This window comes from Arthrobacter zhaoxinii (genome assembly GCF_024385505.1).
Taxonomy (GTDB): domain Bacteria; phylum Actinomycetota; class Actinomycetes; order Actinomycetales; family Micrococcaceae; genus Arthrobacter_B; species Arthrobacter_B zhaoxinii.
This window is the reverse complement of record NZ_JANFLT010000001.1, coordinates 401,226-512,853: the sequence shown is the minus strand read 5'-3', so window position 1 is coordinate 512,853 and position 111,628 is coordinate 401,226. Positions and strand designations below refer to the sequence as shown.

Genomic DNA, 111,628 nt, shown 5'->3' with positions numbered 1-111,628 from the left:
GGTGAAGCGGTGGGCGGCGGGGACCTCGAGGACCACGGCGACGACGGCCCGGCCGCCGACGACGTCGCGCTCTAGGCAGCGGCCCGGCGTACTGCTGATGAACGGCAAACGGCGCCGTCCCCGCAAAGGGGGAGGCGCCGTCGTCGTGTGTGCCGTGCGGGCGTTCTAGCGGAAGTTGATGAACCTCTAGCCCGTCATCGGGCCCGACTGTCTATGGCAGTTTGCCGCTAGTTTCCGGGCTTCATATGGTTGGCGCTGCATGCCTGAATGCGTGTGTTTGTGGACCTCTTGCGGACTTTCTGCGGACTAGGATGATGCGGATCATCAGCTATTCCAATCTAGGACCGGAGAACAGCCTTGAGCGAATGGACCGATTTCCGACACACGAACTGCTGCCCGTGCCACACAACCCGGCAGATCGCCTACAGCGTGGAGGAGGCAGCAGCCAGGGTCGGGAGCAGCGCCGCTGTACTCCGGGCGCAGATTCGGCACGGGTATCTCGTTGCCAGATATGTGAACACCAAGGTGTTGATCGAGCACGATGAATTGGTGGCCTGGCTGCAGCACCTGCCCAGTGAATCGCCAACGGAGCGGCGAAGGTGAGCGAGAGCCGCTCCCTAACCGTCCAGCAGCTTGCGGAGCGTTGGCAGCGTCGCCCTGAGTGGGTGACGCAGGCAGCGAGGCAGGGGCAGATTCCTGGCGCCTGGAAGCTGGGTCACTTTTGGCGCTTCCGGCTCCTTGAGCTAGCGGCCTATGAAGAGGCACAGCAGGCACCGAATATCTTCGAGCTCAGCCCGGGAGTGGCGAGGCGCAGGAGCAAGGGGCGGCGGGCCCGTGGATCATAGATGCGCACTGGTAGAGTGCCCCAGAGCACCGACTTTATACATGGGGGGAACCATGAAGAGAACTATTGCAGTTGCCACCGCCTTGTTATTCGCGACTTCGCTATCTGCCTGCGGCAGTAGTGCACAAGGGCCCGCTAGCACCAGTTCAGCAGCCGATACCAGCGCGGCTTCACCTTCCCCTTCTAAAACCCCGAAGCATGCTAGTACCGCCCCGGCTAAGGCGTCCTCCGAGGCCAGTGAGTCTGCCTCGATGCTGACACCGCACCAACAGGTGTACCTTGCCCAGTTGCGCAAGGCCCACGCCAGCCTCCTGACGGCACCCGACGACGGGCTTATAGGAATTGGCGAAGGCGTGTGCACCTTCTACGACAATGGCGCCACGAGCGCAGAGGTCAACGATTTCCTCCTTATAGGCGCAGGAGTCGCCTACACGGTGACTGAGTTCGCGGCTATGCATGGTGCAGCCGTTGCAGCTTTCTGCCCTGAATACATGGCGCAACTGTCTTCAGGGCAGTAACCCATAACGACGAAGCCGCCCCCACCCGGTGACGGATGAGGGCGGCCGTTCTGGCTTAAACACGACAGCGCCCCACCATCTCAGGTGGGGCGCCTGCTTGTGGGCTCAGGCGGAGCGCCGGAGGCCTCGAGAGTGCTCATCTGGTCAAAACGAAGATCCCGCGAAAGCCGGAGCAACCGATAGGACGATCTGCAGGGCTGTACTACCGAGCGCCACCCCTATATTTACGCGATCCGCCCTGGCCAGACGCGCAACGGGTGCCTCCCCTGCCAGAGGACTAGTACCAGTGCTTGAAGACAATGCCCTTGCCTGAAAGAACTTACTTAGGCCCATGCCGAGCCCTACCAAAACCCAGAAGAGCAGCAGCAGCAAGACCAAGACCAAGATGACGTGCACGGCAGCAGGCAGGGAAGTCTCTCGCAGATGCAGCAACGCGACTGCCCCAGCCAAACCGAAGAGCACGACTACAGTCCCGAGCTCCCCCAGCCCTGCGTGCCTCCCACGCTTTTCCACCTCGAAGAAGATTCCGCCCACGCCGATCATGGTGATGATCATGGAAGCCACCATGACGACTGTCACCCATCCATGGCTGAGAGGAAGCAACCGAGGAACAAGTAACACCACCAAACCAAAAAGTGCGAACCCAAACCCGATCCCAATGCCGGACACGTCATAGGGATCGGCTTCTTCCTGGCTGACGCTATTGGGTTGGTCTAACGGTTGGTCCTTTGACAAGTTCATGGCGGCTCTCAGTCTCACAATTCGATTGTTTGCCCCAGCCTAACGGCAGCTACGCACAGTTTGCCCCTCGCTCCCACTGTCACCGCTGACCTCAGCTGCCACTTCCCGGTTTCGATTCATGCCCGCTCGTTCGTTCCGTCGCTACGGGAAGATCTCTTGATATGAACCATTCCGAAAAGTTTGAACCCTCCGCACTATCCGGAGACCTCACCGTCGGTGCCGTGACAGTGCGTGTCTAGGGACCCCCGCCTGGGGGTCGTCATGAGTAGTACCTGTGTGAGGCCTTGCCTGCTGCGCTGAGGTTGCAGCGTGGGCACTCGGGACCACGGATGATGCTCCGGTCGTCGTCGTCGTGTCCCAGGTGGAACAGCGCACCTGGTGCGAGTGGCTGTTGGCAGCGCCAGCAGCACACCTTCCCTTCGGCTATCTTGGCAACCCATCGTCTGCGCTGTGCTTGGTACTCGGCGCCGTAGCCGCGCTGGGCTTTGGTTCCTCGTGCCTTGTCTCGCGCTCTTGTGTGCTCGGTGCAGTAGCTGGCGGCTGCCGGCTGCGGGCAGCCTGGTTGTGCACATACCTTCTTAGCTCTTGGCATTGGTTCCTTCGGGTTAACCACAGCGAGCCGCCACCTTTCATGGATGACGGCCCGCTGTGGTGAATCGGTTGTTACTCGCTGGCGACGGTGACTTTGGCGATGTGCTTGGGGTCAATGACAGCCCAGCCGAAGCGCCATGTTGCACGGATTGCGGTGCTGTCGTAGTCGAAGAAGTGATCCGGCGAGACTGCCAGGTTCAGCTCCCCTGCTGCGGAGTAGATGCTGCCCTTGGAGGTGATGAGGATGGTTCCGGGTGCCAGGCTCGGGGTGGTGATTACTTCGAGGCCGAAGACCTGCTTCTCAGTCTGTTCCGCTGGTGCACCGAGGAGGGGAATGTTGGAGCCGGTACCTGCCTTGAGGGCTCGCACCTTGGCCCAGTCCGCCGGGTTCGCCACGATGTGCGTGGGCTTGCCGCCGGCTACTTCGATAGCCGCGATGGCTTCGTCTACGGCGTCGAGGTTGGTGCCCAGTGTGCCGCCGTCACTGATGCCTGCCAGTCCCATAAGCCCGGTTGGGTTGCCGGGATTGGAGAGCAGCGCGTTGTTGCCCTTGACGGTGACGGCGCGGCGGAGGCTGGTGGACAGTACGCCGTTGGAGCCGGGGCTGTTCCGCATGGCTTCGTTGGATGTGCGGGTGAGGACGGCTACCTTGTCGGTGCTGACGGTGAGCTCATCGAGGACGGGATCGCTCTCGGTGATCTTGGCGCCTTCGTCCACGAAACCGGCTTCGGGGTCCGCTGCAACGTAGGGGATCCGGACTACGGGCGCGTCACCTTCGACGGCACCGGCGAGGGTGGTGAGCTGGAAGATGAGTGCTTCCGGCATTACCTCGGCGGCATTGAAGGCCTGGTCCGGATAGAGGGACTTGAGGTCTGAACTGGTGTTAATTGCCATGGTGGCTGCTCCTGGATTTGGAGGGTGAATGAGTGAATCACTGAGCCGCGGGCTCTAAGTGTGCGTGCCCTCCTGGAGCATCTGCGGTGCTTCACTGCCGGCCTGCCGGTCTGTGTGTTGCACCTCTCTATATTGTACCGGATAGGGGCCAGTTATGTACCGACCCCTATCCGTTATCTAGCCGCGTAGGGCCCTGTTCAGGGCGTCTCCGAACGGATCTCCGCTGCCAACCATGGTAAAGCCGTGGGCACCCTGGGAGAGGTCTGGCCTTGGGGTCCGCGGGGCTGCGAGATGCGGGCGTTCAGCCAGGATGGCGCTCGTTGCTTCCTGTACCTTTTCCGGGTCCGGTAGCCCGTCCTCAGTGAGCATGTCCGCCGGATCGGCCCCGTGCCGCCAAAGGTCGGCTGCGTCCAGCAGATAACCGCCGGCAAGCTGTTCGATAAAGGCTTTGCTGAGGGTGTTGAGCTTGCCCGTGAGCCCTTCGGTGGTCGCGGTTGTTTCTGCGAGCTTGGCCTCAGTATCACGGAGCCTGGTGCGGTATTTGGCAGCTTCCCGGTTGCCCTTGGCATCGGGCTCCTCTGCTTCCCTGCCGTCAAGGGCATCGGCGGTGGGCTCTACTTCGCTGGTGGATTCGATGTTCTGGCTCATAGTCGATTTCCTTTGTTCTTGTTGGGGCTGTTCTTGATGGTCATTGTCTTGAGGCGTTCGGAGTACCGGATTGCTCGGGATTCCCATAGTTCGGCCCGGTCGCGGGCTTCGTAGAATTTCTGCTTGAATTTCCGCAGCTCAGCGTTCTCTCGTTGGGCTGCTCGTCTATCAGTGCGCTCACGTTTGAGGGCGTGAAGCAGTCGCTCTTCGCCGGGGGTGAGAGCATCCCGTTCTTCGTACTCGGTGGTCATGATTTTTCCTTTTCGGTCGTATCTGCGAGGTCGTGGAGCTTGTCGGCCAGGGCCCTGGCCTCGTCCGGCGTGAGGTGGGCACAGACGCTCGCGCCGTGCATGAGCCCGATGCCTTCTGTTCTCTTGCCGTCTTTGCGCCACTCCCAGCGGCGAACGGTGACGTAGGGGCGTCTGTTGTCCTTTGTGCCGGCCATGTCAGCCTCCGTAGTTGGTGGAGTGGTAAAGGGTTCCGTCTGGACTCATATAGAAGTTGGGGACCATGCACCGAAGGATGTACCCGTTGTCGTCAATATGCAGATTGGGCAGTTCAACGTTGGGAGGCAGGTCGGTCTTCGGTAGGGCGTCCACGTCGATGTCGAGTTCTTTGCCGTAGCCCGGCTGATCCGGGTTGTCGTTTTTCCAGTGATAGTGGCCGAGGCTCAATCGGTGGTCCCTTCCTTCGAGTAGCTGCGCATCATGCTGATTTCTTCCGGCTTGCCAGGAACCAGGAATAGAGCCCTGCAGCATGTTCCGGGGAGGCCTTCATGGCTATCTGAACCTCAGTCGCGGTCTTGGGGAGGAGCATGCTGAGGCGTCGGATCTCTGCCTCCGTGGGCTGCGAAGGTGCCGAAGGTGCCAAAGGTGCCACTCCTACAGGCGCAAGCTCCTTGGCGGCACCTTGGGTCGAAGGAGCCACGAAGGTGCCCATGGTCTCCGTGCATGGCACCTTGGCACCTTCGGCACCTTCGGGCTGCTGGGTGGCACCTTCGGTCTCCATCTGCCAGACCCACCCGGATCCGAAGGAGCTTTTGACACTGGCGATCCGCGGATTGCGGCACCTTCTCCGGGCGTGCTTGATTTCGTTGTCCGTGAACCCAGCCGCTTTACCCGCTTTCAGGACTTCGGCAGCAGGGGCCTCCCATCCGTCGCGGTCTCGGATGAAGTCCGCTACGAAGGCCTGGGCCGCGTTCCTGTCGTCCTGTTCGTCCTCGCCTCCCGGCTCCCTGTTGATTAGGTCCGAAACACTGGTATCCGTCTCTCCAAGGAAATTGACCTTAGCGACGCTGGTCACGTCACCGTCATCGGTCGGGACGTTCACCGATTCGAGGATGAACTTATAGCTGCCCTTGGACTCGGCGTAGTTGTTCTTGTCCTGGCTGAAGACGCGCTCCCCGGTGTCCGGGTCGCTGGCAAAGGCGAGGTAGGAGCGGGTGAGGTCCCGCCAGGCATGGGAGCCGGAGAGCTTCGCGGAGACGCTGCCGGCGCCCTTTCCGAAGTGGTTGATCAGGACCATGGCGACTTCACGTTGCTGAGCCAGTGCCATGAGGGGCTCGTAGGCTTCCCGGACGTCCTGGACTTTGTTCATGTCCCCGTGCATGAGCGATGGCGCGGGATCCAGGATGATCAGCTTGGCACCGGTCTCGTGCTGGGCTTCTCGAATGCTGTCCATGTCCAGCGGGAAGCGGAGGGAGCGTTGCCGGGTGTATTCATCGAAGGTGGTTTGCACCTCGATCTTGTAGATCCGGTCCAGGTCCGCGCCGGCAGCGGTCAGCCGGGGAATCATCACCGTTTCCCAGTCGTCCTCCGGCCCGATGATGATCACCGCTCCTTTGGTTCCATGGAGGTCTCCAGGCAGCAGGCCGCGGGTGAGTTGTGCGGCCAAGTGCAGCATGAATGTTGTCTTACCTTCCCCACCCTGCCCCGCAGCTATGGTCCCCGTCCCAAGAGGGATAACACCCGAACCCTTGTAGGGCTCCCAAAACCACTTCTGCCGGCGGCTCTTGATCAGGCTGGCTGGGGTCAGGAGGAGACGCTTGGTTTCTGTGTGCGTCTGGTCTGTCAATCTATGGGCCCTCAGTTCTCATCGGCACGTATGCGCTGTTCGGACTCTGGCGGTGGATCAGGACGTCAACCCATTCGATGCTGCTGCGGATGGTCTTACGCATCTCATTCCGCATATCGGGGATCGAGTTGTAGTAGTCCTCGTGCGGGTTGGGCATCGGAGTGCTGGCCCTACACATTGGCTGTCCTGAGGATGTCTGCGGGCTTCGCACCGTGGGCATCGGCGTAGCGGCACAGGTCGGTGACGGTGTAGATACCTAGTGCCTGTAAGGCGCTGATCTGGGCATCCTCGGCGGCGGTGTGTACTGTGATCATGAGTGAATCTGTTCCTATCTGTGGGACTGGTTGGCGGTCTGGACGAGCTTCTTGGCGGGAGTGTCCAGGCCGCTTTTGTTTTTCTGCTTGTCTCGGCATCTCGGGCCGATGCCGGTCGAGACGGACTTGGGGCTGATCATTGGCGCCCCGCATTCTGAGCAACGCGCCACGAGCATTAGCTCGGGAGTCAGAGGGGCCGGTGCTCTCATGCGGCACCGTCTGCTTCGAAGGCTGCGTTCAGCCATTCCATAACCTCGAACTCGCGGAACATTCTGCGCCCGCCGATCAGGGCTGATTTCGGCGCGGTACCTGAATGGATCATCCAGCGAATCTGCGCGGGGGACTTCCGCAGCATCTCTGCCACCTCGTTCAGGGTGAGTAGCTTCATGGCTATTACTGTCTCCATCGGTTCACTCTCTGCTAGTCGTAAGCGAACTACCCGTGTAGTCCGCACGGGACTACTATTGCCCACAGTTGGGGATGGTGTCAAGCGTTTGGGGAATGTAGTCTTAGTCCCATGGAGAATGTTGAGAATAATCTTGCTGACCTAGCCAGGCGGACCTTTGGGGAATCCGTGCGGAAGTTTCGCGTGGCGAATCAGTGGACGCAGGAGGGCTTGGCGAAGTCGCTAACGGCAAACGGCATAAACGCAACGCAGACGATGGTTGCGAAGATCGAGCGCGGAGACCGCCCGACGTCGATAAGTGAGGCGGCCGTGATTGCAGCCACTTTCGGCATTCCGGTGCAGTCTCTGCTCCCTTTGGATCGGGAGTCGGCCACCGCTTCCCACTTAGGTTCGCTTCTCACTACCTTTCACACCCGGCTCGAAAGGCTGGAAGATCTCAGGCTTGAAGTATCTGAATACGAGGCTGACATTCAGAACCTGCTAGACGAATGGGATGACTCCGTGGGCAAGTGCACGGAGACAGACCGGGAGCATCTGAGAAGCCTCGATATCGATGCACGGCCTACTGCTGAGAATGGAATGAGGAAGATGCTCCGTGGCAAGTATCAAGAAACGCCCTGACGGGCACTGGCGGGCCCGCTACCGCGACGAAGCGGGCAAGGAGCATGCCAAGCACTTCCCCCGAAAAATTGACGCGCAGCGGTGGCTCGATGAAGTGACGGCGTCTGTCGTGACGGGAACCTATGTGGATCCCAAGGCGGGGACTATCACCTTCGCCCAATGGTTCACGCAGTGGGAAGAACGTCAGATCTGGTCGCGAGGGACAAAGTTGTCCGCAGCTCAGGCGCTGCAGTCCACAACCTTCGCTGACGTGCAGATGAAGAAGATCATGCCGTCGCACGTTCAAGCCTGGGTTAAGTCGATGACGCTCCCCGCGGAGACGCGAAAGTCTGGATTGTCCCCGGCCACAGTCAAGGTCCGCTACAACCTGGTGCGATCCGCCTTCAAGGGCGCCGTAGCGGACCGAGTAATCGTGCTGGATCCATCGGACAACATCAAGTTGCCGAGGGAGCGCCGTCCGGAAGTTGCGATGACTATCCCGACCACCGCTCAGGTTGCGGCTGCGTTGGATGCGGCGCCAGAGTGGTTCCGTGCCTACATAGGAGTCTGTGCTTTCGCCGGCCTGCGGCTTGGTGAGGCCTCCGGACTCCAGGTTGGAGACATCGACTTCCTGCGCCGGACCCTCAAGGTCAGCCGGCAGGTGCAGGGAGAGAATCGGAAGAAGGCCGAAGTTGTCGCCCCGAAGCACGGCTCCGAGCGTGTTGTGTACATCCCGGCGCGGCTCACAGAAATGATCGCGCAGCATGTGGAGCAAGTAGGTGTTCACGGCGATGAAGGGTGGCTTTTCTCGACGGGTGGCCACTTATGGAACCGAGGGATGGCCGGGTACTACTGGCGGGAAGTCCGCGAGGCTTGCGGGATGGGTGAGTTCACGCTGCATGACCTGCGGCACTTCTTTGCCTCCGCACTGATCGCGTCCAGCTGTGATGTGGCGACGGTACAGAGGACCCTGGGACATTCTCAGCCGTCGATCACGCTGGACATCTATACCCACCTGTGGCCGACCGCTGAGGATAAAACGAGGACCGCAGCCGACTCTCTCATGGCTGCGGTCCTCGACGGTCCTGCGGACTCTGTGCGGACTGAGGCACAGTAATCTGCGTCTGACTAGGCGATACGCATAGGACCTAGCGGAAGTTGATGAACTGCAGATCCACTTCGAGGTCCGCACCCTTGAGTAGGGCCATGGTGGCCTGCAGGTCGTCGCGGGACTTGGAGCTGACCCGGAGCTCGTCGCCCTGGATCTGGGACTTGACGCCCTTGGGGCCTTCGTCGCGGATCAGCTTGTTGATCTTCTTCGCCTGGTCCTGGGCAATGCCCTCCTTCATGGAGGCCTCAATCCGGTATTCCTTGCCGGAGGCGAACGGCTCGCCGGCATCCAGGGACTTCAGGGAGATGCCCCGCTTGACCAGCTTGGACTGCAGGACGTCCAGGACCGCCTTCACCCGGTCCTCGGAGTTGGCCTTCATCAGGATCTTCTCGCCGCTGAAGTCCACCTCGGCCCCTACGCCCTTGAAGTCGTAGCGCTGGACAATTTCCTTCTGCGCCTGGTTCAGCGCATTGGCCACTTCCTGCTTATCGATCTTGCTGACGACGTCGAACGTGGACTCACTGGCCATTTCGGGACTCCTCTAAGTTGGTGACTTTTCCTGCTACTTAGCGTAGTAGGTCCGGGCACCGATGGCGCCCTGCTCACAGGATCCGCCCAGCCAACACCCGGCATCGTCACATCGATGCGGGGAAAGGTGAGGGGGTGGAAAACTATCCCGGCACCGCATCGCGTCCCCGCCGTCCCGCCGCCGTCCGTCTCCGTACTGCCGCGGCCGGTTCATTCCTCGCTGCAGCTTCGGCCGCCGGACTCGGAGTCATCGGCGCTCCGCCGGCACGGGCAGCCATTTGTCCTGTCTCGTCCCTGGTGGACTGCGGTTCTTCAGTCGCCGACGTCGACGAGGGGACCCGGGAACGGCTCGCCGGGATCCGCACGGATCTGGGAAACGCCGTGGCCTGGGGCTCGGTGACCCAGGCGCAGGCGGACCGGTTCTATGCGCAGCTCGAGGGCCGGATTGCACGGGGACTGTAGCCGCGGAAGGGCCTCAAAAAAGACAGTGGAAGGGGGCCCCGGGACTCCTTGCGGAAAGCATTTGGGGCCCGATTCGTAACTTTGGAAAATCTTCGGTAAAGTTGTCTTGTCCGCAGCCGCTGCGGACAACGTCTTCGCTTGAAGACGCTCGGCAGATTACCCGAGCGGCCAAAGGGGGCTGACTGTAAATCAGCTGGCAACGCCTTCACTGGTTCGAATCCAGTATCTGCCACCGACAAACCCGTCCTCACCACTGGTGGGGGCGGGTTTTTCAGGTCCCGGGGACCTTGCGCCGAAAACTCCTAGATATTAGGCTCCCTAAATATGACTAGCGATCCCGCCCTGGATGAGCTCGCCGAGGAATTCCGCGAATCCCTCCGGCTGGCACTGTACATTGCCCGCAACATGGATGCAGACACCGATATCAGCGCCACGCAGGTCAGCATCATGAAGATGGCCGCCGGCGAGGGGACGCGGGTGAGCGGGATTGCCCGCAACCTCGGGGTGAAGGTCCCCAGTGCCACGGAGCAAATCATCCGTCTTGAAGGGGCAGGCCTGTTGAAGCGCAGCCCGGACCCCCATGATTCCCGCGGTGTGCGGGTGACGCTGACGCCGAAGGGGGAGCAGTCGCTCCGGGAAGCCAACGGCAGCAGGACCGCGCTGATGGCAGCGCTGCTGGAACAGCTGAGCAGCGAGGAACGGGCCGCACTCTCAGCCGCATTGCCGGTGATCCGCCGGCTCACGAAGCTTCCCGGCGCCTGAGCGGGCTTCACCGGTCAGCGAACAGCTACAGACAATGCCTGCAAGCCCGGTTAGCGTTGAACCATGGCTACTATCGACATCACCGAAGCAACGTTCCCCGAGACCATCGAGGAAAATGACATAGTCTTCGTGGACTTCTGGGCGGACTGGTGCGGTCCCTGCAAGCAGTTTGCACCCGTGTACGACTCCGTATCGCAGCAGCACGACGACATCACCTTTGCCAAGGTGGACACCGAGGCCGAGCAGGGTCTGGCAGCTGCCGCCGGCATCACCTCCATCCCCACCCTCATGGCATTCCGGGAAAAGGTGCTCGTGTTTTCCCAGCCCGGCGCCCTCAACGCCAGCCAGTTCAGCGAACTGGTGGAAGCAGTCAAGGGCCTGGACATGAAGGCCGTGCATGAGCAGATTGCCGCGCAGGAGCGCGAGGCAGCCGCAGGCTCCAACGGACAGGCCAAGCAGGCCTAGCTCCGCCCGTTCCTTCGCCAGGGAGGCATCCGTCAAAGGATGCCTCCCTGGGTGCGTTAAGGCGCTTTCTGCCGGTGCTCCTGCCGGTGGAAATCCGCCGGGTCCACCGGTAGCGCCACCCCTGCACCCGCTGTAATGTCGCTTCCACAGGGCGCACCGCAGGGAGCATCCCGGCGGGGACGTCAACGATGACGAAACGACTGTGAGGCCGCAATGAGTTCCAACCGAGGCATTGCTTATCTTGAACCGGGTGTAGTTGAAGTCCAGGACATCGATTACCCGACCTTTGAACTGCAGGACGGTCCGGGTGTGAACCCGGCCAACGTCGGACGCAAGCTCCCGCACGCCGCCATCCTGAAGGTGGTCACCACCAACATCTGCGGATCCGACCAGCACATGGTCCGCGGGAGGACGACGGCGCCGCCCAACCTGATCCTGGGTCATGAGATCACCGGGGAAGTGGTGGAAACCGGATCGGACGTGGAGTTCATCAAGGTGGGCGACCTGGTTTCGGTGCCGTTCAACATTTCCTGCGGCCGCTGCCGCAACTGCAAGGAACGCAAAACCGGCATCTGCCTGAACGTGAACCCCGACCGTCCCGGCAGTGCCTACGGATACGTCGATATGGGCGGCTGGGTGGGCGGCCAGGCCGAGTATGCCCTGGTGCCGTACGCGGACTGGAACCTGCTGCGGTTCCCGGACAAAGACCAAGCCATGGAGAAGATCCTTGACCTGACCATGCTCTCCGACATCTTCCCCACCGGCTACCACGGCGCAGTCACCGCCGGCGTGGGTGTGGGCTCCACCGTCTACATCGCCGGCGCGGGTCCGGTAGGCCTTGCCGCAGCCGTCTCGGCACAGCTGCTGGGCGCCGCCGCCGTGATCGTGGGCGACCTGAACGAGGAACGGCTGGCCCAGGCCCGGAGCTTCGGCTGCGAAACCGTGGACGTTTCGCTGGGGGACCCGCGGGACCAGATCGAACAGATCCTGGGTGTGCCGGAAGTGGACTGCGGGGTGGACGCAGTGGGGTTCGAGGCCCGCGGGCACGGTGCCGGTTCAAGCAGCGAAGCGCCGGCCACGGTGCTGAACTCACTGATGGACATCACCGCCGCAGGCGGAGCGCTGGGCATTCCGGGACTGTACGTCACCGGTGACCCGGGCGGCGTCGATGAGGCTGCACAGAAGGGGTCGCTGAGCATCAACCTGGGGGCGGGCTGGGCCAAGTCGCTGTCCTTCACCACCGGGCAGTGTCCGGTGATGAAGTACAACCGGGAGCTCATGATGGCGATCCTGCATGACAAGGTGCAGATCGCCAAGGCCGTGAGCGCCACTCCGATCAGCCTGGACCAGGCACCGGAGGCCTACCGCGAGTTTGATGCCGGTGTGGCGAAGAAGTACGTCATTGACCCGAACGGCATGGTGGGCTCCCACTAGCCCGCGGGCCCTCCTCCCGCAGGAGGACCGATGAGCAGCAGCACAGCCGGCAGGACCGAGACGGAATCGGTCCTGCCGTCTGCCGTTTGCGCCTGTGCACTTCTGGTGCCTCTCAGCCCGGCGGTACGCTCGATTGGTCCGGGGTCCCGGCCGGCACAGCTTTCCGGGCCTCCGCCACTCGAACGCCCACGGCTTGTAAAAGCGGAGTTGGAAGCGGGAATCATATGTGCGGCAGCAGCGGAACACCTGGCAGAGCCGGCACTGGAACACCTGACACCCCCGGGAGTGCTCAATGAACGGGGCGGACACCGCGTGGGTATTGATCTGCGCCGGGCTGGTGCTGTTTATGACCCCGGGCCTGGCCCTCTTCTACGGAGGGATGGTTCCGGTCCGCAACGTCCTGACCATGATGATGCAGAACATCATCCCGCTCGGAATCATCTCGGTGACCTGGGTCCTGGTGGGGTACACCCTGGCCTTCAGCAACAGGGGCAACTCCGTAGTCGGTGAATTCGACGCTTTTGCGCTCCTGGATCTGGATACTCCGCAGTTCCACACCGTCGCGGCGGGCGTGACCATTCCAGCGCTGGCCTTCGTGGCGTACCAGATGATGTTCGCCGTGATCACTCCCGCGCTGCTCACCGGTGCGACGGCCGGCAGGCTCCGGTTCGGCGGCTGGGTGCTTTTCCTTGCCGCGTTCTCCATCCTGGTATATCCGCAGGTGGCGCGCTGGCTCTGGCACCCCAAGGGATGGTTGTTCCAGTTCGGCGCCCAGGACTGGGCCGGGGGAATGGTGGTCCACGCCTCCGCCGGTGCCGCTGCCGTGGCGGTGCTGCTGGTGGTGGGCCGGCGGCGCGGCTGGCCCACCCTTCGGAACTCGCCCAACAACCTTCCGCTGATGCTGGTGGGCGGAGGCATCCTCTGGTTCGGCTGGTTCGGATTCAATGCGGGTGACGGGCTGCAGGCCAATGACATTGCCGCGCAGGCGCTGATCAACACCCACGTGGCAGGATCGGCCGCAATGCTCACATGGTTGATCGTGGAGCGGATCACCACCGGGCACTGCACGCTGGTAGGAGCAGTTTCCGGTGCAGTTGCGGGCCTTGCAACCATCACGCCCTGCGCCGGCTATGTCGGCACCGGGGCGGCCCTGCTGATCGGACTGATCGCGGGCTGCGTGTGCGTGCTGGCGGTGCGGCTCAAGAGCGTCCTGCATTACGACGACGCCCTGGACGTCATTGCCGTCCATTTCGTGGGCGGTGTGCTGGGGTCCTTCCTGCTGGGCTTCTTTGCGGACAGCACGGTAAACGCGGCCAGCGATGACGGCGTCTTCTCCGGCGGCGGAGGAACGCTGCTGTGGCACCAGACGGTGGCCATTGTCAGCGTGGTGCTCTTCTCCTTCGTGCTCAGCTGGCTCTGTGCCGTTGTTATTTCCCGCACGGTGGGCCTGAAGGAACCCGGCCAGGAACAGGAGGATCTGGACCACGTCCAGCAGGACTCGTCCGCATATTCACTCAGTGGAATCGGTGCCCGGCCCACGGCAGCCGGCCGGGCGGCGGTGGACGGGAGTACCGGGGGTGCGGACCGGCACTCCGCACCGAGCCACGTCATCAGCGCCGTGGTCAACACCGGGCGCGTTGACGGGCTGCGGGATGCACTGCTGATGGCCGGCGCCCGCTCCCTGGAGCTCTCCGACACCGCTGTCTACTCCGGGAAGATCCGGACCGATACTTTCCGCAGCGAAAAGCGGCTGATCGATTTCGATGAGCGGTTCCGGGTGCATGCAGCGGTGGACGCGGAGCATGAGGAAGCGGTGGTCGCGGTCCTGAAACGGTTCGGGGCGGAACCGGAATCCATCTACCGGCTGGCAATCACCCCGTACTGACGTCGATTAGACCTGTTCCACCTTCAGCGGTTCGGCCAGCAGGGCGCTGAGGGATTCCTGCAGGTCCTGGAGGGCGGCACCGCGGGCGTGGCGCTCCAGATCCTCGCGGGAGGCCCACTGTTCCGCCAGCACAATGGCCGCCTCCGAGTCCTCAATGATTTCGTAGCGCAGGCAGCCCGGTTCCTCCCGTACCTGCTCGATGGCGATGTCCAGGGCCAGCTTCACCCGCATGTGTTCGCCGGGGTTCGGGACCATGGTGGCGCGGAGATTGATGGGGGTATCGGTTTCTTCAGTCATTCCCCCACCATAGGACTTCTGAGGGAAACCGGGGTGCAGGGCGCTCCCTTCGCAGGGAAGCAAACTGTTGGTAGCGTTGCCGCCATCTGTCCCGCAGCCAAAGGAGTCTGCTTTGCTTTCATACGCCGCATCCCCGTCGCAGAGTCCCCTGCTGGAGGAAACCATCGGGGATAACTTCGTGTCGACCGCCCGCCGTTTTCCAAACGCTCTTGCGCTGATCGATGTCCCCACCAACCGGTCCTGGACCTACGCCGAACTGGACCGGCAGGTCAGCGACGTTGCAGTCGGTCTGCTTCTGCGCGGCATCCAAGCCGGGGACCGGGTAGGCATCTGGTCACCGAACTGTGCGGAATGGACCATTGCCCAGTACGCCACTGCGAAGGCCGGTGCCATTCTGGTGAACGTGAATCCGGCCTACCGGCAGGCTGAACTGGACTTCGTGGTGAAGCAGAGCGGAATGCGGATGCTGCTCACCGCTCCGAGCGACCAGCGCAACGACTATGAGGCCATGGCACGGTCCGCCCTCGAGACCGGGGACAGCCTGGACACGCTCGTGTTCCTGTCCGGGGACGGCGCCGGCAGCTTCGCGGCACTGGAGGCGGAGGGAAGGGACTCCGGCGGGCCGGGGGCGGCGGCACTGGCCGAACGGATGGCGGGGCTGCAGCCGGGCGATCCCATCAATATCCAGTACACCTCCGGAACCACGGGCTTCCCGAAGGGTGCAACGCTGACCCATTCGAACATCCTGAACAACGGATACTTCATCGGCGAACTTCTGGGCTACAGCGAGGAAGACCGGGTGGTGCTTCCGGTGCCCTTCTATCACTGCTTCGGAATGGTGATCGGCAACCTTGCGGCCCTCTCGCACGGTGCCGCGACCATCATTCCGTCCCGCACCTTCGACGCCGGCCGGGCGCTCGCCGCCGTCGAAACACACCGCGGCACATCCCTGTACGGGGTGCCGACCATGTTCATCGCCGAACTGGGGCTGCCGGACTTCGACCGGTACGACCTTTCCTCGCTGCGGACCGGTGTTATGGCTGGCTCGCCCTGCCCGGAGGAAGTCATGAAACGGGTGATCGGCGAGATGAATATGGCCGAGGTGGCTATTTGCTACGGCATGACCGAAACGTCTCCGGTTTCCACCATGACCCGCCGCGGCGACTCCCTGGCCCGCCGCACCCGCACCGTGGGACGGACCATGCCGCACCTGGAAACCCAGGTGGTGGATCCCGGAACCGGGAAGCAGGTGCCCTACGGTGAAATCGGCGAGCTGTGCACCCGTGGCTACAGCGTGATGGCGGGCTACTGGAACCAGCCGGAGGCCACCGCGCTGGCTGTCGACTCCGAGCGCTGGATGCATACCGGGGATCTGGCCCGGATGGACAACGAGGGGTACGTCAGCGTGGAGGGACGCATCAAGGACATGGTTATCCGGGGCGGGGAGAACATCTATCCGCGGGAAATCGAGGAGTTCCTCTACACACACCCCTCAATCCAGGACGTCCAGGTCATCGGCGTTCCGGACGAACGCTACGGAGAAGAACTCATGGCATGCATCATTCCGGTTCCCGGCGCACCGGAACCGGATGCGGCGGCCATTGCGGAGTTCTGCCGTGACCGGCTGGCCCACTACAAGATTCCCCGTTATGTCCAGATCCGGGGCAGCTTCCCCATGACGGTCTCCGGCAAGATCCGCAAGGTGGCGATGCGCGAGGAGGCAATCAGCGGACTGGCGGGCACCGCCACCCCTGCGGTCTCCTAGCGGGAGGATGCGGGGTATGTGGGAGGAGGCGGGAGGAACCGGGTATGCGGGAGTAAGCGGGAGTAAGAGGTAGCGGGACGGAGTCGGCATTCGCGGGGGAGGGGTCCGGAGGAGGCGGCTTTAATATTCCTGTGAGCTCTGCGAGCGTGGAATTTCGTTGCCGCCGACCCGGGCCCCGGGTCCCGGGATCACCTCAGCGCCGGGCACGAACCCTCAGCGCCGCCGATGGTCCATCGGGGCGAGCTTGGGTCCGTAGGTGGGTTTGCGGTAGCCGCTGAGCATAATCATCCGCACCACCCGCTGCCGGTGTCCCTGCCAGGGTTCGAGCAGCTTCAGCATGCCGGCGTCGTCGGTGCGCTGTCCGGTCAGGGCGGCGCCCACATACGCGGCCAAGTGGTAATCGCCCACGGACACCGAATCCGGAGCCCCGTGCGTCCGCTGCGTGATTTCCGCTGCACTCCACACTCCGATCCCCGGAACCGAACACAGCTTGGCGGTCAGATCCTCGCCCAGGGGAGCGTCCGCCAGCCGCTGGAGCGCCGACGCCTGCGAACAGGCCCGCAGGATGGTGGTGGACCGGGAATGGTCTACCCGTGCCTGGTGCCAGTCCCAGCTGGGGATCCGCCGCCAGGTTTCCGGTGCCGGCGCGGCCTTCATGCCTGCCGGTGCCGGGCCGGGGGCGTCCACGCCGTAACGCGTCACGAGGTAGCGCCAGGCGTAGTAGGCCTCCAGCACGGTCACCTTCTGTTCCAACACCACCGGGATCAGGGTGTCCATGATACGGCCGGTGCTTGGCAGCCGCAGGGAGAGGTTCCGCCGTCGGGTCTCCGTGACCATCCGGGGCAGCGTCGCGAGGAACGCGGCGTCGTCGAACTCCGACCAGTCGTCCTGTTCACCGAGCAGCGCGGGCACCGACGCCAGGGCGCACTCGGCACCCGGCCCCCAGGCGGAGGCACGGACGCGGGCACCGGGGGCGGGCACGGGTTCCTCGCGCAGGTTCAGGGTGGCCGGGCCTTCCGGGGTGAGGAAGGTCAGCCAGGCAATGCCCGGTCCGAGCCGGATGGTCGGATCCTGCTTGCCGCGGACCAGGATGCGCAGCGAGGTCTGCAGGCAGTAGGGGGCGGGGGAGTCCCAGTAACGCACCAGGCCCGCAGGGCCGGATGCGCCGGAATCCCGAGCCGCAGGAACGTGTTGCAGCGGAACAGACGGTGCTGGAACAGACCGCACTGGAGCAGCGGCGGTGAAGGACATGCAACTATGGTTGCACGCGCCGCCCCCACTCCTGCCCGCACGGCGGGCCGCCCGCCTGTGGCTTTTGCTACGCTGCGTTCCATCCCCGCTGCCGCAGGCCGAAGGAGCACGTAACGTGGGTCACATGAAGTATGCCAACACTGTCCTGGACCTGATCGGCAACACTCCCTTGGTGAAGCTCCACCACGTGACCGAGGGCATCCGTGCCACCGTTCTGGTGAAACTGGAATACCTGAACCCGGGCGGTTCAGTGAAGGACCGCATCGCCGTGAAGATGATTGAAACTGCGGAGCGTGAGGGCAAACTGCTGCCCGGCGGCACGGTGGTCGAGCCCACCAGCGGCAACACCGGCGTCGGCCTGGCGCTGGTTGCCCAGCAGAAGGGCTATAAGTGCATCTTCGTTACCCCGGACAAGGTAGGGGTGGAGAAGCGGGATGTCCTGCGGGCCTACGGTGCCGAGGTAGTGGTGACGCCGACGGCGGTTGCCCCTGACAGCCCGGACTCCTACTACGGAGTCTCCGACCGGCTGGTGCGCGAGATCGACGGGGCCTACAAGCCGGACCAGTTCTCCAACCCGTCCGCACCCGCCAGCCATTACGAATCCACTGGGCCGGAAATCTGGGCCGACACCGACGGGCGGGTCACCCACTTCGTGGCCGGTGCCGGTACGGGCGGAACCATCACCGGCACCGGACGCTACCTGAAGGAAGTCTCCGCCGGCCGGGACTCCGGTCCGGTGCGCGTGATCGCCGCCGATCCCGACGGGTCCGTGTACTCGGGCGGTACGGGACGCCCCTACTTTGTGGAGGGCGTGGGGGAGGACATGTGGCCGGACAACTATGACGCATCCGTGCCGGATGAAGTGATTGCGGTCAAGGACGCCGATTCCTTCGCCATGACCCGCCGCCTGGCCCGCGAGGAAGGCCTGCTGGTAGGCGGTTCCTCGGGTATGGCGGTCACGGCAGCCCTGGAAGCTGCGCGCTCGCTGGGGCCCGACGACGTCGTCGTGGTCCTGCTCCCGGACAGCGGCCGCGGCTACATGGGCAAGATCTTCAATGACGACTGGATGCGCTCCTACGGTTTCCTGCAGGACGGCGGGGAACAGGCCTCGGTCCGCGACGTACTGGCCACCAAGGACGGCTCGCTGCCGGATCTGGTCCACACCCACCCGAACGAAACGGTGCGGGACGTCATTGCCATCCTCAACGAATACGGCGTCTCCTGCCTGCCCGTGCTCTCGCAGGAACCTCCGGTGATGCTGGGTGAAGTCCTCGGGTCCGTGGATGAGCGCTCGCTGACGGAGAAGCTTTTCCGGGGCGAAGCCAAGCCCACCGATCGGATCAGCGAGCATATGGGGCCGCGTCCGGCGCTCGTCGGGACGGGAGACACAGTAGCTTCCGCCCGCGCGAAACTGACGGACGACGACGCCGTGATGGTTACGTCCGATGGCACGGCCGTTGGCATGCTGACCCGGCACGACCTACTTTCGTACTTGAGCCTCTAACCCCGGCACGCCTTCGCAGGGGCGCTGTATTTGCACTAATCTGCCGGCTCCGGCCGGCGCAAGGAGAACACCATGACGAGCTTCAGCACCCGCGCCATCCATGCGGGCCAGGCACCGGATCCCACCACCGGAGCGGTCATTCCGCCCCTGTACCAGAGCACCACCTATGCCCAGGACGGCATCGGCGGTCTGCGCAACGGCTATGAGTACGGCCGCGGCACCAACCCCACCCGGGATTCGCTGCAGGAACAGCTCGCGGCGCTGGAAGGCGGAAAGCACGCCTTCTCCTTCAGTTCCGGCCTGGCAGCGGAGGACGCCCTGATCCGGGGGCTGCTGGCTCCCGGAGACCACATCGTCCTGGGCAACGATGCCTACGGCGGAACCTACCGGCTGATCAACAAGGTGCTGGGCAAGTGGGGGATCACCAACGCAGCGGTGGATATGTCCGACACTGCGGCTGTTGCGGCGGCCATCGCGGCCGGAAACACGAAGATCGTCTGGCTGGAAACGCCGTCGAACCCGATGATGAAGATCAGCGACATTGCCGCAACGGCCCAGGCAGCGCATGACGCCGGCGCGATCCTGGTTGTCGACAACACCTTTGCCTCGCCGTACCTGCAGCAGCCGCTGTCGTTGGGTGCCGACGTCGTTGTGCATTCGACCACCAAGTACATCGGCGGTCACTCCGACGCCGTGGGCGGTGCCGTGATACTGAACGACGACGCCATGGCGGAGGAGATCGGGTTCATCCAGTTTGCTGTCGGTGCGGTGTCGGCGCCGATGGAGGCCTGGCTGACCACCCGCGGGTTGAAGACCCTTGCGGTGCGGATGGACCGGCACTCGGCCAGTGCCACGGCCGTGGCGCGGTGGCTCAAGGAGCAGCCTGCCGTGGAGCACGTGCTGTATCCGGGGCTGGAAGAACATCCGGGACATGACCTGGCCAAGGCCCAGATGAAGGACTTCGGCGGCATGGTTTCGGTGTCCTTCAAAGGCGGCGAGGCTGCGGCGCGGAAGGTGGCTGAAGCCACCCGGCTGTTCCTGCTGGCCGAATCCCTGGGCGGGGTGGAGTCCCTGATGAACTACCCCTCGGAAATGACCCACGCCTCGGTCAAGGGCACCGAGCTGGCCGTACCGGAAAACCTGCTTCGGCTGTCGGTGGGTCTGGAGGACGTCGAGGACCTGATCGCGGATCTGGATCATGCGTTCGGGCAGCTCTAGCTGTTCCGGCGCGGGCGGTTGTTCGGGGGTCCTCGGGGGTGGTCGGGGGTCTGGGCTGTTCCGGGTGGGGGGCGTTGATGCGCTGTGCCCGGGAAGGCAGGCAGATCATCAACCTGCTGATGGCTGCCGGTGCTCCGGTCGAGGTCCCCTCGGGAGCAACCACTGGGTGTTTCAGGCCCAACCCAATGGCCCTTTCATGACTAGGTAGTGCCGTTCGGAAGACAGGTATTCCGAGTTTCCAGGAACGCCGGTTTGAGGCTCTTTTCGGGCCGGGAATGTCAGTGCCGGATGAAATCCTGAGGGTATGGATCAGCTCGGGAACACCGAACAAATAACCGAAGAGCAGGGCAGTAAAGACCAGCAGTCGGCAGGGCAGACTGCTGAAGCGGATGCGCCCTGCGCGGCCTGCACACTGTCGGTTTACCAGGCTGAACTGACTGTCGCGCCTGTCGGCGGTGCTGACGACAATGCCGCCCCTCCCACTGGCACTGCCCCCGAGGGCGACGCCAAGGCCGAAAATCCCGGACCTGATGCCGGGCCTGGCCTTGCGGACCCATCCGTCTCCGAACCAGCCAATCCCGGAGCTCCCACCGCCCCCAATTTCCGAACCGACAGTTCAGCCCCCGATTCCGGGGGTCCCACAGCTTCCGATACCGAAGCCCGGAATCCTGCCGAAGGATATCCGGACGGTTTTACCGGAACACTCTCGTTGAAGAACCTCGAATCCTTTGACGAGCAGGCGGTCGGTGCAGCTCTGTCCCGGATGGCGCATGCGATGTCCTGGGTACAGGCGCTGGAGGCCCGCCTGATGAACCGGATGAAGGAGATTTTCCGGGACGATTTCCATGCCGCGTCGGGGCGGCTCGAACCCGGGATGGCGTTCAGCCTCGCAGCTTCTGAATGCGCCGCCATCCTGAATGTCCCGCAGGTCACCGGGCAGCGGCTGTTGTTCGAAGCGGGCATGCTCTGCAGCACCCATGCCGCCACACTGGCGGCTCTGGAAGAAGGACGGCTGTCCTACCAGCATGCGCAGGTGGTGCTGGATCAATGCCAGAACGTTCCGGCCGAGAAACTGCCCGGGTTTGAAGCCGATCTGTTGAAGGCTGCGGAGGGCCAGACCCGGGCCCAGTTCGCCTGTAAAGCCAGGCGGCTGCGCGAGAGGAAGTTTCCGGACACCGTGGCCAAACGGCATCTGACTGCGTTCGAGCAGCGCAAGGTCACCCTGGACCGGGAAGAAGACGGCATGTCCTGCCTGTCCGCGTACCTACGGGCAGAAGAAGCCCAGCAGATCTACACGACCCTGAGTACCGCAGCACGGGGTGAACAGGTAGCCGGAGATAGCCGCTCCACGGATCAGCTGCGTGCGGACATCCTCGCCCAGTTGCTCATGGGCGGCGTCGGCTCAACACTGGTGAGCGCAGGGACCGGCAGCAGTGACGTCCGTAAGGAGACCGGCGGGGCCGGCGGCGCGGGCGGGACCGGATGCGATGACGGCGGTATCGTGCCGCGTGCGGAGATTATGGTCCTGATCAACGCTGAAACCCTCTTCGGAGCCGATAACCAGCCGGCAGAACTGCACGGCTACGGACCCATCAGCGCTGAAGCAGCCCGCAGGCTCGCCCGGAACGCCGTCGGCTGGACAGGACTCGCCCAAAACCCGCAGACCGGAGAGATCCTGGGAGTGGGACGGCGCAGAAAAGTACCAGCCGGGCTCCGCCGCTGGCTCCGCGCACGGGACGGAACCTGTCGGTTCCCCGGCTGCCGGGTCAATACGGCGAACGCGGAGATCGACCACACCATTGACTGGGCGCGCGGCGGCCCTACGGACCACGGGAATCTGGAACACCTCTGCCTCCGCCACCATCGGTTCAAGACCCTGGGTTACTGGAAAGCCTCCCAACCGATACCCGGAGTGATCGAGTGGACCTCACCCGCCGGACGCATCTACCGGACCGAACCTTTTCTGGAACTCGGGCCACCGGATACGTCACCGAATGTGGGTCGCGATCAGGGCCGGGATCAAGGAGGGGATTCCAAGCAAGAGGATCCCAAGCAACAGGATTCAGGGCAGACCGAACCGGAATCGGTGCCGCCGTTCTGAGCGGAGACACCATCCCTTGAGGCAGTCGCGCTGCGGCAGCCGCACTGACGCAAGTACCGGTCGTGACGGTTGGGGAACTGAACGCGGCAGCGGCGACTTTTCGGGCGGAAGCAGAAATTCCCGGACGACTCTTCACGGCAGCTGCCAGAGACGACAGCCCGCGTTCGGAAATTGCTGTCAAATGGCTTTTCCTGGGCCTTCCAATGACACCTTCTTCGCTGCTAACTTCGCACCTAGATAAAACTTATTGGAACGTGGAGAAGAAAATTATGAACCTCTTCGGAAACCGGGCCGCGAACCCGAGGCTAATCGTCAGGGAGATTTTCGCCAGCCACCCCGACCCCGACCAGGCTGCCGTAGCTTGGACCAAGTCTGTTGCCCGGGAGACAGGCCTGGACCTGCAAAAGGACCAGGTTCGCCTGATTAGGGAGCTGCGTAAGCGGGACACAAGCCTCGATTTGGCCTGCGCGACCTTTATGGTTCAGGAAGCGGCTGGAAAATAAGAAACACGGTTGGGGTGTTCCCCGGCATAAACGAATTGGCCGATGCGAAAGCGCCCGGGGCATACCGTGCCCCTCAACCTGCCGCTTCCGGTCTAGCGGGGCCTGCGGGGCTTACGCTTCTTCGGGTCGCGAAGCTGGAAATACTTGTTGCTCTGCGGCAGCCAGAGCAGCGCCGTGCAGACCAGCAGCACCACGCCTACGGCTACGAGGGCCGGCCCGCGAAACAGGAACGGGAACCCGGCAATCACTCCGATGCTGCTCAGAGTTTCCCGGGCGCTGCGCTTACCTGAACGCAGCCGCAGCACGCTGTAGGCGCTCACTGCGGCGAGCACCAACGCAAGGATCCCCAGCAGGGTCAGCGCAGCACTGTCCTGATGCTGGGTCCGGGCCGAAACAATAAAGGAAACGCCCGCAACGGCAACCAGGAGGGCAGCCACCAGCCAGGCAGCCCCGGCAGCACGGATGATGCCGGGCGGGGGAGTGCGCCACGGAGTAGTGCCCGGACCCGCGGGCTTGCTTGAACCCGGTCCCATCAGCGCGGCGCCACAATCTGTTCGCGGGCCTCAAGATCGTAGCGGTAGACTTCGCGGCCGCCGATCCACACCTTCAGCACCCGCTGCATAACGTCCAGCGGATCGCCGCTCCACAGGACAAGATCCGCATCCTTGCCCGGTTCCAGCGAACCGAGCCGGTCCGCAAGGCCCAGAACCCGAGCGGGATTGATGGTCACCGCACGCAGTGCCTCGTCGCGGTCCAGGCCCTCCTTCACGGCGAGCGCGGCCTGGAAGATCAGGAAGTTGATGGGTACTACGGGGTGGTCGGTGATGATGGAGATTTCCACTCCCGCCGCCGCCAGCTTCCCGGGGTTGGCCATGCTGCGGCCACGCAGCTCCACCTTTGAGCGGGTAGTGAACAGCGGGCCGATCAGAACCGGCACGCCGCGTTCGGCGAGCACATCGGCCAACAGGTGGGCCTCGGTCCCGTGGTCGAGCACCAGGTCGTAGCCGAACTCCTCGGCGAGGCGCAGCGCAGTGCCGATGTCATCGGCGCGGTGGGCGTGCTGGCGCCACGGGATTTCCCGGCGCAGCACCATGGCCAGAGCCTCCAGATGAGGGTCCCGCGTGTTCGGGTCGGCCTTGCCCAGATAGTTCTGCGCCTCCATAAACGCCTGCCGGATAACCATCGCCGTGCCCAGCCGGGTGGACGGGGTCTGCTTCTTGTCGCTGTAGATCCGCTTCGGGTTCTCGCCCAGCGCGGACTTCAGCCCGCTGGGCGCACGCAGCACCATTTCCTCCAAATAGCGCCCGTGCGTGTGCAGGGCCACTGCCTGCCCGCCGATCGGGTTGCCGGATCCGGGATTGATGTTCGCAGTGGTCACTCCGCCGGCAAGGGCGTCGTCGAACCCCGTGTCAAAGGGATTCACGGCATCCAGCGCCCGGACCCCGGCCATCACGGGGTCCGTCATTTCGTTGGAATCATTGCCGGCCCAGCCTTCGCCCTCTTCATGCACGCCAAGGTGGGTATGCGCATCCACGAGCCCGGGCAGCAGCCACTGCCCGCCGGCGTCGAGCACCTCTGCGTTCCCGGGTACAACGACGTCGGGACCCAGTTCGCGGACCCGTCCGTCCTCGATGAGGACGGTGCCGTGGAAGGAGGCGCCCGTGACAGGAACCACGCGGGCATTGGTGAGGGCTAGAAGCGCGGGGGACATGGAGGACCTTTCGCTTGCTGATCTGGTCCGGCCAGCCTATCGCCTGCCTTTGGACGGGGGAGGCGGGGCAGGCTGGCCGGTAGACTTGCCATGATCAATATCGCCGAACAACGCCATGCCGCGCCACGTGCGCGGCCGGCGTCTTTGCAGGGAGAACAATGGGCCAGATCCACCGATCCGCCTTCGTGCGGACCGTTGCGACCCTGGGGGCGCTGGCACTTGCCGGGCTGCTCGTATGGACAGCTTTCGACTTGTCGCCGCGCCACGGCCTCGACTTCAGTGTCTACCTTTCCGGCGGGCAGAGCGTCCTCGACGCCGCCGGGGAACTGTATACGAAGTCGGTCCAGTACGACGCCGACAGCAGTCTGCTCTTCACCTATCCGCCTTTCGCGGCGCTGGTCTTTGCCGTGCTGGCACCGTTCGGCCAGAGCCTGGGGCTGAACATCTTCACCGGGATCTCCATCGCCATTGCCGCAGCCACCGCCGTCTGGGCAGTCCGCTATGTCTTCCGCCGCCGGGGCGCGGTGGACGTACTCCGCCACCCCTGGCTCCGGCCGCTGGCGATCGCCGGGACAGGGTTGATCGTGCTGTTCGGACCGTGGCGCGAAACGCAGGCCTTCGGACAGATCAACATTTTGCTCTTCGGGCTGATCATGGCCGACTTCGTGATCAAGAAGGAGGGCTGGCCCACCGGCCTGCTGACCGGAGTGGCGGCCGGATTGAAGCTCACCCCGCTGGTGTTCGGCCTGTACTTCCTGGCCCGGGGCGACTGGCGCGGGCTGCGCAACATGACCTACGGCTTCCTTTCAACCTTCGCCCTGGGGTTCCTGATCCTCCCGCGCGAATCACGCACCTACTGGCTGGACCTGCTGCCTGACACCTCACGGATCGGCGGGGCCGGCTACGTGGACAACCTCTCCATCAAGGGCGCGATCCTGCACTTCGGCGGCCCGGATTTCCCCGTCGACCTCCCGTGGCTGATCCTGTCCCTGGCAGCCGTTGCCGCTACGGCCGTCATCATCCGCATTGCCGGCAACCGCGGACAGACCTTCACCGCGCTGGCCGCCGCCGCACTGCTGATGCTGCTGATTTCCCCCGTGTCCTGGTCCCACCACTGGGTCTGGGTGGCCCTCTTCATCCCCGTCCTGGCGCGGAACCTCATGGACCTCGGTCCCGGGCAGCGGAAGCTGCGGATCGCCGGCCTCATCCTGCTCGCATCCTCGCTGGTCATCTTCATCTACTCACCCAAGACAATCGGCGAGCTGTTCAACGCGCCGAACCTGGACTCCCAGCTGCCCGAGCCATGGCTGATGGCTTCCAGCATCGGTGTCTTCTGGGGCATCGGACTGCTGGCCTGGTGGCTGGCGGGGTACTGGGGCAGCCGCCCCAGCCAGTGGTGGCGCAACAACCCGCCCGAGCTGCTGCGCGCCCCGGAGCCGCAGCCCTAGACTGCCGGGGAAAGTCCACCCGCGGGGACTGGCCGGAGACCTGTTGGAAGGCCCTGTGCCCAAGGTCACCGCCCCGGACCACGTACCCGACGCCGGTATGCCGTACACTGGAAAACATCCCCCACTCCGGTATTCCCTTATTTTCCTGCGGTTCATCGAGATTTTCATCGAAAATCACCACCGAAACCCGTACGGTACGTTGTGTTGGGGCCCGCATTTCTTATGCGGGCAGATTCATCTTTTGGGGAGCGCCGGCAAAGAAATCGTCACACCGGTCGTAGACACAATCCAGTGAAATCGGCCCACAGCTGTGACGGAAAGTCCTGCCTGGGATTGCAACAGCGCCGGACTTACGTCCCGCAGCCTCTTGGTTGCCTGGTCCCCGATTGAATGAGGATTACCTCTTGTCTGAAGCCACGCTGGAAAACACCAACGTCGAAAATGCCACTCCCGAAACCGAAGAGAACACAGTGCTGTTCAGTGACTTCGGATTGGACGAGCGCGTCCTGGCAGCCCTGAAGGATGTCGGCTACGTAACGCCGTCTCCCATCCAGGCAGCTACCATCCCCCTGCTGCTCGAAGGCCGCGACGTCGTCGGCCTGGCCCAGACGGGTACCGGCAAGACCGCGGCCTTCGCGGTTCCCGCCCTGTCCCTGCTCGCCGGCCGCCCGGCAACCAAGGACACCCAGGTCCTGGTGCTTGCACCGACCCGTGAACTGGCCCTGCAGTCTGCAGAAGCCTTCACCTCCTACGCAGTCCACATGGATGGCATCACCGTGCTTCCCGTGTACGGCGGTTCCGCCTACGGCCCCCAGCTCAACGGCCTCCGCCGCGGCGCCCAGGTTGTTGTTGGCACCCCCGGCCGTGTGATTGACCACATCGCCAAGGGTTCCCTGAACCTGTCCAACCTCGAGTACCTGGTGCTCGATGAGGCTGACGAAATGCTGCGCATGGGCTTCGCCGAAGACGTGGAGCAGATCCTTTCCTCCACTCCGGCGAGCAAGCAGGTTGCCCTGTTCTCCGCCACCATGCCGCCGGCCATCCGCAAGATTGCCAAGAAGTACCTGAACAACGCTGCGGAAATCACGGTCAAGTCCAAGACCACCACCGGTGCCAACACCCGCCAGCGCTATGTGCAGGTCATGGGCCCGCACAAGCTCGATGCAATGACCCGCATCCTGGAAACCGAAGAGTTCGACGGCGTTATCGCGTTCGTCCGGACCAAGGCTGCCACCGAAGACCTGGCTGACAAGCTCAAGGACCGCGGCTACAACGCCGCCGCCATCAACGGCGACATCCCGCAGCAGCAGCGCGAACGCACGGTCGAGGCCCTCCGCGACGGCAAGATCGACATCCTGGTTGCCACGGATGTTGCCGCCCGAGGCCTCGACGTCGAGCGCATCAGCCACGTCGTCAACTACGACATCCCGCACGACACGGAGTCCTACGTCCACCGCATCGGCCGCACCGGCCGTGCAGGACGCACCGGCGACGCCATCCTGTTCATGACCCCCCGCGAGAAGTACCTGCTGCGGGCCATTGAAAAGGCAACCCGCCAGCCGGTGGAGCACATGCAGCTCCCCAGCGTCGACGTTGTCAACGAGAAGCGCCTGGCCAAGTTCTCCGAGAAGATCACGGAAACCCTCGGTTCCGAGGACATCGCGGTGTTCCGGGACCTGGTGACCAAGTACCTGGCCGAGCACGAAGTTCCCGCCGAAGACGTTGCAGCAGCCCTGGCCGTCATGGCCCAGGGTGGCCGCGACCTGCTGCTGCGGGAAATCCCGGTGGCTCCGGCCCGCCAGCGCGAGCGTTCCGAAGGCCGCAACGACGGCGTCGGCTCCCGCGGCCCGACGCGCCCGCTGACCGAAGGCAATGCAACGTACCGCATCGCCGTCGGCCGCCGCCAGCGCGTCCTGCCCGGCTCGATTGTCGGCGCCATTGCCAACGAGGGCGGCCTGTCCTCCGCACAGATCGGCGGCATCGATATCCGTGCCGACCACACCCTGGTGGAGCTGCCCGCTGACCTGTCCAAGGATCAGCTGCGTGCCCTGTCCCGCACCCGGATCGGCGGCGAGCTGATCCACCTCGAGCTGGACAAGGGTCGCAAGCCGGCCCGCGAGCGTGAAGGCGGCGGCAGCTTCAACGACCGCGCCGACCGCGGCGGCTTCAAGAAGGATTTCAAGAAGCGCGACGGCGAGCGTTCCTTCGGGGACCGCGGCAGCGACCGCCCGTTCAAGAAGCGTGAAGGCGGCTTCCGCGACGCTGCCGCCACCGGTGCCCGCAAGCCCCGCTTCCGCGACTAGGAAGCAGCGGCGCCCGTAGCCTAGGGCGCCGCACCGCAGTGCCGGACAAGAAGAAGGGCGCCTCCCGAAGCGGGAGGCGCCCTTCTTCTTTTGTTTGTCCGGGTGGTTGTTTGTCCGGTTGGCTCGTCCGGCTACTGCCCCGACCCGCCGGCACGGCGGCTCTCGAGGCGCATTTCCAGGTCGTTCATGACAATCGCGGCCAGGTCCGAGAGGGTTGCCTCGTCCTCGGGGGAGAAAGTCCGAGGCTTCGTGTCCAGGATGCAGAACGTGCCCAGATTGAACCCGTCACTGGTCTGCAGCGGAACGCCTGCGTAGAACTGCAGGCCGAAGTCCCCGGCCACCAGCGGGTTGGCCAGCGTCCTCGAATCCCGCCGGGCGTCGTCGACCACATAGACGCCGTCCTGCAGGATGGCAGAGGCGCACAGGCCCGGGTCCCGGCCAATCTCCACGGCTTCGGTGCCGTGGTGGGACTTGAACCAGATCCGGTCCGTGTCCACCACGCTGACGATGGCCACCGGCACGTCGAAGAGCCGGGATGCCAGCGCAGTGACCCGGTCGAAGGCACCGTCCGGGGGAGTGTCCAGCAGCTCGTAGCGGCGCACCGCATCCATGCGCTGCGCTTCATCGGCGGGCAGGATTTCCGGATTCACGCGGTGCCGGCCGCGTGCGGCGACGATCATGTCATAGAGGACCTGGGAGACGTCATGGGCGCTGGGGCGCTCTGCCGCGTCCTGTGCGGTCATGGCCCGCAGCAGGGGTTCCCAGTCAGAACCGAGCTCCAACGGGATCTCAGGGTCCCTCAGGAGGCGTGCGAGGGCGCTTTCCAGGGCGGGACCGGGGAAGGCGGGTTTCCCGGTGAGGCACTGCAGCAGCACCAGGCCCAGGGAATAGACATCGCTCCACGGGCCGGCCTGTTCTCCGCGGGCCTGCTCGGGACTCATGAACGCCGCGGTGCCGGAGAACGTGCCGTGCTGTGACTGCGGATCATTGGCCACGAGGGCGACACCGAAGTCGGTGAGCTTGGCCCGGATACGGGCATCGGCGCTGCGGTAGTCGAACAGCATGATATTCGCGGGCTTCACGTCCCGGTGCACCACGCCGTTGTCGTGGATGTACTCCAGGCCGATGGCCAGGTCATACCCCAGCAGGGCGGCCTGCCGGCGGGGCAGTGCGCCCTCTTTCAGTCGCTCGCGCAGGTCCAGGCCCTGGACAAGTTCCATCACAAGATAAATCAGCGGCGAGTCCGGGTCGGAGGAGTCGGACCCGGCATCCAGCAGGGTGACCAGGCTGTGGTGGTTCAGGCGCGCCAGGATCTTGGCCTCGGCGTCGCTGCGCCGAAGGTCCACGTCGCTGGTGGCCGACGGGCGGATGATCTTCACCGCTACGTCGCGGCCGAGGAATTCATCCTTGGCCCGGTGGACGGTGCCCATGGCACCTGCCCCGATCTGATTCAGGAGCCGGTATCTTCCACCCAGGAAGAGGCCGTCTGAAACGTGGTTCGGCACTATGCTCACGTGCCCTCGCTTTCTCGTAGCATAAGCATACTGACAAAATGGTTCCCGGGCTCACTTTTGGGACCGTCCCGGACCGTGTGTCGGACGGGTGGAAAAGTGTCGCTGGTCACCTTTCCCGGATATGGCACGTTTCGATTTCATGTTCCCGAAAAGTGCTGGTAGAGTTTTATGTCGTTGCCCCGATAGCTCAGTGGTAGAGCGCCATCTTGGTAAGATGGAGGTCCCGGGATCGATTCCCGGTCGGGGCTCTCAATGGGAGGGCCCGCGTTGCTAAGGCTGTTTGTTTTGCAGAGGCCTAGGTAGGGCGGGCTTCACTCATTTTTGGCGGTGTAGCTCAGTTGGTTAGAGCGCACGACTCATAATCGTGAGGTCGGGAGATCGAGCCTCCCCACCGCTACGGACAAACCCTCGGAATCCTAGGATTCCGAGGGTTTTTTCGTTGCCTGGCCCCGCTCGCCGGAAGCTCCATAAGGTTGCTTATCAATGCCGGTTTTCCATAGGGTGGCCATAGCGGGAACCGGAAGGTTTCCGGATCGATCACCACCACCGTAGAAGAACCGCTGCGGCTGAATGTTTCCGCCGCAGCTGAAACGAACGGAGTTCCCATGGCAGAGCACGACATTTCCGGCAAGAAGGTAGCTTTCCTCCTCACCGACGGCGTGGAGCAGATTGAGCTGACCAGCCCCTGGGAAGCGGTGAAGAGTGCCGGCGGACAGCCGGTCCTCGTGTCCCCGAAGAAGGGCACCGTCCAGGGGTTCGACGGCATGGACAAGGGTGAAACCTTCACCGTCGACCTGGACGTTGCCGACGCCGACGCGAGCGACTTCGACGCGCTGGTCCTGCCCGGCGGCGTCGTCAACGCCGACTTCCTCCGCGTGGACAAGAACGCCCAGCAGTTTGCCCGTGCCTTCTTCGAGGCGCACAAGCCCGTCGCTTCCATCTGCCACGGCCCGTGGCTGCTGATCGAGGCCGGCGTCGTCAAGGGACGCGATCTGACGTCGTACCACACGCTGGCAACGGACCTGAAGAACGCCGGCGCAAACTGGACCGACGAGGAAGTGGTGGTGGACCAGGGCTTCGTCACCAGCCGCAACCCGGACGATCTGCCGGCCTTCAACGACAAGCTCGTTGAGGAAATCGCAGAAGGGGAACACGCGGGCCAGCACGCCTGACGCCTCCCGAAACACCGCCGAAGGGTGGGGTAACGTGAAAAACGTTATCCCACCCTTTTGGCGTTTTCCGGGAGGTCCACCATGCCCGCAGCCGGGAGCACCGCAGCGTCCGCCGATGCCGGCAGGTTCCTGTGCTCGGGGACGTCCTGGGACTCCTCCGGACCGAATCTGGTACTGTACCGGCCCGACGGGACGCCTTCCAGGCAGCGGCTTTCCCCGGGCACCGAACTCCGGTTCCGTGTCCTGGCGGACACCAACGGGAACGGGAAGTTCTGCCTTGGCTCCTGGCAGGTGAACGACGGCGTCCAGTCCCACACGCCCTGTCCCGGACAGGCTCCCGCCGAGCGCGGTTACCAGTGCAGCAGCTGCTTCATCCGCGACGAGGTGCGCGGCATCCACAACAGCCACCGTGCGGACAACATCCCCGAGGCGCTGCGCCGCTACCTGGAGCAGCCGCACTGGCTGTACGTGGCCACGTTCGCCGACGGGTCCACCAAGGTCGGCACTGCCGCGGACGGACGCAAACAGCTCCGCCTGATCGAGCAGGGGGCGGTCTGCGCCCGGTACGTTGCCCGGGCCGGCGACGGCATGGTGGTGCGGGTGCTGGAGGACGCCGTCACCGCCGTAGTGGGTCTGCAGCAGGCAGTCCGGGCTGGAACCAAAACGGCAGCGCTGACCCGCCCGCTGGCCGCCGGGGAACTGGATGCCCGCAACGCCGAAGCTGCCGAGTCGGTGCGGACCATGCTGGCGGACACGGGGGTTACCGGGTTCCGGACGGCCGACGAAGTCTGGGAGCCGCCGGCCCAGTTCGCCACCGTCCTGGACACGCCGTGTGAACTGTATCCGTGCGATCCCGGAGCCGGGGAGCACGGCATGGTCATATCGGCGGTCCTGGGCGCCACGGCCCTGGTCCGGGTGGACGGCGAGGAAACCCTGTTCGCCGCGGATCTGTCCCGGCTGAAGGGCCGACGGCTGGAGTACGGCCCCTTCCGTACCGCGGTCCCGGCGCTGCAGGCCGCGCTGTTCTAAGCCGCCCCGGCCGCCCCTGTATTCTGAAGACATGCTAAATACCCCCTGGGAAACCGGCTCGCCCCTGTACCGGAAACTTGTCGTGAGCGCCCTGGCCATCAGCGGCGCCGGGGTGCTGCTGGTACTCCTGGGAGCGGTCCTGGACAACCAGGTCCTGATGTACATTGCCCTTCCCCTGATTGTGGTGGGCCTGAGCACACACCTGACCGGCATGGTGGTCCGCGCCAGGGATACCCGGCGCCGTATCAAGGGCATGGAAGGCAACAAATGAGCATCAACCCCGAACTCCTGGGCCGCACCTACCCGGCAGGGGCGGCATACTCCGTGGGCCGTGAAAAGATCCGCGAATTCGCCACGGCCGTCAAAGCCACGCACCCGGCCCACTTCGACGTCGCCCGTGCGCAGGAGCTGGGCTACGCCGACCTTGTCGCCCCGCCCACCTTCGCCATCATTGTTGCCCAGCGTGCCGATGCACTGCTGGTCGCGGATCCCGACGCCGGCATCGACTTCTCCCGGGTGGTCCACGCCGACCAGCGCTTCACCCACCACCGTCCCATCGTGGCCGGAGACGAACTGGTGGCCGAGCTGCACGTGGACGCCGTCCGGGCGATGGGTGACGGCGCCCTGATCACCACCCGCGCGGAGATCTCCACGACCGAGGGCGAGCAGGTAGCCACCACCCTTTCATCCATCCTCGTCCGCGGAGAGGGGCAGTAACCGCTATGTCCATTGCACTGAGTGAACTGTCCAAGGGCAGCGAGATCGGTTCCACCGCGCTGGAAATCTCCCGCGCGGACCTGATCCGCTACGCCGGTGCCTCCGGCGACTTCAACCCCATCCACTGGAACGAGCGCTTCGCGCGCGGGGTGGAACTGCCCGGCGTCATTGCACACGGCATGTTCACCATGGGCACCGCCGTCCAGCTGGTGACCGACTGGATCGGCGACCCGGGAGCGGTGATCGATTACCAGACGCGCTTCACCCGGCCGGTCCTGGTGGAGGACATCGACGGCGCCCCCGGGGCGGTCGTGGAGGTGGTGGGAGTTATCGGAGCCATCGACGCGGACAACTCGACGGCCCGCGTTGACCTCACGGTGACGTTCAACGGCCAGAAGGTGCTGGTCAAGGCCCAGGCAGTGGTGCGGATCTGGTGACAGCATTGACCCGGATGCCGCTGGCCTCCCTGACCACGGCACGCGTCGGCGGCCCCGCCCGCCGCTACCTCGAGGCGGAAACCGAAGACGAACTGATCATTGCCGTCCGCGCCGCGGATGAAGCGGGGGAGCCCCTGCTGATCATCGGCGGCGGCTCCAACCTGCTGATTTCCGACGACGGGTTCGACGGCGCCGTCATCCACATCGCCAGCCGCGGCGTGGACCTCCGTGAGGCCGGCGACGGCACGGCCGTCCTGCGTGCCGAGGCCGGGCACCCGTGGGACGAACTGGTCGCGTACACGCTGTCCCAGGGCTACTCCGGCCTGGAGGCGCTGTCCGGCATTCCCGGACTGGCCGGGGCGACGCCGGTGCAGAACGTGGGTGCCTACGGCGCCGACGTCTCGCAGTCCATCACTTCGGTGCGCGCCTGGGACCGCAAAGAACGCACGGTGGTGGAATTCGCCAATGCAGACCTGGGGTTCGGCTACCGGGACTCGGTGCTCAAGCGCAGCACGGTCAACGGATCGCCCCGCTACGTGGTGCTGACCGTGGAGTTTGCCCTCTCCAAGGGATCCACCAGCGCCCCGGTCCGCTACGCCGAGCTGGCCCGGGCACTGGGTGTGGACATCGGCGAACGCGCCGACGCCGTGGACGTGCGCCGCGAGGTCCTGCAGCTGCGGGCAGGCAAGGGTATGGTCCTGGATGCTTCGGACCCGGACACCTACAGCACCGGTTCCTTCTTCACGAACCCCATCGTGGACGAAGCGACGGCGGCACAACTGCCCGCCGACGCCCCCCGCTACCCCGTGGCGGAGCCCGGCAGAGTGAAGCTCAGCGCGGCCTGGCTCATCAGCCACGCCGGTTTCCGCAAGGGCTTCGGGCTGGCACCGGAAGACGGGACCGGCGGGCGGGCCTCACTGTCCACCAAACACACCCTGGCTGTGACGAACCGCGGTGAGGCCACTGCCGAAGACCTGCTGGTGGTCGCCCGGGCGGTCGCGTCCGGCGTAGAGAAGGCCTTCGGCATCCGGCTCCACCCCGAGCCGCTGCTGGTGAACTGCACGCTCTAACGAGTCCCGCTGCCGGCCCGGCTGGGATTAGCCGCTGCACAAGTTGCAGGACTACTCCCGTGCCGGTCGCTTCCGCGCCTGCGCGGCGGCTGCCCGCGCACTCCGGATGGCAGGACTGTCCCGGCGTGCGTCCAGCAGGCAGCTGTTGCACAGCCACTGGATGAGCCGCGGTGTCAGGGCCACCTGGGTCCGCCGGTCCTGCAGGTCCGGCAGCAGCCACTCCGGCTCCAGGAACCCGCTGAGGGCATAGGCGAGCTCGTGGGCGCCGAACAGCCGGGCAAAGGCCGCCTCCGGCTCAAGGCTCTGCTCAAGCGCCAGCAGCGCCCGGTCCTCCGCACCGAGGATGCCGAACCCCTCGGCCTCCAGATACCGGCGCAGCTGCAGGGCCACACGGAGATAGCGGGCCCGGGTGGGGGTCTGCTTTCCGACACAGCTGAAGGTGAAGAAAGTGTTGAGGATGGCATCCACGCTTTGCTGCTCCATGCGGACACCATGCCACCCGGCACTGACAATTTGAGGCCCTGTAGGTTAAGCCACCAACCGGTCCTCGGCGCTACCGCCCGTCACCTCGCCGCCAGTTCCGCCATCGCCCCTTAACCCGGACCGGGACCGCTTCCCGAAGGAGGCGGACCCGGTGGGGAAGGGAAAATCAGAGGTTGCCGGTGGCGATGCGCAGCATCCGGCGCAGCGGCTCGGCAGCACCCCAGAGCAGCTGGTCTCCGATGGTGAACGCGCTGATGTACTCCGGCCCCATTTCCAGCTTGCGGATGCGGCCCACGGGGATGTCCAGCGTGCCCGTCACCGCCACCGGAGTCAGCTCGGCCATGGTGGCTTCCTTGGTGTTGGGCACCACCTTGGACCACTCGTTGTCCGCGTCGATGATCTTTTCGATCTCGGCCACGGAGAGGTCCTCGGTCAGCTTCAGGGTCAGGGCCTGCGAGTGGGAGCGCATGGCACCGATCCGTACGCACAGCCCGTCGAACGGAATCCGTCCGGCGGTCCCGCGGCCCAGGATCTTGTTGGTCTCAGCCCCGCCCTTCCACTCTTCCTTGGACATGCCGTTCCCCAGGTCCGCATCGATCCACGGGATGACGGATCCCGCCAGCGGCACGCCGAACTGGGAGGAGTCCATGGAGGGGTTTTTCTGCTGGGCCAGGACCGCACGGTCAATCTCCAGGATGGCCGAGGCCGGATCGGCGAGGTTGGGCGCCACCGCAGCGTTGAGCGCTCCGAACTGGTTGAGCAGTTCGCGCATATGCCGGGCGCCGCCGCCGGAGGCCGCCTGGTAGGTCATGGAGGTACCCCACTCGACCAGGCCGTTGCGGAATAGTCCGCCCAGGCCCATCAGCATGCAGGACACCGTGCAGTTGCCGCCCACGAAATTCTTCACGCCGCGGGCCAGTCCGGCGTCGATGACCTCGCGGTTCACCGGGTCCAGCACGATGATGGCGTCGTCTTCCATCCGCAGCGTGGAAGCGGCATCGATCCAGATGCCGTCCCAGCCCGCTGCGCGCAGTTTAGGGAAGATTTCCGCCGTGTAGTCTCCGCCCTGGGCGGTGACGATGATCGGCAGCTTGGCCAGCGCGTCGACGTCGTACGCATCCTGCAGCGGCCCGGCACCTGTTGCGAAGGCCGGCGCGTCGCCGCCGGCGTTGGAGGTCGAGAAGAACACCGGGTTGATCAGGTCAAAGTCGCCTTCGTCCTGCATACGCTGCATCAGGACGGAGCCGACCATGCCGCGCCAGCCGATGAAACCCGCAGTGGGAATGCCTGCAGGGGAAACGGGGGAAGAAGTCATGGTTTCCACTCTAGGCCAGCGGTGCGGCTGCGTCTGCGTTGTCTGCGTCACGGCCGGCGGCCTCGCGGTTCCGGGTCGAGAGGGCAATCCGGTACCGCGTGCCGTTGGCGGACGTGTACCAATCGGCGGCCGGGCTGACGCCGGTGAAGGTCCAGTCCGGTCCCAGGGGAGGGGCGAAGGTGTCGCCTTCGGTTTCCATGTCGATCACCGTCACCACCGCGGTGTTGGCCAGCGGAACGGCAGCCTCATACAGCTGCGCACCGCCGATGATCCAGATCTCCCCGCTGCCGGGACTGGTGCCGGCCGCCGCCAGGGCATCCTCCAATGAGCCGACGACGACGGCGCCGGCCCCTGCTGCTTCGTCCCGTAGCCCGGGGCTGGAGGACACAATGATGTTGGTCCGGCCGGGCAGCGGACGGTACGCCGCGGGGAAGGACTCCCAGGTCCGGCGGCCCATGATCACCGGGTGTCCCGACGTCGTGGCCTTGAAGTGCGCCATGTCCTCCGGCAGGTGCCACGGCATGCCGCCGTCGAGCCCGATGACGCCGTCGACGGTCTGGGCCCACACCAGGCCGATCAGCGGCTCTCCGTCGGGTACCGTGCCGTGCCGGGCGAGGACCTGCTCCAGGTCTTCGCCGTCACGGGCTGCGCCGCCTACGGGGTAGTAGCGGGTGGGGATGGGTGCTGGGGAGCTCATGCAGGTCCTCTCAGACGGCAATCGGCGCTTTGATGCCGGGGTGGTGCCGGTAGTTGAGGACCTCGAAGTCCTCCAGGGTGTAGTCGAAGATGCTCTCGGGGGTGCGGCGGATGCGCAGCTGGGGATACGGGAAGGGCTCCCGGCTGAGCTGTTCGCGGACCTGGTCCACGTGGTTGTCGTAAATGTGGACGTCGCCGCCGCTCCAGACGAATTCGCCGGGCTCCAGCCCGGTCTGCTGGGCGACCATCAGCGTCAGGAGCGCGTAGGAGGCGATGTTGAACGGAACGCCGAGGAAGGTATCCGCTGAACGCTGGTACAGCTGGCAGGACAGCTTCCCGTCCGCAACGTAGAACTGGAAGAGGGCGTGGCAGGGCGGCAGGGCCATGTTCTCGACCTCGGCCGGGTTCCAGGCCGTGACGATGTGGCGGCGGGAATCCGGGTTCTTCCGGATCCCTTCCACCAGCTTCGCGATCTGGTCAATGTGCCCGCCATCCGGGGTGGGCCAGGAACGCCACTGCACGCCGTAAACCGGGCCCAGCTCGCCGTCGTCATCCGCCCACTCGTCCCAGATGCTCACGCCGCGCTCCTGCAGCCAGCGGACATTGGAGTCGCCGCGCAGGAACCAGAGCAGCTCAAGGGCAACGGACTTGAAGTGCACCCGCTTGGTGGTGATCAGCGGAAAGGATTCGCTCAGGTCAAAGCGCATCTGGCGGCCGAACACGCTGCGCGTGCCGGTGCCGGTGCGGTCCGACTTCTGCGTTCCGTTGGCCATAACGTCGCGCAGCAGGTCTTCATAGGGGGTAGGAATACTCACCCCGCCAGTCTAGAACAGGTCAGTCCGGAGGCTGCCGGAATGCGACGGCGGCCACAGCAACCGGCGCCGCTAGTCGTCGAACGCGCGGTATTTTTCCAGGGACACAATCCGTCCCTCGTCCGCGCTGCTCACCTGGCAGATGACGGACTCGCCCGGGGCCAGATACGGGTCCTTGGCCGGCAGTCCGGCGGCCATGTCCACGGGCATGTGCGCAGCCAGCACGTCGAAGACCAGGGGCAGCACCGGCCGGTGCGTGCACACCGCCACGGGCTTGGCTTTGTCGAACAGACCCTCGACGGCGTTGCGGGCCTTTCCGGGTTTGCGCCTGGCGTTGTGCTCCGTGAGCGCGTCGACCGTCTTGAACTTGGAGCCCTCGGCCTTTACATAGGGGCGGACGGTCTGCACGCAGCGTACCCAGGGGCTGGAGACCACCCGTTTGGGCCGCCAAGACACCAGCAGCCGGGAGACGGCCATGGCCTGGCGCAGTCCCGTGGCGACCAGCGGACGTTCCCCTTCGGCACGGGTCCACGCGGAACGCGGCTTGGCCTTGGCATGCCGGACCACAATCAGCGGCCAGGTCCTCAGCCGCTGCTCGTTGTAGGCCGCCACGAGTTCCTCGAGCGGCAGTTTGTCCGTGGGGTTGGTTAGTGCTTCGGCAGCCTCTTCCGGGCTGCACCAGCGCGTTCCGTCCACTTCCTTGCCGTCGGGCCGGGCCTTGTCCGAATCCACGTGGGATGCCCAGTAGTGCACCATCTTCATGCCCGAGCCCACCGGATAGACGGTGGACGGCAGGGGGATGCCGAGGCTGATCCGCAGGCCCACTTCCTCCCGGACCTCGCGCACTGCGCATTCGGGGGTTGTCTCGCCCTCATCCAGTTTGCCCTTGGGCCAGGACCAGTCGTCGTACCGGGGCCGGTGGATCATCAGGACCTGGAGCCTGCCTTCACGCACACGCCAGCACAGGGCCCCCGCTGCCACCACCTTGATGGGGGTGTCTTCCTGAGCTGCGGGGGCCGGGGACTGCATTGCCTCCATTAGCGCCGGGCCACCGAACGCTGGCGGGACCGTGAGGCCAGCAGCCAAGACTGTACGTCCTGGAGCGGGTTGCCTTCCTCATCCTTGTGGTGCCGGGTCCAGGTGCCTTCCGGATCCAGATGCCAGCTGGCCGTGCCCGGGTCCATGTACCGGTCCATCAGGGCGATGAGGTCGGCGACGTCGTCACGGGCCACAAGCTGGACCAGGGCTTCAACCCGGCGGTCCAGGTTGCGGTGCATCATGTCCGCCGAGCCGATGAAGACCACGGGGTCCCCGCCGTTGGCGAAGGCGAACACACGGGAGTGCTCCAGGAACCGGCCAAGCACGGAGCGGACCGTGATGTTCTCGCTCAGTCCCGGCACACCGGGGCGGACAGAGCAGATGCCGCGGACAATCACGTCCACCTGTACCCCGGCCTGGGAGGCACGGTAAAGCGAGTCGATGATTGCCTCGTCGACCATCGAGTTGACCTTGATGATCACCCGCGCGTTCAGCCCGGCCTTCTTGTTCGCAATCTCGCGCTCAATCCGGTCGATCAGGCCGGACCGGACGGACCGAGGGGCCACGAGCAGGCGCTTGAACGTGGATTTCGGGGCGTAGCCCGAGAGCTGGTTGAACAGCTTGGTGAGGTCCTCGCCCACCTGCTCGTTCGCGGTCAGCAGGCCCAGGTCCTCGTAATAGCGGGCCGTGCGCGGGTGGTAGTTGCCCGTACCGATATGGCAGTAGCGGCGCAGTCCGTCCACTTCCTGCCGGACCACCAGGGACAGCTTGCAGTGCGTCTTCAGGCCCACAATGCCGTACACCACGTGCACGCCGGCCTGCTCGAGCTTGCGCGCCCAGGAAATGTTGGCCTGCTCGTCAAACCGGGCCTTGATTTCCACCAGTGCCAGGACCTGCTTGCCGGCCTCGGCGGCGTCGATCAGCGCGTCGACAATGGGGGAATCGCCCGAGGTGCGGTACAGCGTCTGCTTGATGGCCTGCACGCGCGGATCGGCGGCCGCCTGCTCCAGGAAGGCCTGCGTGGACGTGGAGAAGGAGTCGTACGGGTGGTGCAGCAGGATGTCACGGCGGCGCATCGCGGCAAACACATTCGCCGGCTTGGAGGTCTCGGACTCCTTCAGGTGCCGGTTGGTGTGCGGCACCTGCTTCGGGTAGTGCAGGTCCGTCCGGTCGATCCGGCTGATGCCGGAAAGGCCGCGCAGGTCCAGCGGTGCGGGCAGGACATAGACCTCGTCCGACTCCACACCCAGTTCGCGTTCGAGCAGCTCCCGGATGTTGGGGTTCATTTCCGGGGTGACTTCCAGGCGCACGGGCGGTCCGAAACGGCGGCGCAGCAGTTCCTTTTCCAGGGCCTGGAGGAGGTTCTCGGCGTCGTCCTCCTCCACCTCAAGGTCTTCGTTGCGGGTGACGCGGAAGGTGTAGTGCTCAATGACGTCCATGCCGGGGAAAAGCTGGTCCAGGTGCTGGGCAATAACGTCTTCGAGCGTGATGAACCGGGCGGTGCGGCCGGCGACGTTTCCGGCGCGGGGACCGTCCACGGAGATCAGCCGGGGGAGCTGGTCGGGAACCTTGACGCGGGCAAAGAACTCCTTGCCGCTCACCGGGTTGCGCACCACCACGGCCAGGTTCAGGGAAAGGCCTGAAATGTACGGGAAGGGGTGGGCAGGGTCCACGGCCAGCGGGGTCAGGATGGGGAAGACCTTCGCCGCGAACTGCTTGTGCAGGCTCGCCTTGGCGGCATCGTCCAGCTCGTCCCAGCTGACCAGGTAAATCTGTTCCTCCGCCAGCGCCGGGCGGATCTGGTGGGCGAAGACGTCCGCATGGCGCTGCTGCAGCTGATAGCCGGCAGCCACGATTTCCTCGAGCTGTTCAATCGGGCTCATGCCCGCAGCGGAGGGGACGGCCAGCCCGGTGGCGATGCGCCGTTTGAGTCCGGCAACCCGGACCATAAAGAACTCGTCGAGGTTGGAGGCGAAAATGGACAGGAAGTTCACCCGTTCCAACAGGTACAGATCCGGATCTTCGGCCAGTTCCAGCACTCTGGCATTGAAGTCCAGCCAACTGATCTCCCGGTCCAGGAAACGTTCCGGAGTGATCTCCCCGCTGGGAACAAGGGCTGGACCGAAGTCCGGGATGTCGATGCGGTCCTGGGTGGCCCGCGGTGCCGACATGGCCTCTGCGGACCCAAAGGTCGACCGGGGCTCGGCGTCGGTATCGAAACTCATAGTGTCTCCCTGGGGTGCTGGCGGCGGATCAGGGCAGGCGGTACGGGCGGACCGCCTGGCCCTGCAAACAACATTACAAGCTGCTCACCCTATGCGGGTGCGTACATCACGTCCTGGTCCCAGCGGACAAAGCCGAGCCGCCGGTACAGCGCGACTGCGGGCGTGTTGTCGGCATCGACGTACAGCATGACGGCGTCCAGGCCCGCGGCGTGCAGGTGCTCAATGCCGGCCACGGTCAGGGCCTTGCCCAGGCCCCGGCCCTGCGCCTCGGGGGAAACGCCCACCACGTAGACCTCCCCGATGGGCGGGTGTCCGCCGGTGCCCGGGTGGACCTTGGTCCAGTGGAAGCCGAGGATCTTCCCGTCGTCGTCCACGGCGAGGAGGAAACCTGCCGGATCAAACCAGTCCTCGTCCATGCGGGCCTGCAGGTCTGCAAGGCTCATGGATCCCTGCTCGGGGTGGTGCGCAAACGCGGCGGCGTTCGCGTCCAGCCAGGCCTGCTCGTCGCGGCCGGGTTCGAAGGCACGCAGCGACACCCCCGCCGGGAATTCCGCCTCAGGCAGGGAGGCATTGGACCGGCTCAGGCGCATCCTCCAGAGGTCGCGCACGGGCCGGTAGCCGAAGCGGGCAGCGAGCTCGACGGCGGCCTCGTGGTTTCCGTGCGACCAGGCAGCGGGCCGGGGGTCGCCTTCGCCGGGGGAGGAGGTGTTCCGCACCGAGTCCTGCACGGCGGCGGCAAGGGCAGTGCCGACGCCCTGGCTGCGGTAGTTCGGGTGCACTACCAGTTCCAGTACGCCCGGGTCCTGCGGGGTTTCGGAGATCAGGACGGCAACCCCGGCCAGCCATTGTCCGCTGCCGGTGTCAGGGCCGGTGTCCAGGGCATGGGTGGTGAAGACGGACAGCGTGTCCGGATCGGCGCCGGGGGACCGCAGGTCCACGAGCGTCTGCTCGGAGAGCGGCGGATTGCCGTCGGCGTCCTGCGCGGCGGACGCCAGCTGCAGGATGTCGGCGAGGGCGGCGGGCTCGGGCGTGCCACGGGTCTCGACCACGGGCCAGGCTGTCTGCGGTTCTTCACTCATGACGAAAGCCTAGCGCGGCCGGTGCGGCTCCGCAGGGGCGGCGCCGAGTGCAGGGCAAGGAGTCAGGCGTCCTGGCTGGCGGCTGCCGCCGTTTCCGCCCGGGACCGGGTGAACCGGTAGCCGACGTTGCGGACCGTGCCGATCAGGGTCTCGTGGTCCGGTCCCAGCTTTGCCCGCAGCCGCCTGACATGCACGTCCACGGTCCGGGTGCCGCCGTAGTAGTCGTAGCCCCACACCTCGTGGAGCAGCTGGTCGCGGGTGAAGACCCGGCCGGGATGCTGCGCCAGGTATTTAAGGAGCTCAAACTCCTTGTAGGTCAGGTTCAGGGCCGTTCCGTTGACACGGGCGGTGTAGCTGGCCTCGTCAATGACGACGCCGGAGGCGCGGATCTCGGTGGACGGTGCCTCGGCGGCGCCCCGCGCCGAGGCCAGCCGCAGCCGTGCTTCCAGTTCGGCGGGACCGGCCGAATCCAGGATGACGTCGTCGGCGAGCCAATTCGGGGCGACGGCGGCCATTCCGCCCTCAGTGAGGATGAGGATCAGCGGGGTGCCCAGGCCCGTCGCCTTCAGGAGCTGGGTCAGGGAACGCGCACCGACCAGGTCCCTGCGGGCATCCACCAGGATCACGTCGCTGGGATCGGTATCCAGCAGGGCCGTCGGTTCCGCCGGCACCACATGGACCTTGTGGTTAAGGAGTTCCAGGGCAGGAAGGATGTGCACAGAAGCACCGGAACTGTTGGTCAGGAGCAAAATGTGCGACATAGGTCCTCCGAGTGTTGGGCGCACATCGTTGGGCACGTTTCTTCGCCGATCCGCTTGGCTTGAAGTGATCGAAGTATACCCATCGAGCTGCCGGGCCTGTCGCTTTTCTTCTGGAGGCCGTAATAAGGCAGGATAACTAGGGTGAAACTTTGGAGTTTAGCGGTGCCGGCGGCGCTTGCCATTATCGGTATCGTGAGCGCTTCCTACGTGTCCGTGCCCGCGGTGGCAGTGATCAGCGGCGTGGCCGCCCTCCTGACCGGCGTCTGCTGGCCGCACCTGATAGGGGTGCCGGTCCGCAGGACGCAGGGTGCGGCGCTGGGTCTGGTGGGTGCAGCAGCAGTGGCCGCAACGTACTTCGCGCCCGCCGCGGCCATGCTGACTTGGCTGCCGGCCGCCGTCGCGGTGGGCGTCGGCGCCGTCTTCCTGATCCAGCTGCTCCGCGGCACGGGACAGGCGCACCGCCTCGAGTCCATCGTCGGCATCATCTCCGGCGTGCTGGTTGCCGCCCTGGGCTCCGGCTGGGTGGCCGCCGCCCGGTTGGCCGGCACGGACGGGGATCCGGGGCTCCTTACAGTGGCAGGCAGCGCCGCGCTGGCAGCCGTTGCCGTGTCCCTGATTCCGCTTCCGGACCGGATGGCTGCACCGCTGGGCCTGCTCGTCGGCGGCCTGGCCGCATCCCTGGTGGCACTGGTCGTTGCAGGCATTCCCTGGCACGTGGCAGCGTTCAGCGGCGTGGTGATTGCCGCCGTCGTGATGGCCTTCCGCCGTCTGGCCCTTTCCCGGAATGACGCGTCCAACGCTGCCGGAAAGCTGGCACTGGGCCTGGCCCCGGTCCTCGTTCTGGGATCCGTGGTCTACTTCCTCGGCAGGCTCCTGGTTTCCTAGGCCTCGGCGGGCATGGTTTTTGCCCGCGGGTGCCTGTCATGATCGAATGGCGGAAAGGAAACTGTTCCTTCCGCGCGTTAGGATGTAGCCATGGTTGCTCTCGAAATTTTCTTTATTGCCCTGCTGGGCATCACCGGCCTCGGCATGGCCGGATTCGCTGCACTGGTCGTCTCCCGCCTGTACAAGGGCCAGAAGTAAACACCGCCTGAAGCAAACACCGGCTTCCCACCCGTAATACCGAAGGACAGGTCCCGCCATGCCAATGGAGATCCCCACCGATCTGACCCCGGAATTGGTACCGCTGTCCTGGCTCATCGGTACCTGGGAAGGGTCCGGACGCCTGGGCGAGGGGGAAGCCGATTCGGAGCACTTCGCCCAGAAGGTCACTTTCACCCAGAACGGCCTGCCGTACCTGCAGTACACCGCGGAAAGCTGGCTCACCGATGAGCAGGGCACCCGGCTGCGGCCGCTGGCAGTGGAAACGGGTTTCTGGGCCCTCGACCGTCCCCTCAATGACGCCGACGGCGGCCCCGGCCTGGTACCGGCGGACATTGTGCCCGCGCTCCGCAGTGCGGACGAGGTCGAAGAGCTGCGCAACGATGCGGGCGGCTTCGATATCACCGCAACCATCGTCCACCCGGGCGGCATCGCAGAGCTGTACTACGGCCAGATCAAGGGACCGCAGATCCAGCTCACCACGGACGTGGTCATGCGGGGCGTGAACTCCAAGCAGTACTCCGCAGCCACCCGTATCTACGGGCTGGTTAACGGAGACCTCTACTGGCGCTGGGACGTTGCTTCCGAGGGCGAAGCCCTCAAGGCCCATGCGTCGGCCATCCTGAACAAGACCTCCTGAAGCGGGCCTCAGGAATAGGCCCGCGCCGCTAGGACGTTGCATCTGTTATGACGTATTCCAGCCCCCTGCTCTCCCGCCACGGCGCCGTTGAAGCCGGCGGACTCGACGCCGGTACGGCCTCGCATTACGGCGATCCGCTGCGTGAACAACGCGACCTCGCCCGCGGGACCGCCGTCGTCGACCTGTCCTTCCGCGGTGTTGTCACCGTTACCGGACCCGACCGGCTCAGCTGGCTGAACACCCTGTCGTCCCAGCAGGTGGCCGATCTGCAGCCCGGAGTGAGCTCCGAACTGCTGCTGCTCAGCGTGCAGGGCCGCATCGATTACGACGCACGGATCATTGACGACGGCGCCACGGCCTGGCTGCTCGTGGAGGCCGCCGAAGCGCCCGGCCTGACCGAATGGCTGAACCGGATGAAGTTCATGCTCCGCGTCGACATCGCGGATGTCACTGACCAGTGGGCGGTCGCCGGTGCCACCGCCGAGGTGCCGCAGTGGGAGCAGTACCTGCGCTGGACCGATCCCTGGCCGCACATCGGAACCGGGGGATTTGCCTATACCGCCGTGCCGGAGGACGAGCACCCCGGATACGAGCGGCCCTGGTTCGAATACCTGATTCCGCGCGCCGGGTTCGAAAGCGCCATCGATGCCTCCGGCCGCACCCTCGCCGGCTCCATGGCCTCCGAGGCCCTGCGCATCGCCGCCTGGCGGCCGCGGCTGGGAGCGGAAACGGACGAGAAGACCATCCCGCACGAACTGGACCTGATCCGCACCGCAGTGCACCTGGCCAAGGGCTGCTACAAGGGCCAGGAAACCGTGGCCCGGGTCCACAACCTGGGGCACCCGCCGCGCCGGCTGGTGTTCCTGCAGCTGGACGGTTCGCAGCACACCCTTCCGGCCGCCGGCAGTCCGGTTCTGCTGGGGGAGCGTCAGGTGGGAACCCTGACTTCCGTCGGAGCGCACTACGAAATGGGCCCGGTGGGCCTTGCCATGGTGAAGCGCTCCGTCGATCCGACCGTCCAGCTGGTGGTGAACGACGACGGTGAGTTGTACGCGGCCGCGCAGGAACCCATCGTCGCCCCCGATGCAGGGGCAGTGGTAGGACGTGCCTCGGGCTTCCTGAAGGCGCCGCGGCGCTGACCCCGCTTCCCCCTGCACCACGTACAGCCGAAGAAAACCAATATCTCCAGGAGCGCCATGAGCACCCCCGAATCCCGCCCCGAAATCGACGACGACGTTATTGAGCTTGCAGGCATGGTCTTTGACGCCGCACGGGCCGGCGACACCGAAGGCATCCGCCACTATCTCGACGCAGGCGTGCCGGTGAACCTGACCAACGGTTCGGGGGACAACCTGCTGATGCTTGCGTCGTACCACGGGCACGCAGAACTCACGGCACTGCTGGTGGAGCGCGGTGCGGACGTCAACACCCGGAATGACCGCGGCCAGACCCCGCTGGCCGGTGCCGCGTTCAAGGGGTACGTCGAAATCTTCCGTCTCCTTGTCGAGGCGGGCGCGGATCCCGACGCCGGATCTCCCACGGGACGGGACACGGCCGGCTTCTTCAAGCGGCAGGAAATGCTGGACCTGCTCGGCTAGCCCTGCCCTACGCGGACAGGGCTACGGAAGTCCGGCTGCCTGCCGGGATGAATCCTGAGCCGACGGCGGTCCTGGCGGCACCGATGTTGTCCAGCCGGGCCCGCCACTGCGGGATGAGGCCGCCGGCCATGGCGTCTTCAAGGGCCACCGCGCTGATGTAGCTGCCCAGTCCCTGCAGCCGGTGGCCGGGCGCCGTCAGCACACTCATATCCGCCAGGATGCCGTCGGTCACGCTGTAGCCGGCGCCGGCCACCGGCCGGGGGGTGTCGAGGGAATCATCCACCAGGACAAAGACTTCTTCCTTGCCGGCCAGCGAGGCCTCGGCCACGTCGTCCGGAGGGCAGAGCCGCTCCAGGGCGGCGGCCAGGTCCGGTTCGTAGGCTACGGCGAGGTCTTCGAGCGGAACCATGCTGGGAAAGGCATCGGCGAAAAACAGCTGTTCGGCGCCCAGCACCCTCCCGCCGTGTTCCATGGACATCTTGATGAGTCCGGAATCGCGGGTAAGCTCCGCTGCGCTCTGGGAACGGGCCCGGTCTGCGGCCCATTCCGGTCCGCTGAACACCTCGGTGCCGAAAAGGCGCAGGAAGCAGGCGGTTTCAGCCTGCTCGTTAACCCGGTAAATGCGTTCACCGGTCCCTGTCTCTGCGAGGGCATTGTCTGCCAGGCCCAGGTGGCGGGACCAGGCCAGCTGGATAATCGCGATGGTTCCCGAGTCCAGATTCATGGTTTTCAAACTACACCGCGCACTGTGCGCCCACGTAAACGCCCTGCCGGGCGGACGGAATCCTCAGCAAATACACAGGATCGCTGACGGATTCGGTACGGCGGCAGGGCGCGCGGCGGGCAACGGGGCGGGCAGGAACCCCGGACCCGGCCTAGCCGAAGAGGATGGCAGCCTCGTCGTAGCGCTGCTCGGGCACCGTCTTGAGGTTGCCCAGGGCCTTTTCGAAGCCGACGTGGACAATATCCGTACCGTGCAGCGCCACCATGGTTCCCCACAGGCCGTCCACCACAGAATCCACTGCCGCCATGCCCAGCCGGGTGGCCAGGACCCGGTCGAAGGCAGTGGGGACGCCGCCGCGCTGGATATGGCCCAGCACCGTGGCCCGGGTTTCGATGCCGGTCCGTGCCTCGATCTCCGGGGCCAGCAGTTCGCCGATCCCACCCAGCCGCGGACGGCCGAAACTGTCGAGGCCGCGCTCCGAATGCGGCATCTCCATGTCAGTGGTGACGAATCCTTCGGCCACCACCACCAGCGGTGCACGTCCACGGTCCCGGGCGTCGCTGACCCACTGGGAGATCTGGTCAATGCTGACCGGGTGCTCGGGAATCAGGACGGCGTGGGCGCCGGCCGCCATACCGGTATGCAGGGCAATCCAGCCGACATGCCGGCCCATCACTTCGGCCACCATGCAGCGGTGGTGGGATTCACCGGTGGTGCGCAGCCGGTCGCAGGCCTCGGTGGCAATCTCCACAGCGGTATCGAAGCCAAAGGTGTAGTCCGTGGCGTCCAGGTCGTTATCGACGGTTTTGGGGACGCCGACGATTTTCAGTCCGGCGTCCGTCAGCCGTTGTGCAGCGGCAAGGGTGCCCTCGCCGCCGATGGCGATGACTGCGTCGATCCCCAGGCGCTCCAGCGTTGCCTTGATCTTTTCCGGGCCGCCGTTGGGACCTTCAAACGGGTTGGTACGGGAGGTTCCGAGGATCGTGCCGCCCTGCTTGGAGATACCGCGGACGCTGGAGCGCGGGAGGTCCATGATGTCGCCGTCGACGACGCCGCGCCAGCCGTCACGGAAGCCGACGAACTCAATGTCCTCGTATTCCTTGATGCCTTTGAGGACGGCACCGCGGATCACGGCGTTCAGCCCGGGGCAGTCGCCTCCGCTGGTGAGGATACCGATTTTCATGTGATTACCCCTGGATCTGCTGGCGGTGGGTGGGTCTTGCCCTTGATTCTAGCCAGCCCTGAGGGCACCGACTAAGCGCGGGGACTCACCAGTGACTGCAGGAGGATGGTTCCATCGGTTTTCGGCAGCAGCAGCCAGGCCACCAGATAGGTGCCGATCCCTACAAAGGGCAGCAGGAAACTGAGGAGGACGCCGATCCGGACCAGGGACACATCCCAGCCGTAGGCGGCGGCGACACCGGCGCAGATCCCGCCGAGCCAGCCTTTCCGCCGTTTGATCGGGGAGGAACGCACAATGCTGAAGAACTTTTCCATGGACTAAGCCTTATCTGATGGTGTCGGAATAGGGAAATGAGGGACCGGCTGCGGGAGGGTGCGGAGGGGAATCCGCGTCAGCGGGAGCGGTTCCGTTGAAGGCCGGACAGGAACCCGCCCACCAGGAGGGCCAGACCGGCACCAAGGGCGAGGCAAAGGGCCAGCACCATCGGATCCACCGAGAGGTTCACGGTGTTGATCAGCAGTACGAGTACGGCCAGGACGGTCAGCACCAGGCCCCACACCACTGTCCCCACCTGCAGTGCGCGGGGCGGGACGGGAGCTGGGGTGTCGTCGGTCTCCACCGCCGGTGCAGCGGAGCCGCGGGGATCCACCGCGTCTGTTTCGGGACTGCCGGGACCCGGGTCCGCGGCTGGTGCCGACAGACGGTCCGGGGCTTTATAGCTTTCGGGTCCGTACTGGCGTCCCAGATAATCCCTCTCGTTGTCCTGTTCCATGGCTAGAGATCGCTTTCTTCCGTCGTGACGAGTACGTTCCCCGCGAGTCCGCGGACATCAATGGTGATCCGGTCGCCGTCGGCGCCGTCGTTGAGCGTGCGCTCGTCGGATGGCAGCCACAGCCCGCTGTATTCCTGCCGGTCCGACCCGTCGTTTACCTCGATATTTCCCGCAGCCATGCCGAACCGGATGGTTACCGGCGCATCCTCGGGAACCAGGAAGGCGAGGTTCCCTGCGGCGACGCTGGCCGGGATCTCGAAGCTCCCCGAAGTCTCGGTCTCCCGCAGGTCAACTGTGCCGTTTGCGGCGATCACGGTGTAGCCGCCGCCCGCCTGAGCAGCGTCCCGCGGCGCCCACTCCGCATCGCTGGCCACCAGCAGGTTGGCGTTGACCATGCTGCCCTGGGTCAGGAGGGAGGCTACGAGGGCTGCCACTGCCGCCGTGCCGATCCCGCCGGAGTGCCTGCCGACCACACCCAGGATCACGATGCCGATGCCCAGGACGGCAGCGGCCGCTGCCAAGGCAACGGATACCGGTGCGCCCAGGGAAATGACATTGACGTAATCCAGGGCGAGGACGGTTCCGCCCGCGAGAAGGGCGGCACCGAAGAGAGCCGCTGCAAAGGACCCCGGGGCTCCCGGGACGCGCTTTGCCTTTTCGGCGCGTTCGGCGTTCCGCTTCGAGTCGGCTGCCAGCGGCGGAACTGGCCCGGGCGGAACGGCAAACCCGCCGTGCGGTGCGGCGGTAAAGGGAGCTGTGCCGCCGGCAGGTGCAGAACCGGCAGGGACATTGCCGGCGGCGGGCATGCCGGGTTTGGCCAGCGAAACGGGCTTCCCGGGTCGGGAGTCCCTGGTGCCGGCAGTTCCGGCACCGGCGGGAGGAGTGACGGCGACTGAGGTCGCCGGGTCCCCGGACGCATCCGCAGCGGCTCCATGGCCGGAAAGGAGCTTGTGTCCCTTCCCCGTGGAGAACCAGTAAACGGCGGCCACACCCGCACCGATCCAGAACAGCGTCCAGACGGCGGCGCCGAACCAGCTGTCTGCGAGGAAGGAAGCGCCGGGGCCGCCCATGCCGATGAGGGCGAAAATGAGCGCCCCGGTCATGCCCGATGTCCAGGTTCCGCGGCCCGCCTCTTCGAGATGGATCCTGCCGTCCGGTTCCGGAAGCAGTGCCCAGGCGACCCCGTATACCAGGAAACCGATTCCGAAGACGCCCAGGACTACAAACAGGCCGCGGATAAGCACCGGATCCAGTCCGGTCCGCGCGGAGATCCCGGTGGCTACTCCGCCGAACCACCGGTCACCGCCGCGCACGACGCCGAACGTGCGGACCCAGCGAAAGAAACCGCCGTGGATGCCGGCAGGTGCCGGCCCGGCACCCTCCGCACCGGTGCCGGCCGCATGGCTGCCTGCCGGGGCAGGCCGCTGCTCAGCTGGAGGCTGCGATGCGGGGTCTTGTGCTCCGGAATCAGGAAATGGGGAAGGGTTCATGCCTCCAGTCTTCTCCCGCTGCCGCCCGGCCGCATCAGGGACTACCCTGAGCTGCCCCTGAACGTGCCCTGAAGAAACACACAAATTGGCCTCCGGGCCGGTCCCCGGCACCTCCGGCGTGCTTGGATGGGGCCATGAGAGAACCCTTGGTGCGTCCCCGGGACCGGATTATTGCCGGCGTCTGCGCCGGACTCGCAGCACATCTGGGCTGGCCCGTGAAGCTGACCCGGATCCTGATGGCCGTGCTGGTGCTGGGTGCCGGAAGCGGCGTCATTCTCTACGGCTGGCTGTGGGTCATGGTGCCGACGCAGGAGGAGCAGGAGAAAAAGGAGCAGGTCTCCGCCAACCCGCGCAGTATTGCCGAGAACTATGCCCGGCAGCTGCGGGAAGGCGCAGTGCCCTCGCACGGTCCCGGAAAGGGTCCGGGAAAGGCTGGGCAGCGGGAAGTGGCAGCCGGTCTTGCCCTGCTGCTGGTGGCTGCAGCCGTCGTTGCCCAGCGGCTGGGCGCAGACCTGAACTGGGGGTTGTTTGTTCCGGTCGCCGCGATTGCCGGCGGTGCGGTGCTGGCCTGGTCCCAGCTGGACGAGCGCCGGCGGGCGGGGCTGATGAACAGCGCCGGCGCGGACCGTGCCTCCGGCCTGATCCGGCTCACAGCAGGCCTGCTGTTGGTGGTGGCCGGGGTGCTGGTGGTGATCTCGGGGGCCGTGAGCTGGGATGTCCTGATGTCCGGGCTGCTGGCCTCCGCCGCCGTACTGGCCGGCGTGGCACTGGTTTTTACACCGTGGGCCGTAAAACACTGGCGGGACCTGGAAGCGGAACGGTCCGGACGGATCCGGCAGACCGAGCGGGCTGAAATTGCGGCCCACCTGCACGACTCGGTCCTGCAGACCCTGGCCCTGATCCAGAAACGGGCCGGTTCCGAGCAGGATGTGATCCGGCTCGCCCGGGCCCAGGAAAGGGAGCTGCGGCAGTGGCTGTACTCTGACCGGGCCCGGGCGGAAGACCACCTCGTTGAATGCCTGCGCCGCATGGCTGCCGAGATAGAGGACGCCTACGGGCATCCGATTGAGCTGGTGGCCGTTTCGGACGCGGAGCTGGATGAGCGGACCGAAGCCCTGGCCTCCGCCGCCCGGGCAGCCGTGCTCAACGCCGCCCAGCATGCGGGCGGAACGGTTTCGGTTTATGTTGAATGCCGCCCCGAGCAGCTCGAGGTCTTTGTGCGGGACCGCGGGCCCGGATTCGATCCGGAGGCAGTGCCCCCGGACCGCATCGGTGTGCGCGGCTCCATCATCGGACGGATGCAGCGCGCCGGGGGCAGCGCCGCCATCCGCAGCACTTCGGACGGAACCGAGGTCCGGCTGGTGCTGCCGCTGCCGAACGGCCCCGACAACGGTTCCGGTGAGCCGGGAACGGGCGGCTCCGCCGGTAGTACGGCGCACGGCGCCAGGGCAGCACGCCCCCGGGAAGCCGGGAAGAACTCTCCAATCCATGTCTCAAGCAACGGAGCGCAACCTCAATGACGGCCCACCCGCAGCTGCCCATCGACGTCGTGGTGGTCGATGACCACGCCATTTTCCGCTCCGGCCTCCGGGCGGACCTGGACGCACGGATCAACGTGGTGGCCGAAGCAGACAGCGTGGAAACGGCAGTTGCAGTGATCACGGCCCGGCGGCCCGCCGTCGTCCTCCTGGACGTCCACCTGCCCGGCGGCAACGGCGGCGGCGGCGCGGAAGTGCTGGCCGGGTGCGCCGGGCTGCTCGGGGTCACCAGGTTCCTGGCGCTGAGCGTGTCCGATGCCGCCGAAGACGTGGTGACGGTGATCCGTGCCGGTGCGCGCGGCTACGTCACCAAGACCATCTCCGGGCCGGAGATTTCCGACGCCGTTGTCCGGGTGGCCGGCGGCGACGCCGTCTTCTCGCCCCGCCTGGCCGGATTCGTGCTTGATGCCTTCGGTACGGCGAGCGTGGCGGTCGATGACGAACTGGACCGTCTCTCGGCCCGGGAACTGGAGGTCATGCGGCTGATCGCCCGCGGCTACAGCTACAAGGAGGTGGCCCGCGAGCTGTTTATTTCCGTGAAGACCGTGGAAACCCATGTTTCCTCGGTGCTGCGCAAACTCCAGCTCTCCTCACGGCACGAGCTCACCCGCTGGGCCGCGGACCGCCGCCTGCTCTAGCTGCCTACCGGCCCTTGCCGAGGAAGTCCTGCAGCCGCTCCATGCCGACGGCGAGGTCTTCGTCGCCCAGGGCGTAGGAGAGGCGGAGGTAGCCCGAGGGGCCGAAGGCTTCGCCCGGCACCACTGCAACTTCCACGGTATCCAGGATCAGGGCTGCCAGCTCGGCGGAGGTCTGCGGCCGGACCGGACCGTTCTTGCCCGGGAACTCGCGTCCAAGCAGTCCGCGGACATCCGCGTAGGCGTAGAACGCGCCTTCGGGCATGGGGCACTCCACACCGTCAATCGAGTTCAGGGCCGAAACCATGGCCTTGCGGCGGCGGTCGAAGGCCTGCTTCATTTCGTCCACGGCGGTCAGCGGTCCCGACACCGCAGCCAGCGCCGCCATCTGGGACACGTTGGACACGTTGGAGGACAGGTGGGACTGCAGGTTGGTGGCGGCCTTGATGACGTCCGGGGCGGCGATCATCCAGCCGACCCGCCAGCCGGTCATGGCGTAGGTCTTGGCCACGCCGTTGAGCACAATTACCTTGTCGCCGAGCTCCGGCGCGGCCGTGGCAATGGAAGTGAAGGGCACGCCGTCGTACGTCAGGTGTTCGTAGATCTCGTCCGTGACGACCCACAGCCCGTGTTCCGCAGCCCACCGCCCGATCTCCGCCACCTGCTCCGGCGGGTACACCGCGCCCGTCGGGTTGGACGGCGAGACGAAAAGGAGCACCTTGGTGCGTTCCATGCGGGCGGCCTCGAGCTGCTCTACGCTCACCAGGTAGCCCTGTTCCGGCCCGGCGAAGACCTCCACGGGAACACCGCCGGCCAGCCGGATAGCCTCCGGGTACGTGGTCCAGTACGGCGTGGGAACCAGGACTTCGTCGCCCGGATCCAGCAGCGTGGCGAAGGATTCGTAGACGGCCTGCTTGCCGCCGTTGGTCACCAGGACCTGTGCGGGCTCGACGGCGTAACCGGAGTCCCGCAGGGTCTTGGCCGCAATGGCCTTTTTCAGTTCAGGCAGCCCTCCGGCGGGGGAGTAGCGGTGGAAGCGCGGCTGGCGGGCGGCGTCCACGGCGGCGTCGACAATGTAGTCGGGGGTGGGAAAGTCAGGTTCCCCGGCGCCGAAACCGATCACCGGGCGCCCGGCCGCCTTGAGTGCCTTGGCCTTGGCATCCACTGCCAGGGTTGCGGACTCGGCAATGGATGCGATGCGCTCTGATATACGGCCGGTGGAAGACATGGGGTTCCCGTCTGGTGTGTGGCAGCTTAGGTGCGCCCCGTCGGTCCTGCCGGACGACGGCGGCATTCCACCAGTTTAGGCGCTCGGAATCCGCGCCGCAGGCACGCCCGGCCCGCGGCAGAGCCGCCCGGTTCGACGGGACGCCAAAGTTTGCGTAGACTGGTTCTTCGGTGGTTGTCCTCACCGCGCTGTCTCGTGTCTTTCGAGTGGATTGTGTCTTGCAAGCGGACTTGTTGGGAAACTAACGTCCTTCCGCTGTGGCTACAATGGTGCGGTAGGGAAATTTTCCTCCATAGGGTAGTGGCGCAATTGGTAGCGCAGCGGTCTCCAAAACCGCAGGTTGCAGGTTCGAGTCCTGTCTGCCCTGCGCAGAACTGTCATTTCCGGCAGCTCAGCAGTCCTTCATGGAATGAGCAGTCCCAGCGCATGCTGCGATTGTGAACCGACACAGATGAGTGAGGCGAAGGTGACCGAGACAGCTGCCAGCAGCTCCAAGGGACACCCCTCCAGCGGGCCCAAAAAGCGGGGCTTCTTCGCCGGTATCGCTCTCTTCCTGCGCCAGGTGATCGCCGAACTCAAAAAGGTCGTCACCCCCACCCGTAAGGAACTGCTGAGGTACACACTCGTTGTCCTCGCGTTCGTGCTGGTGATGATGCTTATCGTTACGGCTCTCGACTTTGCCTTTGGCAGGGGCGCACTGTGGATCTTCGGCTCGGGCGGCGGCGAAAGCTAGCCAAAGACCTAAGGCTCCGCCCGCTGGGCGCGGAACCGGAGACCATGAGCTAGTGACAAACCCGATAGTGCTCTGAAGAAGAAAGCAGGAATCTACGTGTCCGAGCAAGAACTCGAATCACAGATCAATGACAACGCTGATCTGGATACCGAGGATCAGATCGCCGCAGCCGACGTCGACGAGGCGCCCGCTGCTGTTGATGCATCGGCCGACGAAGAAAACGCAGCTGAAGAAGCTGCTGATTCCGCAGAAGACGCTGAGCCTGAGGAAGATCCGGCCGAGGCCTTCAAGGCCAAGCTGCGCCGCCAGGAAGGTGACTGGTACGTCATCCACTCCTACGCCGGCTACGAAAACCGCGTGAAGTCCAACCTTGAGACCCGCATCCAGACACTGGACATGGAAGAGGACATCTTCGAGATCCAGGTCCCGATGGAGGAAGTCGTCGAGATCAAGAACACCACGCGGAAGATCGTCAACCGCGTGCGTATCCCCGGCTACGTGCTGGTGCGCATGAACCTCACCGATGAGTCCTGGGGCGTTGTCCGGCACACTCCCGGCGTCACCGGCTTCGTTGGCAACGCACACAACCCGACTCCGCTGAGCCTCTCCGAGGTGTACTCGATGCTCGAGCACACCGTGGTTTCGCCCAAGACCGAGGCCGGCAAGCCCGCGCAGCAGCAGTCGTCGAACATTGCAGTGGACTTCGAAATCGGCGAGCCCGTCACGGTCAACGAAGGGCCGTTCGAAACCCTTCAGGCCACGATCTCCGAGATCAAGCCCGAGTCCCAGCAGCTGGTGGTTCTCGTGACCATCTTCGAGCGCGAGACGCCGGTAACCCTTGGCTTCGGCCAGGTCACCAAGCTCCAGTAGCTTTCAGACTTCGCTGCCCGCAGGTCCGCTTTAACCTGCAGGCAGCGTCCGGCCGCCAAGCCATGGCGGCCACCACCCCGGACGGACGCTCCTGTCCTTCGGGAACATAATTTAGAGAAGGACCCTTTCATGGCCCCCAAGAAAAAGGTCACCGGCCTCATCAAGCTGCAGATCAACGCAGGCGCCGCCAACCCGGCTCCTCCGATTGGTCCGGCACTTGGCCAGCACGGTGTCAACATCATGGAATTCTGCAAGCAGTACAACGCTGCAACGGAATCCCAGCGCGGCAACGTTATCCCGGTGGAAATCACCGTCTACGAAGACCGTTCCTTCACCTTCATCACGAAGACCCCTCCGGCTGCACAGCTGATCAAGAAGGCTGCCGGTGTAGCCAAGGGTTCCGCAACCCCGCACACCACCAAGGTTGCCAACCTGACCCAGGCTCAGGTCGAAGAGATCGCCACCATGAAGATGGAAGACCTCAACGCCAACGATGTCCAGGCAGCTGCCAAGATCATCGCAGGCACCGCCCGCTCGATGGGCATCACCGTACAGGGCTAAGTCCCCGTACTGGTTTCAATTTCACATAACTGTCGCCGCCCCTTACAGGGGACGGCGTGTGGCAGGGCCGGGCGCGGTCCGATAGACCACAACTGCACAAGGAGAAAAAGCAGATGGCAAAGCGCAGCAAAGCATATGAAGCAGCTGCAGCCAAGATCGATGCGGACAAGCAGTACGCACCGGTCGAGGCTGTAGAGCTGGCGAAGGACACCAATCCTTCCAAGTTCGACGCAACCGTTGAGGTGGCTTTCCGCCTGGGCGTTGACCCCCGTAAGGCTGACCAGATGGTCCGCGGCACGGTCAACCTGCCCCACGGCACCGGCAAGACGGCCCGCGTCCTCGTTTTCGCAACCGGCGAGAAGGCTGAAGCAGCAATCGCTGCCGGCGCCGACTTCGTTGGTTCCGACGACATGATCGAAAAGGTTGCAGCAGGCTGGACCGACTTCGACGCCGCAGTGGCTACCCCGGACATGATGGGCAAGGTCGGCCGCCTGGGCCGCGTGCTCGGCCCGCGTAACCTCATGCCGAACCCGAAGACCGGTACGGTTACCCCGAACGTGGCCAAGGCTGTCACGGACATCAAGGGTGGCAAGATCGACTTCCGCGTCGACAAGCACTCCAACCTGCACTTCATCATCGGCAAGGTGTCCTTCGACGCCCAGAAGCTGGCTGAGAACTACGCAGCAGCTCTGGAAGAGGTCCTTCGCCTCAAGCCGTCCGCAGCAAAGGGCCGCTACATCTCCAAGGCGACCGTGTCCACCACGTTCGGCCCGAGCATCAGCGTTGACCCCAACGTCACCAAGGTCCTCGCAGACGCATAGTCAGCAGTAGTACCTGGGGATTCTTCCCCTCAAAGGGCGGCCGCAGCTTTTCGCTGCGGCCGCTTTTTTGTGTTCCCGGGCATTGGCGTTTGGTATCGGGGACTGCGTGCGGAAGGATGTCGGCCATGACGCAGATGCAGGTCTCGATTGAGCCGATTGCCGTTCCGGCCGGACTGGACGCACCGGGGGCGGCGGACTTCGTTGCCGTTGCCGAAATGTTCAATGCCCAGCAGCAGGAATTCTGGGGCAACAATGACTTTTACGGTCCGCCGCAGGCGCAGCTTGCCGGCCGGGGGAGCACCCCGACCCGGCGGCGCGAGCTCCTGGCCGCCCGTGCCGGGTCCGACATCGTGGGGGTGGCCCAGATAAACCTCCCGTTGACCGACAACCTGCACAGCGGAACGGTCGACATTGTGGTGGCACCTTCCGCCCGGCGCCGCGGCGTTGGAACGCGGCTCTACGCCGCGGCGGAGCAACTGGCGCTGTCCGACAACCGGCGCATGCTCATGGCGGAGACGGACCATTTGCTCTCCGGTGAGACGGCGGGACCGATCGCCGGCACGGCGTCGCTGGTCCCGCAGGACGCCGCCGCCTTATTCGCTTCCGCGTTGGGGTTCCGGCTGGAACTGGTGGACCGCGTCAGCCGGCTCGAGCTGGGAAGCCCTGCCGATGATGAGGCCGTGCTGGAACAGGCGAGGACCGCTGCGGGAGCAGGCTACGAACTCGTGTTCTGGAGCGGCGCATGTCCCGAGGACCTGATAGCGGCCTACGCACGGCTGCGGCAGAAGATGAGCACCGATGCACCCATGGGAGGACTGGACCTGGCGGAGGAAGTCTGGGACGGAGCCCGGGTGCGGGAAGCCGAGGGTCTGGCCCGCGACATGGACGCCGAGGTGCTGGTCAGCGCCGCCCGGCACGTTGCCACCGGCGAGCTTGCCGGCCACACTGTCCTGGAGGTTTTCCGCAACAACCCCGCCGTGGTTTACCAGGACGACACCCTGGTGCTGGAAGGCCACCGGGGGAACCGGCTGGGCATGCTGCTCAAAGCGGCGAACCTGGTCTGCCTCCGGGAGGCGGTTCCCGAAGCGCTCCGGGTTTACACCTGGAACGCCGAGGAAAACCGCCACATGCTCTCCATCAATGAGCAGCTGGGGTTCCGGGCCATCGGCTACTCCGGAGAGTGGCAAAAGGAGCTGTCCGCCGAGTGAGATCCGGCAGCGGCTGCCGTCCGCGCAGGGCCCGCCGCCGGGATTTGTTCCCTGCCGGATTCTCCCGTACTCTGGAACTACCAAAGACCGTCGGTCGATGTGCATTCAATCCCACCGTAAGGCTGAACCTTCAGCCCTCCACGCGTGGAACCCGGTTGGAGAAACATCCGAAAGTCCCTTGATAGGGCGGCCTGCGCAGGTGAACGAACTGAACTCCGGAACTTTGTGTGTCCGTTGAGTGAAGCCCCGTGCATCTGCCCGGGGCGTTTTTTATGTTCGGGACCCGATCCACCGGCACTATTTCCCCGGAAGGAGGGTTATGGCAACGCCAACAAAGGTGTCAGCAGTCGAGGAGATCACCACCGATTTCAAGGAATCGACCGCTGCTGTCCTAACCGAATACCGCGGGCTCACCGTTGCACAGCTCAAGGAGCTGCGTCGTTCGCTCGGCCAGGACACCAAGTACTCGGTCGTAAAGAACACCCTGACTGGCATTGCAGCCAAGGAAGCCGGCATCGACGCGTTCGAAGGCCAGCTTGCCGGACCTACTGCAATTGCCTTCATCAAGGGTGACGCAGTTGCAGCTGCAAAGAGCCTGACGGATTTTGCCAAGACCAACCCGCAGCTCGTCATCAAGACCGGTGTCTTCGAGGGCAATGCCCTGGATGCCGCCGGAGTAGCCGCACTGGCTGCCCTTGAGTCCCGTGAGTTCCAGCTTGCACGCGTCGCCGGTGTCCTCAAGGCACCGATGTCCATGCTCGCCCGCACGGCTGATGCACTGCGCATGAAGCTTGAAGAGGAAAGCGGCGCCCCCGCTGACTCCGCTGCAGAAGAGGCTCCGGCCGCTGCAGAAGAAGCTCCGGCAGCAGAAGCAGCCACCGAAGAGTAGAACCTCTTCTCCATCAATCTCCGGTGCCTGCGTGCACCAACTATAGGAAGGACGCCACACCATGGCGAAGCTCACCAACGAAGAGCTCATTGAAGCTTTCAAGGAACTGTCCATCATCGAGCTCTCCGATTTCGTGAAGCTCTTCGAGGAGACGTTCGACGTCACCGCTGCTGCTGTCGCAGTTGCCGGCCCCGCTGCCGGTGCCGCTGAAGCCGCTGAAGAGAAGACCGAATTCGACGTCATCCTCGAAGCAGCCGGCGACAAGAAGATCGCAGTGATCAAGGAAGTTCGCTCCCTGACCTCGCTGGGTCTGAAGGAAGCCAAGGACCTGGTTGACAGCGCTCCGAAGGCCGTCCTCGAAGGCGCCAACAAGGAAGCCGCTGACAAGGCCAAGGAAGCTCTCGAAGCTGCCGGCGCCACCGTCACCGTCAAGTAGTTTTTACTGCCTCACCGCATAAAAACGCTTTACAAAAGGCCCCGTTCCGAAAGGAACGGGGCCTTTTGTATTCCTTGGGAGCGGCTGCTCCGGGGCGGTTAGGCCTCTTCGCGGTACAACAGCAGGGCCTCGCCCTGGCCGCCGCCGCCGCAGAGGGAAACCCCGGCCCGGCCGGATCCGCGCCTGGCGAGTTCATGTGCTGCGGTGAGGGCCAGGCGGGCGCCCGAGGCGCCGATCGGATGCCCGAGCGCGATGGCTCCGCCGTGCAGGTTGCACTGTTCCAGGTCCATGCCCAGTTCGTTCAGGGACTGGACCGCCACGGCACCGAAGGCCTCGTTGATCTCGATGAAGTCCAGGTCCGAGGTGCTCCAACCCGCCCGGCGAAGGGCGGCGAAGAGGGCGTTGGACGGCTGGGAATGAAGCGTGTTGTCCGGACCGGCCACCTGGCCGGGGAGCCCGACGGCGGCCAGGACATTCAGCCCGTTGGCTTCGGCGAAGTCCCGGGTCGTGAGGATCAGTGCTGCGGCCCCGTCCGAAAGGGGGGAGGAGTTGCCGGCCGTGATGGTTCCCTCTGCATCGAAGGCCGGCCTCAGGCCCGCCAGGGTGTCCACCGTGGTGCCGGGGCGGACGCCCTCGTCTGCAGTAAGCACCACGGGTTCGCCGCGGCGCTGCGGCACGGTCACGGGAACAATTTCCGCGTCGAAGATCCCCGCCGCCATCGCCGCTGCCGCCCGCTGGTGGGAGGCTGCGGCTACTTCGTCCTGTTCCAGCCGCTTGATGGCCAGCTTCGTGTTGCCCCGCTCGGTGGAAATGCCCATGGAGTCATTGTCGAAGGCATCGGTCAGGCCGTCGTGGGCCACGGAGTCCAGGGCCGAGATGTTGCCGTAGTTCCAGCCTTGGCGGGAGCCGGGAAGCAGGTGCGGGCCGCGCGTCATGGATTCCTGGCCCCCGGCCACCACCACAGTGGCCTCGCCGCCCCGGATCAGCCGGGCGGCGTCGATCACCGCAGCCAGGCCGGAGAGACAGACCTTGTTGACGGTGACCGCCGGGACGTCCCAGCCGATGCCGGCTTTGATGGATGCCTGGCGGGCGGGATTCTGCCCGCAGCCGGCCTGCACAACGTGGCCCATGATGACCGAATCCACGTCGGCGGCGTCAACACCGGACTTCTCCAGTGCGCCCTTGATGGCAAAGGCGCCGAGTTCGACGGCCGTGAACGCGGACAGCTGGCCGTTCAGACGGCCCTGGGGAGTGCGCGCGCCCCCAACGATAACCACTTCGGGAACGGCTGCGCCCTCACGGGCTGCGGAGGTGTTTATGGGTGCGTGAGTCACTCGTGGGTCGCTTTCGTCGTTGTATTCGTCATTGAAGACACGGATAAGGCTACGCCAACCCGGGAGCCCCGGGGAGAGCGCCGTCACAGAGGGCGGCGGCGCCGCACACCGCCCCGGCAAGCATAAAAGCCCCGTTGTGCGGTAAGGTATCTGTATCCGATGCGGAAACGGTACGCCGGTGTTGCCTGTAGCTCCCCCTTGACCGGGAATCGATTGCCGGGATCCGAGACTGGATCCCCACCCGGGAACCTCCGTTTGGAGGGGTTGAGCGAAGCAGGGTTCAAATACCGGGTAGACTTGTCTGCCCATAATGCCCTATAGTGGATATTTGCTTCCTCCTGTTAACCTTCAGCCTTCATATAGCGGTGGGCTTCGTTCCGTGCCGGGCAGTATCCGCAACCTGTGGATGTGCCGCACGCCGGACATAGGGACGCACACGGACTCGGTCCGCATTGTGCAGGGGAGGAGGCGTGAAACACGCCTGAAGGTCTGTGGAAGGATCCCTCTTGGTCGCCTCGAGCACCTCTAATAACGAAACCGCTACTAATCCGGAGAACGCAGCTTCCCGGATTTCATTCGCAAAGATTCACGAACCGCTTGACGTTCCCAATCTTCTTGCCCTGCAGACGGACAGCTTTGACTGGCTCGTCGGCAACGAGCGCTGGAAGGCGCGCGTTGAAAAGGCGCGGGAGACCGGCGAACAGGGTATTGCCACCACATCCGGCCTGGCCGACATCTTCGAGGAAATCTCCCCGATTGAAGACTTCCAGGGCACCATGTCCCTGAGCTTCTCGGAGCCGGAGTTTGCCGACCCGAAGTACACCATGGCGGAGTGCAAGGACCGGGACGCTACGTACTCGGCCCCGTTGTACGTTAAAGCCGAATTCATGAACAACAACACGGGTGAGATCAAGCAGCAGACCGTGTTCATGGGCGACTTCCCCCTCATGACAGACAAGGGAACGTTCGTCATCAACGGCACCGAGCGTGTTGTTGTTTCCCAGCTGGTCCGTTCCCCGGGCGCCTACTTCGAGCGCACCGCTGACAAGACCAGCGACAAGGACATCTACACCGCGAAGATCATTCCTTCCCGCGGTGCATGGTTCGAACTGGAAATCGACAAGCGTGACCAGGTGGGCGTCCGCCTGGACCGCAAGCGCAAGCAGTCCGTCACCGTGCTGCTCAAGGCACTGGGCTGGACCGAAGGCCAGATCCTCGAGACCTTCGGCGAATACGACTCCATCCGGGCCACCCTGGAAAAGGACCCCACGGAAACCCGCGAAGATGCCCTGCTGGACATCTACCGCAAGCTCCGTCCGGGCGAGCCGCCCACGGTCGAGGCTGCCCAGACGCTGCTGGACAACCTGTACTTCAACCCGAAGCGCTACGATCTGGCCAAGGTTGGCCGCTACAAGATCAACCGCAAGCTCGGCATCGACAAGCCCCTGACGGATTCCGACGCCTCGGTACTGAACAATGACGACATCGTCGCCATGATCAAGTTCCTCGTGGCACTGCACGCCGGCGAGAAGACGGTTCCGGGCAAGCGCAACGGTGCCGACGTGGACATCCGCGTCGAGGTCGACGACATCGACCACTTCGGCAACCGCCGTATCCGCGCCGTCGGCGAACTGATCGAAAACCAGATCCGCACGGGCCTGTCCCGTATGGAGCGTGTGGTCCGCGAACGGATGACCACCCAGGACGTCGAGGCCATCACGCCGCAGACCCTGATCAACATCCGTCCCGTGGTTGCTGCGATCAAGGAGTTCTTCGGAACCTCCCAGCTCTCGCAGTTCATGGACCAGAACAACCCGCTGGCCGGTCTGACGCACAAGCGCCGCCTGTCCGCACTGGGCCCGGGCGGTCTGTCCCGTGACCGTGCAGGCATGGAAGTCCGAGATGTGCACCCGTCCCACTACGGACGTATGTGCCCCATCGAAACCCCTGAAGGCCCGAACATCGGCCTGATCGGTTCGCTGGCTTCCTACGGCCGCATCAACGCCTTCGGCTTCATCGAAACCCCGTACCGCAAGGTCGAGGAAGGCGTAGTCACCGACAAGGTCGACTACCTGACCGCCGATGACGAAGTTGAGCGCACCATTGCCCAGGCAAACGCCCCGCTGCGCGCCGACCAGCACTTCGCCGAGGACCTCGTCCTCGTCCGTGCCCGCGGCGGCTCCGGTGAGCCCGTCCTCGTTGAACCCAACGAGGTCGAGTACATGGACGTCTCCCCGCGCCAGATGGTGTCGGTGGCTACGGCCCTGATCCCGTTCCTCGAGCATGACGATGCCAACCGTGCCCTCATGGGTGCGAACATGCAGCGCCAGGCTGTGCCGCTGCTCCGTTCCGAGCGCCCCGTCGTGGGCACCGGCATGGAGAAGTACACCGCAGTTGACGCCGGCGACTCCGTGACCGCCAAGAAGCCCGGTGTTGTCACCGAGGTTTCCGCTGACATCGTGACCGTCATGAACGACGACGGCACCGAGACCAGCTACCCGATCATGAAGTTCGAGCGCTCCAACCAGGGCAACGCCTACAACCAGCGCGTGCTGGTCTCCGAAGGTGCCCGGGTTGAGGTCAACAGCATCATCGCCGACGGTCCCGCAACGGACCAGGGTGAACTGGCCCTTGGTAAGAACCTGCTCGTGGCATTCATGTCATGGGAAGGCCACAACTACGAAGATGCCATCATCCTGTCCCAGCGCATGGTCTCCGACGATGTCCTGACCTCCATCCACATTGAGGAGCACGAGGTTGACGCCCGCGACACCAAGCTTGGTGCCGAGGAAATCACCCGCGACATCCCCAACGTCTCCGAAGAGGTGCTTTCGCAGCTCGACGAGCGCGGCATCATCCACATCGGTGCCGAGGTTGAAGCAGGCGACATCCTGGTTGGCCGTGTCACCCCGAAGGGTGAAACGGAACTGACCCCGGAAGAGCGCCTGCTGCGCGCCATCTTCGGCGAGAAGAGCCGCGAAGTCCGCGACACCTCCCTGAAGGTTCCCCACGGCGAGTCCGGCACCGTCATCGGCGTCCGCATCTTCGACCGCGACAACGACGACGAGCTGCCCCCGGGCGTCAACCAGCTGGTCCGCGTCTACGTGGCGCACAAGCGCAAGATCACGGACGGCGACAAGCTGGCCGGCCGCCACGGCAACAAGGGCGTCATCTCCAAGATCCTCCCGATCGAAGACATGCCGTTCATGGAAGACGGAACCCCCGTCGACATCATCCTGAACCCGCTGGGTGTTCCGGGCCGAATGAACGTTGGACAGGTCCTGGAAATCCACCTGGGCTGGGCTGCGAAGCAGGGCTGGAAGATCGAGGGCGAGCCGGACTGGGTCAAAGACCTGCCGAACCTGCCCCGCGAGACCGGTCCCACCACGGTTGCCACCCCGGTGTTCGACGGTGCCAGCGAGGACGAGATCATCAACCTGCTCGACTCCACCAACGTGACCCGTGACGGCAACCGCCTGATCGGTGCCTCGGGCAAGGCCCGGATGTACGACGGCCGCTCCGGCCAGCCGTTCCCGGACCCGATCTCGGTCGGCTACATGTACATCCTGAAGCTCCACCACCTGGTGGACGACAAGATCCACGCACGCTCCACCGGACCGTACTCCATGATCACGCAGCAGCCGCTGGGTGGTAAGGCACAGTTCGGCGGCCAGCGCTTCGGTGAGATGGAAGTCTGGGCCCTGGAAGCGTACGGCGCTGCCTACACGCTGCAGGAACTGCTCACGATCAAGTCTGATGACATCCATGGCCGCGTGAAGGTCTACGAAGCCATCGTCAAGGGCGAGAACATCCCGGAGCCCGGCGTTCCGGAATCGTTCAAGGTCCTGATCAAGGAAATGCAGTCGCTCTGCCTGAATGTGGAAGTCCTCTCCACCGAAGGCAACACGATTGAAATGCGTGACTCGGATGAAGAAGTCTTCCGGGCCGCGGAGGAACTGGGTATCGATCTGTCCCGTGCAGAGCCCAGCTCCGTCGAAGAGGTTTAGCTGGTAGATCCGCCCGGGGAGTCCGTCGGGCGGTTCGGAACGGCGGCAACGAAATTCCTAGCTCGCAGAGCTCGCTGGAATATTAAAGCCGCCTAACCCGAACCGTCCGACGGACCCGGGGTGGGTCACCTTCAATCTTTTCCGCACCCGAGACATTCAGATTTAGAGAACAAGAGAGAACAGGGACCCATGTCCAACGATTCCACGTTCGGCCTCATGCGAATCGGCCTTGCCACCGCGGATGAAATCCGCGGCTGGTCTTACGGCGAAGTCAAGAAGCCGGAAACCATCAACTACCGAACCCTGAAGCCGGAGAAGGACGGTCTTTTCTGCGAAAAGATCTTCGGTCCTTCCCGCGACTGGGAATGCTACTGCGGTAAGTACAAGCGCGTCCGCTTCAAGGGCATCATCTGTGAGCGCTGCGGCGTCGAGGTCACCCGTGCCAAGGTGCGCCGCGAACGCATGGGCCACATTGAGCTCGCCGCTCCGGTCACCCACATCTGGTACTTCAAGGGTGTTCCGTCCCGCCTGGGCTACCTGCTGGACCTGGCACCGAAGGACCTCGAAAAGGTCATTTACTTCGCTGCCTACATGATCACCTCGGTCGACGAAGAAAACCGCCACGCGGAACTGCCGAACCTGCAGGCCGAGCACGACCTGGAGCGCAAGCACCTCGTCGACCAGCGCGACTCCGACATTGCCGCGATCGCCAAGGACCTCGAAGGTGAGCTTGCCCGCCTCGAAGGCGAAGGCGCCAAGGCTGCCGACAAGAAGAAGGCCCGCGACTCCGCCGACCGCCAGATGGCCAAGGTCCGCCGCGACGCCGACAACAACATCGAGCGCCTCGAACAGGTCTGGGACCGGTTCAAGAACCTCAAGGTCGGCGACCTCGAAGGCGACGAAGGCCTCTACCGCGAACTGCGTGACCGCTTCGGTCTGTACTTCGAAGGCTCCATGGGTGCCGAAGCCATCAAGAAGCGTCTTGAAGACTTCGACATGCAGGCCGAGTCCGAGAACCTGCGCGACATCATCCAGAACGGCAAGGGCCAGCGCAAGACGCGTGCCCTGAAGCGCCTGAAGGTTGTCAACGCGTTCCTGACCACCACGAACAGCCCGCTGGGCATGGTCCTCGACGCCGTTCCGGTCATCCCGCCGGAACTGCGCCCGATGGTCCAGCTCGACGGCGGCCGTTTCGCGACGTCGGACCTTAACGACCTGTACCGCCGCGTGATCAACCGCAACAACCGCCTGAAGCGCCTGCTGGATCTCGGTGCCCCCGAGATCATCGTGAACAACGAAAAGCGGATGCTCCAGGAAGCCGTTGACTCCCTGTTCGACAACGGCCGCCGCGGCCGTCCGGTCACCGGACCGGGCAACCGTCCGCTGAAGTCGCTGTCCGACATGCTCAAGGGCAAGCAGGGCCGCTTCCGCCAGAACCTGCTTGGTAAGCGCGTTGACTACTCCGGCCGTTCCGTGATTGTTGTCGGCCCGCAGCTGAAGCTGCACCAGTGCGGTCTGCCCAAGCAGATGGCCCTGGAGCTCTTCAAGCCGTTCGTGATGAAGCGCCTGGTTGACCTCAACCACGCACAGAACATCAAGAGCGCCAAGCGCATGGTCGAGCGTTTCCGTCCGCAGGTCTGGGACGTACTGGAAGAGATCATCACCGAACACCCGGTGCTGCTCAACCGTGCACCCACCCTGCACCGCCTCGGCATCCAGGCCTTCGAGCCGCAGCTCGTTGAGGGCAAGGCCCTTCAGCTGCACCCGCTGGTCTGCGGCGCCTTCAACGCTGACTTCGACGGCGACCAGATGGCAGTCCACCTGCCGCTGAGCCCCGAAGCCCAGGCTGAAGCACGCATCCTGATGCTGTCCTCGAACAACATCCTGAAGCCGTCCGACGGCCGCCCGGTCACACTGCCCTCGCAGGATATGATCATCGGCCTGCACCACCTCACCACCAAGCGCCCCGGCGCTGTTGGCGAAGGCCGCGTGTTCGGCTCCATGTCCGAGGCCATCATGGCGTTCGACATGGGCGAGCTGCACCTGAACTCGCTGGTGAAGATGCGCGTGGACGGCTTCGTTCCCAGCGCAACCCAGCCCGCTCCGGAAGGTTGGGAAGAGGGCACTCCTGCCCTCATCGAAACCTCCCTCGGACAGGTCATCTTCAACCAGACGCTGCCGGCGGATTACCCGTGGGTGAAGGAAGTTGCCGATAAGGGCCAGCTCTCCGCGATCGTCAACGATCTCGCCGAGCGGTACCCGAAGGTCGTCACGGCTGCCACGCTGGACAACCTGAAGGATGCCGGTTTCTACTGGGCCACCCGCTCGGGCGTTACCGTCGCCATCTCCGATATCGCGGCCCCGATCGACAAGCCGGCCATTATGGAAGGCTACGAAGCCCAGGCTGCCAAGGTTGAAAGCCAGTACGGCAAGGGCCTGATCGCTGAAGACGAGCGCCGCCAGGAACTGATCGACATCTGGAACAAGGCCACCAACGAGGTTGCTGCTGCAATGCGGGCGAACATGCCCGAATTCAACAACATCAACCGCATGGTGTCCTCCGGTGCCCGTGGTAACTGGCTGCAGGTCCGGCAGATTGCCGGTATCCGTGGTCTGGTGGCCAACCCTAAGGGTGAGATCATCCCGCGTCCGATCAAGTCCTCGTACCGCGAGGGCCTGTCGGTGCTGGAATACTTCATCGCCACCCACGGTGCCCGTAAGGGTCTCGCCGATACCGCTCTGCGTACCGCCAACTCGGGTTACCTGACCCGTCGTCTGGTGGACGTTTCCCAGGACGTCATTGTCCGTGAGGAAGACTGCGGCACCGAGCGCGGCCTGAACGTGACCATCGCTGTTCCGGACGCCAACGGCGAACTGCAGCTGCACGAAGAGGTCGAGAACTCGGCGTACGCCCGTACGCTGGCCACCGACGTCACCGATGCACAGGGCAACGTCCTGGCCAAGGGCGGCGACGATGTGGGCGACGTCCTCATCGCCAAGCTGTTCGAAGCCGGCGTCACCGACATCAAGGTCCGCTCCGTACTCACCTGTGAGTCCGCCGTCGGTACCTGTGCACTGTGCTACGGCCGCTCCCTGGCCACGGGTAAGACCGTGGACATCGGCGAGGCCGTGGGCATCATTGCCGCACAGTCCATTGGTGAGCCGGGTACCCAGCTGACCATGCGTACCTTCCACACCGGTGGTGTTGCTTCCGCTGAGGACATCACCCAGGGTCTGCCCCGTATCCAGGAGCTCTTCGAAGCACGTACGCCTAAGGGTGTTGCTCCGATCTCCGAGACCGCGGGCCGGGTCACGCTGGAAGAGACCGACCGCCAGATGCGTCTGGTTGTCACTCCCGACGACGGCTCCGAGGAAATCGCCTACCCGGTCCTGCGCCGTGCCCGCCTCCTGGTTGCCGACGGCGACCACGTCGAGGTTGGCCAGCAGCTGGTCTTCGGTGCGGTGGATCCCAAGCAGATCCTCCGTATCCTCGGCCCGCGCAAGGCACAGGAATTCCTGGTGGACGAAGTCCAGCGCGTGTACCGCAGCCAGGGTGTGGGCATCCACGACAAGCACGTCGAGGTTATTGTCCGCCAGATGCTGCGCCGCGTAACCGTGATCGAGTCCGGCGACTCCGATCTGCTCCCGGGTGAGCTGACCGAACGCCGCCGCTTCGAGAGCGAGAACCGCCGCGTGGTTTCGGAAGGCAAGAAGCCTGCTTCGGGCCGTCCGGAACTCATGGGTATCACCAAGGCCTCCCTGGCCACCGAGTCCTGGCTGTCCGCCGCTTCCTTCCAGGAGACAACCCGCGTCCTGACGCAGGCTGCCATGGAAGGCAAGAGCGATCCGCTGCTCGGCCTCAAGGAGAACGTCATCATCGGTAAGCTGATCCCGGCCGGAACGGGCCTGCCCCGTTACACCGAGGTCACTGTCGAGCCGACCGAAGAAGCAAAGGCCAATCTGTTCACCGGCCCCAGCGCCTTCAGCGACTTCGACTACGCCGGCGTTGACGGCGGTCTGAGCCCCGAGTTCCACGCCATCCCGCTGGATGACTACGACATGGGCAGCGACTTCCGCTAAGGAAAGCGCAACCAACGGCAGGTCCCGCACCCTCGTGGTGCGGGACCTGCCGCGTTTAACGGCTGTGCCAGACTGGGAACATGGCGAATTCCCCGACCGGCGAATCCATGACCAGCCGGATCGTCCGGATTATCAGCGCCTTCGACGACACGCACCAGTCCATGCCCGTGGCCGTGCTGGCCCGCCGCGCGGAGCTGCCCCTGTCCACCGCCCACCGGATCGTGAAGGACCTCATGGGGCACGGCTTCCTCCAGCGCGAGCCGGACGGCGGCATCCGCCTCGGCCTTCGCCTGTGGGAACTGGCCAACCGCAGTTCTGCGGCGCTGGGCCTGAAGCAGATCGCGATGCCGTTCATGGAGGACATCCAGGCAGTGGTCCGGCAGCACACGCAGCTGTCCGTGCTGCGCCAGGACGAGGTCCTGTTCATCGAACGGCTGTCCAGCCACGGCTCGGTACTGAACCACGCCAAGGTCGCCGGCCGGCTCCCCGTCCACGTCTCGTCTTCGGGGATGGTGATGATGGCCCATTCGCCCCGGCATGTGCAGGAGGCCTATCTGCAGCGGCGGGACCTGGATGCCGCCGCTGAGAAGGTCCTCCGGGCTTCCTGGGCCCGGATGCGTCTGGAAGGCAGCGCGAGCCTGCCCGGCGCCGTCGTCCCGGAGACCACCGGGATAGCGGTGCCCGTGTTCGGAGCGGGCAGCACCGCGGTGGCGGCGATCGGCGTTGTCGTGCCTACCGGAGGGGAGGATATCCCCGCAACCGTCCCGGCCCTGATGACCGCTGCCCGCGGCATTTCACGGGGACTGGGAGTGCGCACCGAAGCGGCGGGACCGCACTACCGGCGCTGATCCGCCGGCCGTGATCGCGGCGCTCATCACCTGGAAGTCCGCGGTGACAACGAGTATGTATTCAGTCCGGGTCAGCCCTACGAGCAGTAGGCGAGGCTGATCACCAGCAGGTCAATACCGGGGTCCTGTCCGTTGTAAAGCTTCACGAGAGCGGTCTCTATGTCCTCGAGTGTGTCTTCGACACCCACGCTCGTGTTCTGGGCAAGGACTGCGTCGTAGAGTGCCTCGAGTGCATCCAACTGCGTCAACGAGCCGTTCTCCCTGTACGTGCCGATCGAGTCCACTAACGCACTGCATGCCACCTCGACTGCCTGGCTGCGGAGCTCACCTGCACCGCCCGGGGCCGGAACATCATCAGCCCTGCTCCTGACTTGGGAAGCCAGACTGTCCACGGTGGTCCCTGTTTGGGCAGCCTGCCTTTCCAAGGGCTCAAGCACATCGTCGGTGGAAGTACCGAGCGATCTCGCAATGTCATCCGCCATGTTGGTGCCGCCTTTTGCCACGGACGAGCATCCGCTGAGCATAAGCGCAAACACAAGGAAGGTTCCGGTGGCCGTCCTGTTCATGGCATTCCCTCCAGGTATTCCCTGGCCACCCCGGCGCGATCATAGTGCGCCGTCCGACTGATGCAGTCAACACTAAGCAGATCTACACACGTTCACGGGGCAGAGAATTCTGCCTATCCGAAGGACGCGCCCCTTGGCTTCCGACATCGAACGGATCCGGATCAACCCGCCTTCCGGCTTCCAGCCTGACCGTGGCACCGGGCCCGCCACCCTGGCTATCCGTGGCACCGGATGCCGGCCGGTTTCCCAATGAATGAGAATCTCCTTGGAACACCCCGTGTGCCGGCAGTCACACTGGGATGTAGTGTCCGCTACAAAGTTTCCAAAGGAGTTCCAGATGGGTGCAGAGCGCACAATTCTCAAGACGCAGGTCGGCATTGTGGGCGGCGGCCCGGCCGGACTGATGCTTTCGCACCTGCTGGCCAAGTCCGGCATTGAAAACATCGTGGTGGAGAAGCGGGACCACGAGACCATCCGCACCACGCACCGGGCCGGGATCCTGGAGCACGGCAGTGTTCGGATGCTCACCGAGACCGGCGTCAGCAACAGGGTGCTTACCGAGGGTTACCGGCACGAGGGGATTGACCTGCGCTTCGGCGGCGAGAGCCACCGCATCGACTTTGAAGACCTGGTGGGGGAGTCCGTGTGGCTGTATCCGCAGAATGAAGTCTTCACCGATCTGGCCGCCGCCCGGGAACGGGACCATGGGGATGTCCGCTACGGAGTCAGCGACACCGCAGTGGTGGACCTGGCAACCGACACCCCGAAGATCCTCTTCACGGACAGCGACGGCCGGGACTATGAGATCCACTGCGAGATCCTGGTGGGCTCCGACGGCTCCGCCGGCATCTGCAAGCGCTCCATCCCCAAGGAAGCCCGCACGGACAACTTCATCGAATACCCCTTCGCCTGGTTCGGCATCCTCACCCGGGCAGCCCCCAGCGCACCGGAACTGGTCTACGCCAACTCGGACCGCGGTTTCGCCCTGATCAGCCAGCGCAACGACGAGGTCCAGCGGATGTACTTCCAGTCCGATCCGAACGAAGACCCGGATGCCTGGAGCGAAGACCGGATCTGGGACGAGCTGCAGGCCCGGGTGGACGGCCCGGACGGATTCGAACTGACGAGGGGACCCATCTTCGAAAAAACCGTGCTGAAGTTCCGCAGCTACGTCTGCGAACCTCTGCGGTACGGAAACCTGTTCCTGGCCGGCGACGCCGGGCACACTGTTCCGCCCACGGGAGCAAAGGGGCTGAACCTCGCCCTGGCCGACGTTCGGGTGCTGTTCGAGGCCATCGATTCGTTCTACGCCACCCGGTCCGCGGACCTGCTGGACGGGTACAGCGACAAGGCGCTGAAGCGGGTCTGGCGGGCACAGAACTTTTCCTACTGGATGACCTCGATGCTGCACACCCGGGCGGATGCCGGCCCCTTCGAGCGCAAGCGTGCGCTGGGAGAACTGAGCGGCGTCGCCGCCTCCCGGCACGGCAGCGCCTACCTGGCCGAGGCCTACACCGGCTGGCCGAACGACTAAATGTTCGTATAGCGAACACCTGTACATCCCATGAACAAGCCGTGTACTGTGGTTTCGACCACGTGGATGCTTGGAAAGCCGGAGCGCGAGGGCGCGCTTCATTGAAAGGAAGACCCATGGAAATGGAAGAGGATCTTTTCTCGAACAGCCATGTCATCGAGAAGCTGGACGCCGCCGAGGCCTCGCAGGACCAGATCTCCGCTGAAATCGCGTCGGTCCACGCCGAGTACGCCAAGGGGGTGGACGACGGCGCCGCGGAGGAGACCCAGCCCCGCATCGATTTCTCTCCCTACCGCAGCTCCCTCCTGCGCCACCCCACCAAGGATCCGCACCACGTGGACCCCGAAACCATTGAACTGTGGTCCCCGGCCTTCGGCCACCAGGATGTCCATGCGCTCGAGAGCGACCTGACCATCCAGCACAACGGCGAGCCGATGGGGGAGCGGATCATCGTCCGCGGACGCGTCCTCGACGGCGACGGGCACCCGGTCCGCAACCAGCTGGTGGAAATCTGGCAGGCCAACTCCGCCGGCCGCTACATCCACAAGCGCGACCAGCACCCCGCACCGCTGGACCCGAACTTCACCGGCGTCGGCCGCTGCATCACCACCGATGACGGCTTCTACGAGTTCACCACCATCAAGCCCGGACCGTACCCGTGGAAGAACCACTACAACGCCTGGCGGCCCGCACACATCCACTTCTCGCTCTTCGGCACCGATTTCACCCAGCGCATGATCACCCAGATGTACTTCCCCGGCGATCCGCTGTTCGCCCTGGATCCGATCTACCAGTCGATCACCGATTCCAAGGCCCGCGACCGCCTCGTGGCTACGTACGACCACAACATCACCTCGCATGAATGGGCCACCGGCTACAACTGGGACATTGTGCTCACCGGCAGCAACCGCACCTGGATGGAAGACGAGGACGCAGAGTAATGAGCGAGCAGAAGCTAACCGCCACCCCGGGCCAGACCATCGGCCCGTTCTACGGCTACGCCCTCCCCTTCGAAAAGGACAACCAGCTGCTGCCCCCGGGCATGCCCGGCAGTATCCGCCTGCAGGGCACCGTGACCGACGGCGGCGGTGACACCATTCCGGACGCCCTGCTGGAAATCTGGCAGGCCGATGCCGACGGGAACATCCCGCAGCGGACCGGCTCCCTGGTCCGCGACGGCTACACCTTCACCGGATGGGGCCGCACCGCCGTCGACAACACCGGCAACTACACCTTCACGACTGTGAACCCGGGTCCGACGGAAGAGGGATCGGCCCCTTTCATTTCCTTCGTCGTCTTTGCCCGCGGCCTGCTGAACAAGCTGCACACCCGGATGTACCTGCCGGACGACGAAGAGGCCCTGGCCCGCGACCCGCTGCTGTCCTCGCTGCCCGAAGAGCGCCGCCGCACCCTGATTGCCGCCCGCGAAGCCGACGGCGGACTGCGCTGGAACATCTGCCTGCAGGGCGAGGACGAGACCGTCTTCCTCACCTACCCCGGAGCGTAGCGGTGGGTGCAGCGGACAGCGCGGACTACGGGCTGCTCTCCCCGGCCTGGGCGGGAACGCCGGCCGCGGAACTGACCGGAGACCGCCAGCTGCTCCAAGCCCTCCTGGACGTGGAACTGGAATGGGTCCGTGTGCTGGCCTCCGCCGGGCTGGCCGATCCGGACGCCCCGGCTGCCGTTGCGGCCGTCAGCGACGCTTCCCGGTACGACGCCGCCTCCCTCGCAGAGCGTGCGCAGGGCGGCGGAAACCCCGTCATCCCGCTGCTGGCCGACCTCCGTGCCCAGGCCCGGGAAGTTTCGCCGAAGGGTGCGGCCGCGATCCACCGCGGTGCCACCAGCCAGGACATCATGGACACCGCCCTGATGCTGCTGGCCCGCCGCGCCCTGGACACGGTCCTGGCGGATGCGGACCGCGCTGCGGCCGCCCTGGGCGACCTGGCCCGCCGCCACGCAGCAACCCTGTGCGTGGCCCGGACCCTGACCCAGCACTCGCTGCCCTCCACCTTCGGCCTGCGTGCCGCCCAGTGGCTGCACGGCGTCGGCTCCGCCGCCCAGGGGCTGCGCACAGCCTCCGACAACCTCCAGCTGCAGTGGGGCGGTGCCTCCGGAACACTGGCGGCGCTCACCCTGGCCGCCGGTTCCGCACCCGGCGGCGGAACTGCCACTGCCTTCGACCTCACCGCACGGCTGGCCCACGGCCTCGGCCTGGCCGACCCCGTGGCACCCTGGCAGACCAACCGGCTGCCGGTGACCGCGCTGGGTGCCGCGCTGCAGGACTTCACCGCAGCAGCCGGGAAGGTTGCCAACGACGTCCTGCTGCTCAGCCGCCCGGAAATCGGTGAGGTCTCCGAACCACGCGCCGCCGGCCGCGGCGGCTCCTCCGCCATGCCGCAGAAGCAGAACCCCGTCCTGTCCGTCCTGATCCGCAGCGCGGCCCTGGCCGCTCCCGGCTACGGCATGCAGCTCAACGCCGCCGCCGCAGCCGCAGATGATGAACGGCCCAGCGGCTCCTGGCACGTGGAATGGCAGGCCCTGCGCTCCCTGCTGCGCCTCGCCGGGGGAGCGGCGGCCAAGCTGGCTGAACTGGCCGAAGGCCTGCAGGTGTCCACGGACGCCCTGACCCGGAACCTCGAATCCGCCGGACCGCTCGTGGTCAGCGAAAAGATCATGGCCGTCGTGGCGCCCCTGCTCGACGACGGCATGCCCGGACGCGGCAAGGAAATCGTCGCCGCCACGGTGGCCCGCTCGCTGTCCTCCGGCGAGCCCTTCGAGGAACTGCTGCGCGCTGCGGTTCCCCCGGAGGTCCTTTCCGATGCGGAACTCAAGAGTGTCCTCGACCCCGCCGAATACCTAGGGGAGGCCGCCGCCCTCATTGAGCGGATCACCGCTGCCTACCCCGGAAAGCCCTCAGCATGAGCATCCCCGCCATCAAGGCGTCCCGCCTTTCCAACGCCGGCCCCGCGGCCCCCGTCCTGATCGCCGGCCCGTCACTGGGCACCGCGTCCATGCCGCTGTGGAGCCGGGCGGCCGCCGCCCTGGACACCTTCACGGTCATCGCCTGGGACCTGCCCGGCCACGGCGCCAGCCCCGCTGCAGGGGAACCCTTCAGCCTCGCGGATCTGGCCTCCGCCGTGGCCGCACTGGTGACCGGTGCCCGCAGCGCCGGAGATATTCCCGCGGATGTCCCGGTCTTCTATGCCGGGGTATCGCTGGGCGGCGCCGTCGGGCTGCAGCTGGGCCTGGACCACGGGTTCCTGTTCGACGGCGTGGCCGTCCTGTGTTCCGGCGCCAAGATCGGTGAGGCAGACGCCTGGGAGGAACGGGCCGAAACGGTGCGCCTCCAGGGCACGCCCACCCAGGTGGTGGGTTCGGGGCAGCGGTGGTTCGCGCCGGGCTTTATGGACCGGGAGCCGGCCGCCGCAGCGGCACTGCTGCACTCGCTCCAGGACGCAGACCGCTTCTCCTACGCCCTGTGCTGCCGGGCACTGGCCGGCTTTGACATCCGGGACCGCCTCGCGGACATCACGGTCCCCGTGCTCGCCGTCGCAGGCGCCGACGACGCCGTCACCCCGCCGTCGTTCGCGCACCTCATTGCCGACCGCGTAACCAACGGAACTGCCGCCGTCGTCGACGACGCCGCACACCTGGTCCCGGTGGAGCAGCCGGCGGCCACCGCAGAACTGCTGAAGGATTTCTTCGGCGCACAGTACCTCGAAGGGAACTAACCCAGTGATCGCAGATGCCAACAAGAGCCGGCAGGACGTATACAACGAGGGCATGGCAGTCCGCCGCGAGGTCCTCGGCGCCGAACACGTGGACCGGGCCAACGCCGGCAAGGACGAATTCACCACCGACTTCCAGGACCTGATCACCCAGTACGCCTGGGGCACCATCTGGACCCGCCCAGGCCTGCCGCGCACCATGCGCAGCGCCGTCACGCTGACCGCCCTGATCGCCCACGGCCACCTGGAGGAGTTCGCCATGCACGTCCGCGCCGCGCTGCGCAACGGCCTGGACCGCGACGAGATCAAGGAGATTGTGCTGCAGTCCGCCATCTACTGCGGCGTCCCTTCCGCCAACTCCGCCTTCAAGGTGGCCCAGGGCGTCTTCCGGGAGATTGACGCTGCGGCCTGAGCCGGCGGCAGCCCTTCCCCCTCTTTCAGTTTCCGCTTTTTCAGTTCAAGGAGCACCGGTGAACCAGGCCTATATCTACGACGCAGTCCGTACCCCCTTCGGCAAATTCGGCGGGGCCCTCGCCGGAGTCCGCCCGGACGACCTGGCCGCACAGGTCCTGAAGGCCTCCGTGTCCCGGGCCCCCGGCCTGGACCCCGAGCGGATTGACGAAGTGGTCTTCGGCAACGCCAACGGCGCCGGCGAGGAAAACCGCAACGTGGCCCGTATGGCCACCCTGCTGGCCGGCCTGCCCACCTCGATCCCGGGCACCACGGTCAACCGGCTCTGCGGCTCCTCCCTGGACGCGGCAATGATCGCCTCGCGGCAGATCAACACCGGTGAAGCGGACCTGATGCTGATCGGCGGCGTCGAGTCCATGAGCCGCGCCCCCTGGGTGCTGCCCAAGAACGAAAAACCGTACCCGGCCGGGGACCAGACCCTGGCCTCCACCACGCTGGGCTGGCGTCTGGTCAACCCCGCCATGCCGAAGGAATGGACCGTTTCCCTGGGTGAGGCCACCGAGCAGCTGCGCGAGAAGTACGGCATCACCCGTGAGCGCCAGGATGCGTTCGCCGCAGCCTCGCACGCCCTCGCCGCAAAGGCGTGGGACGAGGGCAAGTACGCGAACCTGACGGTCGCCGTCGACGGCGTGGACCTGGACCGCGATGAAAGCATCCGCGCCGGCTCCACCGTGGAGAAGCTCGCCACGCTGCGCACCGTTTTCCGCCCGGCCTCCGAGGATGTCTCAGGCGGCACCGTCACCGCCGGCAACGCCTCACCGCTGAACGACGGCGCCTCCGCCGCCTGGCTGGGCAGCGAAAACGCCGCCGGGATCCTCGGCCTGGCCCCGCTGGCCCGGATCGCCGGCCGCGGAGCCGCAGCCAACGAACCCCAGTTCTTCGGTTACGCCCCGGTGCAGGCGGCAAACACCGCGCTGAAGCGCGCCGGCATCAGCTGGAGCGACGTCGGCGCTGTCGAACTCAATGAGGCCTTCGCAGCCCAGTCCCTGGCCTGCCTGGACGCCTGGGACGTGGACCCCGGCATCGTCAATGCCTGGGGCGGCGCGGTAGCCATCGGCCACCCGCTCGGCGCCTCCGGCACCCGCATCCTGGGCACGCTCGCCCGCCGGCTGCAGGAATCGGGTGAGCGCTGGGGCGTGGCCGCGATCTGCATCGGCGTGGGCCAGGGCCTCGCCGTCGTGCTTGAAAACGCCAACTAAGAATCCAGCCGCTACAAGACGTAAGGAATAACGTGCTCAACATTGTGCAGGACGTCGATGAGGCAGTCGCGCCCATCCATGACGGCGCCACCGTCATGATCGGCGGGTTCGGACGGGCCGGGCAGCCGGTGGAGCTCATCGAGGCGCTGCTGCGCCAGGGCGCCAAGGACCTGACCGTGGTCAACAACAATGCCGGCAACGGCGAACAGGGCCTGGCCGCCCTGATCGGCGCCGGCCGGGTGAAGAAGATCATCTGCTCCTTCCCGCGCCAGTCCGACTCGCAGATCTTTGACGCCAGGTACCGCGCGGGGGAGATTGAACTGGAACTGGTGCCCCAGGGCAACCTGGCCGAGCGGATCCGCGCCGCCGGTGCGGGCATCGGCGGATTCTTTACGCCCACCGCCTACGGCACGCCGCTGGCGGAAGGCAAGGAAACCCGGATGATCGACGGCCGCGGCTACGTCTTCGAAACTCCGCTGCACGCGGACTTTGCGCTGGTCAAGGCACTGCGCGCCGACAGGGCAGGCAACCTGATCTACCGGAAGACTGCCCGGAACTTCGGTCCGATCATGGCCACCGCCGCGAAGACCGCCATTGTGCAGGTCCGGGAGATTGTCGACATCGGCGGGATAGACCCCGAAGCCGTGGTTACCCCGGGAATCTACGTCAACAGCCTGGTCCGCGTGGACCGGGAGAAAGCGCCGGCTGCAGCATGAGCAACAGCACCGAAAAACTGGGAAAGAACGACCTCGCTGCCCTGGTGGCAGCGGACATTGCCCCCGGATCCTTCGTGAACCTGGGCATCGGCCAGCCGACTCTGGTTTCGAACTACCTTCGGCCCGAGCAGAACGTCACCCTGCACACTGAAAACGGGATGCTGGGCATGGGCCCCGAGGCCACCGGCGACGAGGTTGATCCGGACCTGATCAACGCCGGCAAGATCCCGGTGACCGAACTGCCCGGTGCCGCCTACTTCCACCACGCAGACTCCTTTGCCATCATGCGCGGCGGGCATCTGGACGTCTGTGTCCTGGGCGCCTTCCAGGTCTCCGCGTCCGGCGACCTGGCCAACTGGCACACCGGCGCTCCCGACGCCATCCCCGCCGTGGGCGGCGCCATGGACCTGGCCACCGGTGCGAAGGACGTCTACGTCATGATGTCCCTGTTCACCAAGGACGGCCTCAGCAAACTGGTGAAGGAATGCAGCTACCCGCTCACCGGCGTGGGATGCGTCACCCGCGTCTACACTAGTGAGGCGGTCTTCCTGCTGAAGGAGGACGGCGTCCATGTCCGTGAGACCTTCGGCACCACCTTCGAAGACCTGGCGGCAAAGATGGACATCCCGCTGATCCGCGCCGCGGCAGACGGCCGGCAGTAACAAAGCACCTGGGGGATACATGAGCACGACGGCACCGGCCAGCGGCCAGTATGTTCAGTCGCTGGCCCGCGGGCTGCTGGTGATCCGGGCGTTCGACGCCGAGCACGTGCAGATGACCCTCAGCGAGGTCTCCCGCCGCACCGGGCTGACCCGGGCAACGGCCCGCCGCTTCCTGCTCACCCTCGCGGAGCTGGGCTACGTCCGCACGGACGGACGGACCTTTGAACTCACGGCGCTGGTGCTGCAGCTGGGGTACTCCTATCTGTCCGGCCAGTCCCTGCCCCAGCTCACGCAGCCGGTGCTGGAGGACCTCTCCCGGGAGATCTCCGAATCCACTTCGGCGTCCGTGCTGGACGGAGACGAGATTGTCTACATTGCCCGCATCCACACCCGCAGGCTGATGACCGTCGGCATCAGCGTGGGCACCCGGTTCCCCGCCTACGCCACCTCCATGGGCAGGGTGCTGCTGGCAGGGCTTCCCGAGGACCGCTTCGAGGACTACGTCTCCGGTGCGCAGCTGCGCCCCCTGACGGAGCGCACCGTCACGGACCCGGACCGCCTTCGTGCCGTTGTGGCACAGGTGCGGGAACAGGGCTGGGCCCTTGTGGACCAGGAACTGGAACTGGGTCTGCGGTCCGTGGCCGTTCCGGTCCTGGACCCGCAGGGAGCAGTGGTGGCAGCACTCAATACCTCCATGCAGGCCACGGTTGGGTTTACGCTGGAAGAGGCGGCCGCCCGCGTGCTGCCGCACCTGCAGCAGGCGTCGGCCACGATTACCGCGGCCCTGGCCGCCCGCAGTTAGTGACGCTGCACGCACTTTCCTCGGGGAGGCGTTAAGTCTGCTAGACTGAAAACCAATTGTTTGTGTGGCAGTGGATGAAGGCCGCTCGCGTGCCCTCCGTGGAGAGATACTCGGAGGAATGCATTCCGTAAGGAATGGGCGGGCCTGTTTCCGGGTTGCGGGGTCCTTGCGCAACGAATGCCACACTTTTGCACGCCTACGGTCGCTTTCGGCGAGAATATCGGAACTTCTCGGGGCATTGCGGCAACGACTTGAAGCGCGTCGCCCCGGATCCGGCTCTCAGCCGGCAGCGGGACGAGGCAACCAGAGAATTATCTCGAGAAAAAACGGAGAACACGAAAGTGCCTACGATTCAGCAGCTGGTCCGCAAGGGCCGCTCACCCAAGGTCTCCAAGACCAAGGCTCCTGCCCTCAAGGGCAGCCCGATGCGCCGTGGTGTCTGCACCCGCGTTTACACCACCACCCCGAAGAAGCCGAACTCGGCTCTGCGTAAGGTTGCACGTGTCCGCCTCAACGGCGGCATCGAAGTAACCGCATACATCCCCGGTGTGGGTCACAACCTTCAGGAACACTCCATCGTGCTGGTGCGCGGCGGTCGTGTGAAGGACCTTCCCGGTGTCCGCTACAAGATTGTCCGCGGTGCCCTCGATACCCAGGGTGTCAAGAACCGCAAGCAGGCTCGCAGCCGCTACGGCGCGAAGATGGAGAAGAAGTAATATGCCCCGCAAGGGTCCGGCCCCCAAGCGGCCGCTCGTACTGGATCCCGTCTACGGCTCCCCGCTGGTCACGCAGCTGATCAACAAGGTTCTGGTAGACGGCAAGAAGTCCACCGCAGAGCGCATCGTTTACGGTGCACTTGCAGGCGCCCAGGAGAAGACCGGACAGGATCCGGTTGCAGCCCTGAAGAAGGCAATGGACAACATCAAGCCGAGCCTTGAGGTCAAGTCCCGCCGTGTCGGCGGCGCTACTTACCAGGTTCCCGTCGAGGTCAAGCCGGGCCGTGCAACCGCACTGGCTCTGCGCTGGCTCGTCGGCTACTCCAAGGCCCGCCGCGAGAAGACGATGACTGAGCGTCTGCGCAACGAAATCCTGGACGCTTCCAACGGTCTTGGTGCAGCTGTGAAGCGCCGCGAGGACACCCACAAGATGGCCGAGTCCAACAAGGCCTTCGCCCACTACCGCTGGTAATACGCCAAGCTGACGGCAGCCGCTGACGGCCCTGTGGCCCGCTTTTGCGGGCCGCAGGGCTTCAGCCGGATAAGCGCCGTTGACGGAAGCAACCAAAAAAGGGAGAAACCGTGGCACTTGACGTGCTTACCGACCTGAATAAGGTCCGCAACATCGGCATCATGGCCCACATTGATGCCGGCAAGACAACTACCACTGAGCGCATCCTGTTCTACACGGGTGTCAACCACAAGATCGGCGAGACCCACGACGGTGCGTCCACGATGGACTGGATGGCACAGGAGCAGGAGCGGGGCATCACCATCACCTCCGCAGCTACCACGTGCTACTGGGACAACAACCAGATCAACATCATCGACACCCCGGGTCACGTTGACTTCACTGTCGAGGTTGAGCGGTCCCTGCGCGTCCTCGACGGCGCCGTTGCTGTCTTCGACGGCAAGGAAGGCGTGGAGCCGCAGTCCGAGACTGTCTGGCGCCAGGCCGACAAGTACGACGTTCCGCGTATCTGCTTCGTCAACAAGATGGACAAGCTCGGCGCTGACTTCTACTTCACCGTAGACACGATCATCAACCGCCTCGGCGCCAAGCCGCTGGTCCTCCAGCTGCCGATCGGCTCCGAAAGCGAATTCGAAGGCGTCGTTGACCTCATCGAAATGCGTGCACTCACCTGGCGCGGCGACGCCAAGGGTGACGTGACCATGGGCGCCAAGTACGAAATCGAACCGATCCCCGCAGAACTGCAGGAAAAGGCCGAATCGTACCGCGCGCAGCTCGTCGAGACCGTTGCTGAAGCCAGCGACGAACTGATGAACAAGTACCTCGAAGGCGAAGAGATCAGCATTCCGGAGCTGAAGGCCGGCATCCGTAAGCTGACCATCAACTCCGAGGTCTACCCGGTTCTCTGCGGCTCTGCCTTCAAGAACCGCGGTGTGCAGCCGATGCTGGACGCCGTCGTCGACTACCTGCCCAGCCCGCTTGACGTCCCGAACATCAAGGGCCACGACATCCGCGACGAAGAGGTCATCCTCGAACGTGCCGCTGATGCCAAGGCTCCGTTCTCGGCCCTGGCGTTCAAGGTTGTGACACACCCGTTCTTCGGCCGTCTGACCTACATCCGCGTGTACTCCGGTCACGCTGCTTCCGGCGCCCAGGTCATGAATGCGACCAAGCAGAAGAAGGAGCGCATCGGAAAGCTCTTCCAGATGCACGCCAACAAGGAAAACCCGGTCGAGGAAATCACGACGGGCCACATCTACGCCGCCATCGGCCTGAAGGACACCACCACGGGCGATACCCTGTGCGACCTTCAGGAGCCGATCGTGCTGGAATCCATGAGCTTCCCGGAGCCCGTGATTTCCGTGGCCATCGAGCCGAAGACGAAGGGTGACCAGGAGAAGCTCTCCACGGCCATCCAGAAGCTCTCCGAAGAGGATCCGACCTTCCAGGTCTCCCTCGACGAAGACACCGGCCAGACCATCATCGCCGGCATGGGCGAGCTCCACCTGGACATCCTGGTGGACCGCATGCGCCGCGAGTTCCGCGTCGAGGCAAACGTGGGCAAGCCCCAGGTCGCCTACCGCGAAACGATCCGCCGTGCAGTCGCCAAGCACGACTACACGCACAAGAAGCAGACCGGTGGTTCGGGTCAGTTCGCAAAGATCCAGATCGCCATCGAGCCGCTGGACACGTCCGACGGCACGTTCTACGAATTCGAGAACAAGGTCACCGGTGGTCGCGTTCCGCGCGAATACATCCCCAGCGTTGACCAGGGTATCCAGAGTGCACTTACTGACGGTGTGCTCGCCGGTTACCCGGTTGTCGGCATCAAGGCGACGCTGCTTGACGGCGCGTACCACGACGTCGACTCCTCGGAAATGGCGTTCAAGATTGCCGGACGTCAGGCTTTCAAGGAAGCCGCACGTATGGCAAGCCCGGTCCTGCTCGAACCGCTGATGGATGTTGAAGTCCGCACCCCTGAGGAATACATGGGTGAAGTTATCGGTGACATCAACTCCCGTCGCGGCCAGATGCAGTCCATGGAAGACGCAGCCGGCGTAAAGGTCATCCGGGCACACGTCCCGCTGTCCGGCATGTTCGGCTACATCGGCGACCTGCGGTCCAAGACCCAGGGCCGCGCCGTGTACTCCATGTCCTTCAACAGCTACGCCGAGGTCCCGAAGGCAGTTGCCGACGAGATCATCCAGAAGACGCGCGGCGAGTAAAACTTGGAGGGTGGAACGGTTTCAACCGGACCACCCGCCGTGTGCGCCCGGTCCGGGCTTCGGCCCGGACCGGGCGCATAGCCAGACTGAGCGGCCTTGCGAGGCTGCTGCGGAAATCGGCAATTTCATCAAATAAACAGCCCCAAGTAGACTTACATCAGTTTCAGTTGCGAAAAGCGCGGCTGGAGATTGAGTCTTCTAACTCTCTAGGAGGAACCCGTGGCGAAGGCAAAGTTCGAGCGGACTAAGCCGCACGTCAACATCGGCACCATTGGTCACGTTGACCATGGTAAGACGACGTTGACCGCTGCCATTTCGAAGGTGCTTGCTGACAAGTACCCTGATCTGAATGAAAAGCGCGATTTCGCTGCTATCGACTCTGCACCTGAAGAGCGCCAGCGCGGCATCACCATCAACATCTCGCACATCGAGTACCAGACCGAGAAGCGCCACTACGCACACGTAGACGCCCCCGGCCACGCTGACTACATCAAGAACATGATCACTGGTGCAGCACAGATGGACGGCGCAATCCTCGTGGTTGCCGCTACCGACGGTCCGATGGCCCAGACCCGCGAGCACGTTCTGCTCGCCCGCCAGGTTGGCGTTCCCTACCTGCTGGTCGCACTGAACAAGTCCGACATGGTTGACGACGAAGAACTGCTCGACCTCGTGGAAATGGAAGTTCGCGAACTGCTGAGCTCCCAGGACTTCGACGGCGACAACGCTCCCGTCGTCCGCGTTTCCGGCCTCAAGGCTCTCGAAGGCGACCCCAAGTGGGTTGCAGCCGTCGAAGAGCTCATGGAAGCCGTTGACAACAACGTGCCGGACCCCGTTCGCGACAAGGACAAGCCGTTCCTGATGCCGATCGAGGACGTCTTCACGATCACCGGTCGTGGAACCGTTGTCACGGGCCGCGCCGAGCGCGGTACCCTCGCCATCAACTCCGAGGTCGAGATCGTCGGCATCCGTCCGGTCCAGAAGACCACGGTTACCGGTATCGAGATGTTCCACAAGCAGCTTGACGAAGCATGGGCCGGCGAGAACTGTGGCCTGCTGCTCCGCGGCATCAAGCGCGAAGACGTAGAGCGTGGCCAGGTTGTCGTAAAGCCGGGTTCCATCACCCCGCACACCGACTTCGAAGCCAACGTCTACATCCTGTCCAAGGATGAAGGCGGACGCCACAACCCGTTCTACTCGAACTACCGCCCGCAGTTCTACTTCCGCACCACGGACGTAACCGGCGTCATCACCCTCCCCGAGGGCACTGAAATGGTTATGCCCGGCGATAACACTGAGATGAGCGTTGAGCTCATCCAGCCGATCGCAATGGAAGAGGGCCTCGGCTTCGCTATCCGCGAAGGCGGCCGCACCGTTGGATCAGGCCGCGTCACCAAGATCATCAAGTAATTTGATGGTTTAGCCTGAACCTCATCGGTTCTTAGCAGGGCCCCGTTGCTTATGGCAGCGGGGTCCTGCTGCTTTTAACCCCCGGCTGCACCGGTGTCCGCCCGGTCAGCTGCCGCGCCACCGCTGTGCCTGCACTCAAGCCCTGATCGAAGGCCCGGACCGCGTTCAGCCCGGAGGCGTCCAGTGCTCCGCCGATCACCGTGCAGGGGACACCGCGGACCGCCAACGGGGCGTGGAGCGGATTATGCGGCACCTGCCCGGCGGCCAGCACGACGGCGTCAGCCGGCAGCAGTGCCGCGGCTCCGTCCCCGTCCCGCACCCGGAGCCCGTGGCGGGATAGTTCCAGCGGCGTGGTGCCGGGCATAGTCCGGACACCGGCGGCCCGGATCTCCTGCAGCACCGCCCACCGGGTGGACGGGCCGATGCCTGCACCGATCCGGGAGCCGCGGCGCAGGATCGTGACGTCCCGGGCACCGCCGGGTGCCCCCGGATCCACGAGCAGGCGGGAGAGGTCCACTGCGATTCCGCCCGCCCCCACAATCACCACGCGTGCCCCCAGCCTCGCCGGGTCCGCGAACGCCTGCCGGTAGTCCAGCACGGGGAGCAGGCCGCTGCCGGGCAGCGGCACGGGCCGCGGCCGCACCCCGGTGGCCAGGACTACATGCGCGTAGCGTGCCAGATGCGCGACGCCGGGGGCCGCGCCTGTCAGCACGTGGACGCCGAGCCGAGCCAGTTCATTGGTGAAATAGCGGATGGTCTGCAGGAAACCGGCTTTGCCCGGCACCTGCCCGGCGAGCCGGAACTGGCCGCCGATGGCCCCCTCCCGTTCATAAAGATCCACCGGATGCCCCGCCTCGGCGAGCGTCGCCGCGGCCTGCATACCGGCCGGACCGGCTCCCACCACTGCCACGCGTACCCCGGCGGGCGGCGGAACGGCCCGCAGCGGGAAGACGGTTTCACGCCCGGCCCGCGGGTTCACCAGGCAGGACACCGGCTCGGTACCCAGGGACCTGTCGATGCAGGCCTCGTTGCAGGCGATGCAGGTATTGACGAGGTGGGACTCGCCGCGCCGGGACTTGGCGACGATGTCCGGGTCGGCGAGGAAGGGCCGGGCCATCGAGATCAGGTCCGCGTGCCCGGCGGCCAGGGCACGCTCCGCGGATTCCAGCGAGTTGATCCGGTTGCTGCCGATCACGGGGACCTGAACTTCCGCGGCAGCGAGTGCCCCGCGGATCCCGCCGGCAATGTCCAGCCAGCGGCCGGGGGGAACCAAAGCCTGTACCGAGGGGACCCGGGACTCGTGCCAGCCGATGCCGACGTTGACGGCGTCCGCCCCGTCCCGTGCCAGTGCCACCGCCAGGTCAGCTGACTCCGCCCGTGTGCTGGAGCCCGCCGTGAAGTCAGCACCGGACGTGCGGTAAATGACGGGGTAACCGGTGCCCACGGCCTCCCGGACCGCCTTCAGCACCGCCCGCGGAAAGGCCTGCCTGTGCTGCGGATCCCCTCCCCAGCGGTCCCGGCGCCGGTTCGTCAGGGGGGAGGCGAACTGGTTGATCAGGTAGCCCTCGGAGCCCATGATTTCGACGGCATCGAAGCCGAGGGCGCGGGCTGCGGCAGCGCCGGCAGCGAAATCGGCGAGGGTGTCCTCGATCTGCGCCTGCGTGAGCGCGCGGGGCAGGCATTGGGAGAAGGCCGAGTAAACCTCTGACGGCGCCACGGGGCGGATGCCGAAGCTGGCTTCGAAGGCGTAGCGCCCCGCATGGAAGAGCTGCAGGGCCAGTTTCCCGCCGGCGTCGTGCACGGCGTCCAGCACCGGCGCCATCACGGCTGCCGCTGCGGGTTCGTTGATCAGCAGGTAGTTGGGACCGCCGGCACCGGCCCGGCTGACCGCAGCGCCTCCCGTGATAATCAGGCCGGCTCCGCCGGCGGCCCGCTCGCGGTAGAACGCGGCGAGGGCCCGGGGATCGTCCTCCCGGTTCAGATGCATCGACCCCATCACGATCCGGTGGTCCAGGTGCAGCGGACCGACGGAGACGGGGGAGAACACCCGGTCCAGCATGACGGGCGTCAGGGGCGGGCGGCCGGAGCCGTGCCGGGACCGGCAGGGGCAGGGGCGCGCCCGCCTGCGGGCGAGGGTGTCTGGATCCGGCCAAGAAGGCCGCGGGCAATCACGGTTTTCTGAATCTCGTTCGTCCCTTCTTCGAAGCGCTGTGCCCGGGCGTCACGGTAGACGCGTTCAATGGGCATGGTCTTCCAGTACCCCACGCCCCCGTGGACCTGCAGGGCCTTGTCCGTTACGCGGGTGAGCATGTCGACGGCGGTGAGCTTGGCCATGGAGGACAGGGATCCGGCGTCGGCCGTGCCGTCCTGCCACGCGGCGGCGGCATGCAGGGTCAGCGCGCGGGCCGCCGCGATGTCAGCGGCGTTTTCCGCCAGGGCGAAGGCGACGGCCTGCCGCGAGGCCAGTGGCTTCCCGAAGGTGGTGCGTTCCAGGGCGTAGGCGACGGCCAGCTGCTGGGCGCGCTGGGCCAGGCCGACGCAGCTCATCGCCACGGAGATCCGGCTGGGGGTGAGGAAGCCGCCCAGTGCCACGGCCAATCCGTCACCCTCCGCACCAATGCGGTTGGCGACGGGGACGGGAGTGTCCGTGAACGTCAGGGACGCGTGGTCGGTGCCGCGGACGCCCAGGGTGTCGGACGTGTCTTCCACTTCGACGCCGGGGGCGTGCCGGTCCACCAGTAGTGCCACCGTGCCCGCGCTTCCCGTGCTGCCCGCCAACCGGGCAAAAAGCAGCCAATAGTCGCACCGCACCCCGAACGTGATCAGATGCTTGCGGCCGGTGAGGTAGTACGTGCCGCCCGCCCGCCGCACACTCGAGCTGATGTCGGCGCCCGTGCCGTTGCCGGGCTCGGTCAGGGTGAAGGCGACCAGAAGGTCGCCGGCGACGGACGGGCGGATGAACGTCCGGCGCTGCACGTCGTCAACGTGCGGGTTCATGGCCCGCCAGGTGCCGTTGACCACGTGCACAATCATGCGGACCGAGGCGTGTGAACGGGAGAAGATTTCCATCAGCCCCATCCACTGGACAAAGCTCAGCCCCCGCCCGCCGAGATCCGCCGGCGCTGCCAGCGAGAGGAACCCGGCCCCGCGCAGTTCCTTCCACAGGGCGTCCGGCACGGCGCCGGTGGTTTCGATGAGTCCGGCCCATTCCTCGCCGGGACCCTCGACCCAGGCGGTAACGGCCGCCAGCAGGTCGAGGTACTCCGGCTCCGGAATGCTGCTGCCCCGTCCGTCGGCGGTGATGGCTGCAGTGGTCACTGGCTGCTCCGATCCGGTGCGGGGAAGCTGCGGGTGATTTCCCGCAGCAGGAACTTCTGCACCTTGCCGACGGCGTTGCGGGGGAGGGCGTCGACCAGCTCAAGGCGTTCGGGCCAGTAGTGCCTGGAGACATGGTGGCGGTCGAGGAACCCGGTAAGGTCCGCCAGCAGCGGGTGGTTCCCCGGCTCCGGGACCACGAAGGCGCAGGCCCGCTCGCCGAGGCGTTCATCGGGCATGGCGGCCAGGGTAACGTCGCGTACGGCTGGATGCCGGTAGAGCAGCTGCTCGATCTCGGCCACCGGGATTTTCTCCCCTCCGCGGTTGATGATGTCGCGAACCCGGCCGGTAATGCGCAGGAACCCGGCTTCGTCGAGGATCGCCGTGTCGCCGGTGCGGTACCAGCCGTCTTCGGTAAAGACTTCCTTGGTCAGGTCCGGGCGGTCAAGGTAACCGTCAAAGACGGTGGGAGAACTGAGCTCGAAGTTGCCTTCCACACCGGGCGGGAGGAGGCGGCCGTCGTCGTCGACAACCCGGGTCCGCACGCCCGCCAGCGCCCGGCCGTCGGTGCCCCACACCTTTACCGGTTCGTCCCGGGGCGAGGCCAGGGTGCCCAGGCAGGTTTCAGTGGTGCCGAAGGCACCGCAGATCCCGGCGCCCAGGACCCGTGTGGCACGTTCGGCCAGGTGCCGGGGGACCGCCGCCCCGGTGGCGACGAAGATGCGCAGGGTGGGCGGCGCAGGGGTGCCCGCGGCCACGGCGGACACCAGATCGGCCAGGAACGGGGTGGCAGCCTGGACGAAGGTGGCCCGCCAGCCGCGCATGAGCTGCAGGGCGCGTTCCGGGTTCCAGACCGGCTGCAGGATCTGCGGACAGCCGAGCACGAATGAGAGCCACATGCCGTAGAGGAAGCCGGTCTGGTGGGCCAGGGGCGATGGAATGAAGACGGCGTCGTCGCTGGTGAGGTCCAGATGCGCGGCTTCCATGGCCGCAGCACGGCTGAGTGTTCCATGCCGGTGCACCACACCCTTGGGTTCGCCGGAGGTACCGGAGGTGAACAGCAGCTGCGCCGCGTCCCGGGCAGTCGGTGCGGCCCCGGGATCCGGTCCGGCCGCAGGGCGCTCCTGCTGCAGGACCGTGTCCCAGTCGGCGAACCGCGGGCCGCCGCTGATGCGGGGGAGGGGACGGGCGGACGCCGGCTCCCGCAGCACAAGGACGTCGGCCAGGGGAAGCGGCGCTGGACCGGTTCCGTCCGGCCGCCGGAGGAGGCCGGCGAGTTCCTCGGCCGGCAGGCGTCCGCGGAACTCCTCCACGGTGACGAATACCCGGGCGGCGGCGCGGTGCAGTGCCAGTGCCACTTCGCGCTCCCGGAAGATCGGCATGATCGGTGCGGCGACGGCGCCGAGTCGGAGCACCGCCACGGTGAGGACAACGAATTCGCTCCGGTTGGGGAGCTGGAAAGCCACCCGGTCACCCGGCCGCACCCCCAGCTCCAGCAGCGCTGCAGCTGCGCGGTCCGCCTGCGCGTCGAGCTCGGCCCAGGTGAGGTGTCCCGATGCCCCGGTGCCGCCGTCGACCACTGCTGTTTCGTTGGGCCGTTCCGCGGCCCACCGCCGCACCCAGTCCGCGCCGGTCACGGCGGCGCAGGCTTCCACAGCGGCCGGCCCGGCAAAATTCCGGGGCCGGCTCCCCCGTGCGGTCCTGGCGGGGCGGCTGGGAAGGGGGCGGCGGATCACGCCGTCTTCCACCTGCATCCGCAGCCCGAAAGTGGTCATGGCGGCCAGATATTCCGGGTAGGAGATGCGGTAGGCATGGGGATAGGTCAGGGTGCTGCGTCCCTCCGCAGCGGAAGCTGCCACTGCAAGGGACATCAGGACCCGGTGGTCGTTGAAGGAGGAGAGATCCGCTCCGTCCAGGCCTCCGGTGCCGCGGATCGCCAGGGTGGAACCCTCCACGGTGAGGTCCGCGCCCATTGAGTTCAGCTGCAGCATGGCAGCTACCCGGTCAGACTCCTTCATCCGCACGTGGTCAATGTTCCGGAAGACGCTGCGGCCCTTCGCAAAGCAGGCCATGACGGTCAGCACGGGAAGCATGTCCGGCACGCGGCGGCAATCCACGTCGATCGGCTGCAGGGTGAGCCCCTGATGGCGGATCCGCACCGCGTCCGCTTCCGGATCGTAGGCCATGGGAACACCCATGTGGGCGGCAAGGTCCAGGAAATCGGCTTCGGGATGGTCGGAGCCGGCCGAGGAGGTGGAACGCAGCCCGGCAAGGGCAACATCGGCCGGATGCAGGGCTGCTGCGGCCAGGCCGAAAGCAGCGGATCCGATGTCCGGGGGCATCCTCACATCGGCCGGAACGGCCTGCTGGTCCGGCGGGATGCGAAAGCGCCGGCGGTCCGCGGAGGCCTCCACCTGCAGGCCGAAGCGCGCCATCATGGCGAGGGTCAGGTCCACATAGCTGGTTTCGTTCTGCGTGCCTTCCACCACCACCGTGGTTTCGGAACGGGCAAACGGTGCCAGCAGGAGCAGGCCGGAGATCCACTGGGACAGAGTTCCGGATATGCGGACTTCACCGCCGCGCGGCCGCCCGTGAGCCACCCGGAGGGGCGGGCAGTCGTTACTCGAAGCGATATCCACGCCCATGTCCCGGAGGGCCGCCAGCAATGCACCGATGGGACGGCGCTGGAAGTACTTCTGCCCGGTGACGACGACGTCGCGTGTCCCGAGCGCCGCGAGTCCGGCCATGAAGTACAGGGTGGTGCCGGAGCTGCCTGCGGAGACGCTCGGCCGCCGCGCAGTGTAGGGGCCGCCGTGGACAATGAACGTGTCATCCTGCACCTCTAATCCGGTCCCGAGCTGGCGCAGCATGGAGACCGTGTACTGCACATGGCGGGCATCGGTGAGTCCGGAAATCCGGCTCGTGCCCGGAGCCAGGGAAGCCAGGATGAGGGCCCGGTGGGCGTGGTATTTGGAATTGGGAACCTGCACCGTTCCGGTGATGCCCGCGTGCGTTCCCAGGACCGAAAGATACATGGCCGCAGGGCCTTTCCGTTCGTGGGGGAGCCTCCGGCTCATCTCGTGCGCCGACGCTAGCAGTTCGGAATCCCGGCGGGAACAGCCCGCGGGCAAACCGGTGGGCCGCCGGCACCATCCGGGCGACTGTGCCTGCACAGGCCGCCGGACGCCGGACACTGTACACATATGGGGCGGAGTAGTTACCGGGATGTGAGCCGGGGCACCCTAGGATGGTCTCCAGTCGAGCACAAAACCGGAAGGTAGCAGTTTCATGGGGGTCTTCCTTATATTCCTGGCCGCGGTCACCGCCAGTTTCTTCGTTGGCAGGACGGTGGGCAGGAAGGCTGCCCGGCCCGTGGACAGCCAGGGCAGGCCGCTGCCGCCACCGGCCCAGATCTACGAGGAGGGCTACCGGGCGGGATTCAGGGATTCAACGCGGTCCTCCGCTGGTTCGGCGCCTGCATCCGACCCGTCCCCGGCTACACCCCCGCCGGCCGGTTCCGGGTTTTCTGCCCCTGTCGCTCCTGGAGGCCCCCCGACCCGCCCCGGAACGGCGTCACCCTCCGTGCCCACGGCTCCCACCGGTTCGCCCCGTGATGTCCCGGCGGTTACCCGGGCTCCGCTGCCCGCAGCGCCGCCCGACCCGGTCCCGGTCGGGCGGCGGGCAGCCCCTGTCCCGGCCCCGGGTACCTCGCACCGGAACGCTGCTGATCAGCCCAGGCCCGTTCCTCCCAGGCCGGCTCCGCCGGTCAAGACCGAAGCACAGCTGAAGGAAGAGAAGCGCCGGCGGGACCTGCGCAACATCAACATCACGCTCTACTCAGCCAGCCTCCTGCTGGTGGCTGCTGCGGCACTGTTCATTGGCCTGGCCATCCCCGCAGAGGCACGCTTCTTCGGCGTCGTTGCCGTCACTGCGCTTTTCTATGTTTCCGGACTGGTCATACACTCCCGCAGCACGCGTCTGAAGCCGGCAGCCGTTGCCTTTACAGGCACCGGCCTGGCCCTGATCCCCGTGGTGGGACTCGCTCTGTTCAATTTTGTGCTGCCTGACGGTCCGGCAGCCTGGCTGGTGACCTCGGTGGTCGGAACGGCGGCGTTTGCCTTTGCCGCTGCCAAGATCGAGAGCAGGGTGGTCACCTACCTTGCCCTGACCTTCCTGCTGTCCTCGGGTCTTGCATCCGGTGCCGCACTGCGCTGGGGAATTGTCTGGTATTTCCTCTTCACGGTTATCCTCGCCACCTTGATCAGCCTCGCCGCCATCCGGCGTCCCGCCTGGTTGAACAACCTCTACGTAGATGCCTTTGTCCGTTCCCACCGTTATCTGGTTCCGGCCACGGCCATCGCTTCCGTCCAGATCTCCGGGCAGCTGAGCGCGGCACAGCTGGGCATCTTGTTCCTCTCCTTCGCGGTTTACTACGCCGTCATGCTCTGGCAGGGACCTGCCCGCAACCAGCTCGTCAACAGCTACGGGCTGCGGGCGGCGGGCACCGTGGGGCTCACATCCCTGTTCTACTCCTTTACGGACAGCAGTCAGCTGACGATGCTGGCCTTCGCCGTCCAGGTCGCCGCCCAGACCGCGGGGGTCCTGGCGCGACGCCCGCTGTACGGTACCGCCGCCCTGCTGCAGGTGGCGGCCAGGAGCACCGGCCTGCCGCTGGAAGCCGATCACCGTCCGCGGACGGAAGCAGGAGCGGTATCCGGCACGGATGCCGCTCCGCACGCAGCCGCTGCAGGCACCGGTGGGAAGCCGGTGTCACTACCGCCGGCACCACCGGCACCCCCTGCTCCGCCGGCAGCCGTGTCCCCGTCCGCCCCTGCCCCCGCCGCTACTGTCAGCCTCAAGAAGAAACCCGCCGTGGCTCCCGAAGCGGCGGCCCGCAGATTCTTCCGGGTGGATGTTGCCGCGCTTTTGATGCTGCAGGCGGGCACCGCTCTGGCCGCGGGGCTTTGGTATGCGTTTGCCGAGCGGCAGACTGCGGGTGGTTCCGCTGCCTTCGCCGGAACCGCCGTCGTGGTCCTGCTGACGTATCTGGCTGCCGCGTGGAAACTCGGCGGACGGCTTGAGTTCACCGTCGTGGTACCCGTCGCCCTCGCGTTCGTCCCCAACATGCTCGTGCCCGGCGGCACCCTGTGGCCGGGAGTCACAGCTACCGCAGTCCTCGTTGCCTACCTGGTGGTCCGGGCTGTGCGAAGCGGTGCGCAGGCGCGCCCCGTGTTTGTCCTCGCAGCACGCGCGGCGGCCGTCCTGCTGGTACCCCTGGTGGTCCTGGCCGCCCTTGCCGGCGCCGCAGGAGTAAACACGGCTGCCTGGGCCCTTGTCTGCGCCGTACTGGCACTGGCGGTCAACCAATCTGTCTCGGTTATCCGTATCTCGCGCGGAAAGGCGGAACGGTTCCCGGGTACCGCCATCGGCGCAGCAGCTGCCGGTGCCGCCGGGCTGACCCTGTTGCTGAGTGTCCAGGAGCGGCCCGGCGCGGCGTTGACCCTGGCCGCACTGTGGGCTGTTGTGGCCTCCAATGCGCTGACCTCCGGGCTGCGGCCCCGCGGACTGTACCTCCTGGCCGCACCCGCAGGATTCTCTGCCGCAGCGCTCATCGGTGCGGGCGTGTTCGGCGTCAGGGGTTACGAGCTGCTCACAGCCGTCGCCCTTTGCTACTGTGCGGTCCAGGCAGGGAAACTGGCACCCCGGACGCACCGGGGCTACTACATAGCGGCAGGCCAGGTGCAACTGACTGTCCTGACCGGACTGGTTGCCGCCGACTTCGGTGCCGGCGTGCACGGCATCTTTATCGCCGTGGCTGTCTGCCTGGCTGTCGAGCACCTGGTCCGGATCGTCTTTGACCGCCGGCTTCACGGTTTCGGCTTGTCCCGGACCATCCTGTGGACAGCATTGACCCTGCTCGGGATGCTGCCGCCGCTCTACTACATCCTCACCTATACCGCGGCACGGTCGGACACCGGCGTTGTCCTGCTGCTGATCGGTGCCGGGACTGCGGCCTTCACTCAGGGGGCCTATACCCTCGGCGCTGCGGGCCGCATCGGTTTCGGGGCGCTCCACCGGACCGGAATCGATTCCGCTCCGAAGGCTGCCGGGACTCTACCTCCAGCGGGCGGTCCGTACGCTGCCGGATCCAATGCTGCCATTGGTGCCGCAGTTGCAGCAGCGCTGGTAATGCTGCTCAGCGCCGGTGTGCGGATGGCCGGGGAAAACAGCGGCATTGCCACTGTGGCTGTTCTGGCGGGTGCCCTGGCCGTCAATATCTTTACCGCGCTGATGCTGCGCCGCAGCTGGCTTGCACTGGCGGCACCCGCCGGTTTCGCCGCTGCGGCCGTCATCGGCGCGGGGACACTGGGACTGGCGGGCTACGAGATCCTCGTGCTGGCGGCGCTTGGCTACTGTGCCTACCTCGTTCTGGGACGGAACAATGCCTTCCGCGGCGCCTATCTCCTGGCTGCCCAGATTCTTGCCGTTGTTCTGGCCGGGCTGGTGGCGGCCGATCTCACCGGAAGTATCCATTCGGTCTTCGCCACCGTGGCCGTCGCAATCGCCGTCGGACAGGTGCTGCGGATTTTCCTTGCCGGGAGGCTGGAACCGCTGGGCCTGGCATCATGGGCACGGTGGGGCGGGCTGGCCGCCTCCGCCGGAGTTCCCCTGACTTATCTCGGGCTGCAGGCGCAGGCAGCCCAGAGCGGCATGCTGATGTTCCTTCTCCTGTGTGCAGCCGGGGTGGCGGTCTTCAGCCAGCTGGCCGCCGTCGTCCAGGTGCGCAGGGGGAAGCCGCTTCAGCCGGCTGCCGGGTTCCTCACTGCGGCTGCACTCGTGGCGCTGCTGGCAACGGTTGCCTCCCGCGGAATCGAAGGGCAGGGGATCGGCTGGACCCTGGTGTTGCTGTGGACCGCGCTGGCGGCAAATGCTGCCACCTCACTGTTGCTTTCCGACAGGTATGCAGTAGCGGCGCTGGCAGGATTTGCTGCCGCCGGAGCGATAGGTGCCGGCGTCCTGGGGGTGCGCGGCTACGAACTGCTGGTCCTGGCAGCCTTGGCCTACGCGGCGTATCTCGCGTTGAAGCGGAAAGAGACGAATCAGGGTCTCTACCTGCTCGGCGTACAGGGGCTTCTGGTGGTGCTGACGGTCCTTGCAGCGGCCGATCTTGGGGTCGGCGTGCACGGCCTCTATATCGCCGGCGCAACGGCGCTGGCGATCCAGCAGCTGCTCCGTACGCGGCTGGAGCGCCGCCTCGACTCGCACGGATATTCCGAAACGTCGCAGTGGCTGAGCCTGGCGTTGCTGGTGCTCCTTCCGTTCTATTACGGTTTCCAGGCCGCACCAACAACCCAGCGCCTCGTGGTGGCACTTCACCTCTTCCTGCTCCTCGTCACCGCGTCCGCGGCGTTTATGCGCCGGCGCGGCGGTGGCGGGCCCCGGTCAGCCTGGGTTCTCTATCCCGCCGGGTACGCACTGGGTGCGATGCCGGTGGTCCTCAGTAGCGGAGGACTCGTCCCGGACCCGCTGCTTGCCTGGGGAGCGGCAGGGGCGCTCCTGCTTGCCCTTGCCGTGGCAGCACTGTGGGGGGAAGCCCGCCGGTCCCTCGATAAGCCCACCCGCACGGCGTTGCTTGTCATCGCCGTCAGCTATACCGCAACGGTCCTGGTAACCACTGCGCCGGGGGACAACAGCTTCCTGTCGGCGGCAGCCTTCGCAGTGGGCGGGGCGGTTTTCCTGGTTCTCTCCTACACCCGGAGCCAGCCGTGGCTGGCGGTTGGCCTGCCGCCCCTGCTTGTTGTCGGGATGATGTTCCTGTTCCAGGGGCTCCCCGATACTGTCCGCATCGAAGATGCGGGGTTCGCATCCCTCCTGCCCCTATGGGCCGCCTCGGCCGTCCTTCAGGCAGTCCGCCTGGCCACCCCGCTGAAGCACGTCGAAACATCCCGGCCCGGCAATGCCGCGCGCGGTGCCGTGCCGCCGTCGCTGCTGCGCCGGAGGATCCTGGGCTCGGCCTCCGCCTTTGTGCTGGCCTTTGCCGCCGTTCCCGCCATGGCACCGGATGTCTCCGCCGCAGCAGGATCACTGACCGTCGTTGCTGCCGTGGTGCTTGCGCTCTTCGAAGTACCCGCCCGGTTCCGTGAGCCGGCCGTCCAAGTTGCGGCCCTCGTGGCCGCACTGGCAGTGCAGAGAATCAGCTGGCTCGTCATGGGCGACGTGAATGGATTCTGGTCGCTGCAGTACTGGGCCGCAGTGCTGACCGGCCTGGCTGCCTACGAGTTCCTGCGGAAGCGTGACCGGCGGGGCACCGTGATCCTGGCGGTTGCCGCCGTCATCCTGTCCGCCAGCGGACTCACCACGGCTATTTTCGGGGGAGGCGGAAGGCAGCTCTGGGCATTGGTGGCACACGCCGGACTTCTGGTGTTCGGCCTCCTCGCCAGTAGAAGGCTGTTCACCCTCTGGGGTGCGGCCGGTGTTGTGCTGGCGGTGCTTTGGTACCTGCGCGGCTACACCTTCCTGCTCCTGGCACTGCTGGGCATCGGATTGATCGCCCTGGCCGTCTGGCGGCTGACGCGTGTGCGGACCGACGAGCCCGGGAATGCTCCGGGAATTCCGGGTACTCCGGTGCCCGGATACGCGCCGGCTGTTCCGGCTGCTCCGGAAACCGGGTACGCCCCTCCTGCGCCGGATGCCGGGTACACTCCACCTGCCCCTGCCCCTGCCCCTGCCCCTGCCCCTGCCCCTGCCCCTGCCCCTGCCCCTGCCCCTGCGCTCGGGTACGCCCCTCCTGCTCCGGAGGCCGGGTATGCCCCGCCCGTGGAGTCGACCCGGGGGAGTGGGCCGTCGGCACCCGGGTACCCGGAGGCGGACACCACGGACACCACTGCCGGCACGGGAAGCACGGCGGCCGAGCCCGGCAGCGGTGCGGGAGCCGGATCGGAGACAAACGCACCGGACCGGGCATCATCTGCGGAGGAGGACCGTACCCACTGACACCGGGATCACGGCTCCGCTAGGCTCGGAGGATGGAATTTCTTCTTCTTCTGGTGATCGTCGCTGCAGTCGCTGCAGGGGTGGGGTGGTCCCGTAAGCGGTTCCGGCCCGAGATCGAGCGGGCAAAGCGGATCCGCCGGGCCAACCGGGAGGACCGGCCCTGACTTTTCCGCCGGCCGGCGCCGGTGCGTTAGACTGGGGGAAGCTGAAAACGCTGCTCCCGGGGGTTTACTCCGGGAAGCGGCGTTCCCGGACTCGGGAAGCCCTGGAGGGAGACCTCCGGCGAGTGATGCCTGATTAGCCATCCATGCCCGAGTCTGGCAGACTAGAGAAGTTGTTCAAGCGCTTTTGTGCCCACACGCGCCCACGTTCCTGCGAACAGCAGGGAATGAGGCAGTGGTGAGATTGCGTCCCGGTCAGGATAATGCCTGATGCAGGGTCGGATCCTTAGGGGAAAGAGCCCATATATAACCCGCCCCTACTCTTGCTCGGCGTCGTCGGTCTCAACACCGCGACACGCCCGAGCGCGGGGGTCGGAGCCTCGGCAGGGTGAGGAACCCGGAATTATCCGGATTCAGTCTGTTGGAGGGGCGCCAGGCCGTAAGGCAGTTCGGTGCAAAAACTGTACAGAGAGCATTACTCGAAGAAAGAGGCACGACGCCATGGCGGGACAAAAAATCCGCATCCGGCTGAAGTCGTATGACCACGAGGTCATCGACGTATCAGCACGGAAGATCGTTGAAACGGTCACGCGTGCAGGCGCAACGGTAGTAGGCCCCGTGCCGCTGCCCACGGAAAAGAACGTTTACGTTGTTATCCGTTCGCCGCACAAGTACAAGGACAGCCGCGAGCACTTTGAAATGCGCACGCACAAGCGCCTGATCGACATCATTGACCCCACGCCCAAGGCCGTTGACTCGCTTATGCGTCTCGACCTGCCTGCAGACGTGAACATCGAAATCAAGCTGTAGGGGGGGAGCGGATACTTATGTCTACTTCACTTACACGCCAGGTAAAGGGACTGCTGGGCACCAAGCTCGGCATGACCCAGGTTTGGGACGAGAACAACAAGCTCATCCCCGTAACCGTCGTCCAGGCTGACTCCAACGTCATCACGCAGCTGCGCAACGCGGAAAAGGACGGCTACACCGCCGTTCAGATCGGCTACGGCCAGATCGACCCGCGCAAGGTGACCAAGCCGCTGGCCGGCCACTTTGAAAAGGCCGGCGTCACGCCGCGCCGCCACGTAGTTGAACTGCGTACCGCCGATGCCGACACCTACGAGCTGGGCCAGGAACTCTCCGTTGAGATTTTCGCAGCCGGCCAGAAGGTCGACGTCGTCGGAACCTCCAAGGGTAAGGGCTTTGCCGGTGTCATGAAGCGTCACGGCTTCCATGGCGTTGGTGCCTCCCACGGTGCACACAAGAACCACCGTAAGCCGGGTTCCATCGGTGGCGCATCCACCCCGGGCCGCGTCTTCAAGGGCGTTCGGATGGCGGGCCGCATGGGCGGCGTCCGTCACACCACCATGAACCTCACGGTTCACGGTGTGGACGCAGAGAAGTCGCTCCTGCTGATCAAGGGTGCCGTTCCCGGCGCCCGCGGCCAGGTCGTCCTCGTACGCTCTGCCGTGAAGGGAGATTAGTCTCATGGCTAACGAAACCACTGTTGAATTCCCCGCAGAGATCTTCGACGTTCAGACGAACGTACCGCTGCTCCACCAGGTGGTAGTTGCTCAGCTTGCAGCCGCCCGCCAGGGTACGCACAAGACGAAGACGCGTGCCGAGGTAAGCGGCGCAGGCCGCAAGCCGTTCAAGCAGAAGGGCACCGGCCGGGCTCGTCAGGGCTCCATCCGCGCTCCTCACATGACCGGCGGCGGCGTAGTCCACGGACCGACGCCCCGCGATTACAGCCAGCGCACCCCCAAGAAGATGAAGGCTGCTGCACTGCGCGGCGCCCTGTCGGACCGGGCACGCAACGGCCGTATCCACGTCCTCGAATCCCTGGTTGAAGGCACCAAGCCTTCCACCAAGGACGCACTGAGCGCCCTGCGTTCGGTTTCCGACCGCAAGAACCTGCTCGTTGTTATCGAGCGCGCCAACGATGTTGCCGCACTTTCCGTGCGCAACGTTCCGGCTGTTCACGTGATCTACGTAGATCAGCTGAACACCTATGACGTGCTTGTTGCCGACGACGTGGTCTTCACCAAGGCTGCCTACGACGAGTTCGTCGGCAAGAACACAGTCAAGGAGGACGCCAAGTGAGCGCGACCACCGCTAAGGATCCGCGCGACGTAGTGCTTGCACCCGTCGTCTCGGAAAAGAGCTACGGCCTGATCGACGAAGGTAAGTACACCTTCCTGGTCGACCCCCGCTCCAACAAGACCGAGATCAAGCTGGCCGTGGAGAAAATCTTCTCCGTCAAGGTCGACTCGATCAACACCATCAACCGTGCCGGTAAGCGTAAGCGCACCAAGTTCGGATGGGGACAGCGCAAGAACACCAAGCGCGCCATTGTCACCCTCAAGGACGGCACAATCGACATCTTCGGCGGTCCGCTCAGCTAGGGCGGAGACCACTTTAACGAGGAATAAATAATGGGAATCCGTAAATACAAGCCGACTACCCCGGGCCGTCGCGGCTCGAGCGTAGCCGACTTCACCGAAATCACGCGGTCGACGCCGGAAAAGTCGTTGGTACGTCCGCTGCCCAAAAAGGGCGGCCGTAACAACACCGGTAAGATCACGACCAGGCACAAGGGTGGTGGACACAAGCGTCAGTACCGTCTGATCGACTTCCGCCGCCACGACAAGGACGGCGTCAACGCACGCGTTGCCGAGATCGAATACGATCCGAACCGTACCGCCCGTATTGCGCTGCTGCACTACGTTGATGGCACCAAGCGTTACATCATTGCTCCGAACAAGCTCAAGCAGGGCGACTTCGTAGAGGCCGGCGCCGGCGCTGATATCAAGCCCGGCAACAACCTGCCCCTGCGTAACATCCCCGTGGGTACCACCATCCACGCTGTTGAACTGCGTCCGGGCGGCGGTGCCAAGATGGCCCGCTCCGCCGGTGCGTCCGTTCAGCTTGTCGCCAAGGAAGGCCGCTTCGCCCAGCTGCGTCTGCCCTCCGGCGAAATCCGCAACGTTGATGTGCGCTGCCGCGCCACGATCGGCGAGGTCGGCAACGCCGAGCAGTCGAACATCAACTGGGGCAAGGCCGGCCGTATGCGCTGGAAGGGCGTACGCCCGACCGTCCGCGGTGTCGCCATGAACCCGGTCGACCACCCGCACGGTGGTGGTGAAGGTAAGACCTCCGGTGGACGCCACCCGGTCAACCCGAACGGTAAGCGCGAAGGCCGTACCCGCCGTCCCAATAAAGAGAGCGACAACCTCATTGTGCGTCGCCGTCGTTCCGGCAAGAACAAGCGATAGGAGCCTGGAAACATGCCACGCAGCCTGAAGAAAGGCCCCTTCGTCGACCAGCACCTGTTTCTCAAGGTAGCGGCCGAAAACGAAAAGGGCACCAAGAACGTCATCAAGACGTGGTCTCGCCGTTCGATGATCATCCCCGACATGCTCGGGCACACGATCGCCGTACACGACGGACGTAAGCACATTCCGGTGTTTGTCACCGAGTCGATGGTCGGGCACAAGCTCGGCGAATTCGCTCTGACGCGGACATTCCGCGGCCATGTGAAGGACGACCGCAAGGGCAAGCGCCGCTAGGCGCTGCTCTTTCGGCAGAAGACGAGAGAAGGAAAGCAATGGAAGCCAAGGCAATTGCGCGTCATATCCGCGTAACGCCTATGAAGGCCCGGCGCGTCGTCAACCTTGTTCGTGGCAAGCAAGCGAATGAGGCTCTGGCAATTCTGAAGTTTGCCCCCCAGGCAGCTTCGGAGCCGGTACTTAAGGTAATTCAGTCGGCTATGGCCAATGCACGTGTCCTCGCGGACCGTGACGGCGTGGCCTTCGACGAGGGTGACCTCTTCATCAGCGAAGCATTCGTTGACGAAGGACCCACCATGAAGCGGTTCCAGCCGCGGGCCCAGGGCCGCGCCTACCGCATCAACAAGCGGACCAGCCACGTCACTGTGGTAGTCGCAACCCCTACGATCGAGGAGGAACGCTAAGTGGGACAGAAGGTAAACCCGCACGGGTTCCGACTCGGCATCACCACTGACCACGTATCGCACTGGTTTGCTGACAGCAACAAGCCGGGACAGCGTTACAAGGACTTCGTCCGCGAGGACATCAAGATCCGTCAGCTGATGTCCACCGGCATGGACCGCGCCGGCATCGCCAAGGTAGAGATCGAGCGCACCCGCGACCGTGTCCGTGTGGATATCCACACTGCACGTCCGGGCATCGTCATCGGCCGCCGCGGCGCCGAAGCGGACCGCATCCGCGGCGAGCTCGAAAAGCTCACCGGCAAGCAGGTCCAGCTGAACATCCTCGAGGTCAAGAACCCCGAGATGGAAGCACAGCTGGTTGCCCAGGGCGTTGCTGAGCAGCTCTCTTCCCGCGTGGCTTTCCGCCGTGCGATGAAGAAGGCCATCCAGTCCGCACAGCGTGCAGGCGCCAAGGGTATCCGTATCCAGTGCTCCGGCCGTCTGGGCGGCGCTGAAATGAGCCGTTCGGAGTTCTACCGCGAAGGCCGTGTGCCCCTGCACACCCTCCGTGCGCAGATCGACTACGGTTTCTTCGAAGCCAAGACCACCTTCGGCCGCATTGGCGTAAAGGTCTGGATCTACAAGGGCGACGTTACCGCTAAGGAACTGGCTGCACAGCAGGCTGCTGCACCGTCCCGCGGACGCTCCAACGATCGTCCGGGCCGCGGCCCGGCCGACCGCGGTGACCGTGGCGGCGACCGCCGTCGTCGTCCCGAGCGCGGCGACAAAGCCGCCGCGCCTGCTGCTGCAGAGGCTCCGGCCGCTGAGGCAGCTGCCCCCGCAGCAGAAGGAGGACAGGCTTAAATGCTTATCCCACGTCGAGTCAAATACCGTAAGCAGCACCACCCGGGTCGCTCCGGCGCTGCAACCGGCGGCACCGCCGTCAGCTTCGGCGAGTGGGGTATCCAGGCTCTGACGCCTGCGTACGTCACCAACCGCCAGATTGAAGCTGCGCGTATTGCCATGACACGCCACATCAAGCGTGGCGGTAAGGTCTGGATCAACATCTACCCGGACCGTCCGCTGACGAAGAAGCCTGCTGAAACCCGTATGGGTTCCGGTAAGGGTTCTCCGGAGTGGTGGGTTGCAAACGTCAAGCCGGGCCGGGTTCTGTTCGAACTCTCCGGTGTTTCCGAAGAGGTAGCTCGTGAGGCCCTGCGCCTGGCGATCCATAAGCTGCCGTTGAAGGCACGCATTGTGCGTCGCGAGGGTGGTGAATAGAAATGGCAGTTGGATCAAAAGAGCTGACAACTGAGCAGCTGGACGGCTTCGATAAGGACCGTCTCGTAGAAGAACTGCGCAAGGCCAAGGAGGAGCTGTTCAACCTCCGCTTCCAGTCGGCTACCGGCCAGCTGGAGAACCACGGTCGTCTGCGTGCAGTCAAGCGCGATATCGCCCGCATCTACACGGTGCTGCGTGAGCGCGAGCTGGGCATTCGTCCCGAGGTTGTCGCTCCCGTTGAGGAAGCAGCACCCGAGGCACCGAAGAAGTCAAAGAAGAAGGCTACCAAGTCTGAAGCTGAAGCCAAGGTCGCTGAGGATGATGCCAAGTGAGCGAAAACAAGAATGAGGCAGCAGTGACAACTGACGCAAACGGCGCCGATGCCCGCGGGTACCGGAAGACCGCACGCGGCTACGTGGTCTCGGACAAGATGGATAAGACCATCGTTGTCCAGGTTGAAGACCGCGTGAAGCACGCCCTTTACGGCAAGGTTATCCGCCGGACCGAGAAGCGCAAGGCCCATGACGAGCAGAACGCTGCCGGCATTGGTGACCTCGTGCTGATCGCGGAGACCCGGCCGCTGTCCGCTACGAAGCGGTGGCGCCTGGTCGAGATCCTCGAAAAGGCCAAGTAACCTAGTAGTAAGAAGTACCGGCCGGCCCGCCGGTGTGTTCCTGCAGTAAGCGCAGGACACACCGGCACCGTCCACAGCGTGAGGGCCCCGGCCGCGTTATCATCTTCGATTTCGCATCCGGGGCCTTTTCGCGATAAACTTGAAATCTTGTCTGTGTGGTGGGGAAGTGTGTCCGGAATCCGGACCCGAATCGGGTCTCGAAGCCGGCCGGCCTTCTCACCGCCGAATGAGACAAAAGCCCGATAATCTTGTTCGACGCTTCGAAGGCGGCTGCACTGGCGTGCGGCCCGCCCGGAGGGCGTTGAGTACCAGTATTACGGGGTCCACCCATATCCGTTCCGCAAGGCTCTTTGAAGAGAACCGGCGCGACGACAGGAGTAATAAGTGATTCAGCAGGAGTCGCGACTGAAGGTCGCCGACAACACGGGTGCCAAGGAAATCTTGACCATCCGCGTTCTCGGTGGATCCGGCCGTCGCTACGCAGGCATTGGCGACACCATTGTTGCCACCGTCAAGGATGCAATTCCCGGCGGCAACGTCAAAAAGGGCGACGTGGTCAAGGCCGTCATCGTCCGTACCAAGAAGGAACGCCGCCGCCAGGACGGTTCCTACATCAAGTTCGATGAGAACGCTGCAGTGATCTTGAAGAATGACGGCGACCCCCGCGGTACCCGTATCTTCGGGCCGGTCGGCCGCGAACTTCGCGACAAGAAGTTCATGAAGATCATTTCGCTGGCTCCGGAGGTGCTGTAGTCCATGGCAAAAATCAAGAAGGGTGACCTCGTTCAGGTCATCACCGGTGCAAAGGCTGAGCGCGGCGGAGACCGCGGCAAGCAGGGCAAGGTTCTGAAGGTCTTCCCCGAGAGCAACCGCGTTCTCGTTGAAGGCATCAACCGTGTCACCAAGCACACCAAGGTTGGCCAGACCTCCCGCGGTTCCAACACCGGCGGCATCGAGGTTGTTGAAGCCCCGATCCACGTTTCCAACGTCGCCATTGTCGACCCGGAGACCAAGAAGCCGACCCGCGTTGGCTTCCGCACTGCAACCGTCGAAAAAGATGGCCGTGAGCGCATTGTGCGTATCCGCGTGGCCAAGGGCTCTGGGAAGGACCTCTAATGACTGAGACTGTCACCAAGATCGTTCCCCGTCTGAAGACCCGCTACGCAGCGGAGATCAAGCAGACCCTGCAGGACGAATTCAACTACTCGAACGTCAACCAGGTTCCCCGCCTCGTCAAGGTGGTTGTGAACATGGGTGTTGGAGATGCCGCCAAGGACTCCAAGCTCATTGACGGTGCTGTCCGGGACCTCACCCAGATCACGGGCCAGAAGCCCCAGGTCACCAAGGCACGCAAGTCCATCGCACAGTTCAAGCTGCGCGAAGGCATGCCGATCGGTACGCACGTTACGCTGCGTGGCGACCGCATGTGGGAATTCGTGGACCGGCTGGTCACCCTGGCCCTGCCCCGTATCCGTGACTTCCGCGGTCTGAACGGCAAGCAGTTCGACGGCAACGGCAACTACACGTTCGGTCTGACCGAACAGTCGATGTTCCACGAAATCGATCAGGACAAGATCGACCGCGTACGCGGCATGGACATCACCGTGGTTACCACTGCAAAGACCGATGACGAGGGACGCGCGCTGCTGAAGGCGCTCGGCTTCCCGTTCAAATCCGAAGATTAATTACTACGTAACAGGTCCGACGGAGATCCGTGAGGCAACGCCGCACGGCACTCCTGCAGGAAACCGTTACGAGGGAGGGCAAGAGCCCAAATGACAATGACAGATCCTGTCGCAGATATGCTCACGCGTCTGCGCAATGCAAACTCGGCATACCACGACTCCGTGTCCATGCCTTACAGCAAGCTCAAGGCGCGCGTTGCTGACATCCTGAAGGCCGAAGGCTACATCGCCGGCTGGAAGGAAGAAGAGGCCGAGGTCGGCAAGAAGCTGACCCTGGATCTCAAGTTCGGTCCGAACCGCGAGCGTTCCATCGCCGGCGTTCGCCGCATCTCCAAGCCCGGTCTGCGCGTTTACGCGAAGTCCACCAACCTGCCGCACGTGCTGGGTGGTCTGGGTATCGCAATCCTGTCGACGTCGTCAGGTCTTCTGACCGACCGTCAGGCCGCCAAGAAGGGTGTAGGTGGGGAAGTCCTCGCCTACGTCTGGTAGCAGGGAAGGGAAAGAAAAATGTCACGTATTGGACGTCTGCCCATCCCGGTTCCTGCCGGAGTAGATATCGCCATCAACGGCAACGTTGTATCCGTCAAGGGTGCCAAGGGAGAGCTGAGCCACACTGTGCCCAGCCCGATCACGGCCACTCTTGAAGACGGCACCATCACCGTTACCCGCCCGAACGACGAGCGTGAATCCCGCTCCCTCCACGGCCTGACCCGCACGCTGATCAGCAACATGATCACCGGCGTGACCGAGGGCTACAAGAAGGATCTGGAAATCGTTGGTACCGGTTACCGTGTAGTCGCGAAGGGTTCGGACCTCGAGTTCGCCCTGGGCTACAGCCACCCGGTCCCTGTCGCGGCCCCCGAAGGCATCACGCTTACCGTGGTTGGCCCGACGAAGGTCACCGTGTCCGGTATCGACAAGCAGCAGGTGGGCGAGGTTTCCGCCAACATCCGCAAGCTGCGTAAGCCCGACCCGTACAAGGGCAAGGGTATTCGTTACGCCGGCGAGATTGTCCGCCGCAAGGTCGGAAAGGCTGGTAAGTAACCATGGCCATCAGCATTAATAAGAAGCGAAACAGCAAGAGCAAGTCTGCCCTGCGCAGCCGTCGCCAGCTGCGTATCCGCAAGCGGATTTCCGGAACCGCGGTTCGTCCGCGCCTCGTGGTCAACCGCTCTGCCCGCCACATCTTCGTCCAGGTTGTCGATGACACCCGCGGCGTAACCGTGGCTTCCGCCTCCACCATGGAAGCGGATCTGCGTGCACTGGACGGCGATAAGACCGCCAAGGCCAAGCGCGTCGGCGAACTCGTTGCTGAGCGGTCCAAGGCCGCCGGCATCGAAGCCGTTGTCTTTGACCGCGGTGGTAACCGCTACCACGGCCGTATTGCTGCAGTTGCAGACGGCGCACGTGAAGGTGGGCTGGCACTGTGACCGAGGTAAACAAGGAAAAGGAAAATCAGGTGACTGAAGCTACAGCTGCTGAGGCAACTGAGACCAAGGAAGCCGCAGCCACCGGTACCGACGACCGCCGCGGCGGACGTCGCGGCGAGCAGCGCGGTTCCGACCGTGGAGGCCGCGGCGAACGCGGTGGCCGCGGTGGCCGCGACGGCGGACGCAACGATGAGAAGGACAAGTTCATTGAACGCGTCGTGACCATCAACCGCGTTGCCAAGGTGGTCAAGGGTGGCCGTCGCTTCAGCTTCACCGCCCTCGTTGTTGTCGGTGACGGCAACGGCATGGTCGGCGTTGGCTACGGCAAGGCAAAGGAAGTTCCCTCCGCTATCGCAAAGGCCGTTGAAGAAGCCAAGAAGACCTTCTTCCGCGTCCCGCGCATCGGTGGAACCATCCCGCACCTCGTCCAGGGTGAAGCTGCTGCAGGCGTTGTCCTGCTGCGTCCGGCTTCCCCGGGTACCGGTGTTATCGCCGGTGGTCCGGTCCGCGCCATTCTCGAATGCGCCGGTATCCACGACGTCCTGTCCAAGTCGCTCGGGTCCTCCAACGCCATCAACATCGTGCACGCCACGGTTGATGCGCTGAAGCGCCTCGAAGAGCCCCAGGCAGTGGCAGCACGCCGCGGCCTTCCGCTCGACCAGGTCGTTCCCTACGCGATGCTCCGCAACATGCAGAAGGCAGGTGCCTGATGTCGACTCCGAAGAACGTCGTCGTTAGCACGGCTCGGCTGGAAATCACTCAGATCAAGTCCACCATCGGTGGTAAGCAGAATCAGCGCGACACGCTGCGTTCACTGGGCCTGAAGCACATCGGCGACTCCGTCGTCCGTACTGCTGATGCAGTGACCGTTGGCATGATCAACACGGTTCCGCACCTCGTGAAGGTTGAGGAGGCGAAGTAACATGCCCGAAGAAAACAGAACTCTGAAGGTCCATCACCTGCGTCCGGCACCCGGTGCCAAGACGGCCAAGACCCGCGTTGGCCGCGGTGAAGGTTCCAAGGGTAAGACGGCAGGCCGCGGTACCAAGGGTACGGCTGCCCGCTACCAGATCAAGGCAGGCTTCGCAGGCGGGCAGCTTCCGCTGCACATGCGTCTGCCGAAGCTGCGCGGCTTCAAGAACCCGTTCCGGGTCGAGTTCCAGGTTGTCAACCTGGACAAGATCTCGGAGCTGTTCCCCGAAGGCGGCGCCGTGAGCATCGAAGCACTGGTTGCCAAGGGTGCGGTTCGCAAGAACCAGCCCGTGAAGGTCCTCGGCTCCGGCGACATCACCGTCAAGGTTGATGTCTCCGCGAACGCCTTCTCCGCCAGCGCCGCAGAAAAGATCGCCGCAGCCGGCGGATCCACCACCACGGTCTAAGACCTCGTGGTGGGTCTGTCTCCCTCCCCGTCCGGACGCATCATGCGCGTCGGCAGGGGAGGGGCGCACGATCCAACGTTTCACCACTGAACTCCCGGCGGGCCCATCCGGTCCGCCGGGAGTTCAGTTCCGTTTAAGGCAACTACCGCGTCCCGTACGGCGTTAACGCAGTACGGGCCGCGAGCGGCTAGACTCTGTTTCTGTCACAAGTCCGCATTGGACTTCCCAAACTTCAGGAGGACGCTTGCTTAGCGCTATTGGCCGGGCTTTCCGGACACCAGATCTGCGACGCAAGCTGTTGTTTACGCTGGGAATCATCACTATCTTCCGCATGGGTGCTTTTATCCCGGCCCCGGGTGTTGACTACGGCAATGTGCAGCAGTGCTTGAATCTGGGTGCCACCTCGGGCGGCATTTACCAGTTCGTCAATCTTTTCAGCGGCGGTGCGCTGCTGCAGGTCTCCATCTTTGCCCTCGGCATCATGCCGTACATCACCGCCAGCATCATTGTTCAGCTGCTGCGCGTCGTGATCCCGCACTTCCAGGCTCTCTACGACGAAGGCCAGCAGGGCCAGTCGAAGCTGACCCAGTACACGCGCTACCTCACCATCGCGCTGGGCCTGCTCAATGCGACCACCGTCGTCTCGCTGGCCCGCTCCGGTGCACTCTTCAACAACCAGTGCGCCCTGCCGATCATCCCGGATGACAACCTGGTGACGGTCCTGCTGCTTATCGTTACGCTGACCGCCGGCACCGGCGTCATCATGTGGATGGGCGAGCTTGTGACCGAAAAGGGTGTGGGCAACGGTATGTCGCTGCTCATCTTCACCTCGATCGCAGCCTCCTTCCCCAGCGCCCTCGGCGCCATCCTCAGCGCTCAGGGGTGGACCATCTTCCTGGCCGTCATCGCCGTCGGCGTCCTGACGGTTGCCCTGGTCATCTTCGTGGAACAGTCCCAGCGCCGCATCCCGGTGCAGTACGCCAAGCGGATGGTCGGACGCCGCACAGTCGGCGGAACCAACACCTACATCCCGATCAAGGTGAACATGGCCGGCGTGATCCCCGTGATCTTCGCGTCCTCCATGCTTTACCTGCCCAGCCTCCTGGCGCAGTTCAATACGCCCAGCCAGGGCACGCCGCCGGGATGGGTGGTATGGATCAACAACTACCTCGTCAGCGGCGACCACCCGCTCTACATGCTGGTGTACTTCCTGCTGATCGTCTTCTTCACCTACTTCTACGTCTCCATCACGTTCAACCCGGACGAGGTCTCGGAGAACATGAAGAAATACGGCGGCTTCATCCCCGGCATCCGGGCCGGCCGCCCCACCGCCGAATACCTGCAGTACGTGCTCTCCCGGATCACGCTGCCCGGCGCCCTTTACCTGGGCTTTGTCGCCCTGATCCCGCTGATTGCTCTGGTGTTGGTTGGAGCTAACCAGAACTTCCCGTTCGGCGGAACGTCAATCCTCATCATGGTTGGTGTGGGACTGGAAACGGTTAAGCAAATTGACGCGCAGCTCCAGCAACGTCACTACGAAGGGTTATTGCGATGACAAGAATGCTCATTATCGGGCCTCCCGGCGCCGGTAAAGGAACTCAGGCGGCACGGATCTCGGACCGCCTCGGTGTCACGGCAATATCGACCGGAGACATTTTCCGCTTCAACGTCAAGGAGCAGACTCCGCTCGGCGTGGAAGCCAAGAAGTACATCGACGCCGGCAACTTCGTTCCGGATTCCGTCACCAACGACATGGTCCGCACTCGGCTCACCGAGGACGACGTCGAATCGGGCTTCCTGCTCGACGGCTACCCGCGCACCGTGGCGCAGGTGGAGGAACTGGATGATATCCTCGCCGGCAACGGCCAGAAGCTCGACGCCGTGCTCCTGCTGACGGCCGACGACGACGAACTCGTTGCCCGCCTGCTGCGCCGTGCAGAACTCGAAGGCCGCAGCGATGACACCGAAGACGTCATCCGGCACCGCCTGGGCCTCTACAAGCAGCAGACGGGCGACGTCGTCGCCCGTTACGAGGACCGCGGCATCGTGACCCGCGTGGACGGCCTTGGCGCCATCGACGATGTCACCGAGCGCGTTATGGAAGCACTGAAGGACCTGCGCTAAAGAAGCACCGGCGCTAAAAGTTATCCCGCTAGGAAGTTAGAAGACACATGTTCGGCCAGCCTCGAATCGAATACAAAACCAACGAGCAGATGCGCATTATGCGTGAAGCCGGCCTTGTATTGATCTCCGCCCTCGACGCGGCCGTGAAGGCCGCCGACGTCGGCGTCAGCACACGCGAGATCGACGCAGTATTTGCACGGGTGCTCAAGGAAGCAGGAGCAACCTCCAATTTCCTGGGCTACCACGGCTACCCGGCCACGGTCTGCACCTCCGTGAACGAGGAAGTGGTCCACGGCATCCCGGGAAACCGGGTGCTGCAGGACGGCGACATCATTTCCATTGACGGCGGCGCCGTCGTCAACGGATGGCATTCGGATTCCGCGCGTACCGTGATTGTGGGTACCCCGGATCCCGAGGACCAGCGGCTGTCCGACGTCACCGAGAACGCCATGTGGCACGGCATTGCCGCCGCTGCAAAGGGCAAGTTCGTGGGGGATATCGGCGACGCCGTGGACGACTACGTCAGCAGCGTCCCGGGCAGGAAGCTGGGGATCCTCGAAGACTATGTCGGCCACGGCATCGGGACCGAAATGCATCAGGCTCCGGACGTGCTGAACTACCGCACGGGACACCGCGGCCCCAAGCTGCGGCCCGGCCTGTGCCTGGCCATCGAACCGATGCTGGTACGGGGCAAGATCCTCACCCGCACCCTCGACGACGACTGGACGGTTGTCACCGAGGACGGCAGCCGGTCGAGCCAGTGGGAACACTCCGTGGCGATCCATGAAAAGGGGATCTGGGTGCTCACGGCGCCCGACGGCGGTGCCTCGCGGCTGGAGCCGCTGGGCGTCACCCCGGTGCCGATTCCCTAGGCTTCCCGACTCGAAACAGCAGGTCCCGTTCCTTCCGGAACGGGACCTGCTGTTTTTGTTCTCCTTCGGACCAGTCAGGGTAAACGGCACACCACGCCGCGGGAACACTCGGCGGGGTGCCGGTGAAGAGTGACCTTTCCCCGGTTTCCGAAGTCATGGCCTCAACGCGCCGGGAAACAGCCCCGACCGTCCCTTTCCCGAGGGGAAGCCGCCTGCCGGCCGTGATCGCCCACAGAGGGCACAGCACCGCGGCATTGGAAAACACCCTTCCGGCGTTCGCCGCCGCGGCAGCAGCCGGAGCTGCCCTGATTGAAACGGACATCCGCCTCACGGCCGACGGAACGGCGGTGCTCCTGCATGGTGCGGATCTCCGCCGGACCACGAACCTGCGCGGGCGGGTGGACCGCACTCCGTCCGCGCGGGAGGGTGGACCGCACTCCGTCCGCGCGGCTTGCCGGAGCGGACGCCGGCGCCCGGTTCTCCGAAAGCCGCAGGGGTGTGCCGGTTCCGAGACTCGGGGACAGGCCTTTTCGCCGCGGACCGTGGCGGCCCTTGCGCTTGCCGCCCCGGGTTTTCGCCGGGGCCTGCTGGTCGGCAGCCCGTCGGCCGGCAGGCACGGGGAGGCGGCGCTGCAGCGGTTCCTGTTCCGGGTGGAGGCTGCCGCGTGCAATCCCGGCGGGCGCTTCCTGCCGCAGCGCCCGGATCTGCTCCATCGGCTGCGCGCTGACGGGCTGGCCGTGTTTCCGTGGACGCTGGACCGCCCGGTGCAGTGGATCGAAGCCCCTGAGGCGGGGGCCGACGGGATCATCACCAACCGTCCCGGTGCACTCGCGGCGTGGGGAAACACCCGGAACGCGAACTGGACAGCTGGAGCGATTTAACTTATGGGGGGTCTTCCCGTAGAGTTATCTGTTGGTTGTCTCTACATTCGTGCCCGGATTGACCGCTTTCGATGCCTTGTGTGCCGATGCGGTTGCCGGAACCGGACGGAGCGGCCACATTCGAAAAACCGTTGCCGGCGTCAAAGCCGGTGGCACAGACGTTAGCGGAGGATATGGCCAAGAAAGACGGCGTCATTGAGATCGAGGGCTCGGTCAACGAAGCCCTGCCCAACGCGATGTTCCGCGTTGAGCTGGCCAACGGCCACATTGTGCTCGCACACATCTCGGGAAAGATGCGTCAACACTACATTCGCATCCTCCCAGGAGACCGCGTTGTGGTGGAACTTAGCCCGTACGACCTCACCCGGGGTCGCATCGTCTACCGCTACAAATAAACCGCTGCCAAGACGGACAGCGTCCCGGTACGCCGGTCCGCTGACCGTTCAAGCTCAACCCTGCAACCACGCAAAGGAAAACCATGAAGGTCCAGCCGAGCGTCAAGCAGATCTGCGATAAGTGCAAGGTGATTCGCCGTAACGGTCGAGTCATGGTGATCTGCGAGAACCCGCGCCACAAGCAGCGCCAGGGCTAATCAGCCTCTCTGGCTCCGAGGTCCGAAAGGGCACCGGTAAGAGGGCCCCTGTTTACAGGGATTCAGCCCACGCGTAGTTAATTGAATATGGCAGTGCAGCGTCTATACGCGTGACGCATACCCCCGGTACGGAGGCCGGGGACCTGGCAACAGGGACGCACTGCTTCAGACCTCCGGTAATAACCAAAGGAGAACCGCCGATATGGCACGTCTCGCTGGCGTTGACATTCCCCGCGAAAAGCGGGTAGTGATTGCGCTTACCTACATCTACGGCGTGGGCAAGACCCGTGCAGAGCAGACCCTTGTAGAGACCGGCATCAGCCCGGACACTCGCGTCAAGGACCTCACCGACGCTGAACTCGTTCAGCTGCGTGACTACATCGAGGGCAACTTCAAGGTTGAGGGT

Annotated in this window: 117 protein-coding genes and 4 tRNA genes (2 of these 121 only partly in view); 86 read left to right on the top strand and 35 right to left on the bottom strand. The window is 65.0% G+C overall.

Going from position 1 to position 111,628, the window contains the following annotated elements; all coding sequences use genetic code 11:
• The 3 genes from NNX37_RS02400 to NNX37_RS02395 all read left to right on the top strand — a co-directional run.
• Positions 1–75, top strand: partial view of a histidine phosphatase family protein gene (locus tag NNX37_RS02400; protein ID WP_255790649.1) — the final stretch only. 603 nt of this gene lie to the left of the window's left edge; only the last 75 of its 678 coding nucleotides appear in the window; its start codon lies beyond the left edge, outside the window; the stop codon is at positions 73–75.
• 524 nt (positions 76–599) lie between these two features.
• Complete coding sequence (locus NNX37_RS16600) at positions 600–845, top strand: helix-turn-helix domain-containing protein (protein ID WP_407079904.1); 246 nt, start codon at positions 600–602, stop codon at positions 843–845.
• A gap of 250 nt (positions 846–1,095) precedes the next feature.
• Positions 1,096–1,362: a DUF732 domain-containing protein gene (locus NNX37_RS02395; protein ID WP_255790648.1), complete on the top strand. Its 267-nt coding sequence runs from the start codon at positions 1,096–1,098 to the stop codon at positions 1,360–1,362.
• Between the two features lie 144 nt (positions 1,363–1,506).
• Here NNX37_RS02395 and NNX37_RS02390 read toward each other — a convergent pair whose 3' ends face one another.
• The 10 genes from NNX37_RS02390 to NNX37_RS02345 all read right to left on the bottom strand — a co-directional run bounded on the left by NNX37_RS02390 (position 1,507) and on the right by NNX37_RS02345 (position 7,029).
• Complete coding sequence (locus NNX37_RS02390; protein WP_255790645.1) at positions 1,507–2,121, bottom strand: hypothetical protein; 615 nt, start codon at positions 2,119–2,121, stop codon at positions 1,507–1,509.
• Between the two features lie 645 nt (positions 2,122–2,766).
• Positions 2,767–3,588 (bottom strand): phage major capsid protein, encoded by an 822-nt coding sequence (locus NNX37_RS02385; protein WP_255790644.1) that lies wholly within the window; start codon positions 3,586–3,588, stop codon positions 2,767–2,769.
• A 177-nt stretch (positions 3,589–3,765) separates the two neighbouring features.
• Complete coding sequence (locus NNX37_RS02380; RefSeq protein WP_255790643.1) at positions 3,766–4,236, bottom strand: hypothetical protein; 471 nt, start codon at positions 4,234–4,236, stop codon at positions 3,766–3,768.
• Complete coding sequence (locus tag NNX37_RS02375; protein WP_255790641.1) at positions 4,233–4,487, bottom strand: hypothetical protein; 255 nt, start codon at positions 4,485–4,487, stop codon at positions 4,233–4,235. Before NNX37_RS02375 ends, NNX37_RS02380 begins: the two co-directional genes overlap by 4 nt.
• Positions 4,484–4,681, bottom strand: coding sequence for a hypothetical protein (locus NNX37_RS02370; RefSeq protein ID WP_255790640.1), 198 nt, complete (start codon positions 4,679–4,681; stop codon positions 4,484–4,486). Before NNX37_RS02370 ends, NNX37_RS02375 begins: the two co-directional genes overlap by 4 nt.
• Position 4,682: 1 nt before the next feature.
• On the bottom strand, positions 4,683–4,910 hold the full coding sequence (locus tag NNX37_RS02365; protein ID WP_255790638.1) for a hypothetical protein: 228 nt from the start codon (positions 4,908–4,910) through the stop codon (positions 4,683–4,685).
• Between the two features lie 31 nt (positions 4,911–4,941).
• Positions 4,942–6,309, bottom strand: coding sequence for an AAA family ATPase (locus tag NNX37_RS02360; RefSeq protein WP_255790637.1), 1,368 nt, complete (start codon positions 6,307–6,309; stop codon positions 4,942–4,944).
• Position 6,310: 1 nt separating this feature from the next.
• Positions 6,311–6,466: a hypothetical protein gene (locus NNX37_RS02355; protein ID WP_255790635.1), complete on the bottom strand. Its 156-nt coding sequence runs from the start codon at positions 6,464–6,466 to the stop codon at positions 6,311–6,313.
• A gap of 13 nt (positions 6,467–6,479) precedes the next feature.
• Positions 6,480–6,623 carry a hypothetical protein gene (locus tag NNX37_RS02350; RefSeq protein WP_255790633.1) on the bottom strand — a complete coding sequence of 48 codons (144 nt, stop codon included), beginning with the start codon at positions 6,621–6,623 and terminating at the stop codon, positions 6,480–6,482.
• A 205-nt stretch (positions 6,624–6,828) separates the two neighbouring features.
• Positions 6,829–7,029: a helix-turn-helix transcriptional regulator gene (locus tag NNX37_RS02345; protein ID WP_255790632.1), complete on the bottom strand. Its 201-nt coding sequence runs from the start codon at positions 7,027–7,029 to the stop codon at positions 6,829–6,831.
• A gap of 111 nt (positions 7,030–7,140) precedes the next feature.
• On the opposite strand from NNX37_RS02345, the gene NNX37_RS02340 reads away from it, so the two are divergent.
• Both NNX37_RS02340 and NNX37_RS16470 read left to right on the top strand, forming a co-directional pair.
• Positions 7,141–7,650 (top strand): helix-turn-helix transcriptional regulator, encoded by a 510-nt coding sequence (locus NNX37_RS02340; protein WP_255790630.1) that lies wholly within the window; start codon positions 7,141–7,143, stop codon positions 7,648–7,650.
• The gene (locus NNX37_RS16470; RefSeq protein ID WP_255790629.1) at positions 7,625–8,746 is read left to right on the top strand and encodes a tyrosine-type recombinase/integrase; all 1,122 of its coding nucleotides are present in this window, start codon (positions 7,625–7,627) and stop codon (positions 8,744–8,746) included. The genes NNX37_RS02340 and NNX37_RS16470 overlap by 26 nt, the downstream gene beginning before the upstream one ends.
• Positions 8,747–8,777: 31 nt before the next feature.
• Here the strand turns inward: NNX37_RS16470 and NNX37_RS02330 are convergent, their stop codons facing one another.
• Complete coding sequence (locus NNX37_RS02330; protein WP_146360925.1) at positions 8,778–9,269, bottom strand: YajQ family cyclic di-GMP-binding protein; 492 nt, start codon at positions 9,267–9,269, stop codon at positions 8,778–8,780.
• A 134-nt stretch (positions 9,270–9,403) separates the two neighbouring features.
• On the opposite strand from NNX37_RS02330, the gene NNX37_RS02325 reads away from it, so the two are divergent.
• The 6 genes from NNX37_RS02325 to NNX37_RS02300 all read left to right on the top strand — a co-directional run bounded on the left by NNX37_RS02325 (position 9,404) and on the right by NNX37_RS02300 (position 14,276).
• A complete protein-coding gene (locus NNX37_RS02325) occupies positions 9,404–9,730 on the top strand; it encodes a hypothetical protein (protein WP_255790627.1) in 327 nt (108 codons plus the stop codon).
• Positions 9,731–9,880: 150 nt separating this feature from the next.
• Positions 9,881–9,962: transfer RNA gene (locus NNX37_RS02320), tRNA-Tyr, on the top strand.
• 92 nt (positions 9,963–10,054) lie between these two features.
• Complete coding sequence (locus NNX37_RS02315; protein WP_255790626.1) at positions 10,055–10,492, top strand: MarR family winged helix-turn-helix transcriptional regulator; 438 nt, start codon at positions 10,055–10,057, stop codon at positions 10,490–10,492.
• Between the two features lie 63 nt (positions 10,493–10,555).
• On the top strand, positions 10,556–10,957 hold the full coding sequence (trxA, locus tag NNX37_RS02310) for a thioredoxin (protein WP_146360930.1): 402 nt from the start codon (positions 10,556–10,558) through the stop codon (positions 10,955–10,957).
• A 213-nt stretch (positions 10,958–11,170) separates the two neighbouring features.
• Positions 11,171–12,391, top strand: a complete 1,221-nt coding sequence (gene fdhA / locus NNX37_RS02305; protein ID WP_255790625.1) for a formaldehyde dehydrogenase, glutathione-independent — start codon at positions 11,171–11,173, stop codon at positions 12,389–12,391.
• Between the two features lie 292 nt (positions 12,392–12,683).
• Positions 12,684–14,276 carry an ammonium transporter gene (locus tag NNX37_RS02300; RefSeq protein WP_255790623.1) on the top strand — a complete coding sequence of 531 codons (1,593 nt, stop codon included), beginning with the start codon at positions 12,684–12,686 and terminating at the stop codon, positions 14,274–14,276.
• Between the two features lie 6 nt (positions 14,277–14,282).
• Here the strand turns inward: NNX37_RS02300 and NNX37_RS02295 are convergent, their stop codons facing one another.
• Positions 14,283–14,573 (bottom strand): putative quinol monooxygenase, encoded by a 291-nt coding sequence (locus NNX37_RS02295; RefSeq protein WP_255790621.1) that lies wholly within the window; start codon positions 14,571–14,573, stop codon positions 14,283–14,285.
• Between the two features lie 112 nt (positions 14,574–14,685).
• On the opposite strand from NNX37_RS02295, the gene NNX37_RS02290 reads away from it, so the two are divergent.
• Positions 14,686–16,338: an AMP-binding protein gene (locus tag NNX37_RS02290; RefSeq protein WP_255790619.1), complete on the top strand. Its 1,653-nt coding sequence runs from the start codon at positions 14,686–14,688 to the stop codon at positions 16,336–16,338.
• 213 nt (positions 16,339–16,551) lie between these two features.
• Here the strand turns inward: NNX37_RS02290 and NNX37_RS02285 are convergent, their stop codons facing one another.
• Positions 16,552–17,589: a DNA-3-methyladenine glycosylase family protein gene (locus NNX37_RS02285; RefSeq protein ID WP_255790616.1), complete on the bottom strand. Its 1,038-nt coding sequence runs from the start codon at positions 17,587–17,589 to the stop codon at positions 16,552–16,554.
• Positions 17,590–17,713: 124 nt separating this feature from the next.
• Between NNX37_RS02285 and NNX37_RS02280 the strand changes: the two genes are divergently transcribed.
• The 4 genes from NNX37_RS02280 to NNX37_RS02265 all read left to right on the top strand — a co-directional run bounded on the left by NNX37_RS02280 (position 17,714) and on the right by NNX37_RS02265 (position 22,915).
• Positions 17,714–19,093, top strand: coding sequence for a cystathionine beta-synthase (locus NNX37_RS02280; protein WP_255790900.1), 1,380 nt, complete (start codon positions 17,714–17,716; stop codon positions 19,091–19,093).
• 72 nt (positions 19,094–19,165) lie between these two features.
• The gene (locus tag NNX37_RS02275) at positions 19,166–20,311 is read left to right on the top strand and encodes a cystathionine gamma-synthase (RefSeq protein WP_255790614.1); all 1,146 of its coding nucleotides are present in this window, start codon (positions 19,166–19,168) and stop codon (positions 20,309–20,311) included.
• A 304-nt stretch (positions 20,312–20,615) separates the two neighbouring features.
• Positions 20,616–22,412, top strand: coding sequence for a DUF222 domain-containing protein (locus NNX37_RS02270; RefSeq protein WP_255790612.1), 1,797 nt, complete (start codon positions 20,616–20,618; stop codon positions 22,410–22,412).
• 62 nt (positions 22,413–22,474) lie between these two features.
• Positions 22,475–22,915 (top strand): hypothetical protein, encoded by a 441-nt coding sequence (locus NNX37_RS02265; protein WP_255790608.1) that lies wholly within the window; start codon positions 22,475–22,477, stop codon positions 22,913–22,915.
• A 92-nt stretch (positions 22,916–23,007) separates the two neighbouring features.
• On the opposite strand, the gene NNX37_RS02260 is transcribed toward NNX37_RS02265, so the two are convergent.
• Together NNX37_RS02260 and NNX37_RS02255 are read right to left on the bottom strand one after the other, a co-directional pair.
• Positions 23,008–23,448: a hypothetical protein gene (locus tag NNX37_RS02260; protein WP_255790602.1), complete on the bottom strand. Its 441-nt coding sequence runs from the start codon at positions 23,446–23,448 to the stop codon at positions 23,008–23,010.
• The gene (locus tag NNX37_RS02255; RefSeq protein ID WP_255790600.1) at positions 23,448–24,626 is read right to left on the bottom strand and encodes an amidohydrolase; all 1,179 of its coding nucleotides are present in this window, start codon (positions 24,624–24,626) and stop codon (positions 23,448–23,450) included. Before NNX37_RS02255 ends, NNX37_RS02260 begins: the two co-directional genes overlap by 1 nt.
• Before the next feature lie 158 nt (positions 24,627–24,784).
• Here NNX37_RS02255 and NNX37_RS02250 point away from each other — a divergent pair, with 158 nt between their 5' ends.
• Both NNX37_RS02250 and NNX37_RS02245 read left to right on the top strand, forming a co-directional pair.
• Entirely contained in the window at positions 24,785–26,074 is a 1,290-nt protein-coding gene (locus NNX37_RS02250; protein ID WP_255790597.1) for a glycosyltransferase 87 family protein, read from the top strand.
• A 386-nt stretch (positions 26,075–26,460) separates the two neighbouring features.
• Positions 26,461–28,377 carry a DEAD/DEAH box helicase gene (locus tag NNX37_RS02245; protein ID WP_455423607.1) on the top strand — a complete coding sequence of 639 codons (1,917 nt, stop codon included), beginning with the start codon at positions 26,461–26,463 and terminating at the stop codon, positions 28,375–28,377.
• A 131-nt stretch (positions 28,378–28,508) separates the two neighbouring features.
• Here the strand turns inward: NNX37_RS02245 and NNX37_RS02240 are convergent, their stop codons facing one another.
• Positions 28,509–29,891: a protein kinase domain-containing protein gene (locus tag NNX37_RS02240; protein WP_255790595.1), complete on the bottom strand. Its 1,383-nt coding sequence runs from the start codon at positions 29,889–29,891 to the stop codon at positions 28,509–28,511.
• A 176-nt stretch (positions 29,892–30,067) separates the two neighbouring features.
• Between NNX37_RS02240 and NNX37_RS02235 the strand changes: the two genes are divergently transcribed.
• The 8 genes from NNX37_RS02235 to NNX37_RS02200 all read left to right on the top strand — a co-directional run bounded on the left by NNX37_RS02235 (position 30,068) and on the right by NNX37_RS02200 (position 34,316).
• A tRNA-Thr gene (locus NNX37_RS02235) sits at positions 30,068–30,139 on the top strand.
• Positions 30,140–30,214: 75 nt separating this feature from the next.
• Positions 30,215–30,288, top strand: a tRNA-Met gene (locus tag NNX37_RS02230).
• Between the two features lie 208 nt (positions 30,289–30,496).
• A complete protein-coding gene (locus tag NNX37_RS02225) occupies positions 30,497–31,063 on the top strand; it encodes a type 1 glutamine amidotransferase domain-containing protein (RefSeq protein WP_255790594.1) in 567 nt (188 codons plus the stop codon).
• An 81-nt stretch (positions 31,064–31,144) separates the two neighbouring features.
• Entirely contained in the window at positions 31,145–32,092 is a 948-nt protein-coding gene (locus NNX37_RS02220) for a DUF2797 domain-containing protein (RefSeq protein WP_304658997.1), read from the top strand.
• A gap of 31 nt (positions 32,093–32,123) precedes the next feature.
• Positions 32,124–32,363 carry a hypothetical protein gene (locus NNX37_RS02215; protein ID WP_255790588.1) on the top strand — a complete coding sequence of 80 codons (240 nt, stop codon included), beginning with the start codon at positions 32,124–32,126 and terminating at the stop codon, positions 32,361–32,363.
• Positions 32,360–32,809, top strand: coding sequence for an FAS1-like dehydratase domain-containing protein (locus NNX37_RS02210; protein ID WP_255790586.1), 450 nt, complete (start codon positions 32,360–32,362; stop codon positions 32,807–32,809). The genes NNX37_RS02215 and NNX37_RS02210 overlap by 4 nt, the downstream gene beginning before the upstream one ends.
• A 5-nt stretch (positions 32,810–32,814) precedes the next feature.
• The gene (locus tag NNX37_RS02205; protein ID WP_255790585.1) at positions 32,815–33,246 is read left to right on the top strand and encodes a MaoC family dehydratase; all 432 of its coding nucleotides are present in this window, start codon (positions 32,815–32,817) and stop codon (positions 33,244–33,246) included.
• Positions 33,247–33,251: 5 nt separating this feature from the next.
• Positions 33,252–34,316: a UDP-N-acetylmuramate dehydrogenase gene (locus NNX37_RS02200; protein WP_255790898.1), complete on the top strand. Its 1,065-nt coding sequence runs from the start codon at positions 33,252–33,254 to the stop codon at positions 34,314–34,316.
• Between the two features lie 51 nt (positions 34,317–34,367).
• On the opposite strand, the gene NNX37_RS02195 is transcribed toward NNX37_RS02200, so the two are convergent.
• The 8 genes from NNX37_RS02195 to NNX37_RS02160 form a co-directional block, all read right to left on the bottom strand.
• On the bottom strand, positions 34,368–34,799 hold the full coding sequence (locus NNX37_RS02195) for a hypothetical protein (RefSeq protein WP_255790584.1): 432 nt from the start codon (positions 34,797–34,799) through the stop codon (positions 34,368–34,370).
• 166 nt (positions 34,800–34,965) lie between these two features.
• On the bottom strand, positions 34,966–36,114 hold the full coding sequence (asd, locus tag NNX37_RS02190) for an aspartate-semialdehyde dehydrogenase (protein WP_255790582.1): 1,149 nt from the start codon (positions 36,112–36,114) through the stop codon (positions 34,966–34,968).
• 10 nt (positions 36,115–36,124) lie between these two features.
• Positions 36,125–36,811, bottom strand: coding sequence for a dihydrofolate reductase (locus NNX37_RS02185; protein WP_255790581.1), 687 nt, complete (start codon positions 36,809–36,811; stop codon positions 36,125–36,127).
• A gap of 10 nt (positions 36,812–36,821) precedes the next feature.
• Positions 36,822–37,625, bottom strand: a complete 804-nt coding sequence (locus tag NNX37_RS02180; RefSeq protein ID WP_255790580.1) for a thymidylate synthase — start codon at positions 37,623–37,625, stop codon at positions 36,822–36,824.
• A 69-nt stretch (positions 37,626–37,694) separates the two neighbouring features.
• The gene (locus tag NNX37_RS02175; protein WP_407079903.1) at positions 37,695–38,651 is read right to left on the bottom strand and encodes an NUDIX hydrolase; all 957 of its coding nucleotides are present in this window, start codon (positions 38,649–38,651) and stop codon (positions 37,695–37,697) included.
• Between the two features lie 8 nt (positions 38,652–38,659).
• Positions 38,660–40,885, bottom strand: coding sequence for an RNA degradosome polyphosphate kinase (locus tag NNX37_RS02170; protein ID WP_255790570.1), 2,226 nt, complete (start codon positions 40,883–40,885; stop codon positions 38,660–38,662).
• A gap of 89 nt (positions 40,886–40,974) precedes the next feature.
• Positions 40,975–41,964 (bottom strand): mycothiol synthase, encoded by a 990-nt coding sequence (gene mshD, locus NNX37_RS02165; RefSeq protein WP_255790566.1) that lies wholly within the window; start codon positions 41,962–41,964, stop codon positions 40,975–40,977.
• A gap of 62 nt (positions 41,965–42,026) precedes the next feature.
• Positions 42,027–42,725: a winged helix-turn-helix transcriptional regulator gene (locus NNX37_RS02160; RefSeq protein WP_255790565.1), complete on the bottom strand. Its 699-nt coding sequence runs from the start codon at positions 42,723–42,725 to the stop codon at positions 42,027–42,029.
• Between the two features lie 192 nt (positions 42,726–42,917).
• Between NNX37_RS02160 and NNX37_RS02155 the strand changes: the two genes are divergently transcribed.
• The 4 genes from NNX37_RS02155 (at position 42,918) to NNX37_RS02140 (ending at position 46,064) form a co-directional block, all read left to right on the top strand.
• The gene (locus tag NNX37_RS02155; RefSeq protein ID WP_255790564.1) at positions 42,918–43,610 is read left to right on the top strand and encodes a hypothetical protein; all 693 of its coding nucleotides are present in this window, start codon (positions 42,918–42,920) and stop codon (positions 43,608–43,610) included.
• 256 nt (positions 43,611–43,866) lie between these two features.
• Positions 43,867–44,466 carry a nitrobindin family protein gene (locus NNX37_RS02150; protein WP_255790563.1) on the top strand — a complete coding sequence of 200 codons (600 nt, stop codon included), beginning with the start codon at positions 43,867–43,869 and terminating at the stop codon, positions 44,464–44,466.
• A 47-nt stretch (positions 44,467–44,513) separates the two neighbouring features.
• The gene (ygfZ, locus tag NNX37_RS02145; RefSeq protein WP_255790562.1) at positions 44,514–45,605 is read left to right on the top strand and encodes a CAF17-like 4Fe-4S cluster assembly/insertion protein YgfZ; all 1,092 of its coding nucleotides are present in this window, start codon (positions 44,514–44,516) and stop codon (positions 45,603–45,605) included.
• A gap of 57 nt (positions 45,606–45,662) precedes the next feature.
• Positions 45,663–46,064, top strand: coding sequence for an ankyrin repeat domain-containing protein (locus tag NNX37_RS02140; RefSeq protein WP_255790560.1), 402 nt, complete (start codon positions 45,663–45,665; stop codon positions 46,062–46,064).
• Between the two features lie 7 nt (positions 46,065–46,071).
• Here NNX37_RS02140 and NNX37_RS02135 read toward each other — a convergent pair whose 3' ends face one another.
• From NNX37_RS02135 to NNX37_RS02115, 5 genes are all read right to left on the bottom strand, one after another.
• Complete coding sequence (locus tag NNX37_RS02135; protein WP_255790559.1) at positions 46,072–46,788, bottom strand: GNAT family N-acetyltransferase; 717 nt, start codon at positions 46,786–46,788, stop codon at positions 46,072–46,074.
• Between the two features lie 151 nt (positions 46,789–46,939).
• Positions 46,940–47,971 carry a 6-phosphofructokinase gene (locus tag NNX37_RS02130; protein WP_255790558.1) on the bottom strand — a complete coding sequence of 344 codons (1,032 nt, stop codon included), beginning with the start codon at positions 47,969–47,971 and terminating at the stop codon, positions 46,940–46,942.
• A gap of 71 nt (positions 47,972–48,042) precedes the next feature.
• A complete protein-coding gene (locus tag NNX37_RS02125; protein WP_255790556.1) occupies positions 48,043–48,285 on the bottom strand; it encodes a PspC domain-containing protein in 243 nt (80 codons plus the stop codon).
• A gap of 77 nt (positions 48,286–48,362) precedes the next feature.
• Complete coding sequence (locus tag NNX37_RS02120) at positions 48,363–48,743, bottom strand: hypothetical protein (protein ID WP_255790555.1); 381 nt, start codon at positions 48,741–48,743, stop codon at positions 48,363–48,365.
• Between the two features lie 2 nt (positions 48,744–48,745).
• A complete protein-coding gene (locus NNX37_RS02115; protein WP_255790554.1) occupies positions 48,746–50,233 on the bottom strand; it encodes a PspC domain-containing protein in 1,488 nt (495 codons plus the stop codon).
• Between the two features lie 134 nt (positions 50,234–50,367).
• Between NNX37_RS02115 and NNX37_RS02110 the strand changes: the two genes are divergently transcribed.
• Entirely contained in the window at positions 50,368–51,753 is a 1,386-nt protein-coding gene (locus tag NNX37_RS02110) for an ATP-binding protein (protein ID WP_255790553.1), read from the top strand.
• The gene (locus tag NNX37_RS02105) at positions 51,750–52,409 is read left to right on the top strand and encodes a LuxR C-terminal-related transcriptional regulator (RefSeq protein ID WP_255790552.1); all 660 of its coding nucleotides are present in this window, start codon (positions 51,750–51,752) and stop codon (positions 52,407–52,409) included. The genes NNX37_RS02110 and NNX37_RS02105 overlap by 4 nt, the downstream gene beginning before the upstream one ends.
• Before the next feature lie 4 nt (positions 52,410–52,413).
• Here the strand turns inward: NNX37_RS02105 and NNX37_RS02100 are convergent, their stop codons facing one another.
• The gene (locus tag NNX37_RS02100) at positions 52,414–53,634 is read right to left on the bottom strand and encodes a pyridoxal phosphate-dependent aminotransferase (protein WP_255790551.1); all 1,221 of its coding nucleotides are present in this window, start codon (positions 53,632–53,634) and stop codon (positions 52,414–52,416) included.
• A gap of 294 nt (positions 53,635–53,928) precedes the next feature.
• On the opposite strand from NNX37_RS02100, the gene NNX37_RS02095 reads away from it, so the two are divergent.
• The 8 genes from NNX37_RS02095 to rplL all read left to right on the top strand — a co-directional run bounded on the left by NNX37_RS02095 (position 53,929) and on the right by rplL (position 59,152).
• Positions 53,929–54,001: transfer RNA gene (locus NNX37_RS02095), tRNA-Trp, on the top strand.
• A gap of 84 nt (positions 54,002–54,085) precedes the next feature.
• Positions 54,086–54,367 carry a preprotein translocase subunit SecE gene (secE, locus tag NNX37_RS02090; protein WP_255790549.1) on the top strand — a complete coding sequence of 94 codons (282 nt, stop codon included), beginning with the start codon at positions 54,086–54,088 and terminating at the stop codon, positions 54,365–54,367.
• Between the two features lie 96 nt (positions 54,368–54,463).
• Positions 54,464–55,237 carry a transcription termination/antitermination protein NusG gene (gene nusG / locus NNX37_RS02085; RefSeq protein ID WP_255790548.1) on the top strand — a complete coding sequence of 258 codons (774 nt, stop codon included), beginning with the start codon at positions 54,464–54,466 and terminating at the stop codon, positions 55,235–55,237.
• A 129-nt stretch (positions 55,238–55,366) separates the two neighbouring features.
• Positions 55,367–55,798: a 50S ribosomal protein L11 gene (gene rplK / locus NNX37_RS02080; RefSeq protein WP_230021192.1), complete on the top strand. Its 432-nt coding sequence runs from the start codon at positions 55,367–55,369 to the stop codon at positions 55,796–55,798.
• A 113-nt stretch (positions 55,799–55,911) separates the two neighbouring features.
• On the top strand, positions 55,912–56,619 hold the full coding sequence (gene rplA, locus NNX37_RS02075) for a 50S ribosomal protein L1 (RefSeq protein WP_255790545.1): 708 nt from the start codon (positions 55,912–55,914) through the stop codon (positions 56,617–56,619).
• 125 nt (positions 56,620–56,744) lie between these two features.
• Positions 56,745–57,827, top strand: a complete 1,083-nt coding sequence (locus tag NNX37_RS02070; RefSeq protein WP_255790543.1) for a GNAT family N-acetyltransferase — start codon at positions 56,745–56,747, stop codon at positions 57,825–57,827.
• A gap of 319 nt (positions 57,828–58,146) precedes the next feature.
• A complete protein-coding gene (rplJ, locus tag NNX37_RS02065; protein ID WP_230021187.1) occupies positions 58,147–58,716 on the top strand; it encodes a 50S ribosomal protein L10 in 570 nt (189 codons plus the stop codon).
• Positions 58,717–58,777: 61 nt separating this feature from the next.
• Entirely contained in the window at positions 58,778–59,152 is a 375-nt protein-coding gene (gene rplL / locus NNX37_RS02060) for a 50S ribosomal protein L7/L12 (protein ID WP_227918771.1), read from the top strand.
• A 98-nt stretch (positions 59,153–59,250) separates the two neighbouring features.
• Here rplL and NNX37_RS02055 read toward each other — a convergent pair whose 3' ends face one another.
• On the bottom strand, positions 59,251–60,486 hold the full coding sequence (locus tag NNX37_RS02055) for an acetyl-CoA C-acetyltransferase (RefSeq protein ID WP_255790541.1): 1,236 nt from the start codon (positions 60,484–60,486) through the stop codon (positions 59,251–59,253).
• Between the two features lie 506 nt (positions 60,487–60,992).
• Here NNX37_RS02055 and rpoB point away from each other — a divergent pair.
• From rpoB to NNX37_RS02040, 3 genes are all read left to right on the top strand, one after another.
• On the top strand, positions 60,993–64,493 hold the full coding sequence (gene rpoB, locus NNX37_RS02050) for a DNA-directed RNA polymerase subunit beta (protein ID WP_255790539.1): 3,501 nt from the start codon (positions 60,993–60,995) through the stop codon (positions 64,491–64,493).
• A 189-nt stretch (positions 64,494–64,682) separates the two neighbouring features.
• The gene (locus NNX37_RS02045; RefSeq protein WP_255790536.1) at positions 64,683–68,573 is read left to right on the top strand and encodes a DNA-directed RNA polymerase subunit beta'; all 3,891 of its coding nucleotides are present in this window, start codon (positions 64,683–64,685) and stop codon (positions 68,571–68,573) included.
• A gap of 80 nt (positions 68,574–68,653) precedes the next feature.
• Positions 68,654–69,421 (top strand): IclR family transcriptional regulator, encoded by a 768-nt coding sequence (locus NNX37_RS02040; protein ID WP_255790535.1) that lies wholly within the window; start codon positions 68,654–68,656, stop codon positions 69,419–69,421.
• A 77-nt stretch (positions 69,422–69,498) separates the two neighbouring features.
• Here the strand turns inward: NNX37_RS02040 and NNX37_RS02035 are convergent, their stop codons facing one another.
• Positions 69,499–69,723 carry a hypothetical protein gene (locus NNX37_RS02035; RefSeq protein ID WP_255790534.1) on the bottom strand — a complete coding sequence of 75 codons (225 nt, stop codon included), beginning with the start codon at positions 69,721–69,723 and terminating at the stop codon, positions 69,499–69,501.
• A 601-nt stretch (positions 69,724–70,324) separates the two neighbouring features.
• Between NNX37_RS02035 and NNX37_RS02030 the strand changes: the two genes are divergently transcribed.
• From NNX37_RS02030 to tuf, 14 genes are all read left to right on the top strand, one after another.
• On the top strand, positions 70,325–71,521 hold the full coding sequence (locus NNX37_RS02030) for a 4-hydroxybenzoate 3-monooxygenase (RefSeq protein WP_255790533.1): 1,197 nt from the start codon (positions 70,325–70,327) through the stop codon (positions 71,519–71,521).
• A 116-nt stretch (positions 71,522–71,637) separates the two neighbouring features.
• The gene (gene pcaH, locus NNX37_RS02025; protein WP_407079902.1) at positions 71,638–72,462 is read left to right on the top strand and encodes a protocatechuate 3,4-dioxygenase subunit beta; all 825 of its coding nucleotides are present in this window, start codon (positions 71,638–71,640) and stop codon (positions 72,460–72,462) included.
• Positions 72,462–73,028 carry a protocatechuate 3,4-dioxygenase subunit alpha gene (pcaG, locus tag NNX37_RS02020; protein WP_255790531.1) on the top strand — a complete coding sequence of 189 codons (567 nt, stop codon included), beginning with the start codon at positions 72,462–72,464 and terminating at the stop codon, positions 73,026–73,028. The genes pcaH and pcaG overlap by 1 nt, the downstream gene beginning before the upstream one ends.
• A 2-nt stretch (positions 73,029–73,030) precedes the next feature.
• Positions 73,031–74,443, top strand: a complete 1,413-nt coding sequence (locus tag NNX37_RS02015; RefSeq protein WP_255790530.1) for a lyase family protein — start codon at positions 73,031–73,033, stop codon at positions 74,441–74,443.
• Entirely contained in the window at positions 74,440–75,252 is an 813-nt protein-coding gene (locus tag NNX37_RS02010; protein ID WP_255790529.1) for an alpha/beta fold hydrolase, read from the top strand. Before NNX37_RS02015 ends, NNX37_RS02010 begins: the two co-directional genes overlap by 4 nt.
• Positions 75,253–75,256: 4 nt before the next feature.
• On the top strand, positions 75,257–75,661 hold the full coding sequence (pcaC, locus tag NNX37_RS02005; protein WP_255790528.1) for a 4-carboxymuconolactone decarboxylase: 405 nt from the start codon (positions 75,257–75,259) through the stop codon (positions 75,659–75,661).
• A 58-nt stretch (positions 75,662–75,719) separates the two neighbouring features.
• Entirely contained in the window at positions 75,720–76,919 is a 1,200-nt protein-coding gene (locus NNX37_RS02000; protein ID WP_255790526.1) for a thiolase family protein, read from the top strand.
• Positions 76,920–76,951: 32 nt separating this feature from the next.
• Complete coding sequence (locus NNX37_RS01995; RefSeq protein WP_255790525.1) at positions 76,952–77,635, top strand: 3-oxoacid CoA-transferase subunit A; 684 nt, start codon at positions 76,952–76,954, stop codon at positions 77,633–77,635.
• On the top strand, positions 77,632–78,297 hold the full coding sequence (locus NNX37_RS01990; RefSeq protein ID WP_255790524.1) for a 3-oxoacid CoA-transferase subunit B: 666 nt from the start codon (positions 77,632–77,634) through the stop codon (positions 78,295–78,297). The genes NNX37_RS01995 and NNX37_RS01990 overlap by 4 nt, the downstream gene beginning before the upstream one ends.
• 19 nt (positions 78,298–78,316) lie before the next feature.
• Entirely contained in the window at positions 78,317–79,099 is a 783-nt protein-coding gene (locus tag NNX37_RS01985; RefSeq protein ID WP_255790523.1) for an IclR family transcriptional regulator domain-containing protein, read from the top strand.
• Positions 79,100–79,440: 341 nt separating this feature from the next.
• Positions 79,441–79,815 carry a 30S ribosomal protein S12 gene (rpsL, locus tag NNX37_RS01980; protein WP_146361060.1) on the top strand — a complete coding sequence of 125 codons (375 nt, stop codon included), beginning with the start codon at positions 79,441–79,443 and terminating at the stop codon, positions 79,813–79,815.
• 1 nt (position 79,816) lies between these two features.
• The gene (rpsG, locus tag NNX37_RS01975) at positions 79,817–80,287 is read left to right on the top strand and encodes a 30S ribosomal protein S7 (RefSeq protein ID WP_146361062.1); all 471 of its coding nucleotides are present in this window, start codon (positions 79,817–79,819) and stop codon (positions 80,285–80,287) included.
• A gap of 110 nt (positions 80,288–80,397) precedes the next feature.
• A complete protein-coding gene (fusA, locus tag NNX37_RS01970) occupies positions 80,398–82,512 on the top strand; it encodes an elongation factor G (protein WP_255790522.1) in 2,115 nt (704 codons plus the stop codon).
• A 219-nt stretch (positions 82,513–82,731) separates the two neighbouring features.
• A complete protein-coding gene (tuf, locus tag NNX37_RS01965) occupies positions 82,732–83,922 on the top strand; it encodes an elongation factor Tu (RefSeq protein ID WP_230021153.1) in 1,191 nt (396 codons plus the stop codon).
• Between the two features lie 49 nt (positions 83,923–83,971).
• On the opposite strand, the gene NNX37_RS01960 is transcribed toward tuf, so the two are convergent.
• Genes NNX37_RS01960 through aroA form a run of 3 tightly spaced genes read right to left on the bottom strand, consistent with a single transcriptional unit; the run spans position 83,972 to position 90,272 of the window.
• Positions 83,972–85,969, bottom strand: coding sequence for an oxidoreductase (locus NNX37_RS01960; protein ID WP_255790521.1), 1,998 nt, complete (start codon positions 85,967–85,969; stop codon positions 83,972–83,974).
• A gap of 20 nt (positions 85,970–85,989) precedes the next feature.
• On the bottom strand, positions 85,990–87,240 hold the full coding sequence (locus tag NNX37_RS01955; RefSeq protein ID WP_255790519.1) for an acyl-CoA dehydrogenase family protein: 1,251 nt from the start codon (positions 87,238–87,240) through the stop codon (positions 85,990–85,992).
• Positions 87,237–90,272, bottom strand: coding sequence for a 3-phosphoshikimate 1-carboxyvinyltransferase (gene aroA / locus NNX37_RS01950; protein ID WP_255790517.1), 3,036 nt, complete (start codon positions 90,270–90,272; stop codon positions 87,237–87,239). Before aroA ends, NNX37_RS01955 begins: the two co-directional genes overlap by 4 nt.
• Before the next feature lie 547 nt (positions 90,273–90,819).
• Here aroA and NNX37_RS01945 point away from each other — a divergent pair.
• The 29 genes from NNX37_RS01945 to rpsM form a co-directional block, all read left to right on the top strand.
• A complete protein-coding gene (locus NNX37_RS01945; protein WP_255790515.1) occupies positions 90,820–96,231 on the top strand; it encodes a hypothetical protein in 5,412 nt (1,803 codons plus the stop codon).
• 32 nt (positions 96,232–96,263) lie between these two features.
• Positions 96,264–96,395 (top strand): hypothetical protein, encoded by a 132-nt coding sequence (locus NNX37_RS01940; RefSeq protein ID WP_255790513.1) that lies wholly within the window; start codon positions 96,264–96,266, stop codon positions 96,393–96,395.
• Between the two features lie 498 nt (positions 96,396–96,893).
• Positions 96,894–97,202, top strand: a complete 309-nt coding sequence (rpsJ, locus tag NNX37_RS01935; protein ID WP_146361073.1) for a 30S ribosomal protein S10 — start codon at positions 96,894–96,896, stop codon at positions 97,200–97,202.
• 17 nt (positions 97,203–97,219) lie between these two features.
• Entirely contained in the window at positions 97,220–97,876 is a 657-nt protein-coding gene (gene rplC, locus NNX37_RS01930) for a 50S ribosomal protein L3 (protein ID WP_255790511.1), read from the top strand.
• 4 nt (positions 97,877–97,880) lie between these two features.
• The gene (rplD, locus tag NNX37_RS01925; RefSeq protein WP_227918737.1) at positions 97,881–98,495 is read left to right on the top strand and encodes a 50S ribosomal protein L4; all 615 of its coding nucleotides are present in this window, start codon (positions 97,881–97,883) and stop codon (positions 98,493–98,495) included.
• Entirely contained in the window at positions 98,492–98,797 is a 306-nt protein-coding gene (gene rplW, locus NNX37_RS01920; protein WP_104052736.1) for a 50S ribosomal protein L23, read from the top strand. Before rplD ends, rplW begins: the two co-directional genes overlap by 4 nt.
• A gap of 30 nt (positions 98,798–98,827) precedes the next feature.
• A complete protein-coding gene (gene rplB, locus NNX37_RS01915) occupies positions 98,828–99,667 on the top strand; it encodes a 50S ribosomal protein L2 (RefSeq protein ID WP_146361090.1) in 840 nt (279 codons plus the stop codon).
• A gap of 12 nt (positions 99,668–99,679) precedes the next feature.
• Positions 99,680–99,961: a 30S ribosomal protein S19 gene (gene rpsS / locus NNX37_RS01910; RefSeq protein ID WP_104052734.1), complete on the top strand. Its 282-nt coding sequence runs from the start codon at positions 99,680–99,682 to the stop codon at positions 99,959–99,961.
• 38 nt (positions 99,962–99,999) lie between these two features.
• Positions 100,000–100,365 carry a 50S ribosomal protein L22 gene (gene rplV / locus NNX37_RS01905; RefSeq protein ID WP_255790509.1) on the top strand — a complete coding sequence of 122 codons (366 nt, stop codon included), beginning with the start codon at positions 100,000–100,002 and terminating at the stop codon, positions 100,363–100,365.
• On the top strand, positions 100,366–101,208 hold the full coding sequence (gene rpsC, locus NNX37_RS01900) for a 30S ribosomal protein S3 (protein WP_227918732.1): 843 nt from the start codon (positions 100,366–100,368) through the stop codon (positions 101,206–101,208). It begins immediately after the preceding gene.
• Complete coding sequence (gene rplP, locus NNX37_RS01895) at positions 101,209–101,625, top strand: 50S ribosomal protein L16 (protein ID WP_055239353.1); 417 nt, start codon at positions 101,209–101,211, stop codon at positions 101,623–101,625.
• 2 nt (positions 101,626–101,627) lie between these two features.
• A complete protein-coding gene (rpmC, locus tag NNX37_RS16350) occupies positions 101,628–101,957 on the top strand; it encodes a 50S ribosomal protein L29 (RefSeq protein WP_304658988.1) in 330 nt (109 codons plus the stop codon).
• On the top strand, positions 101,954–102,259 hold the full coding sequence (rpsQ, locus tag NNX37_RS01885; RefSeq protein WP_279326965.1) for a 30S ribosomal protein S17: 306 nt from the start codon (positions 101,954–101,956) through the stop codon (positions 102,257–102,259). The genes rpmC and rpsQ overlap by 4 nt, the downstream gene beginning before the upstream one ends.
• A 384-nt stretch (positions 102,260–102,643) precedes the next feature.
• Positions 102,644–103,012, top strand: a complete 369-nt coding sequence (gene rplN, locus NNX37_RS01880; RefSeq protein WP_055239356.1) for a 50S ribosomal protein L14 — start codon at positions 102,644–102,646, stop codon at positions 103,010–103,012.
• 3 nt (positions 103,013–103,015) lie between these two features.
• Complete coding sequence (gene rplX / locus NNX37_RS01875; protein WP_255790507.1) at positions 103,016–103,375, top strand: 50S ribosomal protein L24; 360 nt, start codon at positions 103,016–103,018, stop codon at positions 103,373–103,375.
• Positions 103,375–103,944, top strand: a complete 570-nt coding sequence (rplE, locus tag NNX37_RS01870; RefSeq protein ID WP_227918727.1) for a 50S ribosomal protein L5 — start codon at positions 103,375–103,377, stop codon at positions 103,942–103,944. The genes rplX and rplE overlap by 1 nt, the downstream gene beginning before the upstream one ends.
• Positions 103,945–104,034: 90 nt before the next feature.
• Positions 104,035–104,433: a 30S ribosomal protein S8 gene (gene rpsH, locus NNX37_RS01865; RefSeq protein ID WP_146361106.1), complete on the top strand. Its 399-nt coding sequence runs from the start codon at positions 104,035–104,037 to the stop codon at positions 104,431–104,433.
• 18 nt (positions 104,434–104,451) lie between these two features.
• Positions 104,452–104,988: a 50S ribosomal protein L6 gene (gene rplF / locus NNX37_RS01860; protein WP_230021134.1), complete on the top strand. Its 537-nt coding sequence runs from the start codon at positions 104,452–104,454 to the stop codon at positions 104,986–104,988.
• 2 nt (positions 104,989–104,990) lie between these two features.
• Entirely contained in the window at positions 104,991–105,374 is a 384-nt protein-coding gene (gene rplR / locus NNX37_RS01855; protein WP_229949992.1) for a 50S ribosomal protein L18, read from the top strand.
• Positions 105,375–105,403: 29 nt separating this feature from the next.
• Positions 105,404–106,084, top strand: coding sequence for a 30S ribosomal protein S5 (gene rpsE / locus NNX37_RS01850; protein ID WP_227918719.1), 681 nt, complete (start codon positions 105,404–105,406; stop codon positions 106,082–106,084).
• Positions 106,084–106,296: a 50S ribosomal protein L30 gene (gene rpmD, locus NNX37_RS01845; RefSeq protein ID WP_227918717.1), complete on the top strand. Its 213-nt coding sequence runs from the start codon at positions 106,084–106,086 to the stop codon at positions 106,294–106,296. The genes rpsE and rpmD overlap by 1 nt, the downstream gene beginning before the upstream one ends.
• Before the next feature lies 1 nt (position 106,297).
• Positions 106,298–106,753: a 50S ribosomal protein L15 gene (rplO, locus tag NNX37_RS01840; RefSeq protein WP_255790492.1), complete on the top strand. Its 456-nt coding sequence runs from the start codon at positions 106,298–106,300 to the stop codon at positions 106,751–106,753.
• A gap of 244 nt (positions 106,754–106,997) precedes the next feature.
• Complete coding sequence (gene secY / locus NNX37_RS01835; RefSeq protein WP_255790489.1) at positions 106,998–108,308, top strand: preprotein translocase subunit SecY; 1,311 nt, start codon at positions 106,998–107,000, stop codon at positions 108,306–108,308.
• Positions 108,305–108,877, top strand: coding sequence for an adenylate kinase (locus tag NNX37_RS01830; protein WP_255790487.1), 573 nt, complete (start codon positions 108,305–108,307; stop codon positions 108,875–108,877). Before secY ends, NNX37_RS01830 begins: the two co-directional genes overlap by 4 nt.
• Positions 108,878–108,924: 47 nt before the next feature.
• Positions 108,925–109,749: a type I methionyl aminopeptidase gene (map, locus tag NNX37_RS01825; protein ID WP_255790485.1), complete on the top strand. Its 825-nt coding sequence runs from the start codon at positions 108,925–108,927 to the stop codon at positions 109,747–109,749.
• 221 nt (positions 109,750–109,970) lie between these two features.
• Positions 109,971–110,630, top strand: a complete 660-nt coding sequence (locus NNX37_RS01820; RefSeq protein WP_255790483.1) for a glycerophosphodiester phosphodiesterase — start codon at positions 109,971–109,973, stop codon at positions 110,628–110,630.
• 173 nt (positions 110,631–110,803) lie between these two features.
• Entirely contained in the window at positions 110,804–111,025 is a 222-nt protein-coding gene (infA, locus tag NNX37_RS01815) for a translation initiation factor IF-1 (RefSeq protein ID WP_055239372.1), read from the top strand.
• Between the two features lie 83 nt (positions 111,026–111,108).
• Positions 111,109–111,222 (top strand): 50S ribosomal protein L36, encoded by a 114-nt coding sequence (rpmJ, locus tag NNX37_RS01810; protein ID WP_012397712.1) that lies wholly within the window; start codon positions 111,109–111,111, stop codon positions 111,220–111,222.
• Positions 111,223–111,424: 202 nt separating this feature from the next.
• Positions 111,425–111,628, top strand: the 5' portion of a protein-coding gene (rpsM, locus tag NNX37_RS01805) for a 30S ribosomal protein S13 (protein ID WP_230021123.1). Its footprint extends 174 nt past the window's final position; 204 of the gene's 378 nt are visible here — the first part of the coding sequence; it begins with the start codon at positions 111,425–111,427; its stop codon lies off the right edge, out of view.

What these genes read in the sequence shown, in the direction of transcription:
- NNX37_RS02395 (WP_255790648.1), top strand. Translation starts at nt 1,096, where the DNA reads ATGCTGACACCGCACCAACAGGTGTACCTTGCCCAGTTGCGCAAGGCC.
- NNX37_RS02385 (WP_255790644.1), bottom strand. Translation starts at nt 3,588, where the DNA reads ATGGCAATTAACACCAGTTCAGACCTCAAGTCCCTCTATCCGGACCAG.
- NNX37_RS02380 (WP_255790643.1), bottom strand. Translation starts at nt 4,236, where the DNA reads ATGAGCCAGAACATCGAATCCACCAGCGAAGTAGAGCCCACCGCCGAT.
- NNX37_RS02375 (WP_255790641.1), bottom strand. Translation starts at nt 4,487, where the DNA reads ATGACCACCGAGTACGAAGAACGGGATGCTCTCACCCCCGGCGAAGAG.
- NNX37_RS02370 (WP_255790640.1), bottom strand. Translation starts at nt 4,681, where the DNA reads ATGGCCGGCACAAAGGACAACAGACGCCCCTACGTCACCGTTCGCCGC.
- NNX37_RS02355 (WP_255790635.1), bottom strand. Translation starts at nt 6,466, where the DNA reads ATGCCCAACCCGCACGAGGACTACTACAACTCGATCCCCGATATGCGG.
- NNX37_RS02350 (WP_255790633.1), bottom strand. Translation starts at nt 6,623, where the DNA reads ATGATCACAGTACACACCGCCGCCGAGGATGCCCAGATCAGCGCCTTA.
- NNX37_RS02345 (WP_255790632.1), bottom strand. Translation starts at nt 7,029, where the DNA reads ATGGAGACAGTAATAGCCATGAAGCTACTCACCCTGAACGAGGTGGCA.
- NNX37_RS02340 (WP_255790630.1), top strand. Translation starts at nt 7,141, where the DNA reads ATGGAGAATGTTGAGAATAATCTTGCTGACCTAGCCAGGCGGACCTTT.
- NNX37_RS02330 (WP_146360925.1), bottom strand. Translation starts at nt 9,269, where the DNA reads ATGGCCAGTGAGTCCACGTTCGACGTCGTCAGCAAGATCGATAAGCAG.
- NNX37_RS02315 (WP_255790626.1), top strand. Translation starts at nt 10,055, where the DNA reads ATGACTAGCGATCCCGCCCTGGATGAGCTCGCCGAGGAATTCCGCGAA.
- trxA (WP_146360930.1), top strand. Translation starts at nt 10,556, where the DNA reads ATGGCTACTATCGACATCACCGAAGCAACGTTCCCCGAGACCATCGAG.
- fdhA (WP_255790625.1), top strand. Translation starts at nt 11,171, where the DNA reads ATGAGTTCCAACCGAGGCATTGCTTATCTTGAACCGGGTGTAGTTGAA.
- NNX37_RS02300 (WP_255790623.1), top strand. Translation starts at nt 12,684, where the DNA reads ATGAACGGGGCGGACACCGCGTGGGTATTGATCTGCGCCGGGCTGGTG.
- NNX37_RS02295 (WP_255790621.1), bottom strand. Translation starts at nt 14,573, where the DNA reads ATGACTGAAGAAACCGATACCCCCATCAATCTCCGCGCCACCATGGTC.
- NNX37_RS02285 (WP_255790616.1), bottom strand. Translation starts at nt 17,589, where the DNA reads ATGTCCTTCACCGCCGCTGCTCCAGTGCGGTCTGTTCCAGCACCGTCT.
- NNX37_RS02280 (WP_255790900.1), top strand. Translation starts at nt 17,714, where the DNA reads ATGAAGTATGCCAACACTGTCCTGGACCTGATCGGCAACACTCCCTTG.
- NNX37_RS02275 (WP_255790614.1), top strand. Translation starts at nt 19,166, where the DNA reads ATGACGAGCTTCAGCACCCGCGCCATCCATGCGGGCCAGGCACCGGAT.
- NNX37_RS02270 (WP_255790612.1), top strand. Translation starts at nt 20,616, where the DNA reads ATGGATCAGCTCGGGAACACCGAACAAATAACCGAAGAGCAGGGCAGT.
- NNX37_RS02260 (WP_255790602.1), bottom strand. Translation starts at nt 23,448, where the DNA reads ATGGGACCGGGTTCAAGCAAGCCCGCGGGTCCGGGCACTACTCCGTGG.
- NNX37_RS02255 (WP_255790600.1), bottom strand. Translation starts at nt 24,626, where the DNA reads ATGTCCCCCGCGCTTCTAGCCCTCACCAATGCCCGCGTGGTTCCTGTC.
- NNX37_RS02250 (WP_255790597.1), top strand. Translation starts at nt 24,785, where the DNA reads ATGGGCCAGATCCACCGATCCGCCTTCGTGCGGACCGTTGCGACCCTG.
- NNX37_RS02225 (WP_255790594.1), top strand. Translation starts at nt 30,497, where the DNA reads ATGGCAGAGCACGACATTTCCGGCAAGAAGGTAGCTTTCCTCCTCACC.
- NNX37_RS02220 (WP_304658997.1), top strand. Translation starts at nt 31,145, where the DNA reads ATGCCCGCAGCCGGGAGCACCGCAGCGTCCGCCGATGCCGGCAGGTTC.
- NNX37_RS02215 (WP_255790588.1), top strand. Translation starts at nt 32,124, where the DNA reads ATGCTAAATACCCCCTGGGAAACCGGCTCGCCCCTGTACCGGAAACTT.
- NNX37_RS02210 (WP_255790586.1), top strand. Translation starts at nt 32,360, where the DNA reads ATGAGCATCAACCCCGAACTCCTGGGCCGCACCTACCCGGCAGGGGCG.
- NNX37_RS02205 (WP_255790585.1), top strand. Translation starts at nt 32,815, where the DNA reads ATGTCCATTGCACTGAGTGAACTGTCCAAGGGCAGCGAGATCGGTTCC.
- NNX37_RS02195 (WP_255790584.1), bottom strand. Translation starts at nt 34,799, where the DNA reads ATGGAGCAGCAAAGCGTGGATGCCATCCTCAACACTTTCTTCACCTTC.
- asd (WP_255790582.1), bottom strand. Translation starts at nt 36,114, where the DNA reads ATGACTTCTTCCCCCGTTTCCCCTGCAGGCATTCCCACTGCGGGTTTC.
- NNX37_RS02185 (WP_255790581.1), bottom strand. Translation starts at nt 36,811, where the DNA reads ATGAGCTCCCCAGCACCCATCCCCACCCGCTACTACCCCGTAGGCGGC.
- NNX37_RS02175 (WP_407079903.1), bottom strand. Translation starts at nt 38,651, where the DNA reads ATGCAGTCCCCGGCCCCCGCAGCTCAGGAAGACACCCCCATCAAGGTG.
- NNX37_RS02170 (WP_255790570.1), bottom strand. Translation starts at nt 40,885, where the DNA reads ATGAGTTTCGATACCGACGCCGAGCCCCGGTCGACCTTTGGGTCCGCA.
- mshD (WP_255790566.1), bottom strand. Translation starts at nt 41,964, where the DNA reads ATGAGTGAAGAACCGCAGACAGCCTGGCCCGTGGTCGAGACCCGTGGC.
- NNX37_RS02160 (WP_255790565.1), bottom strand. Translation starts at nt 42,725, where the DNA reads ATGTCGCACATTTTGCTCCTGACCAACAGTTCCGGTGCTTCTGTGCAC.
- NNX37_RS02150 (WP_255790563.1), top strand. Translation starts at nt 43,867, where the DNA reads ATGCCAATGGAGATCCCCACCGATCTGACCCCGGAATTGGTACCGCTG.
- ygfZ (WP_255790562.1), top strand. Translation starts at nt 44,514, where the DNA reads ATGACGTATTCCAGCCCCCTGCTCTCCCGCCACGGCGCCGTTGAAGCC.
- NNX37_RS02140 (WP_255790560.1), top strand. Translation starts at nt 45,663, where the DNA reads ATGAGCACCCCCGAATCCCGCCCCGAAATCGACGACGACGTTATTGAG.
- NNX37_RS02135 (WP_255790559.1), bottom strand. Translation starts at nt 46,788, where the DNA reads ATGAATCTGGACTCGGGAACCATCGCGATTATCCAGCTGGCCTGGTCC.
- NNX37_RS02130 (WP_255790558.1), bottom strand. Translation starts at nt 47,971, where the DNA reads ATGAAAATCGGTATCCTCACCAGCGGAGGCGACTGCCCCGGGCTGAAC.
- NNX37_RS02125 (WP_255790556.1), bottom strand. Translation starts at nt 48,285, where the DNA reads ATGGAAAAGTTCTTCAGCATTGTGCGTTCCTCCCCGATCAAACGGCGG.
- NNX37_RS02120 (WP_255790555.1), bottom strand. Translation starts at nt 48,743, where the DNA reads ATGGAACAGGACAACGAGAGGGATTATCTGGGACGCCAGTACGGACCC.
- NNX37_RS02115 (WP_255790554.1), bottom strand. Translation starts at nt 50,233, where the DNA reads ATGAACCCTTCCCCATTTCCTGATTCCGGAGCACAAGACCCCGCATCG.
- NNX37_RS02110 (WP_255790553.1), top strand. Translation starts at nt 50,368, where the DNA reads ATGAGAGAACCCTTGGTGCGTCCCCGGGACCGGATTATTGCCGGCGTC.
- NNX37_RS02105 (WP_255790552.1), top strand. Translation starts at nt 51,750, where the DNA reads ATGACGGCCCACCCGCAGCTGCCCATCGACGTCGTGGTGGTCGATGAC.
- NNX37_RS02100 (WP_255790551.1), bottom strand. Translation starts at nt 53,634, where the DNA reads ATGTCTTCCACCGGCCGTATATCAGAGCGCATCGCATCCATTGCCGAG.
- secE (WP_255790549.1), top strand. Translation starts at nt 54,086, where the DNA reads ATGAGTGAGGCGAAGGTGACCGAGACAGCTGCCAGCAGCTCCAAGGGA.
- rplK (WP_230021192.1), top strand. Translation starts at nt 55,367, where the DNA reads ATGGCCCCCAAGAAAAAGGTCACCGGCCTCATCAAGCTGCAGATCAAC.
- rplA (WP_255790545.1), top strand. Translation starts at nt 55,912, where the DNA reads ATGGCAAAGCGCAGCAAAGCATATGAAGCAGCTGCAGCCAAGATCGAT.
- NNX37_RS02070 (WP_255790543.1), top strand. Translation starts at nt 56,745, where the DNA reads ATGACGCAGATGCAGGTCTCGATTGAGCCGATTGCCGTTCCGGCCGGA.
- rplJ (WP_230021187.1), top strand. Translation starts at nt 58,147, where the DNA reads ATGGCAACGCCAACAAAGGTGTCAGCAGTCGAGGAGATCACCACCGAT.
- rplL (WP_227918771.1), top strand. Translation starts at nt 58,778, where the DNA reads ATGGCGAAGCTCACCAACGAAGAGCTCATTGAAGCTTTCAAGGAACTG.
- NNX37_RS02045 (WP_255790536.1), top strand. Translation starts at nt 64,683, where the DNA reads ATGTCCAACGATTCCACGTTCGGCCTCATGCGAATCGGCCTTGCCACC.
- NNX37_RS02040 (WP_255790535.1), top strand. Translation starts at nt 68,654, where the DNA reads ATGGCGAATTCCCCGACCGGCGAATCCATGACCAGCCGGATCGTCCGG.
- NNX37_RS02030 (WP_255790533.1), top strand. Translation starts at nt 70,325, where the DNA reads ATGGGTGCAGAGCGCACAATTCTCAAGACGCAGGTCGGCATTGTGGGC.
- pcaH (WP_407079902.1), top strand. Translation starts at nt 71,638, where the DNA reads ATGGAAATGGAAGAGGATCTTTTCTCGAACAGCCATGTCATCGAGAAG.
- pcaG (WP_255790531.1), top strand. Translation starts at nt 72,462, where the DNA reads ATGAGCGAGCAGAAGCTAACCGCCACCCCGGGCCAGACCATCGGCCCG.
- NNX37_RS02010 (WP_255790529.1), top strand. Translation starts at nt 74,440, where the DNA reads ATGAGCATCCCCGCCATCAAGGCGTCCCGCCTTTCCAACGCCGGCCCC.
- NNX37_RS01990 (WP_255790524.1), top strand. Translation starts at nt 77,632, where the DNA reads ATGAGCAACAGCACCGAAAAACTGGGAAAGAACGACCTCGCTGCCCTG.
- NNX37_RS01985 (WP_255790523.1), top strand. Translation starts at nt 78,317, where the DNA reads ATGAGCACGACGGCACCGGCCAGCGGCCAGTATGTTCAGTCGCTGGCC.
- rpsG (WP_146361062.1), top strand. Translation starts at nt 79,817, where the DNA reads ATGCCCCGCAAGGGTCCGGCCCCCAAGCGGCCGCTCGTACTGGATCCC.
- aroA (WP_255790517.1), bottom strand. Translation starts at nt 90,272, where the DNA reads ATGTATCTTTCGGTCCTGGGAACGCACGCGGGCATCACCGGAACGGTG.
- NNX37_RS01940 (WP_255790513.1), top strand. Translation starts at nt 96,264, where the DNA reads ATGGAATTTCTTCTTCTTCTGGTGATCGTCGCTGCAGTCGCTGCAGGG.
- rpsJ (WP_146361073.1), top strand. Translation starts at nt 96,894, where the DNA reads ATGGCGGGACAAAAAATCCGCATCCGGCTGAAGTCGTATGACCACGAG.
- rplC (WP_255790511.1), top strand. Translation starts at nt 97,220, where the DNA reads ATGTCTACTTCACTTACACGCCAGGTAAAGGGACTGCTGGGCACCAAG.
- rplD (WP_227918737.1), top strand. Translation starts at nt 97,881, where the DNA reads ATGGCTAACGAAACCACTGTTGAATTCCCCGCAGAGATCTTCGACGTT.
- rplB (WP_146361090.1), top strand. Translation starts at nt 98,828, where the DNA reads ATGGGAATCCGTAAATACAAGCCGACTACCCCGGGCCGTCGCGGCTCG.
- rpsS (WP_104052734.1), top strand. Translation starts at nt 99,680, where the DNA reads ATGCCACGCAGCCTGAAGAAAGGCCCCTTCGTCGACCAGCACCTGTTT.
- rplV (WP_255790509.1), top strand. Translation starts at nt 100,000, where the DNA reads ATGGAAGCCAAGGCAATTGCGCGTCATATCCGCGTAACGCCTATGAAG.
- rplP (WP_055239353.1), top strand. Translation starts at nt 101,209, where the DNA reads ATGCTTATCCCACGTCGAGTCAAATACCGTAAGCAGCACCACCCGGGT.
- rpmC (WP_304658988.1), top strand. Translation starts at nt 101,628, where the DNA reads ATGGCAGTTGGATCAAAAGAGCTGACAACTGAGCAGCTGGACGGCTTC.
- rplX (WP_255790507.1), top strand. Translation starts at nt 103,016, where the DNA reads ATGGCAAAAATCAAGAAGGGTGACCTCGTTCAGGTCATCACCGGTGCA.
- rplE (WP_227918727.1), top strand. Translation starts at nt 103,375, where the DNA reads ATGACTGAGACTGTCACCAAGATCGTTCCCCGTCTGAAGACCCGCTAC.
- rpsH (WP_146361106.1), top strand. Translation starts at nt 104,035, where the DNA reads ATGACAATGACAGATCCTGTCGCAGATATGCTCACGCGTCTGCGCAAT.
- rplF (WP_230021134.1), top strand. Translation starts at nt 104,452, where the DNA reads ATGTCACGTATTGGACGTCTGCCCATCCCGGTTCCTGCCGGAGTAGAT.
- rplR (WP_229949992.1), top strand. Translation starts at nt 104,991, where the DNA reads ATGGCCATCAGCATTAATAAGAAGCGAAACAGCAAGAGCAAGTCTGCC.
- rpmD (WP_227918717.1), top strand. Translation starts at nt 106,084, where the DNA reads ATGTCGACTCCGAAGAACGTCGTCGTTAGCACGGCTCGGCTGGAAATC.
- rplO (WP_255790492.1), top strand. Translation starts at nt 106,298, where the DNA reads ATGCCCGAAGAAAACAGAACTCTGAAGGTCCATCACCTGCGTCCGGCA.
- NNX37_RS01830 (WP_255790487.1), top strand. Translation starts at nt 108,305, where the DNA reads ATGACAAGAATGCTCATTATCGGGCCTCCCGGCGCCGGTAAAGGAACT.
- map (WP_255790485.1), top strand. Translation starts at nt 108,925, where the DNA reads ATGTTCGGCCAGCCTCGAATCGAATACAAAACCAACGAGCAGATGCGC.
- infA (WP_055239372.1), top strand. Translation starts at nt 110,804, where the DNA reads ATGGCCAAGAAAGACGGCGTCATTGAGATCGAGGGCTCGGTCAACGAA.
- rpmJ (WP_012397712.1), top strand. Translation starts at nt 111,109, where the DNA reads ATGAAGGTCCAGCCGAGCGTCAAGCAGATCTGCGATAAGTGCAAGGTG.